At 66.8% G+C, this 111455-nt stretch carries 113 protein-coding genes (2 of these 113 only partly in view); 46 read left to right on the forward strand and 67 right to left on the reverse strand.

Going from position 1 to position 111455, the window contains the following annotated elements; translation table 11 throughout:
• The 3 genes in view from Q8S30_RS00245 to Q8S30_RS00255 are tightly spaced (at most 33 nt apart) and all read right to left on the reverse strand, a layout consistent with a single transcriptional unit that may run on beyond the window.
• On the reverse strand, positions 1 to 146 hold the beginning of the coding sequence (locus Q8S30_RS00245; protein WP_305664039.1) for a sulfotransferase domain-containing protein. 616 nt of this gene lie to the left of the window's left edge; 146 of the gene's 762 nt are visible here — the first part of the coding sequence; the start codon lies at positions 144 to 146; the stop codon falls past the left edge of the window.
• A 27-nt stretch (positions 147 to 173) separates the two neighbouring features.
• On the reverse strand, positions 174 to 728 hold the full coding sequence (locus Q8S30_RS00250; protein WP_305664040.1) for a hypothetical protein: 555 nt from the start codon (positions 726 to 728) through the stop codon (positions 174 to 176).
• A gap of 33 nt (positions 729 to 761) precedes the next feature.
• A complete protein-coding gene (locus Q8S30_RS00255) occupies positions 762 to 2726 on the reverse strand; it encodes a glycosyltransferase family 2 protein (protein WP_305664041.1) in 1965 nt (654 codons plus the stop codon).
• A gap of 287 nt (positions 2727 to 3013) precedes the next feature.
• Between Q8S30_RS00255 and nhaC the strand changes: the two genes are divergently transcribed.
• On the forward strand, positions 3014 to 4519 hold the full coding sequence (gene nhaC, locus Q8S30_RS00260) for a Na+/H+ antiporter NhaC (RefSeq protein WP_305664042.1): 1506 nt from the start codon (positions 3014 to 3016) through the stop codon (positions 4517 to 4519).
• 104 nt (positions 4520 to 4623) lie between these two features.
• Here the strand turns inward: nhaC and Q8S30_RS00265 are convergent, their stop codons facing one another.
• From Q8S30_RS00265 to phnC, 6 genes are all read right to left on the reverse strand, one after another.
• Complete coding sequence (locus tag Q8S30_RS00265; protein WP_305664043.1) at positions 4624 to 5235, reverse strand: DapH/DapD/GlmU-related protein; 612 nt, start codon at positions 5233 to 5235, stop codon at positions 4624 to 4626.
• A 14-nt stretch (positions 5236 to 5249) separates the two neighbouring features.
• Positions 5250 to 6068, reverse strand: a complete 819-nt coding sequence (locus Q8S30_RS00270; protein ID WP_305664044.1) for a transglutaminase-like domain-containing protein — start codon at positions 6066 to 6068, stop codon at positions 5250 to 5252.
• On the reverse strand, positions 6065 to 6931 hold the full coding sequence (gene phnE, locus Q8S30_RS00275) for a phosphonate ABC transporter, permease protein PhnE (RefSeq protein WP_305664045.1): 867 nt from the start codon (positions 6929 to 6931) through the stop codon (positions 6065 to 6067). Before phnE (Q8S30_RS00275) ends, Q8S30_RS00270 begins: the two co-directional genes overlap by 4 nt.
• A complete protein-coding gene (gene phnE, locus Q8S30_RS00280) occupies positions 6928 to 7830 on the reverse strand; it encodes a phosphonate ABC transporter, permease protein PhnE (RefSeq protein WP_305664046.1) in 903 nt (300 codons plus the stop codon). Before phnE (Q8S30_RS00280) ends, phnE (Q8S30_RS00275) begins: the two co-directional genes overlap by 4 nt.
• 63 nt (positions 7831 to 7893) lie before the next feature.
• Entirely contained in the window at positions 7894 to 8796 is a 903-nt protein-coding gene (gene phnD, locus Q8S30_RS00285; protein WP_305664047.1) for a phosphonate ABC transporter substrate-binding protein, read from the reverse strand.
• 51 nt (positions 8797 to 8847) lie between these two features.
• On the reverse strand, positions 8848 to 9663 hold the full coding sequence (gene phnC, locus Q8S30_RS00290; protein WP_305664048.1) for a phosphonate ABC transporter ATP-binding protein: 816 nt from the start codon (positions 9661 to 9663) through the stop codon (positions 8848 to 8850).
• Positions 9664 to 10050: 387 nt separating this feature from the next.
• Between phnC and Q8S30_RS00295 the strand changes: the two genes are divergently transcribed.
• From Q8S30_RS00295 to Q8S30_RS00320, 6 genes are read left to right on the forward strand one after another with little or no spacing between them, the layout of a single operon-like run.
• Entirely contained in the window at positions 10051 to 10923 is an 873-nt protein-coding gene (locus Q8S30_RS00295; protein ID WP_305664049.1) for a phosphate/phosphite/phosphonate ABC transporter substrate-binding protein, read from the forward strand.
• Between the two features lie 3 nt (positions 10924 to 10926).
• Positions 10927 to 11706: a phosphonate ABC transporter ATP-binding protein gene (locus Q8S30_RS00300; RefSeq protein WP_305664050.1), complete on the forward strand. Its 780-nt coding sequence runs from the start codon at positions 10927 to 10929 to the stop codon at positions 11704 to 11706.
• Entirely contained in the window at positions 11699 to 12499 is an 801-nt protein-coding gene (phnE, locus tag Q8S30_RS00305; RefSeq protein ID WP_305664051.1) for a phosphonate ABC transporter, permease protein PhnE, read from the forward strand. The genes Q8S30_RS00300 and phnE (Q8S30_RS00305) overlap by 8 nt, the downstream gene beginning before the upstream one ends.
• Positions 12496 to 13152 carry a class I SAM-dependent methyltransferase gene (locus tag Q8S30_RS00310; RefSeq protein WP_305664052.1) on the forward strand — a complete coding sequence of 219 codons (657 nt, stop codon included), beginning with the start codon at positions 12496 to 12498 and terminating at the stop codon, positions 13150 to 13152. Before phnE (Q8S30_RS00305) ends, Q8S30_RS00310 begins: the two co-directional genes overlap by 4 nt.
• Positions 13152 to 14366 (forward strand): alpha-D-ribose 1-methylphosphonate 5-triphosphate diphosphatase, encoded by a 1215-nt coding sequence (locus Q8S30_RS00315; protein ID WP_305664053.1) that lies wholly within the window; start codon positions 13152 to 13154, stop codon positions 14364 to 14366. Before Q8S30_RS00310 ends, Q8S30_RS00315 begins: the two co-directional genes overlap by 1 nt.
• Positions 14367 to 14368: 2 nt before the next feature.
• The gene (locus Q8S30_RS00320; protein ID WP_305664054.1) at positions 14369 to 15154 is read left to right on the forward strand and encodes a class I SAM-dependent methyltransferase; all 786 of its coding nucleotides are present in this window, start codon (positions 14369 to 14371) and stop codon (positions 15152 to 15154) included.
• A 31-nt stretch (positions 15155 to 15185) separates the two neighbouring features.
• On the opposite strand, the gene Q8S30_RS00325 is transcribed toward Q8S30_RS00320, so the two are convergent.
• The 13 genes from Q8S30_RS00325 to Q8S30_RS00385 form a co-directional block, all read right to left on the reverse strand.
• On the reverse strand, positions 15186 to 16355 hold the full coding sequence (locus tag Q8S30_RS00325) for an alpha-D-ribose 1-methylphosphonate 5-triphosphate diphosphatase (protein ID WP_305664055.1): 1170 nt from the start codon (positions 16353 to 16355) through the stop codon (positions 15186 to 15188).
• Positions 16342 to 17049, reverse strand: a complete 708-nt coding sequence (locus Q8S30_RS00330; protein ID WP_305664056.1) for a phosphonate C-P lyase system protein PhnL — start codon at positions 17047 to 17049, stop codon at positions 16342 to 16344. The genes Q8S30_RS00325 and Q8S30_RS00330 overlap by 14 nt, the downstream gene beginning before the upstream one ends.
• 7 nt (positions 17050 to 17056) lie before the next feature.
• A complete protein-coding gene (locus tag Q8S30_RS00335) occupies positions 17057 to 17860 on the reverse strand; it encodes an ATP-binding cassette domain-containing protein (RefSeq protein ID WP_305664057.1) in 804 nt (267 codons plus the stop codon).
• On the reverse strand, positions 17857 to 18771 hold the full coding sequence (locus Q8S30_RS00340) for an alpha-D-ribose 1-methylphosphonate 5-phosphate C-P-lyase PhnJ (RefSeq protein WP_305664058.1): 915 nt from the start codon (positions 18769 to 18771) through the stop codon (positions 17857 to 17859). Before Q8S30_RS00340 ends, Q8S30_RS00335 begins: the two co-directional genes overlap by 4 nt.
• Positions 18768 to 19847, reverse strand: a complete 1080-nt coding sequence (locus Q8S30_RS00345) for a carbon-phosphorus lyase complex subunit PhnI (protein ID WP_305664059.1) — start codon at positions 19845 to 19847, stop codon at positions 18768 to 18770. Before Q8S30_RS00345 ends, Q8S30_RS00340 begins: the two co-directional genes overlap by 4 nt.
• Complete coding sequence (gene phnH, locus Q8S30_RS00350) at positions 19847 to 20398, reverse strand: phosphonate C-P lyase system protein PhnH (RefSeq protein ID WP_305664060.1); 552 nt, start codon at positions 20396 to 20398, stop codon at positions 19847 to 19849. The genes Q8S30_RS00345 and phnH overlap by 1 nt, the downstream gene beginning before the upstream one ends.
• Positions 20398 to 20841 carry a phosphonate C-P lyase system protein PhnG gene (gene phnG, locus Q8S30_RS00355; RefSeq protein WP_305664061.1) on the reverse strand — a complete coding sequence of 148 codons (444 nt, stop codon included), beginning with the start codon at positions 20839 to 20841 and terminating at the stop codon, positions 20398 to 20400. Before phnG ends, phnH begins: the two co-directional genes overlap by 1 nt.
• Positions 20834 to 21583, reverse strand: coding sequence for a phosphonate metabolism transcriptional regulator PhnF (phnF, locus tag Q8S30_RS00360; protein ID WP_305664062.1), 750 nt, complete (start codon positions 21581 to 21583; stop codon positions 20834 to 20836). The genes phnG and phnF overlap by 8 nt, the downstream gene beginning before the upstream one ends.
• A 311-nt stretch (positions 21584 to 21894) precedes the next feature.
• Complete coding sequence (locus Q8S30_RS00365; protein WP_305664063.1) at positions 21895 to 23991, reverse strand: hypothetical protein; 2097 nt, start codon at positions 23989 to 23991, stop codon at positions 21895 to 21897.
• A 185-nt stretch (positions 23992 to 24176) separates the two neighbouring features.
• Positions 24177 to 25268 (reverse strand): PHB depolymerase family esterase, encoded by a 1092-nt coding sequence (locus Q8S30_RS00370; protein WP_305664064.1) that lies wholly within the window; start codon positions 25266 to 25268, stop codon positions 24177 to 24179.
• Between the two features lie 24 nt (positions 25269 to 25292).
• The gene (locus Q8S30_RS00375; RefSeq protein ID WP_305664065.1) at positions 25293 to 25709 is read right to left on the reverse strand and encodes a CopG family transcriptional regulator; all 417 of its coding nucleotides are present in this window, start codon (positions 25707 to 25709) and stop codon (positions 25293 to 25295) included.
• A gap of 256 nt (positions 25710 to 25965) precedes the next feature.
• The gene (locus tag Q8S30_RS00380; RefSeq protein ID WP_305664066.1) at positions 25966 to 26472 is read right to left on the reverse strand and encodes a DUF2478 domain-containing protein; all 507 of its coding nucleotides are present in this window, start codon (positions 26470 to 26472) and stop codon (positions 25966 to 25968) included.
• Between the two features lie 61 nt (positions 26473 to 26533).
• Entirely contained in the window at positions 26534 to 27211 is a 678-nt protein-coding gene (locus Q8S30_RS00385; protein ID WP_305664067.1) for an NnrU family protein, read from the reverse strand.
• A gap of 107 nt (positions 27212 to 27318) precedes the next feature.
• On the opposite strand from Q8S30_RS00385, the gene Q8S30_RS00390 reads away from it, so the two are divergent.
• The 4 genes from Q8S30_RS00390 to Q8S30_RS00405 all read left to right on the forward strand — a co-directional run bounded on the left by Q8S30_RS00390 (position 27319) and on the right by Q8S30_RS00405 (position 30472).
• Positions 27319 to 28587 (forward strand): 3-deoxy-D-manno-octulosonic acid transferase, encoded by a 1269-nt coding sequence (locus Q8S30_RS00390; RefSeq protein WP_305664068.1) that lies wholly within the window; start codon positions 27319 to 27321, stop codon positions 28585 to 28587.
• 161 nt (positions 28588 to 28748) lie between these two features.
• Positions 28749 to 29237, forward strand: coding sequence for an NUDIX hydrolase (locus Q8S30_RS00395; RefSeq protein ID WP_305664069.1), 489 nt, complete (start codon positions 28749 to 28751; stop codon positions 29235 to 29237).
• Between the two features lie 94 nt (positions 29238 to 29331).
• A complete protein-coding gene (locus Q8S30_RS00400; RefSeq protein WP_305664070.1) occupies positions 29332 to 29769 on the forward strand; it encodes a DUF1178 family protein in 438 nt (145 codons plus the stop codon).
• A 37-nt stretch (positions 29770 to 29806) separates the two neighbouring features.
• The gene (locus tag Q8S30_RS00405; RefSeq protein WP_305664071.1) at positions 29807 to 30472 is read left to right on the forward strand and encodes an SDR family NAD(P)-dependent oxidoreductase; all 666 of its coding nucleotides are present in this window, start codon (positions 29807 to 29809) and stop codon (positions 30470 to 30472) included.
• A 2-nt stretch (positions 30473 to 30474) separates the two neighbouring features.
• Here the strand turns inward: Q8S30_RS00405 and Q8S30_RS00410 are convergent, their stop codons facing one another.
• Positions 30475 to 31959 carry a pyruvate kinase gene (locus Q8S30_RS00410; protein WP_305664072.1) on the reverse strand — a complete coding sequence of 495 codons (1485 nt, stop codon included), beginning with the start codon at positions 31957 to 31959 and terminating at the stop codon, positions 30475 to 30477.
• Between the two features lie 175 nt (positions 31960 to 32134).
• On the opposite strand from Q8S30_RS00410, the gene Q8S30_RS00415 reads away from it, so the two are divergent.
• Positions 32135 to 33394: an aspartate kinase gene (locus Q8S30_RS00415; RefSeq protein ID WP_305664073.1), complete on the forward strand. Its 1260-nt coding sequence runs from the start codon at positions 32135 to 32137 to the stop codon at positions 33392 to 33394.
• Between the two features lie 34 nt (positions 33395 to 33428).
• The gene (ptsP, locus tag Q8S30_RS00420) at positions 33429 to 35675 is read left to right on the forward strand and encodes a phosphoenolpyruvate--protein phosphotransferase (RefSeq protein ID WP_305664074.1); all 2247 of its coding nucleotides are present in this window, start codon (positions 33429 to 33431) and stop codon (positions 35673 to 35675) included.
• A gap of 79 nt (positions 35676 to 35754) precedes the next feature.
• Here the strand turns inward: ptsP and Q8S30_RS00425 are convergent, their stop codons facing one another.
• From Q8S30_RS00425 to Q8S30_RS00435, 3 genes are all read right to left on the reverse strand, one after another.
• Positions 35755 to 36315 carry a type 1 glutamine amidotransferase domain-containing protein gene (locus Q8S30_RS00425; protein WP_305664075.1) on the reverse strand — a complete coding sequence of 187 codons (561 nt, stop codon included), beginning with the start codon at positions 36313 to 36315 and terminating at the stop codon, positions 35755 to 35757.
• Positions 36316 to 36393: 78 nt separating this feature from the next.
• Complete coding sequence (locus Q8S30_RS00430; RefSeq protein ID WP_371135404.1) at positions 36394 to 37170, reverse strand: EcsC family protein; 777 nt, start codon at positions 37168 to 37170, stop codon at positions 36394 to 36396.
• A 42-nt stretch (positions 37171 to 37212) separates the two neighbouring features.
• Positions 37213 to 37719 carry a GNAT family N-acetyltransferase gene (locus tag Q8S30_RS00435; RefSeq protein ID WP_305664076.1) on the reverse strand — a complete coding sequence of 169 codons (507 nt, stop codon included), beginning with the start codon at positions 37717 to 37719 and terminating at the stop codon, positions 37213 to 37215.
• An 84-nt stretch (positions 37720 to 37803) separates the two neighbouring features.
• On the opposite strand from Q8S30_RS00435, the gene Q8S30_RS00440 reads away from it, so the two are divergent.
• A complete protein-coding gene (locus Q8S30_RS00440) occupies positions 37804 to 38388 on the forward strand; it encodes a flavin reductase family protein (RefSeq protein WP_305664077.1) in 585 nt (194 codons plus the stop codon).
• Here Q8S30_RS00440 and Q8S30_RS00445 read toward each other — a convergent pair.
• The gene (locus Q8S30_RS00445) at positions 38385 to 39263 is read right to left on the reverse strand and encodes a DMT family transporter (RefSeq protein WP_305664078.1); all 879 of its coding nucleotides are present in this window, start codon (positions 39261 to 39263) and stop codon (positions 38385 to 38387) included. The two genes, Q8S30_RS00440 and Q8S30_RS00445, sit on opposite strands and share 4 nt — an antisense overlap.
• A gap of 128 nt (positions 39264 to 39391) precedes the next feature.
• Here Q8S30_RS00445 and Q8S30_RS00450 point away from each other — a divergent pair, with 128 nt between their 5' ends.
• Positions 39392 to 40273 carry an S-methyl-5'-thioadenosine phosphorylase gene (locus tag Q8S30_RS00450; protein ID WP_305664079.1) on the forward strand — a complete coding sequence of 294 codons (882 nt, stop codon included), beginning with the start codon at positions 39392 to 39394 and terminating at the stop codon, positions 40271 to 40273.
• Between the two features lie 82 nt (positions 40274 to 40355).
• Here Q8S30_RS00450 and Q8S30_RS00455 read toward each other — a convergent pair whose 3' ends face one another.
• Positions 40356 to 40988, reverse strand: a complete 633-nt coding sequence (locus tag Q8S30_RS00455) for a TetR/AcrR family transcriptional regulator (protein ID WP_305664080.1) — start codon at positions 40986 to 40988, stop codon at positions 40356 to 40358.
• 97 nt (positions 40989 to 41085) lie between these two features.
• Here Q8S30_RS00455 and Q8S30_RS00460 point away from each other — a divergent pair, with 97 nt between their 5' ends.
• From Q8S30_RS00460 to Q8S30_RS00475, 4 genes are all read left to right on the forward strand, one after another.
• Complete coding sequence (locus tag Q8S30_RS00460) at positions 41086 to 42543, forward strand: carotenoid oxygenase family protein (protein ID WP_305664081.1); 1458 nt, start codon at positions 41086 to 41088, stop codon at positions 42541 to 42543.
• Between the two features lie 139 nt (positions 42544 to 42682).
• Positions 42683 to 44146, forward strand: a complete 1464-nt coding sequence (locus Q8S30_RS00465; RefSeq protein WP_305664082.1) for an aldehyde dehydrogenase family protein — start codon at positions 42683 to 42685, stop codon at positions 44144 to 44146.
• A gap of 90 nt (positions 44147 to 44236) precedes the next feature.
• Positions 44237 to 45376, forward strand: coding sequence for an MFS transporter (locus Q8S30_RS00470; protein WP_305664083.1), 1140 nt, complete (start codon positions 44237 to 44239; stop codon positions 45374 to 45376).
• Between the two features lie 39 nt (positions 45377 to 45415).
• Positions 45416 to 46342 carry a transporter gene (locus Q8S30_RS00475; protein ID WP_305664084.1) on the forward strand — a complete coding sequence of 309 codons (927 nt, stop codon included), beginning with the start codon at positions 45416 to 45418 and terminating at the stop codon, positions 46340 to 46342.
• An 84-nt stretch (positions 46343 to 46426) separates the two neighbouring features.
• On the opposite strand, the gene pobA is transcribed toward Q8S30_RS00475, so the two are convergent.
• Positions 46427 to 47593 carry a 4-hydroxybenzoate 3-monooxygenase gene (pobA, locus tag Q8S30_RS00480; protein WP_305664085.1) on the reverse strand — a complete coding sequence of 389 codons (1167 nt, stop codon included), beginning with the start codon at positions 47591 to 47593 and terminating at the stop codon, positions 46427 to 46429.
• Between the two features lie 87 nt (positions 47594 to 47680).
• Between pobA and Q8S30_RS00485 the strand changes: the two genes are divergently transcribed.
• Complete coding sequence (locus tag Q8S30_RS00485) at positions 47681 to 48538, forward strand: helix-turn-helix domain-containing protein (RefSeq protein WP_305664086.1); 858 nt, start codon at positions 47681 to 47683, stop codon at positions 48536 to 48538.
• Positions 48539 to 48566: 28 nt separating this feature from the next.
• Here the strand turns inward: Q8S30_RS00485 and Q8S30_RS00490 are convergent, their stop codons facing one another.
• Positions 48567 to 49424, reverse strand: coding sequence for a toll/interleukin-1 receptor domain-containing protein (locus Q8S30_RS00490; RefSeq protein ID WP_305664087.1), 858 nt, complete (start codon positions 49422 to 49424; stop codon positions 48567 to 48569).
• 140 nt (positions 49425 to 49564) lie between these two features.
• Here Q8S30_RS00490 and Q8S30_RS00495 point away from each other — a divergent pair, with 140 nt between their 5' ends.
• Complete coding sequence (locus Q8S30_RS00495) at positions 49565 to 50101, forward strand: adenine phosphoribosyltransferase (protein WP_305664088.1); 537 nt, start codon at positions 49565 to 49567, stop codon at positions 50099 to 50101.
• A 177-nt stretch (positions 50102 to 50278) separates the two neighbouring features.
• On the opposite strand, the gene Q8S30_RS00500 is transcribed toward Q8S30_RS00495, so the two are convergent.
• The 10 genes from Q8S30_RS00500 to coxB form a co-directional block, all read right to left on the reverse strand.
• The gene (locus tag Q8S30_RS00500; protein ID WP_305664089.1) at positions 50279 to 51721 is read right to left on the reverse strand and encodes an FAD-binding oxidoreductase; all 1443 of its coding nucleotides are present in this window, start codon (positions 51719 to 51721) and stop codon (positions 50279 to 50281) included.
• 66 nt (positions 51722 to 51787) lie between these two features.
• Positions 51788 to 52372: a GNAT family N-acetyltransferase gene (locus Q8S30_RS00505; RefSeq protein ID WP_305664090.1), complete on the reverse strand. Its 585-nt coding sequence runs from the start codon at positions 52370 to 52372 to the stop codon at positions 51788 to 51790.
• Positions 52372 to 53634 carry a pitrilysin family protein gene (locus Q8S30_RS00510; protein ID WP_305664091.1) on the reverse strand — a complete coding sequence of 421 codons (1263 nt, stop codon included), beginning with the start codon at positions 53632 to 53634 and terminating at the stop codon, positions 52372 to 52374. The genes Q8S30_RS00505 and Q8S30_RS00510 overlap by 1 nt, the downstream gene beginning before the upstream one ends.
• Positions 53631 to 55022, reverse strand: a complete 1392-nt coding sequence (thrC, locus tag Q8S30_RS00515) for a threonine synthase (protein WP_305664092.1) — start codon at positions 55020 to 55022, stop codon at positions 53631 to 53633. The genes Q8S30_RS00510 and thrC overlap by 4 nt, the downstream gene beginning before the upstream one ends.
• Before the next feature lie 12 nt (positions 55023 to 55034).
• Positions 55035 to 55712, reverse strand: coding sequence for an SURF1 family protein (locus Q8S30_RS00520; RefSeq protein WP_305664093.1), 678 nt, complete (start codon positions 55710 to 55712; stop codon positions 55035 to 55037).
• 78 nt (positions 55713 to 55790) lie between these two features.
• Positions 55791 to 56591, reverse strand: a complete 801-nt coding sequence (locus Q8S30_RS00525; RefSeq protein WP_305664094.1) for a cytochrome c oxidase subunit 3 — start codon at positions 56589 to 56591, stop codon at positions 55791 to 55793.
• Positions 56592 to 56614: 23 nt separating this feature from the next.
• Positions 56615 to 57193, reverse strand: coding sequence for a cytochrome c oxidase assembly protein (locus Q8S30_RS00530; protein WP_305664095.1), 579 nt, complete (start codon positions 57191 to 57193; stop codon positions 56615 to 56617).
• Positions 57193 to 57384 (reverse strand): hypothetical protein, encoded by a 192-nt coding sequence (locus tag Q8S30_RS00535; RefSeq protein ID WP_305664096.1) that lies wholly within the window; start codon positions 57382 to 57384, stop codon positions 57193 to 57195. Before Q8S30_RS00535 ends, Q8S30_RS00530 begins: the two co-directional genes overlap by 1 nt.
• Before the next feature lie 4 nt (positions 57385 to 57388).
• Positions 57389 to 58321 (reverse strand): heme o synthase, encoded by a 933-nt coding sequence (gene cyoE, locus Q8S30_RS00540; protein WP_305664097.1) that lies wholly within the window; start codon positions 58319 to 58321, stop codon positions 57389 to 57391.
• Between the two features lie 61 nt (positions 58322 to 58382).
• A complete protein-coding gene (coxB, locus tag Q8S30_RS00545) occupies positions 58383 to 59225 on the reverse strand; it encodes a cytochrome c oxidase subunit II (RefSeq protein ID WP_305664187.1) in 843 nt (280 codons plus the stop codon).
• Between the two features lie 192 nt (positions 59226 to 59417).
• Between coxB and tldD the strand changes: the two genes are divergently transcribed.
• The 6 genes from tldD to Q8S30_RS00575 all read left to right on the forward strand — a co-directional run bounded on the left by tldD (position 59418) and on the right by Q8S30_RS00575 (position 67029).
• Entirely contained in the window at positions 59418 to 60839 is a 1422-nt protein-coding gene (gene tldD / locus Q8S30_RS00550; RefSeq protein WP_305664188.1) for a metalloprotease TldD, read from the forward strand.
• A 333-nt stretch (positions 60840 to 61172) separates the two neighbouring features.
• A complete protein-coding gene (gene dprA, locus Q8S30_RS00555) occupies positions 61173 to 62348 on the forward strand; it encodes a DNA-processing protein DprA (protein ID WP_305664098.1) in 1176 nt (391 codons plus the stop codon).
• Between the two features lie 280 nt (positions 62349 to 62628).
• Positions 62629 to 65328: a type I DNA topoisomerase gene (topA, locus tag Q8S30_RS00560; RefSeq protein WP_305664099.1), complete on the forward strand. Its 2700-nt coding sequence runs from the start codon at positions 62629 to 62631 to the stop codon at positions 65326 to 65328.
• Between the two features lie 93 nt (positions 65329 to 65421).
• Positions 65422 to 66126, forward strand: coding sequence for a CoA transferase subunit A (locus Q8S30_RS00565; protein WP_305664100.1), 705 nt, complete (start codon positions 65422 to 65424; stop codon positions 66124 to 66126).
• Positions 66123 to 66752 (forward strand): 3-oxoacid CoA-transferase subunit B, encoded by a 630-nt coding sequence (locus Q8S30_RS00570; RefSeq protein ID WP_305664189.1) that lies wholly within the window; start codon positions 66123 to 66125, stop codon positions 66750 to 66752. The genes Q8S30_RS00565 and Q8S30_RS00570 overlap by 4 nt, the downstream gene beginning before the upstream one ends.
• On the forward strand, positions 66745 to 67029 hold the full coding sequence (locus Q8S30_RS00575) for a GNAT family N-acetyltransferase (protein ID WP_305664101.1): 285 nt from the start codon (positions 66745 to 66747) through the stop codon (positions 67027 to 67029). Before Q8S30_RS00570 ends, Q8S30_RS00575 begins: the two co-directional genes overlap by 8 nt.
• Here Q8S30_RS00575 and Q8S30_RS00580 read toward each other — a convergent pair.
• Positions 67026 to 67868, reverse strand: a complete 843-nt coding sequence (locus Q8S30_RS00580) for a lytic transglycosylase domain-containing protein (RefSeq protein WP_371135406.1) — start codon at positions 67866 to 67868, stop codon at positions 67026 to 67028. The two genes, Q8S30_RS00575 and Q8S30_RS00580, sit on opposite strands and share 4 nt — an antisense overlap.
• Before the next feature lie 291 nt (positions 67869 to 68159).
• On the opposite strand from Q8S30_RS00580, the gene Q8S30_RS00585 reads away from it, so the two are divergent.
• The 13 genes from Q8S30_RS00585 to Q8S30_RS00645 all read left to right on the forward strand — a co-directional run bounded on the left by Q8S30_RS00585 (position 68160) and on the right by Q8S30_RS00645 (position 80639).
• Entirely contained in the window at positions 68160 to 68363 is a 204-nt protein-coding gene (locus tag Q8S30_RS00585; protein ID WP_305664102.1) for a Flp family type IVb pilin, read from the forward strand.
• 275 nt (positions 68364 to 68638) lie between these two features.
• Positions 68639 to 68842: a Flp family type IVb pilin gene (locus tag Q8S30_RS00590; RefSeq protein WP_305664103.1), complete on the forward strand. Its 204-nt coding sequence runs from the start codon at positions 68639 to 68641 to the stop codon at positions 68840 to 68842.
• Positions 68843 to 69107: 265 nt separating this feature from the next.
• Positions 69108 to 69947, forward strand: a complete 840-nt coding sequence (gene cpaB, locus Q8S30_RS00595; RefSeq protein ID WP_305664104.1) for a Flp pilus assembly protein CpaB — start codon at positions 69108 to 69110, stop codon at positions 69945 to 69947.
• 225 nt (positions 69948 to 70172) lie between these two features.
• The gene (locus tag Q8S30_RS00600) at positions 70173 to 71549 is read left to right on the forward strand and encodes a type II and III secretion system protein family protein (protein ID WP_305664105.1); all 1377 of its coding nucleotides are present in this window, start codon (positions 70173 to 70175) and stop codon (positions 71547 to 71549) included.
• Positions 71550 to 71553: 4 nt separating this feature from the next.
• Entirely contained in the window at positions 71554 to 72198 is a 645-nt protein-coding gene (locus Q8S30_RS00605; RefSeq protein WP_305664106.1) for an OmpA family protein, read from the forward strand.
• Between the two features lie 207 nt (positions 72199 to 72405).
• Positions 72406 to 73674, forward strand: coding sequence for an AAA family ATPase (locus Q8S30_RS00610; RefSeq protein WP_305664107.1), 1269 nt, complete (start codon positions 72406 to 72408; stop codon positions 73672 to 73674).
• 41 nt (positions 73675 to 73715) lie between these two features.
• On the forward strand, positions 73716 to 75173 hold the full coding sequence (locus Q8S30_RS00615) for a CpaF family protein (protein WP_305664191.1): 1458 nt from the start codon (positions 73716 to 73718) through the stop codon (positions 75171 to 75173).
• Positions 75174 to 75185: 12 nt separating this feature from the next.
• On the forward strand, positions 75186 to 76154 hold the full coding sequence (locus Q8S30_RS00620; protein WP_305664108.1) for a type II secretion system F family protein: 969 nt from the start codon (positions 75186 to 75188) through the stop codon (positions 76152 to 76154).
• 4 nt (positions 76155 to 76158) lie between these two features.
• Positions 76159 to 77148, forward strand: a complete 990-nt coding sequence (locus Q8S30_RS00625; RefSeq protein WP_305664109.1) for a type II secretion system F family protein — start codon at positions 76159 to 76161, stop codon at positions 77146 to 77148.
• A gap of 4 nt (positions 77149 to 77152) precedes the next feature.
• Positions 77153 to 77734 carry a tetratricopeptide repeat protein gene (locus tag Q8S30_RS00630; protein ID WP_305664110.1) on the forward strand — a complete coding sequence of 194 codons (582 nt, stop codon included), beginning with the start codon at positions 77153 to 77155 and terminating at the stop codon, positions 77732 to 77734.
• Positions 77735 to 77745: 11 nt separating this feature from the next.
• Positions 77746 to 78603 carry a tetratricopeptide repeat protein gene (locus Q8S30_RS00635; protein ID WP_305664111.1) on the forward strand — a complete coding sequence of 286 codons (858 nt, stop codon included), beginning with the start codon at positions 77746 to 77748 and terminating at the stop codon, positions 78601 to 78603.
• A gap of 3 nt (positions 78604 to 78606) precedes the next feature.
• The gene (locus tag Q8S30_RS00640; protein WP_305664112.1) at positions 78607 to 79134 is read left to right on the forward strand and encodes a prepilin peptidase; all 528 of its coding nucleotides are present in this window, start codon (positions 78607 to 78609) and stop codon (positions 79132 to 79134) included.
• A 194-nt stretch (positions 79135 to 79328) separates the two neighbouring features.
• Positions 79329 to 80639: an ATPase gene (locus Q8S30_RS00645; RefSeq protein ID WP_305664113.1), complete on the forward strand. Its 1311-nt coding sequence runs from the start codon at positions 79329 to 79331 to the stop codon at positions 80637 to 80639.
• Between the two features lie 20 nt (positions 80640 to 80659).
• Here the strand turns inward: Q8S30_RS00645 and Q8S30_RS00650 are convergent, their stop codons facing one another.
• Positions 80660 to 81289, reverse strand: coding sequence for a gamma-glutamyl kinase (locus Q8S30_RS00650; protein WP_305664114.1), 630 nt, complete (start codon positions 81287 to 81289; stop codon positions 80660 to 80662).
• Between the two features lie 101 nt (positions 81290 to 81390).
• Between Q8S30_RS00650 and Q8S30_RS00655 the strand changes: the two genes are divergently transcribed.
• On the forward strand, positions 81391 to 83793 hold the full coding sequence (locus tag Q8S30_RS00655) for a ligase-associated DNA damage response DEXH box helicase (RefSeq protein ID WP_305664115.1): 2403 nt from the start codon (positions 81391 to 81393) through the stop codon (positions 83791 to 83793).
• 49 nt (positions 83794 to 83842) lie between these two features.
• Complete coding sequence (gene pdeM, locus Q8S30_RS00660) at positions 83843 to 84571, forward strand: ligase-associated DNA damage response endonuclease PdeM (protein ID WP_305664116.1); 729 nt, start codon at positions 83843 to 83845, stop codon at positions 84569 to 84571.
• Here pdeM and Q8S30_RS00665 read toward each other — a convergent pair.
• Complete coding sequence (locus Q8S30_RS00665) at positions 84525 to 85322, reverse strand: LytTR family DNA-binding domain-containing protein (protein ID WP_305664117.1); 798 nt, start codon at positions 85320 to 85322, stop codon at positions 84525 to 84527. The two genes, pdeM and Q8S30_RS00665, sit on opposite strands and share 47 nt — an antisense overlap.
• Positions 85323 to 85435: 113 nt before the next feature.
• Between Q8S30_RS00665 and Q8S30_RS00670 the strand changes: the two genes are divergently transcribed.
• Positions 85436 to 85864 (forward strand): PaaI family thioesterase, encoded by a 429-nt coding sequence (locus Q8S30_RS00670; protein WP_305664118.1) that lies wholly within the window; start codon positions 85436 to 85438, stop codon positions 85862 to 85864.
• A gap of 30 nt (positions 85865 to 85894) precedes the next feature.
• Here the strand turns inward: Q8S30_RS00670 and folD are convergent, their stop codons facing one another.
• The 21 genes from folD to ruvC form a co-directional block, all read right to left on the reverse strand.
• Entirely contained in the window at positions 85895 to 86785 is an 891-nt protein-coding gene (folD, locus tag Q8S30_RS00675) for a bifunctional methylenetetrahydrofolate dehydrogenase/methenyltetrahydrofolate cyclohydrolase FolD (RefSeq protein WP_305664119.1), read from the reverse strand.
• The gene (locus Q8S30_RS00680; protein WP_305664120.1) at positions 86782 to 87090 is read right to left on the reverse strand and encodes a chorismate mutase; all 309 of its coding nucleotides are present in this window, start codon (positions 87088 to 87090) and stop codon (positions 86782 to 86784) included. Before Q8S30_RS00680 ends, folD begins: the two co-directional genes overlap by 4 nt.
• A 130-nt stretch (positions 87091 to 87220) precedes the next feature.
• Complete coding sequence (locus Q8S30_RS00685; protein WP_305664121.1) at positions 87221 to 88909, reverse strand: formate--tetrahydrofolate ligase; 1689 nt, start codon at positions 88907 to 88909, stop codon at positions 87221 to 87223.
• Positions 88910 to 89225: 316 nt separating this feature from the next.
• The gene (locus Q8S30_RS00690; RefSeq protein WP_305664122.1) at positions 89226 to 89822 is read right to left on the reverse strand and encodes an MOSC domain-containing protein; all 597 of its coding nucleotides are present in this window, start codon (positions 89820 to 89822) and stop codon (positions 89226 to 89228) included.
• Positions 89823 to 89835: 13 nt separating this feature from the next.
• Positions 89836 to 90630, reverse strand: coding sequence for a methyltransferase domain-containing protein (locus tag Q8S30_RS00695; RefSeq protein WP_305664123.1), 795 nt, complete (start codon positions 90628 to 90630; stop codon positions 89836 to 89838).
• Positions 90631 to 90632: 2 nt separating this feature from the next.
• Positions 90633 to 92543 (reverse strand): ATP-dependent zinc metalloprotease FtsH, encoded by a 1911-nt coding sequence (gene ftsH / locus Q8S30_RS00700; protein ID WP_305664192.1) that lies wholly within the window; start codon positions 92541 to 92543, stop codon positions 90633 to 90635.
• 90 nt (positions 92544 to 92633) lie between these two features.
• On the reverse strand, positions 92634 to 93863 hold the full coding sequence (tilS, locus tag Q8S30_RS00705; RefSeq protein WP_371135412.1) for a tRNA lysidine(34) synthetase TilS: 1230 nt from the start codon (positions 93861 to 93863) through the stop codon (positions 92634 to 92636).
• A gap of 16 nt (positions 93864 to 93879) precedes the next feature.
• Positions 93880 to 94713, reverse strand: a complete 834-nt coding sequence (ybgF, locus tag Q8S30_RS00710; protein WP_305664125.1) for a tol-pal system protein YbgF — start codon at positions 94711 to 94713, stop codon at positions 93880 to 93882.
• Between the two features lie 14 nt (positions 94714 to 94727).
• Positions 94728 to 95261, reverse strand: coding sequence for a peptidoglycan-associated lipoprotein Pal (pal, locus tag Q8S30_RS00715; RefSeq protein WP_305664126.1), 534 nt, complete (start codon positions 95259 to 95261; stop codon positions 94728 to 94730).
• 112 nt (positions 95262 to 95373) lie between these two features.
• Positions 95374 to 96699, reverse strand: coding sequence for a Tol-Pal system beta propeller repeat protein TolB (gene tolB, locus Q8S30_RS00720; protein WP_305664127.1), 1326 nt, complete (start codon positions 96697 to 96699; stop codon positions 95374 to 95376).
• A gap of 170 nt (positions 96700 to 96869) precedes the next feature.
• Entirely contained in the window at positions 96870 to 98081 is a 1212-nt protein-coding gene (locus Q8S30_RS00725; protein WP_305664128.1) for a hypothetical protein, read from the reverse strand.
• Between the two features lie 9 nt (positions 98082 to 98090).
• Entirely contained in the window at positions 98091 to 98576 is a 486-nt protein-coding gene (gene tolR, locus Q8S30_RS00730) for a protein TolR (protein ID WP_305664129.1), read from the reverse strand.
• A 3-nt stretch (positions 98577 to 98579) separates the two neighbouring features.
• Positions 98580 to 99275 (reverse strand): protein TolQ, encoded by a 696-nt coding sequence (tolQ, locus tag Q8S30_RS00735; RefSeq protein WP_305664130.1) that lies wholly within the window; start codon positions 99273 to 99275, stop codon positions 98580 to 98582.
• A gap of 169 nt (positions 99276 to 99444) precedes the next feature.
• Positions 99445 to 99846: a tol-pal system-associated acyl-CoA thioesterase gene (gene ybgC / locus Q8S30_RS00740; RefSeq protein WP_305664131.1), complete on the reverse strand. Its 402-nt coding sequence runs from the start codon at positions 99844 to 99846 to the stop codon at positions 99445 to 99447.
• On the reverse strand, positions 99843 to 100466 hold the full coding sequence (locus Q8S30_RS00745; protein WP_305664132.1) for a hypothetical protein: 624 nt from the start codon (positions 100464 to 100466) through the stop codon (positions 99843 to 99845). The genes ybgC and Q8S30_RS00745 overlap by 4 nt, the downstream gene beginning before the upstream one ends.
• Complete coding sequence (locus Q8S30_RS00750) at positions 100463 to 100774, reverse strand: MazG nucleotide pyrophosphohydrolase domain-containing protein (RefSeq protein ID WP_305664133.1); 312 nt, start codon at positions 100772 to 100774, stop codon at positions 100463 to 100465. Before Q8S30_RS00750 ends, Q8S30_RS00745 begins: the two co-directional genes overlap by 4 nt.
• A gap of 49 nt (positions 100775 to 100823) precedes the next feature.
• The gene (ruvB, locus tag Q8S30_RS00755; protein ID WP_305664134.1) at positions 100824 to 101876 is read right to left on the reverse strand and encodes a Holliday junction branch migration DNA helicase RuvB; all 1053 of its coding nucleotides are present in this window, start codon (positions 101874 to 101876) and stop codon (positions 100824 to 100826) included.
• Between the two features lie 156 nt (positions 101877 to 102032).
• Positions 102033 to 102653, reverse strand: a complete 621-nt coding sequence (locus tag Q8S30_RS00760; protein ID WP_305664135.1) for a hypothetical protein — start codon at positions 102651 to 102653, stop codon at positions 102033 to 102035.
• A gap of 89 nt (positions 102654 to 102742) precedes the next feature.
• On the reverse strand, positions 102743 to 103654 hold the full coding sequence (htpX, locus tag Q8S30_RS00765; RefSeq protein ID WP_305664136.1) for a zinc metalloprotease HtpX: 912 nt from the start codon (positions 103652 to 103654) through the stop codon (positions 102743 to 102745).
• A gap of 52 nt (positions 103655 to 103706) precedes the next feature.
• Positions 103707 to 104369, reverse strand: a complete 663-nt coding sequence (ruvA, locus tag Q8S30_RS00770; protein ID WP_305664137.1) for a Holliday junction branch migration protein RuvA — start codon at positions 104367 to 104369, stop codon at positions 103707 to 103709.
• Positions 104366 to 104947, reverse strand: a complete 582-nt coding sequence (gene ruvC / locus Q8S30_RS00775) for a crossover junction endodeoxyribonuclease RuvC (protein WP_305664138.1) — start codon at positions 104945 to 104947, stop codon at positions 104366 to 104368. The genes ruvA and ruvC overlap by 4 nt, the downstream gene beginning before the upstream one ends.
• A 378-nt stretch (positions 104948 to 105325) precedes the next feature.
• Here ruvC and Q8S30_RS00780 point away from each other — a divergent pair, with 378 nt between their 5' ends.
• Entirely contained in the window at positions 105326 to 105520 is a 195-nt protein-coding gene (locus Q8S30_RS00780; protein ID WP_305664139.1) for a DUF1127 domain-containing protein, read from the forward strand.
• Positions 105521 to 105977: 457 nt separating this feature from the next.
• On the opposite strand, the gene Q8S30_RS00785 is transcribed toward Q8S30_RS00780, so the two are convergent.
• Together Q8S30_RS00785 and msrA are read right to left on the reverse strand one after the other, a co-directional pair.
• On the reverse strand, positions 105978 to 106853 hold the full coding sequence (locus Q8S30_RS00785) for a 50S ribosomal protein L11 methyltransferase (protein ID WP_305664140.1): 876 nt from the start codon (positions 106851 to 106853) through the stop codon (positions 105978 to 105980).
• Between the two features lie 216 nt (positions 106854 to 107069).
• A complete protein-coding gene (msrA, locus tag Q8S30_RS00790; protein WP_305664141.1) occupies positions 107070 to 107723 on the reverse strand; it encodes a peptide-methionine (S)-S-oxide reductase MsrA in 654 nt (217 codons plus the stop codon).
• A gap of 155 nt (positions 107724 to 107878) precedes the next feature.
• Here msrA and Q8S30_RS00795 point away from each other — a divergent pair, with 155 nt between their 5' ends.
• Positions 107879 to 109015 (forward strand): sigma factor-like helix-turn-helix DNA-binding protein, encoded by a 1137-nt coding sequence (locus tag Q8S30_RS00795; RefSeq protein WP_305664142.1) that lies wholly within the window; start codon positions 107879 to 107881, stop codon positions 109013 to 109015.
• 21 nt (positions 109016 to 109036) lie between these two features.
• Here the strand turns inward: Q8S30_RS00795 and Q8S30_RS00800 are convergent, their stop codons facing one another.
• Entirely contained in the window at positions 109037 to 111232 is a 2196-nt protein-coding gene (locus Q8S30_RS00800; RefSeq protein ID WP_305664143.1) for a primosomal protein N', read from the reverse strand.
• Positions 111233 to 111318: 86 nt separating this feature from the next.
• Between Q8S30_RS00800 and fsa the strand changes: the two genes are divergently transcribed.
• Positions 111319 to 111455 carry the start of a fructose-6-phosphate aldolase gene (fsa, locus tag Q8S30_RS00805; RefSeq protein ID WP_305664144.1) on the forward strand. Its footprint extends 517 nt past the window's final position, so the window shows 137 of its 654 coding nt (coding positions 1–137); it begins with the start codon at positions 111319 to 111321; its stop codon lies off the right edge, out of view.

The following is a 111455-nucleotide window of genomic DNA, read 5'->3' on the forward strand; positions in this document are numbered from 1 at the left end:
GCGTTCTCTTCGAAAGTGAACCTCTTGGTATCCAGATAGTCATCTTGACTGACGTGATACCCGGTATTGTCGAAACCCATGTTTTCCATGAAAGCCGCGAGAAGGTAGGTTCCGGATTTTGGAATAGTATAAATGTAGAGCTTCATCATGCGCCTCCAATTCCGCGCCGGTGGTCACAACGCTTCGCTGCCAGCGGTGGATGAGTTGTGAAGCATCGGCGCAGCATCAAGAACGCTCCAGAGCAGGCTGTCATCCGGCGTATCAAATCGGCGCACCAGCATCACTGGGCCGTCTTCGGCGAGGGACAGCCATCCGCCCGCCTGATTGCGCAACATACAGGCACTGCCGTCCTCTCGGCGGAACATGCGCCAGCTCTGCTCTGGGCTTGGCCAGCCGAGGCCAAGATGACCAAGCCCCACCGCATCACCCATCCGGGTCAGAGCGGCGGCGCGCAGCCCTTGGTTCAGCAGGCACCAGTTGCCGCCCGCCGCCTGAACAAGATCCCATCTGATACCACTCATCCACGGCTGCACGTCCTTGGCCTCAACGGCGGCGACGCATGACTGATCCACAATGCCGTCGAGAACGCGCAGGCCGTCTTTGCCAAAGCCAAGTGCAATCCCGTCTGCCCGGTGCCCCCCTGGCAACTGACAAACCTCATGAATTGCGACGTAGCGCGAGTCCCGCCGTACTACTGCAGAAATTTTTGTGTCGTCACGTTCAGTCATGGACCTGAATGTCTGTGTCATTTCTCGCGACCTCTACGCCGCCATATCCGATTGCCCAAGCGTCGCCGGCGAGTCGTGCCGAGACAGCTCAACATCCCAGAAGGCCGCACTCCGGCAGGCCTCGATCTTCGCGAGGTAATGCGCCCGGAGTTTCGAAAAATCCTGGCCAAACTCGGCGATCAGCGAGAAAATTTCTGCCGCCATTTGCGCGGCAGCCTCCATGACAGCGACATCGTCATAGCGATACACGCGGTGGGTCCGCGCATGCTGATTGAAGAGCAGAACGGTTCCGATATCCTCGCGCGGCTCCACTCCCATATAAAGGAAGGGGTGTTCCGCAAGCTGGGCACCACCGCCGGAATGCGCGTGCCGAAGGCTATCGATAACTTCGCCCGGAATGCTTTCGAATTCCGCATCGAAAAGTTTGAAGAGCTTCAGCCGATCCACGTAGTGGCGCGCAAAACCGTTTTCGAGAAAGGCGCTCTTTGAAAGAAAGTCCCGAAGGATTTCTCGGTAGAGCATCAGTCCCGCGACGTCGTGAAGACTAAGGTGGCGAAGCGCCTGCGCGTGAAAGAAGCGCAACAGCGCATCCGGCGTTTCCTGCCCGTAAGCCATGTTGATCAGCATACCATGCGCGATTGACATGTATTCTTGACCATAGGAGTGCGCCGGCTCGTGCCACGCCGCAAGATTCGGGTTGGACATGATGTGCGCCCCGGCCATCTTCCGTACCCGAAGGCTGTATTCGATGTCATCCCCGCGCAGGAAGATCGCAAGGGGGTAGCCGAGTTTCTCAAAAAGGCGCCAAGACAGGCCGAAGAAGATGAAGGTGCAGTATTCCGGGTAGTTCCGCACCGCCATCGTGTCGAGGTGCTCCGCTTCCCGGAAGGTCAGGTTGTGGCGCAGAAGGCGCGGCGCGAGGTGCGTGCGCAGGCCCTGCGGTGCGGCACCCAGGAAACGCCCCCAGAACGCCCCGTCTTCCCACATCTTCCGAGGTTCCGACTTCATGAAGACCGGCACCGTGAACACGGTATCGTCGCTGCGAAAGAGTGTTGAGGCCCAGTGCCGATAGAGCGTCTCGATCGAGATGCTCAGGTCATCGTCGAGCAGCAACAGATCATCCGGCTTCACGCCGGCGCTTTCGCAGGCCTGCACCATCATGCGCATGACCTGGCTCATGTTGCCGCCGCCACCCAGATTGGCACCGGAAAAAACGTGATAGCGGATGTCCCGCAATTCGGAGAGCTGCTTGTAGCTTTCGGCCGACACGCCCACGCTGGTATCGAGGATCAGGAAAAAGGTATTGCACAGCAGATGCCGGTAGCGCGGCGCATCTGTCCGGTCGGCCTCTTCCTGAAAGCTTTCAAGCATGTCGACGATATCTTGCGTACGGCCGAAGGTGCGCAACACGACGAGCAGCCGCCCTTCGGTGCGGAATGGGGCCCGCGCGCTCCAGTTTGCCTCGAGGAGGCGCGCCTGATCTTCGTCGGCGCGGGCGCGCCAGAACAAGCGGGCACCGTCAGGCAACCCCTTGGTCAATGGGACCTCGACGGTAACCTCATACGGGATGCCAGTTCCGTGCCCCGCGGGCGGGGCCAGGGTGACCTCGGTGATCTGCGCAACGGCGCAGCCCTGCGCGGCAAAGGATACCTGCACTGTCCAGCGCCCGATCACACGAAAGATGATCCCCGTCCGGACAAGATTGCTGTGCCGCATGAAGAGCTCGGGATAAAACGAGTTCCGCAGCGTGCCGGAATCTATGATGTCGAATGACATCGGGTCAGTTTTGGCACAGCGCGACAGAGAGATGTGGTCCGGCGCGCAAATCCAGAACAAGTCATCAAGGTCCTTGATGTCATTGCTCCGGTCCAGTCCAGAGAGGGCAACCCATTCGCGGCTGGGGATAGAAACCGATCCGCTGGACCAGCGTTCTAGCGAGGTTGCGATCTGTGTGACGGTGCGTTGCAAACTGGGCCTCATGGCTGTCGTCGATTTCATGTTCAAAAGCCTTCCAGCCCCGTCCGCCGATGTCGGGCCATGACAACTGCCCCCGGACACACCCGAGGAAGACTGATGGAATTTTCATGGTAAATCCTTACCGTCAGATGAACCGGCATAAGCAATGTAGGGGACCCTGCTTCGCCGCTGCCTACGTCCCGCTGCCACCGACAGCAGGGCAGAGAGGCGCCCCCCTGACCTGAAGGCGCAACGGTCCCTCTGGGGAACCACCCTGTCACCCCGGGGTTCTGCTCATATTAGCAAAAAAAACGGGGCACATGATGGCAATGGAATTATCCGAAGAGACCGGCCCCCGCAGCCTGCCCTCGCTGCCGCTGGCACTGCTTCCCGTGGTCCTCACCCTCGGCCTTCTGGCGCTGCAGCTGTTCTACTACGGCGACTTTACGCCCCATATCCCGCTGATCTGCGGCCTCGCCATCACCAGCCTGCTCGGCGTGTTGCGCGGCATGACCTGGATGGATATCCGCGAGGGCATCTTTCACGTCATCCACGTCTCGATGCCATCGCTGGCGGTGCTGATCGTGGTAGGAATGATCATCGGCGTCTGGATCGCCTCCGGCACGGTGCCGACCTTGATCTACTACGGGCTGGTCCTGCTGAACCCCTCGATCTTCCTCGCGGCGGCGATGATCCTCTGCGCGGTCGTCTCGTTGTCGCTTGGCACAAGCTGGGGAACAATCGGCACCATCGGCCTCGCGCTGATGGGAATCGGGGCGGGCTTTGGCATCCCACCCTACTGGACGGCAGGCGCGGTCGTGTCGGGGGCGTTCTTCGGCGACAAGATCTCGCCGCTGTCGGACACCACCAACCTTGCGCCTGCGGTGACGGGTGTCACGGTCTTCGACCACATCAAGAACATGCTGCCGACAACGATCCCGGCCATGCTGATCGCGCTGACGATCTATCTGATCGCGGGCTATGCGCTGATCGAACCGAACGAAACCGTGTTTGGCGCCATCGAGGTGATCACCGACCGCCTCGACCAACAGTTCGTGCTTGGCTGGGTGCCGCTGTTGCCTGCGATAATCGTCATCGTCCTTGCGCTGATGCGCAAGCCGCCGCTGCCCTCGCTATTCGCGGGCGTGCTGGCGGGCGCGCTCATCGCGATCTTCCTGCAAGGCGAGGGGCTCCATGACGTCTTCGCCTATGCGCAATCGGGCTACGCCATCGAGACGGGCGTGCCCGATATCGACAGCCTGCTGAATGCGGGCGGCATCCAGTCGATGATGTGGACCATTTCGCTGATGCTGATCGCCTTGGGCTTTGGCGGCGCGCTGGAGCGGACGGGCTGCCTTGAAGCCATCATCCAGGCGATCATCGGCCGCGTGAAAAGCTTCGCCGCCGTGCAAAGCTCGGCCATCGGCACGGCCTTTGCCACCAACATGGTGGCGGGCGACCCCTATATCTCCATCGCGCTGCCTGGGCGGATGTATGCGCCGCTGTACCGCGGCATGGGCTATTCGACGCTGAACCTCAGCCGCGCGGTGGAAGAGGGCGGCACGCTGATGAGCCCGCTGATCCCGTGGAATGCCGGCGGGGCCTTCGTCATCTCGGCCCTCGGCCTCGGGATCATGGAGGGGGAGCTTCAGAACCTGCTCTACATTCCGCTCGCCTTTGCCTGCTGGACGGCGCCGCTGATCGGTATCTTCTATGCCATCACCGGCCTGTTCTCGCCGCGCGCCACGGACGCGGAACGGCAGAACTGGGAACAAAGCGACGAGGATGTGCTGGACCTGAAGGATCACGCCTTGGCAGATACGGAAGCCGGCTGAGGGGGCGGTTGGCGGTGGGTGCGGGCGACCACACAGCCGGGTCGGCACGCCCCCCCTAGCCTCCCGCTCACATGATGGCACCGGCGAGCGCCCGGCGCCGCCCATCAACTGCGGTACTTCTCGATGAACGCGTCGATAGGCAGGGCGCGGATGTCTGGCAACACGCTGCGCAACCGGTCATGCGGCCAATCCCACCAGGCGATCCCCAGCAGGGCTTCGGCCTGCGCTTCCGGGAAGCGACGCTTGATCTGCCGGGCGGGAACGCCGCCGACGATGGTGTAGGGCGCCACATCCTTGGAGACCACCGCCCCCGCACCGATCACCGCGCCGGTGCCGATGCTCACCCCCGCCAGCACGGTCACGCCATGCCCGATCCACACATCATGCCCGATGGTGACCCAGTGATCGCGCCGCCACTGGAAAAACGCCGCATCATCCTCGCCGAGCCCGTATTGCGCGGCGCGATAGGTGAAATGGTGCTGGCTGGCGCGCCACGTCGCATGATTGCCGGGGTTGATCCGCGCGCCTTCAGCGATGGAGCAGAACTTGCCGATGGTCGACCAGACCACATTGCCGCCCTTCACGATGTAGGAGTAATCGCTAAACGAGGACTCGCGCATCGAGACATGGGCTTGGATCTCGGTCCACTTTCCCAGCTCGCAATCGACCACGCTGGCGGTTTCGTGGACAGTGGGCGCTTCAGTCAGCATCTTCATGGGGTGGGTCCGGGTTACAGGGCGGGCAAGAGGTGGCGGATGCGCTTTTGGGCAAAGCGTTCGGGCAGGCCGTCCCGCATCACCACCGGCTCGGACAGAAGCTTCAGCTCTGCCACCCCGAGTTCGGGCAGCGAAAGGCCCATGGAATGGCCGACCGGCACGCGAAAGCCGCCCCTCGGGTTCAGCGCCGGACCAACATCACGCCGGCCGATCCGCAGGAAATGCGAGATGTCCCATTCCTGCGCCGCCCCACCGATCCGGGTGACCACCCAGCAATGCCCGCCCGCGCTGGTGCCGTCCTCACGGAAATAGATCCCCACGACATAGCCCGCCTCGATCCCGGCGGCCCGGAAGCTGGCGAGCAGATAGGTGTGGATGTCGACGCAAGAGCCTTCGGTCAGCCCGCAGCCCAGATGCGGGACGTGATCGAACCCGTCGTTGAACCTTGCCTCGGGATGGGCATAGGTGAATTTCTCGGCCACGCCGCGCGCCAGCCGGATCGCCCGGTCCAGCGCATCGCCCTGCCCCGCAAGCTGCCGCGCCTCATCGACCAACGCCTCGGCCGCGCGGGTGAAGCGCGAGGGGGCGGGATGGAAGATCGCTTCGGGATAGGCGGCGGGCTGGCCGGAGAAGCCATAGCAGAAGGCCACCTCGGCGGCCTCTGGCGTCACAAGCAGCACCTCTTGCCCGGTCGTCGCCTCGGTCAGACGGCGCACCGATCCGCCGGTTATGGTGCAGCCCGTGCTGGCCGATGCGGGTGATGACAGGCCGGCAGGCGCAAGGATCGGCCCCTCATTGCCCGCCACATTGATTTCGACGGCGTAGCCGGTCACCGTGCGCCCTCCCATGTTCCGATGAAGCGGGCGCGGATCAGGCCCGAGAGCCAGTCGATCAGGTAGACCATGGCGATGATCAGGAAGATGATCGACCAGGCCTCGTCCCAGCGATAGGCGCCGATGCGGTCGGCCAGCAGGAAGCCGATGCCCCCTGCCCCAACGATGCCGAGGATGGTGCCCGAACGGACGTTGGATTCGAAGTTGTAGAGCGTGACGGACAGCAGCACCGGCAGCACCTGCGGCAGCACCGCGAAGCGGATGGACTGCAGGCGGCTGCCGCCCGAGGCGACCACCCCGTCCACCGGCTTGTTCGAGGCGTTCTCGATGGCTTCGGCATAAAGCTTTGCCAGCACGCCGATCTCGCCCACCGCGATGGCCAGCACTCCGGCCAGCGGGCCAAGGCCGAAGGCGCGGATGAAGATCAGCGCCAGGATCAGCGTCTCGAAAGAGCGGATGACGTCGAAGCCGCGCCGCACACCGAAGCGCAGGACCGGCAGGCGGTTGATGGTCTTGGCCCCGAGGAAGGACAGCGGGAAGGCGAAGACCGCGCCCAGAAGCGTGCCGAGGAAGGCCATCGACAGGGTTTCGCCAAGCCCTTTCAGGATTTCAGAGAACTCGCGCCATTCGGTCCAGACATGGGGCGGGAACATGAAGGACAGCACCCGGCCAAGCCGACCAAGACCTTCCCAGATGCGGATCGGGGAGAAGCCGAAGTCATAGAGGCACCAGGCGATCAGCAGCGAAAAACCGGTCCAGAGCGCGGCGCGGCGCAGGCGCACCGGCAGCGGCGCGCGAAAGGCCAGCGGGTGTTCGGCGCGGGCCCGCGCGATCTCGGCGGCGGAAATCGGTTCGGTTGTCATGCGGTGGCTCCCAGCCCGATGACGCGATGGCGCAGGGCTTCCGAGGTGCGGTCGATCACGATCACCGTCACCAGGATAATGATGAACAGCGCCGAGAGGTTGGTATATTCCTGATAGGACATGGCGGTGCGGAACTCGCGCCCCAGCCCGCCCGCGCCGACATAGCCGATGATCGAGGACGAGCGGACGTTGATCTCGAAGCGCAGCAGCGTGTAGCTGAGGATATTGGGCAGCACCTGCGGCACCGCGCCATAGCGCATCTGGTCGAACCAGGACCCGCCAGAGGCCTTGACCCCGTCCAGCGGCCGCATGTCAATATTCTCATTCGCCTCGGAGTAGAGCTTGCCAAGTGCGCCCATCGTGTGCAGCCCGATGGCCAGAACCCCCGCCAGCGGCCCGACGCCGAAGCAGAACACGAAGATCAGCGCCCAGACCAGATCCGGCACGGTCCGCGCAATTTCCAATACGCGGCGCGACAGCCAGAGCACCCAGCCGCTCGGGGAAAGGTTGCGCGCGGCAGGGAAGGACAAGGCAAACCCGCCCACCACGCCGAACACCGTGGCCATGAAGGCGATCAGCACGGTTTCCAGCAGCAGAGTGGCCCAGATCTGCCAGCGTCCGAACCAGACTGCGATATCGCCGGGCAGGGTAGACCAGTTCAGGTCGGGGATGGTCTTGGACAGGTATTCGCCAAGGCGCGGCAGGCCGGCGCCGATGACCCAGCGTTCGGCGCGAGTGCCATCGGCCTGTGTCACCTGGGTGACCTTGAAGAAGTTCGAGGCCTCGGCGGTCAGTAGGAACAGCACGACCAGCACCAGCGTCACGGCGGCAAAAGTCAGGCGCGCGCGCCTGCGCTGCTGCGCGAAATCGCGTTCAAAGGCCAGGATGGCTGTGGTCATGAGGAATGTCCCGACAAGGTGCGGGCGGGCCTTGGGGCCCGCCCGTAGCAGTTGAACCGGAGATCAGCCCTGGCGGTTGGCCTTGAACCAGTCGCGCATGTCGATGATCCACTGATAGCGGTCATGGTTCACTTCGGCATAGCCCTGCTGGGTGGAGTCATCGCCGCCGGTCATTTCCTTGAACGCCTCGGGCGCTGCGGTCGGCGCGGCAAGCAGCGCGGCCTTCATGTCATCCAGCAGACCCTGCGGCAGGTTGGCGCGCGCGGTGAAGGGGCCCGAGGTGATTTCCGGCGACGTCCAGATGATGCAGGCCTCGCCTTCCTTGATCATGCCCTTGGTTTCCATCCGCTGCGGGATGCCGTTCTGCTCGTTGTTGATATAGGTGGCGGCCGCATCGAACTGGCCGTTGACCACGCCGACAACGCCCGCCTCGTGGCTGCCCGAGAACGGGATGGCGGCGAAGAACTCTTCGGGCTGATAGCCCTCTTGCACCAGGTTGTAATAGGGCACGTTGTAGCCAGAGGTGCTGTCGGGATCGGCGAAGGCCAGCGTCTTGCCCTTCAGGTCATCGACCGAGGTCAGGCCCGAGTCGCAGCGCACCACGATCACGCTGTAATAGCCGGTCGAACCGTCATTCTGCAGCGAGGTCAGCAGCGGGATCACGCCACCTTCGGTTTCGGTATAGGCGGCGGCATAGGCCGAGGAGCCGAGGAACGAGAACTCGATCTGGTCGGCGGCCAGCGCCTGGATCACGCCGTCATAGTTGCCAGCGGTGAAGATCTCGACGTCCACACCCAGGGCCTTTTCCAGATACTCCTGGAACGGGGTGTAGCGGGAAATCCGGTCGGATTCGTTCTCGCCCGACAGGACGCCGAAGCGGACGATGCGGTAGTCGGTTTTCCAGTCCTGCGCGATGGCGGGCAGCGCGATCAGGGCGGCAAGGGCGGTCGTGGCAAGCAAGCGCATGGGAAGGCTCCGGTTTACAGGTGAAAAGCGGGAAAGGATCAGGCAGAGAGGTCAGGCAGACTGCCGCGCGCGGGCGGGCAGGGCGGCGGTCGAGGTGACGGCTTCGTTGAACTCGGTCAGCCCCTCGCTGCCGTAGATGTCGCGCACCACGTCATCGGTGAGCTGCCTTGCGGTGCCGTCGAACATCACCCGGCCGGCGCGCATGGCGATGATGCGGTCGCAATAGGCGCGGGCGGTGTCGAGCGTGTGCAGGTTCACCAGAACGGTGATGCCGTCATCGCGGTTGATGCTGCGCAGCGCCTCCATCACCCGGGTGGCATTGCCGGGGTCGAGGCTGGCGATGGGTTCGTCGGCCAGCATGATGCGGGGGTTCTGCACCAGCGCGCGGGCAATCGCCACGCGTTGCTGCTGCCCGCCCGACAGGGTGCCGGCGCGCTGCAGGGCCTGCGGCGCAAGCTCCAGCCGGTCGAGCGCGCGGATGGCGATGGCCCGTTCGGCATCGGTGAACTGCATCGCCATCGAGCTGACGAAGCCATGATCCGCCAGACGACCCACCAGAACGTTGGTCAGCACGTCGAGCCGCTCGACCAGATTGAACTGCTGGAAGATCATCGCGCAGTCGCGCCGCCAGTGCCGCAGGGCACGGCCGCGCAGCGCCGTTACATCGGTGCCGCCAAAGGTGATCTGCCCCTCTGTCGGGTCGATCAGGCGGTTGATGAGGCGGAGCAGGGTGGACTTCCCGGCACCTGACCGGCCGATCACGCCCACGAACTGGCCTGGGCGTATATCAAGAGTAACGGCATCCACCGCGCGGGTGGATCCGAAGCTGCGGCCAAGGCCGGAGAGGGAAAGGGTGTGCTGTTCCATGCCGGCGGTTTTGGATGGAACGTGCGACGTGGCAGCATCATCCGAATGAATGTTGCGCACCGCTTTCTTGACGGATTTGTGACGATCCAGCCGGAAAATCCAGCGTTTTCAAGGGCCTTTTACCAAACACCTGTTTTTCCGCCGGGCCAGCCGCCGATACTGCGCCAACTTGTCCCACGGAAAACAATACCTCAGCCGTGCCCCCCGGTATCCGCCCACCAATCTCTCATGCTTTCAGGCACTTGCCAGATCGCCGAAGCAGGCTGCCCGCTCGATGCGTCATCAATCCGTCACATCACTGCGATGCGAAATTCACGGAGCAGTCCAATAGGCGTCACCCGGCACCGGTAGAAATCATCCGAACCAATTCTCACCGGAGTGACTGACATGACGCTGAAGTCCCTGATGCTGGGCACCGCCCTTGCCATGCTTGGTGTTACCGCCGTCTCTGCCGAGACCTGGAATATCGCCGTGACCGATGTGGAAGGTCTGGAGCGGCTTCAGGCCGAATGGGGCCCGTTCAAGGCCGCTCTCGATGCTGCGACCGGCCATACGTTCGAGTTCTTCCCCGTCTCCTCGCGCTCTGCCGCGGCAGAGGCGCTGCGCGGCGAGACGGTGGATTTCGTGGTCACCGGCCCGGCCGAATACATCATCATCAACACGCTGACCAAGGCCACGCCGCTGATCGGCTTTGGCCGCCCCGACTACCGCTGTGCCATCATCGTGCGCGCCGATGCGGGCATCGACAGCATGGACGACCTGAAGGGCAAGAAGGTGGCCTTCGGCGATATCGGCTCCACCTCGAACATGCTGTGCCCGATGCAGCTGATGGCCGATTACGGCGTCGATCCGGTGACCGAGATCGACAAGGTCCATACCTCGACCAACATCGCGCATGAGGCGCTGAAGGGCGGCGACGTGGCCGCCATCGGCATCAACGAAGGCAGCTGGATCAACGGCGCCCGCGGCAAGGACACGTCGGTCCCCTACGGCTTCTTCAAGGTGCTGGCGCGGTCGGGCGATCTGCCGAACGACATGCTGCTGGTCGGCGCACATGTGCCCGCCGAGGTTCAGGCGCTGGTGCGCGACAGCATCATCGAGAATAAGGACCAGATCATCGCCGCGATCACCGAGCATGAAGAGAACGACAAATATGTCGGCATGGACCTGGTGACGATCGAGGACGCCTCCTACAATCGCGTCCGCTCGATGTACACCACCGCGGGCTATCCTCAGTTCGACACCTTCCTGGGTGAATGAGCGATGCCACTTGACCACCCGGCCACACATCTGACCGGGACGGTCACCGATCTGCAGGCGACGGGCCTTGCCAAAAGCTTCGGCAAGGCCCGCCCGGTGTTCGAGGGGCTGGAGTTCCGCATCCGGCGCGGCGAATGCGTGGCGCTGGTGGGGGCCAACGGCACCGGCAAATCGACGTTGCTGCGTTGCTGTCTGGGCCTGATCACGCCCGACAGCGGCCGGGTGTCGCTGCTGGATCAGGACATGGTCACGATCAAGGGGCCCGCGCGCCGTGCGCTGCGGGCCCGCACCGGCCTGGTGGGGCAAAAGCACAACCTGGTGCCCCGCCTGTCGGTGCTGTCCAACGTGATCCACGGCCTGCTTGGCCGGCATTCGGGGCCGCGCTACTGGGTGCAGGGGCTAGCCCCCGCCGCGGCGCGGACGGCGGCGTTCGCCGCGCTGGACAAGGTGGGGCTGGCCGATCTCGCCCTGCGCCGCGCCGACCAGCTGTCGGGCGGGCAAAGCCAGCGGGTGGCGATTGCCCGGGCGCTGGTGGGCAATCCGCGCTTTCTGGTCGCGGATGAGCCCTGTGCCTCGCTCGACCCGCAGGCGGGCGAAGAGGTGATGGCGCTGTTCATCTCGCTGGTAAAGCGCGAGGGCGTCACCGTGCTGTTCACCTCGCACAATGTTCAGCACGCGCTGAGCTATGGCGACAGGATCCTGGGCCTGCAGGGCGGCAGGATCGCAATCGATGCACGCGCCCGAGACGTGTCGGCGCAGGATATGGCGAGGCTCTATGTCTGATCGCTCCCTTCCCATGCGCTTCGCGCGGCCGGGCGCCGGCGGCTTTCTGGGCTACCTCGCGGTCGTTCTGATCATCCTGTGGTCGCTGGAGGGGGCGGGTTGGTCGGCCGACCGGCTGATCTCTTCACCGCCGAAACTTGCCGATTTCTTTGATCGGGCCTGGCCGCCCTCGACCCACAACCTTGACCGGCTGGCCTGGAAGATGGTCGAGACGCTGCAGATCGCCATTGCCGGGGCCGCCATCGGCATCGTGCTGTCGGTGCCGGTGGCATTGCTGGCGGCGCGGGGGGTGCTGGTCGGGCGCGGGGTCAGCCTGGCCGTGCGCACCATCCTTGGCTTCATCCGCGCCGTCCCGGATCTGGCCTGGGCGCTGGTCTTCGTGGTGGCGGTGGGCCTTGGCCCCTTTGCCGGGATGCTGGCCATCGTGGTCGACACCATCGGCTATTGCGGCCGCTTCTTCGCTGATGACATGGAAAACACCGACCCAGGCCCGGCCGAGGCGTTGACAGCCACCGGCGCGCGGCGGCTCGACATTGCCGCCTGCGCCACCATCCCCGCCGCGCTGCCGGCCTTTGTTTCCACCTCGCTGTTCGGGCTGGAAAAGGCGGTGCGCTCCTCGACCATCCTTGGCCTCGTCGGCGCAGGTGGCATCGGGATCGAGCTGAAGGTGGGGTTTGACCTTTTCGACTATCCTACGGCCATGACCGTGATCTTGATGATCGCGGTGGTGGTGATCGGGGTGGAACAGATCGGCGCCATGCTGCGCGCCGCCATCATGGGACAGGCACGATGAAGACCGATACCGCACATGAGTTCTGGGGCGAGGAATGGGCGCGGGCCGATGGCACCACGAAATGGGAGCAGCCCGAGGCCGAGGTGATGACCTTCGCAGAAACCCTGCCTGAGGGTGCGCGGGTTCTGGATCTGGGCGCCGGCGTCGGGCGGCATGCGCTGGCGCTGGCGCGGCAGGGCTTTGCCGTAGCCGCGCTGGATGCCGCGCCTGAGGGGATTGCCGAGATCAACCGCATTGCCGCCGCCGAAGGCCTGACCGTCGATGCCCGCATCGGCATGATGACCGACCTGCCCTTTGCCGATGGCACCTTCGACCATGTGCTGTCGTGGAACGTGATCTATCATGGCGACGAGGAGGTGCTGCGCACCGCGATTGCCGAGATTGCCCGCGTGCTGAAGCCCGGCGGCACCTTCCTTGGCACCATGCTGTCCGCCCGCCGGATCCCGGTGGAGCTGGCCAAGGCCCCCGGCCGCGAAATCTCGCGCAACACCTGGGTGTTCGAGGGGCCGGGCGACAAGGTTCACCCGCATTACTTCTGCACCGGCCGCGACCTGCTGGAGCTGTTCTCCGCCTTCGAGGTGTTCCGGCTGGAAGACCGCGAGCACGAAACCCCCGGCTCGTGGCACTGGCATCTGGTGCTGGAGCGGCTGTGATGCAGCCTTTCGTGATCGAAGGGGCCTCGGTGATCCTGCCGGACCGGGTGGCGCAGGTCGCCATCCGGGTCGAGGGCGGGGTGATTGCGGCCCTTGACGGCCCGCGCGATGGGGCGCGGGTCATCGACGGGGGCGGGATGATCCTTGCCCCCGCGATGGTCGATATCCACGGCGACGCCTTTGAACGGCAGCTGATGCCCCGCCCCGGGGTGATGATCCCGGTCGAGGCCGCGCTGCTGGAAACCGACCGGCAACTGGCGGCCAACGGCATTGCCACCGCCTATCATGCCCTGACGCTCAGCTGGGAACCGGGCCTCCGCTCGGTCGGCACCGGGCGCGCGGTGGTGGAGGCGCTTGCCGCCCTTGCCCCCCGCCTGACTGTCGAGAACCGCGTGCAACTGCGGTGGGAGACGTTCTGTTTCGAGGCCCTGCCGCTGATCGACACAGCCCTGAACGGTCCCTTTCTGCCCGCGTTGGCCTTCAACGACCACATGACGATGGGCGTGCTGCACCCCTCGGTTCCGATCCAGAACCGGCCCTTTGACCATGACCCCGCCTTTCCGGTGGTGGACATGGACAGCCCGGGTTTCGCCGCCAAGATGGCGCCTCGCGCCAAACGGTCCGGCATGGCGGTGGCCGACTTCATCGCCCTGATGCGGACAGTCTGGATGCGCCGCGCCGAGGTTCCGTCCACAATCGCCGAAGCCGGGGCCAGGGCGCGGGCCAAAGGCGCCCCGATGCTCAGCCATGATGACAGCCAGCCCGAGACGCGAACTTTCTACCGCGACCACGGCGCCCGGATCTCGGAGTTTCCGATGAACCTCACAGTGGCCAAAGCGGCGCGTGAGGCAGGCGACCGGATCGTGTTCGGCGCCCCAAACGCGGCGCGCGGGGGCAGCCATCTTGGCTCGCCGGGGGCGGCCGACATGGTCGCGGCAGGGCTTTGCGACATTCTGGCCTCCGATTACTATTACCCCGCAATGCTGTCGGCGGTGGCGCGCCTGCAGGCGGACGGGGTCGGCACGCTGGCCGACCTGTGGAAGCTGGTTGCGGCGAATCCTGCCGATGCGCTCGGCCTGCAGGATCGGGGCGAAATCGCCTTGGGCAAACGCGCGGACCTTGTGCTTCTGGACTGGCCCGACGGGCATCCGCCCGTGGTGCGCAGCTGCTTTGTCAAAGGCCGTGCCGCCTATGGCGCGGTCGCGGCGGGGTAGCCATGCGGGATGCAGAGGATCGCTTTGACGGGTTGGCCGAGCAGTATGAGATGCATCGCCCCGGCTATCCGCTCGAGGCGTTCCGCGCCCTGACACGCGACATCCGCTGCTGTACGCGCATTGCCGTGGACGTTGGCGCCGGGCCGGGCAATTCCACCCTGTCGCTGCGCGAAGCCATCGGCCCCGGCTGGTCCATCGTGGCGATAGAACCGGGCCGCGACATGCGGCGCGTGCTGGCACGCCGGTTCTCGGCAGCGCCAGAGGTGCAGGTCTCCGATGCGACAGCCGAGGAGATGCATCTGCCATCGGGCTTTGCCTCGCTTGTGGTGGCCTGTACGGCCTTTCACTGGCTGGACGCGCCCCGTTTCTTTGCCGAGGCAGAGCGCATTCTGGCCCCCGGGGGCGTGCTGGGGCTGATCCGCAATCGGCGCAAACCCTCACCCGTGGTGCAGGCCTTTGACCGCTATATCGAGGAACAATCGGGCGGGATCAGCGACATTGCGCTGCGCGAGGCCCGCAAGGAACCCGTGATCCGCGATCTGGCGCAGGTGCCGGGTTTCATGGCTGCCCGGTCCTGCACCTATGCTTGGGAAAGTCATCTGACCGCGCGGGGGCTGATCGACCTGTATCTGACCCGCTCCACCCTCTGGGCCGTGGTGCGCCGGATCGGGCTGACCCGCGTGATGGCCGATCTGAACGCGATCTGCGCCGCCCAGAAACTTGGCGACACGCCGCAGCGGATCGAATGGGAAACCACCGCAAAATGGGCCCGCAAGCGAAGCGCCTGACAGATACGGGCGCCGGGCAGCTGACAGGCGGCTACGCCGCCCGCGCCAGCATGACCGATCCGTCGGAATAGATCTTGCGGCCGCCGCGCAGGGTGGCGCGGACATGGCCGATGCCGCTGTCATCGGCGATCAGCAGATCGGCCAGCATCCCCGGGGCGATCGCCCCGCGGTCCATCAGCCCCAGCGCCCGCGCCGGGTTCAGCGTGGCCAGCCGCGTTGACCCTGCAAGCCCGTGCGGGTCTGCCTTGGCCAGTTCCAGAACCGCCGGCAGCAGCGCCGAGGGGTGGTAGTCCGAGGCCATGATGTCCAGCAGCCCCGCGCCATGCGCGTCCCGTGCCGACAGGTTGCCCGAGTAGGACATGCCGCGCAGCGCATTGGGCGCGCCCATCGCAGTCGCCAGCCCCCGCGCCCGCGCCTCGGTCGCGGCCTCCACCGTCACCGGAAACTCGCTGATCCCGGCGCCAAGCGCCTGCATCAGCGCCACCTTCTCCACCGTGTCATCGTCATGGCTGGCCAGCGCCACGCCATGCGCGCGGCAGGTGGCGGAAATCGCGCGCAGGGTCGCGGCCATGTCACCTGCGGTGGACTGTTTCTCGGCGATCCGCCGGGTGATTTCGCCCTCGGCTTCAGCCTGGGTCAGGCCTTTGTCGCGGGCGATCCGCGCGACATGCGCCTCCAGATCCCGGTATTGGCCCTGCCCAGGCGTGTGGTCGGTCAAAGAAACCAGATCGACGGCGCCTTCGGCGATCAGCCCCGCGACCACCCGCAGCGCATCGGGAAAGGTGATCTCGAACCTTGCATGGACCTTGTGATCCACCTTGAGCACATCGCCCATCGCTTTCAGCGCCCGGATGATGGCCGAGGTATTGTCGAAATGCCGGATATGGCCATAGGCCGAACCGGGATGAAAACTGACAGCAGCATAGGCCGTCGTGACCCCCGCGGCTGCCAGCCGCCGGTCCAGATCACGCAGGCCCAGTTCCATCGGCATCCGCACATTCGGGCGCGGCTCCACCTCGCGCTCGACCATGTCGCCATGCATGTCGACGAAGCCGGGCATCAGCAGCAGGCCTTCGCCCGTCATCGCGGCACCCGGCATCGGGGTGTGCGCGATTTCGGCAATCCGCCCCGCCTCGATGCGGACAGAGCCGCGCTCGATCACCGCACCCGGGGTGACAACGCGAAAATCAGACAGCCACATCTTCGGGCACCTCTTGTGCGGTCAGTTCAATCTCGCGGTCGATCAGCCCGGCCACGTCTCCGGGATGGTGGAACACCCCGATCATCGCCACGCCCGCCGCCTTCAGGTCGGCCAGCCGCCGGATCAGTGCCGCCCGCGCGCCCGCGTCCAGCGAGGCGGTGGGCTCGTCCAGCAGCAGCAGCCGCTGCGGCAGGATCAGCGCGCGGGCGAGGTTGACCTTCTGCTGCTCGCCGCCCGAGAAGGTGGTGGGATAGGCCCGCCACAGGTCGCGCTTCACGCCGAACTCGGCCAGCCAGCGCCGGGCTTCCTCGGTCGCCTCAGCGGCAGGGATACCCGCCCGGCGCAGCGGTTCGGCCACGATATCTTCGGCCGCGACGCGGGGCCGGGCGATCAGGAACTGGGTGACAAAGCCGATCTCGCGCCGCCGCAGCAGGGCGATGTCCACATCCGCCGCCACCGCAAGGTCGATCCGCCCCTCGGTGGTGTGATACCACATATGCCCGGCGCGCGGCAGATAGCTGCGGTAGAGCGTGCGCAGCAGCGTGGATTTCCCCACCCCATTGGGCCCGCGCAGCAACAGGAACTCACCCGCGTGCAGGGTGAAGTTGATGCCGTCGAAGGCGTGCAGCCGCTGGCCCAGATGGTGCATCTGGAAATGCTTGGCCAGGTTCTCGACTTGAAGAACAGGGATCATGGCAACCTCACAGTTTCGCATGGACGAGTTGCTGGGTGTAGTCGTGCTGCGGGTCCTGGAAGATCTGGTCCGCCAACCCCTGTTCGACCACGCGGCCGCGGCGCATCACCATCACCCGGTCGGCCATGGTGCGGATGACGCCCAGGTCGTGGGACACGATCACCATCGTGATCGCCCGGTCGCGTTGCAGCCGCTTCAGCGTATCCAGCACCAGCGCCTGCACCGAGACATCAAGCCCGGTGGTTGGCTCGTCCAGCAGCAGCAGTGCCGGTTCCAGCGCAATCGCCTTGGCCAGCTGCACCCGCTGCTGCATCCCGCCCGACAGCTCGATCGGGCGCGCATCCATCCGCTCCAGCGGGAATTCCGAGGCGTTCAGCGCCTCACGGGCGCGGCCGCGCAGGGCGGCAAAGCTGCGCTCGCCAGCGATCAGCAGCCGCTCGGCGACATTGCCGCTGGAGCTGTTCTTCATCAGAAGGCCCAGATGCGGGTTCTGGTAGACGATGCCGATACGGGTGGCGCAGAGCATACGGCGCGCGAAACGGTCAAGCTCGAACAGGTTGCCGGGCAGGCCCGGCAGCGCAAGGCGATAGTCGCCCGCATCCGGCGTATCCTCGAGGTTCATCATCCGCAGCAGGGTGGATTTGCCCGACCCACTTTCGCCAACGATCCCCAGCACCTCGCCGGGATAGACCATGGCGGACACGTCATCGAGCGCCACCACATCGCTATAGCGGCGCGACACGCCGGTCATCGTCAGCAAGGGCGGCGTGGTCATCAGTTGCGGGGCGCGCAAGGCAAGGGCAGCGGTCATCGCGGCATCTTTCCGTTTTCGTACCAGGTGGCGCCCAGGGCCACATCCTCGCCATCGCGCCGGCGGATCGCCTTGATGCCAAGATGGCTGTCCGACAGCTCGAACACCGATCCGCCGCCGTCTTGCGGGATTTCGTTCATGAAGTAGCCAGCGACGCCCGAGCGGTGGCAGGTCAGCGCGGCATGATCCTCGACCTTGTAGGGCACGTCTGAAAACACCAGCGGTTCCACCCGCGTGAAGGGCGGCACCGCGTAGAGCCGCTTTTCGCGCCCTGCCGACAGGAAGGTCAGGTGCTGCGCCATATGCAGCTTGGGCAGATCCCAGCGGGGGATGGGTGAGGGCGTCATCACATGCCGCCCGTTGACCAGCGCCGGATAGGACGCGCCCTGCATGATCCGGCCCGAGCGCACGATCTGCTCATACAGGATCAGCCACAGCCGCCCGTAATCGGCATCGGCATGCATCTGCCGGGCGACCGACATGTTCGGCTCCACCGGCCGCAAGGGTTCGGGGTTGGGCACCTGCAGCACCAGAACCTGATCGGCGCGCAGCCGTTCCTCGGGGATGCGGTGGCGGCTCTGGATCAGGGTGGCGGCCAGCGTGTCCCAGGTTTCGGCCGCGCCGGACACCTTGGACAGGAACGACCGGATCGAGGCGGCGTTGACGCTGTCATCTGCGCCCTGGTCGATCACCTTCACCACCGAGGATGGCTTCAGCAGTGTCAGCGTCACCTGCAACCCGCCGGTGCCCCAGCCGCGCGCCATCGGCACCTCGCGGCTGGCATAGGGCATCTGGCAGCCGGGCACGGCGATGGCCTTGAGCATCTTGCGGCGCAGCTCGCGCTTGGCCGAGGCGTCGAGAAAGCCATAGGAAAACGCCTGCCACGGCTTTGTCAGGGTGGCGATGGTCATGCTGTGACCTCTTCAGGTTCGGGGGCCTGCTCCGGAATCGGGGCAGCGGCACCGCGGGCCCCGCGCAGGGCGTCGAGCGAGGACTGGAAGGTCACATAGTGGGGCAGCTTGAAGTGGATGCAGAAGCCCGAGGCCTCGACCGGCTCAGTGTGATAAAGGAAGAATTCCTCCTCCACCGGCGATCCCTTGGCCGCGCCGGGGGCGTTCAGGTCCAGCGTGGCGCCCGAGATCACCTTGACCTCGTTCCAGCCAAGCGTCGCGCAGAACCCCAGTTCCAGCAGGCCGGACTTGCCCTTGGCCATGACCTCGGCCTGTGACACCTTCACCCGGCCGGCCGAAAACACCGTCCCGCGCGGATGGCGCACGCGCAGCTCTGCCTCGGCCAGCCGCAGCTCGTTCACCGTGGGGTGGGCATTGCCATAGCCGCGCATCGCGGAATAGCCTAGGGCCAGCATCCCTCCGGTATCGGCGCGGGCAAGACTTTGCAGCGTATGGGCACGCGCGGCGGGAAACAGCAGCGGCTCGCGCGTCAGATCCGGGATGTCGTCGGGCGCGACCTCGGCCCGCGGCGGATCGGCGACCAGCCCCTGCGCCTTCTGCCATGCTGCCAGCGAGGGTTGCCGGGCAGGCGCGGGGGTGGCGGCTGGCTCCACCGGCCGGGGCTCGAACGGGTGGCCCTGCAGCACGCCGGTCGCCAGCAGTCGGTGCGAGTAGTCGAGGCTGGGCCCCAGGATCTGCCCGCCGGGAATGTCCTTGAACGCCGCCGAGATCCGGCGGTGGGTGACCAACTGCTCCTGCTCCACCGGCTCGGCAATGCCAAGGCGCGGCTGCGTCGTGCGCCAGGCGCGCAACAGCAGCACCGCCTCGTAGAGATCGCCGCCCGACTGCGCGAGGGCCAGCGCGGCCAGATCAGGTTCGTATAAGGACGCCTCGCCCATCACCCGGTCGATCAGCATGGGCAGGGTCTGCCGAACGGCCGTGACCCGCGCCGCATCTATCCTGCCCAGTTCCGCACGGTAGAGCCGTTCAGATTGCTCGATGGCTCGCTCGCCGCCCCGGGTTGCCACATAGGCCATCACAGCACCTCGATTGTGGTGGATCGCGGCAGGCCGATCACCCGGCCCTCGCAGATCAGGAACAGATCGAAGCCCGCGGGATAGCGGCAGCGCGCGGCCCGCAGCGGCCAGAGCCCGGGGGCAAGATCACCCAGTTCGATGTCGGTGAACGTCTCGATCCCCGGCCCGGTCAGGCGCAGGCGTTGCCCCGCCCCCAGCCGCGCGCTGGCAATCACTGTTGCCCCCGCGTCGGGATAAAGCGCCGATCCGACCGGCGCCTGCTCCAGCAGGGCCAACCCTTCGGGAGTGTCCAGTGACAGGAACAGGTGATCGGCCCGCGCCGCGGGAACAAGGGCTGCCCCGAACCCCGCACAGATCTCCGCCAGCGCCGGGTCATCGCAGAACACCTGACATTCGCGGTCCAGCAGCGTCTCGGCAAGACCGGCCATGCCGGGGGCGGGAAGCGAGTGGGCCGAGCCGGGGCGCGACAGGGCCAGCATCAGCGCCTCGAAGGTGGCATTGGTGCGGATCTCGAAGGCATCGGGCACGGGAACGGCCGCAAGCTGGGTCATCAGAATGTCTCCATCGAGACGCGCGTGGCCTCGATCTCGCGCAGGCGGGCGGTGTCGGCGGCCGCGATCTCCTGCGCCTCATGCTGCACAAAAGCGCTGATCTCGGCCGTCTGGCCCAAGCTGGCGGCGGCATCGACCACGGCCATCGCCATCGCCCGCTCCAGATCGCGGCCGACGATCATGCCATAGCCCTCGGTGCCAGCCGCGCGGATATGGGCCTCGGCCACCAGTACCTCACCAAGGTGAAAGTCCGTGCCCTGCACCGTGTCGCGCATCGGCAGCATCACTAACCCGGTCCGGCTTTGCACCACCTCGATCGCACCAAGCGCCGGCAGCAGGCGTTCGGCCAATGCGGCCAGCCGCGCCGCATCGGCACGGGCCAGCAGGCCCAGCAGGTCCGCGTGATCAAGGACCGGCTGCACGTCTTTGCGGGTGTCAAACATCAGAAGAGCTTTCCGGAGCGCCTGCACCCTCGTCGAGGCTGTCGAAGGAAAACTGCACCCGGTCCCCGGCCCAGACCGCCTCGGAATAGCCGATGGGCTTGCCCTCTGCGTCCACGTCGGTCTTTTGCAGCACGATGACCGGCTGGTCCGGATGCTGCATCAGAAGGCTGGCTTCCTCGGCATCCGGGCGACGGGCGAACACGATGGTGCGTTTGCGGAAATAGTCGGCAATGCCGTGGCTGCGGTAGATGTCTGTCACCGACTCTCCCGCCTTCCGCCGCGCGGCAAGGTCCGGGAAGCGTTCCGCGCAGTGAAAGGACAGCCCGATATTGATCGGCACCCCGTCCGCAAGACCCCGGCGCAGCAGGCGATACACCGGGGTGCCTTCGGTCAGGCCGAGTGCTGCGGCGATGCGCGCGGGGGCAGGCACGATATCATCGGCAATCTGCTCTCCGGTCGGAAAGACGCCCTGCGCCAGCAGGTTCTGGCGGAACCGGGTGCGCCGCCCGATGTGATAGCTGATCAGCGGGGCGGCCTGAACAAAGGTACCCCGGCCCTGCTCCACCCGCAGCTTGCCCTCTACCGCGAGGGCCGCAACCGCTCGGCGCACCGAATGCCGTCCCGCCTGAAACGACTGGCAAAGTTGCGTTTCCGTCGGCAGTTGTGCCCCGGGCAACAACTGGCCCCCGGCAATATCCGCCGAGATCCGGTCACGGATGATCTTCCAGTTTTCCCGTCCCATTCCGCCCAATACCCTGAGTCATTCGAATGACTTCAGTCTCTACCCCCCCGGCGTGACGGGCGTGTGACATGAGCAGACCTGACGTAGGCGAATTGACCGTCAAAGCCCCATATACGCTGCGACAATTGCAACGGCCCTGAAGATGATGATCATCAGCCCGTTACAGAGGGGGTGGACTGGCCAGTGCCGGATAGACCGGCACTTTGCCGCAGACCTGCAGCAGGTACGCAAGCCAGTAAGTTCAGAGACTACGGCCCCTACACCCGTTGTGCAGAGGCCGCTTGCTGCTTGCGAAGGTCGTCAGGCCCGTCTCAGAAGGTCACGCCGATGCCGAAGCCGACGGCCATGTCGTCTTCGTCCGTACCCTCGGCGACCAGCCGCAGGCGCAGGGTGCTGCCGCCGGCGATGGGCTGCAGGTATTCCGCGCCGATGCCGCCGATGGTGTCACTGTCCAGCCCGGTTCCGTCAAAGCTGGTGCTGCCGCCAAGCGCGCGCAGCGTGAACTCGTAGCCCGCACCCGACACATGCGTCAGCCGGACAAGTCCGCGCAGGGTGCCGGCGCCAAGCTCCACGCTCTGGCCGAGTTCAACCCGGGCGAAGCCGGTGCGCGGGGTGCGGCCGTCGAATTTCCCCAGCGTCGAGAGGCTGAAGTCACCCATGTCGTGCCAGCCGATCCCGCCCGAGAGCGCGAGGTCCAGACCAGGGGCGCCGAGTTGCCCGGCGCCGTATGAGAAGCGCCCGGCGACCCCGTAAAGCGTGCCATCCGCCGTGCCGCCCCCGCCAACATGCGCCGCCGCGTCATATTCCGTCTCGCTGGTCCCGATGAAGCCGAGGACGGTTGCCCGCGCCGCGCCGACATCCCGGCTTGCCGCCGGACCGACAAGGGCCATCGAATAGTCCACGTCCACGCCGCCCGGCATATTCTCGGTCTCGCCCGACATCAGGCCGCCGATCAACGACAGCACCGTGCCGCCTTCAAGCTCGAAACCATAGCGCAGGACGCCTTCCATCTCGTCACGCTCCCCGGTCGAGGTCAGCAGCGCGGCAAAGCCCGGCGCGCCTTCCGCCAGTTCCAGCGCATTGCCCAGAACCGAGGTCATTCCGCGCGCCGCCAGTGTGTCGCCGGCCGACATGACACGGGGGTCCGCGGCGACTGCCGACAGCCCGTCGGCCGAGGCGATGAACGGGTTGCCGCCGGCATCGAAAATCTCCGGCGCAGTGATGAAGCTGAAGGCGCCCTGCACCGGCGACAGCAGGCGGAAGGTATCGGTCCCGGTGCCAGGATCGATCGCGCCGATGATCTGCGACCCGGTCGCCAGTTCCAGAACATCATCGCCCCCGGCCAGCGAGATGGCGATGCCGCTGTGGCCGATGATGGTGCCGTAGTTGGTGACGGTCTGGGACTGCGTGTCGAGGTCATCCGCATTCACGCCGCGCGCGCCCTCGATCAGGCCGGTGTTCAGCACGAAGCCGGCCCCGGTCGCGCCTTCGTCAAAGTCGATCCCGTCGCCATCGGTCAGCGCCAGCGACCTGATCGTGCCGTGGTTGATGACGGTGCCGCTGTCGAGGTCGACCCCGTCCTGATCGGTTCCGTTGCTGAGGATGGTGCCAGTGTTGAGCACATAGGCATCGTTGGCCAGGTTCACCGCGTCATCGAAGCCGATGATGGTGCCGGAGTTCTCGATCCGCACCCCATCCCGGTTGGCGTTGATGCCTTCGGCCGCCAGCGCGGTGATCGTGCCGGAGTTGATGACGGTGCTGTTCTCGCGCACCTGCACCCCATCGTCGCCGCCGGTGATGGTGCCGCTGTTCTCGACCAGCGCATCCGCCCCGGTCCGCACGCCGTCGCTCTCCACGCCGGTGATGCTGCCAGAGTTGGTGATGCGGATGCCGCTGAACTCACCATCAATGCCGCGGTCGCCGCCGGTGATGGTGCCCGAGTTCACAACGGTGCTGTCTTCCTCGATCTGCACGCCTTCATCGGTGCCGGTGATCGTGCCCGAGTTGATGATGCTGGTATCATTGTCGGCGTTGATGCCGTCGCTCTCGCCGAGGTCGGTGCTCTCGATGGTGCCGGTATTGGTGATGGCGCCGCCATTGTCGAGCTGGACCGCATGGTCCCCGGCCGACGAAATGGTGCCGTCATTGGTCAGGGTGACATCATCGTCCAGTTCGAAGGCGATCTCGGTCGCATTCGACACCACGGCCCCGGTCGCCACGCTGATCGTGACACCGTCCAGCCCATCATCGCGGATGCCGTCGCCCGCGCCTTCGCAGACCACGCTGTCCCCGGCCAGGGGCGCATCAGGCACACAGGCCGATTGCGCCTGTGCCACCAGCGGCAGGCCCGCAGCAAACCCGCAAAGGGCAAGGGAAAAAAGCGACAGGCGGCTGAGTCTAGCGTTCATTGGGGACCTTGGTTGTTCGTGGGCATGGGCCCCGACCGCTAGCAACCCGAGGTGACAGTCCTGTGAAAACCCAGCCAAGTTTTGTGCGGGGTACAAAGTTGCATCATGCAGGCATATTTGCAGGATGCGGCATATGGCGCGCCCCGGAAGGCGCGCCGCCGTGCAGCTTTGCGGGTGCCCTGCCCCTATTGCGCGGCGCGACCCGCAAGGAAGAACCGGATCATCTCGGCACTGGCATCCGGGCCCTGCGCATCGGTATAGCTGCCGCCCGGCTGCCCGCCGGACCAGGCGTGGCCCATCCCCTCGACGACCCAGTGCTCGACCAACTCGGTGCCACCCTCGCCAAGCGTCGTGCTGCGGCGGAAGGAGCGGCCCCCCGATGTGCCCTGATCCTCGGTCTGCAGGCTTTGCCGGGGGCCGCGGTCCAGCGCGTGTTGGGCGATCTTTTCGCCGTTCGACGGATGAACCGTGGCATCGGCGCTGCCGTGGAAGATGATGGTGCGCATGGCAGGCCCCGTGACAGGGGCCACCGCGCCCTGCCCGGCCATCGCGGCAAAGGCCGAGGGCACGTCCGACGCCGCCCCCATCGGCAGGCCGGAATGCGCGCCGACGGCGCTGTAGAGATCCGGATAGGTCTCGCCCAGGATCACCGCCATCGCTGCTCCGGCCGAGAGGCCGGCGACAAAGACCTTGTCCGCGGGGACGCGGTGGTGGGCGATGGCCTCACGGGTCATGCCCGCGATAATGGAAGGCTCCCCCCGGTCCCGCCGCTGGTCGCCGCGGCTGAACCAGTTCCAGCAGGACTGGGCGTTATGGCCGCGCGACTGCTGCGGATAGAGGATGACAAGTCGGTGCTGCTCTGCCAGCGCGTTCATGCCGGTGCCAGCGGCGAAGTCCTCGGGCGTCTGGGTGCAGCCATGCAGCATCACGATCAGTCCGGAGATGCCCTGCTGTGCCGAGGCGGGTACATAGGTGCGGTAATTCCGGCTCCCCGCAGCACAGGAGAAGCTGCCCTCGGCAAAGCTGGCCCCGGGCGGAGTTGCGGCAGGCGCGGCCGTCGGGCCTTTTGGCTTGCGAGCCAGCATGGCGGCCAGCGCGGCGGGCAAGCCAGCCGGACCCGAAGCGTCTGCCGGGCCGGGAGCCGGTGCGTCCGGACTGCCCGGCACCAGCCCGTGCTGGGCCAGCGTGCGGGTGACGAGGTCTTGCGCCGCGGAGAGCCGCAGGTTGCGCGCGGCCCCGGTCGCCTTGCGCCAAACGCCGTTCGGGAAATCGATCATGGTGTCAGTCCTTGTAAGGGGGCGCTAGCGGATGCGGTCGGCCAGGGCGGTCTTGATGTCCGCGGGCGCCTGAAGCGCGCCGAGGACGGTGATGGAGCCAATGGTGGCCAAGGCAAGCTCGGGGGTCACGTCCGACCCGATGCGCGCCAGCCCGACGACCCGCACATGCAGGACCTCGCCCGCCGCGCGCAGCCGCTCCAACTCGGCGCGGCCATAGTCGCGCAGGCCCAGTTCCATCGTGTGCCGCTCTATCGATTTCTCGACGGTCTCGCCGTGGCCATCCAGCTGCTTGCGGATCGCGGTACGGATGAAGTCGCTGCGGTTCGAGTAGAAGCCTTCCTGCACCAGCAGGTCGATGCGGCCCAGGTCCACAAACCCGAGGTTGATTGTGATCTTCTCGCTGTCGGTCTGCTTCTCGCGAAGCTGTCTCACGTCGCCCATGGCCATTTCTCCATCCGTGTGGATGGTATATGGATGACTTTTGGTGGGTATCAAGACAGGCCGCACAAATTCCAGACCTTGTCCGCCGTGCCGTTGCGGAACCCCTCCCGGCAGGCGGCGTTAGGTCCGCGATGATGCTGGCGGCATGTCAGTCGGGCCTGATGGCATGGAGAATGCGGCGGTTTTCCCGATTTCACGCTGCAGCCAACGAAACGGCAGTCGAGCTTCTAACCCATCTGCCGCCCGCGTCACGCCATCAGGCCGAAATCCCGGCCCGCGCCCACCAGGCCATCAGCGCCGAGGGGTCGGCGGGCAACCATTCGGCCAGATCGCCTGCAAAATCCACGAACTGCGGGTGAAACTTCGGCGACAGGCCGACGATCACCGGCACGCCGCCCTCCAGCGCAGTGCCGATCAGCGCCGCAAAGCCCCGACCGACCGCCTCTTGCTGGCCGAAGCGGTTGACCACCAGCAGGTCGGCCGGCGCCGCGGCCAAAGCCGCCTCGGCCGTGGCCACCGCCATTTCCAGCGCGCCGGGGTCCAACCGGCAGCTTTGCGCCGCGGGGCCGAGGTCTTGCGAGATGCGCAGCACCCTGCCGCCGGGCAGCAGCCGCAGGTCCATGCAGCGGGTCGCGGCATCGCCTTGCGGCAGTTGCACGGCGCCCACGGCGCGGCGACCTTGGCCGATCAGCTGATCCGCCAGCGCAGCAAGCGCGCTGTCGCACTCCGCAGTGTCTTCAGGGCAGAGGGCAGCGAGGATCATCAGGGGCAGACTCCGGCAAGGGCTGCCGCGATGCCATGCCGCGCGGGGGCTTGTGTCAAGCTCAAGGCGCCGGGCTCACGCCGATCACCGGCAGATGCAGATGCCACAGCGCAGCCCAGACCAGCAACCCCAGCGCCACACGCAGCAGCGCCCCGCGCCCCGGCCGGCCCGTCAGCCCCACCGCGAGGGGCAGCGCCGAGGTCCGCGCCGACAGCCGCGCCCACTCCGCCGCGCCCCACGCTCTCCGGTGCCGCGCGTCCTGCAAGACCATCCCGGCCAGCGCCATCGCCGCAAAGCCGCCGAACAGCACCCCATGCGCCAGATCGCCGTTCACCAGCAGATGCGCGAGCGCCCAAAGCAACAGCGCCCACAGCAGCGGATGCCGCGTCAGCCCGGCAATCCCCGGCCGGGCGGGATCGAAGCCCCGCGCCCGACCCTCAAAGCTGAACGGGTTCGGCGCGGCGATGGCCAGCGCGGACAGCACGCAGACCAGCGGCATCACGACATTCGGCACCCACCGCATCCACGACGCCTGATCCCACATCAGCACCAGCGGCGCGCGGCCCGCAGCCACGACCAGCCAGACCAGCAGCAGCGTCGAGAGAAGGCCGAACGCCGCGCCATAGCCCCGCTTGCCCATCCGCGCCACCAGCCACCCCCGCGCGCCCGGCAGCGAGGGCAGCGCGTGCGATAGCAGAAATACCGCCAGCGCCGCCGCAAACTCTCCCCATCCCGCCATGCCCCTGCCCCGCCATTTGCCCGCGGCCCTTCCCTCGGGCGGCGTTTCGCGGCAAACCTGCCGACATCGGGCCCGATCCACAAGGCCCCCTTGCCGCCGGAGGCCCCGTGCTCCTCTACCGCCTGCTCGTCTCGCTCCTTGCCCCGCTCTTGGTGCTGCGCCTGTCCCTGCGCCGCCTGCGCGGGCGCGAGCCTGCGGGCGCGCTGGCCGAGCGGCTTGGGCAAGCACCGCGGGCGGAAGGCCCGGTGCTGTGGCTGCATGGCGCGTCGAATGGCGAGCTGACCTCGGCCCGGGCGCTGCTGGCCTCGCTGATCGCCGAAGCGCCCGGGCTGCGAGTGCTGGTGACGGCGAACACCCTGACCGCCCGCGAGATGGTCGAAGGCTGGGCACTGCCAGGGGTGACGGCCGCGCTTGCCCCGCTCGATCACCGGCTGGTGCTGCGCCGGTTCCTCGCCCGCGCCCGGCCCGCGGCGCTTGTGGTGGTGGAGAACGAGTTCTGGCCGAACCGCCTGGCCGCCTGCGCGCAGGCCAGCATCCCGGTGCTGGTCATCGGCGCGCGGATGTCGGCGCGCAGCGCCCGGCGGTGGGCGCGTCTTCCCTCGCTGGCCGGGCCTCTGGTGCAGGCCATCCACCTGCTCAGCGCGCAGGATGCCGCCTCCGAAGCGCATTTCCGCCAGCTGGGGCTGCCCGCGGACCGCATCGGCCCGGCGCTGAACCTGAAGGCCGGCCTTGCCCCCGCCATTCCCCCTGCCGAGCTTCGCCACCTCGCCCCGCTCTTCGACCGCCCCCGCACCCTGCTCGCCGCCTCCACCCATGCGGGGGAGGAAGCACCGGTGCTGGAGGCCTTCGTGCAGCTCTGGCAGGCCGATCCCGCGCGCCGCCTGATCCTGGCCCCGCGCCACCCGCGCCGGGCGGAGGAGGTGGCAGCCCTGATCACCGCCGCGGGCCTTGGCTTCGCCCGCCGGTCTCTGGCCGAGGCACCCGGGCCGCAGGCACCGGTGCTGCTGGCCGACACGATGGGGGAAATGCCGCTGTGGTATGCACTGGCGGGGGTAACCTTCGTCGGCGGCTCCTTGGTGGACAAGGGCGGGCACACTCCCTTTGAACCCGCCGCGCAGGACTCGGTCATCCTCCACGGCCCCTACACCGGCAATGCCGCCGAGGCCTATAGAGCGCTGGCCGCAGCGGACGCCGCGCAAGAGGTCACCGATGCCGCCGGCCTTGCCGCAGCGGTGGCAGCGCTGGACGCGGACCAGCAGGCGCAACTTGCCGCCGCCGCACGCCACGCGCTGACCCCGGCGGGCGACGCCGCGCGTGACCAGCTTCGCGCGGCGATCCTGTCCGCCTGCCCAACGGCCCTCCCGCCCGCACCCTGACCCAAGCCGTCGCAACAGCGGCAGCGCCGCCTATTTCCTGTGCAGCCCGAAGATTATTCATCGCCGCGCAAGGCTGGCCCGTCGCATTCCGCATCATCCGTGCTATGTTTTGAATGTGGCGCAACGTGCCGAACGGCAGGGCCGCCAGGAATCGGGCAGCAATGACACTCGCAGGACGGATCTTGGCCCATCTGGGGTCATCGGAAGGCTTAACTCCCGCCTTCACCTTGGTGCAGCGGGTGCAATATGCCGCGCTCTGCTACCGGGCGCAGCGGGGCAAGCTGCAGATCCTGATGATCACCAGCCGCGACACGGGCCGCTGGATCATCCCCAAGGGGTGGCCGATGGACGGCCGCTCCCCGGCCGAATGCGCGGCGCAGGAGGCTTGGGAGGAGGCGGGCGTGCAGGGTCACGCTGCCGAGGTGCCAGAGGGTGCCTATTCCTACGCCAAGGCGCTTGGCCCGCGGACGGCGGTGCCTTGCATGGTCGAGGTCTATCCGCTGCGGGTGGATCGGCTTGCGGGGCAGTTCCCCGAAAAAGGCCAGCGCCGGCGCAAATGGTTCACCCCGGAGAAGGCGGCGCTGAAGGTGGCAGAGCCAGATCTGGCGCAGATGCTCGCCGGTTTCGTGCCACCCGCGGCGGGTGCCTGAGAGCGCCCCCCGCCACCGCTTGAATTTCGCCATCAAACCGTTACGTCTGAGTAATCCGCCCAGCCTGCCGCTGCGCGGGCCCCGAGTATCTTGCATGATCCGCTACGCCCTGACCTGCCCCAAAGACCACAGCTTTGAAAGCTGGTTCCAGTCGGCCGACGCCTTCGACCGGCTGACAGCCTCGGGCCTTGTGTCCTGCACCGTCTGCGGCGCGACCGAGGTGACCAAGTCGCTGATGGCCCCCGCGGTTCGGCCGGCCCGCAAGGCCGGCGAGGCCGAGCCTGCTCCGCGCCCGCTCTCCGCCCCCGCGAATCCGGCCGAAGAGGCGCTGGCGGCGCTGCGCCGGAAGGTCGAGGAGAACTCGGAATATGTCGGCATGAACTTTGCCGCCGAAGCCCGCGCAATCCATGACGGCGATGCCCCGGGCCGCGCGATCTATGGCGAGGCGCGGCTGGACGAGGCGAAGAAGCTGATCGAGGATGGCGTACCGGTAGCGCCGCTGCCCTTCATGCCTGGCCGCAAGACCAACTGACCCGAGCCCCGCACGGCACCCTGAAGGAACTACCCTAATGACGATCCTGATCACTGGCGCGAACCGCGGAATCGGCCGTGCCCTGCTCGACGGCTATATTGCCGAGGGCGCCGAGACCATCGGCACCGCCCGTGGCGCCTTGCCCGAGGGCGCGGGCTGGCAACCGCTCGACGTGACCGACCCGGCCAGCGCCAAGGCACTCGCGGCGCGGCTGGCGGGGCAGCCGATCAACACGCTGATCTGCAATGCTGGCGTCTATGCCGACAAGGGCCAGCGGCTGGAGCATGGCTATCCCGCCGATATCTGGGCCGAGAGCTTTGCGGTGAACGTGACCGGCGTATTCCTCACCGTGCAGGCGCTGCTGCCGAACCTGCGCGCCGCTGCCGCAGATGGCCTTGCGCGGATCGCCATTATTTCCAGCCAGATGGCCTCGCACACCCGCGCGCCGGGCGGCAGCTATGCCTATCGCGCCTCCAAGGCCGCAGCGCTGAACCTTGGGCGCAACCTTGCGACCGACCTGCGAGCCGAGCGCATCGCCGTCGGCATCTACCACCCCGGCTGGGTGCAGACCGAGATGGGCGGCCCCTCGGCCGAGATCCCGGTGGAGGTGGCGGCGGCCGGCCTGCGCGCGCGCTTCGCGGCGCTGAGCATGGCCACGACGGGATGTTTCGAGACCTGGGATGGCCAGCCCCACGCCTACTGATGTCAGGGCAGCCGCCAGGTCTTCAGCGGCCCCAGATGCGCGAATTTCTTGTCCTGGTGCCGGTCCATCCGGCCCATGACGCTGCGCAGGAAGGCCACAGCTTCGGCCAGATACTGGCCTTTGTTCAGCATCACGCATTCGGCGCGCTGGCCCATCGCGGCGTCTGTCGTTTCCGCCCGGCTGGCCTGACCGTCGCGCAAAAGTCCGTCCAGCACCTGCGTCGCCCAGACCACTGGCACCTGCGCCGCCTCGCACAGCCACAGGATCTCCTCCTGCATCTCGGACAGCCGCTCGAACCCGATCTCCACCGCCAGATCGCCGCGGGCGATCATCACCGCCACCGGCACCTGCCCGCCCGCGGCCACGATCATCTGCGGCAGGTTGCGTACGGCCAGCGGCGTCTCGATCTTCAGCATCACCGCCGGAAGTGCGCGGCCCTGGCAGCGCGCGGTCAGCTCTGCCAGCAACGTCTGCACATCCTCCACCGTCTGTACGAAGGAGAAGGACACGATATCGGCATGGGAGGCGACGAAACCCAGAACGCCGCGGTCGTCATCGGTCAGCGCCGGGATCGCCAGATCGGCGCCGGGCAGGTTGACGCCCTTTTCCGGCTTCAGCTTCTCACCCTTGGCCCGCGCGCCGGTCACCGTCAGGATCGCGCAACTGTCATCCGGGCGCTCCACCACCCGGGCGCGCAGCTTGCCATCGTTGATCCAGACCGGCTGGCCCACCGGCATATGCGCGAACAGCTCGGCATGGCTCAGCACCGCCACCGGCAGGTCCGGTGCCGCACCCGCATCCGTCGCCAGCGCGAAGCGCTCGCCGATCTTCAGCCGCACGCCCTCCACCCGCGCCACCGCCTCGATGCGGATCTTCGGGCCGGCAAGATCCATCGACACCGGCACGCGGCGGCCCGCAGCCTGCCCCGCGGCACGGGTCTGCGCGATCATCGCCGCCCAGACCTCGGGCCCGTCATGGGCGGTGTTGATCCGCACGCAATCGGCGCCGGCCGCCACCAGCCGGTCCAGCATACCGTCTTCCGTCGCCGCCTCGGTCGGCAGCGTCACCAGAATGCGGGTCTGGGGGCTGTCCGGCGCCCCACCGAACAGCGCATCGCGCCGCGCATCCAGCAACTCGCCGGGTGCATCGAAGGCAGCCGCCGGTGGGAACTCCGCCTCACCGCCGCCGGTGATCCGGCCAAGCGCCGCGATCACCGCCGCCAGCGAGGCGCGCACATGCCCCTCGGCCCGACCGAGAGAGGACAGGCCAAGCGCCGCCAGTGGATGCTGGAAGCCGCGCAGATCCGCCTGCCGCAGCGCCAGATAGGCAGCCATGTTCTCGGCCGAGCCGCGAAACTCCTCCCGCTGCAGCGCCGGGGCCCAAGCCGCCATCGCGCGGCCCGCGGCCTCGGCGATTTCGCCGTCCAGCTTGCACAGCGCGGCCAGCAATTCCGCATGATCCGCGCCTAGGTGTTCCTGCTCCGACATCTCTTCATTCCTTCGCGCGCCCTGCGTCCTCCGTCTCTATACCCCGATTGCGACGCGCCGGTGTCAGCCATCGCGCCGCACCCCACCGCGGGCCTTGGCCCCATTCCCCTTGCATGGCGCCCCTGCCCCGCATAAGAAGCGGGCGATTTTGACGGGCTCGGGGAGAGGGGCTTTCATGCCGCTTCTGGTGATGAAATTCGGCGGCACCTCGGTCGGGGATCTGGCGCGCATCAAGAACGCCGCCCTCAAGGTGCAGCGCGAGGTGGAACGTGGCTATGACGTGATCGTCATCGTCTCGGCCATGTCGGGCAAGACCAATGAGCTGGTGGGCTGGGTCGAGCAGACCTCGCCGATGTTCGACGCGCGCGAATATGATGCCGTGGTGTCCTCGGGCGAGAATGTGACTGCCGGGCTGATGGCGCTGACCTTGCAGGAAATGGACGTGCCTGCGCGCAGCTGGCAGGGCTGGCAAGTGCCGATCCAGACCACCTCCGCCCATTCCGCCGCCCGCTTCGTGGATATCCCGCGCGATAATATCGACGCGAAATTCGCCGAGGGCTTCAAGGTCGCCGTGGTCGCGGGCTTCCAGGGCGTCTCGCCCGAGGGCCGGATCACCACGCTTGGCCGGGGCGGGTCCGACACCACCGCCGTCGCCTTCGCCGCTGCCTTCGGGGCAGAGCGCTGCGACATCTACACCGATGTCGACGGCATCTACACCACCGACCCGCGCATCAGCTCCAAGGCGCGCAAGCTCGACAAGATCGCGTTCGAGGAAATGCTGGAACTTGCCAGCCTTGGCGCCAAGGTGCTGCAGACCCGGTCTGTGGAACTCGCCATGCGCTACAAGGTGCGGCTGCGCGTGCTGTCCAGCTTTGAAGATACCGACGAAACCTCCGGCACCATCGTCTGCGACGAGGAAGAAATCATGGAATCGAAAGTCGTCTCCGGCGTCGCCTATTCGCGCGACGAAGCCAAAATGACCCTCGTCACCATCGAGGACCGCCCCGGCATCGCCGCGGCGATCTTCGGCCCGCTGGCCGAGGCCGGGGTGAACGTGGACATGATCGTGCAGAACATCTCGGAGCGCGATTACGACGACCACCCGGGGGCTGTCACCGACATGACCTTCTCTTGCCCGGTCAACCAGATCCCCCGCGCCCGCAAGGCGATGGAAGATGCCCGCGCCTCCGGCATCATCAACTATGACGATCTGGCGGTGGATACCGATGTCGCCAAAGTTTCGGTCGTGGGCATCGGGATGCGGTCCCATGCCGGTGTCGCGGCGACCATGTTCAAGGCGCTGGCCGCCGAAAACATCAACATCAAGGTGATCGCCACGTCGGAGATCAAGATTTCGGTGTTGATCGACCGGAAATACATGGAACTCGCGGTTCAGGCGCTCCATGATGCCTTCGAACTGGAAAAATCGGCCTGAGAACGGGCCTTGCACGGGGGACTGCACGCTAGTCATGCCCGAACGCTCGGAAAGCGAAAGCCGCAAATTGCTGCGACGGCTGCGCGACACGCTCGCCACCCCCGCCAAGGGGCAAGAGAGGCTTGACCGCATCACCCATATGATCGCGGATTCGATGCGCACCGAAGTGTGCTCGATCTACCTGTTCCGCGACGAGACCACGCTGGAGCTGTGCGCGACGGAAGGCCTGAACCCCGAGGCCGTCCACCAGACCCGGATGCGGCTTGGCGAGGGCCTTGTCGGCCGCGTCGCCAAGACCTCGACCCCGATCAACACCGGCAACGCGCCGGCCGAACGCGGCTTCCGCTTCATGCCGGAAACGGGCGAGGAAATCTATTCCGCCTTCCTCGGCGTGCCGATCCAGCGCCTTGGCGAACGCCTCGGCGTGCTGGTGGTGCAGTCCAAGCACGCGCGGCAGTATTCGGATGACGAGGTCTATGCGCTGGAAGTCGTCGCCATGGTTCTGGCCGAGATGACCGAACTTGGCGCCTTCATCGGCGAGGGCGAGGCGCTGTCGGCGCTGCATCAGCAGCCGGTGATGATCCGCGGCCTGACCGGGCAGGAGGGATCGGCCGAGGGGCGGGTCTGGCTGCACGAGCCGCGGGTGGTGGTGGCCAATCCGGTGGGCGACGATCCCAAGAAGGAGCTCAAGCGCCTGAATGCGGCCGTCGAAGAGCTGCGCCTGTCGGTCGATGCGATGATGTCGGGCAGCGAGATCGTCGACAAGGATCACCAGCAGGTACTGGAAACCTACCGCATGTTCGCCAATTCCCGCGGCTGGCTGCGGCGGATGGAGGAAGACATCCAGCGCGGGCTGTCGGCCGAGGCGGCGGTGGAAAAGGAGCAATCCACCACCCGCGCCCGCATGGGCCAGGTGCCCGACCCCTATCTGCGCGAGCGTCTGCACGACCTTGATGACCTGTCGAACCGCCTGCTGCGCATCCTCACCGGGCAGGGCCGCGATACCGGCGCCGCGATGCCGGAGAACCCGGTGCTGGTCGCGCGCAATATCGGCCCGGCGGAACTGCTGGAATATGGCCGCAAGCTGAAGGGCGTCGTGCTGGAGGAGGGTTCGGTCGGCAGCCATGCCGCCGTGGTCGCCCGCGCGCTGGCGATCCCGCTGGTCATCCATGCCGAGCGCATCACCACCGAGGCGCTGAACGGCGACGCGATCCTTGTCGATGGCGATCAGGGCGTGGTGCATCTGCGGCCCGAAGACACGGTGGCAAGCGCCTTCCGCGACAAGATCGCCATGCAGGCCGAGGCGCAGTCGCGCTATGCCAGCCTGCGCGAGCTGCCGGCGACTGCCGCCTGCGGCACCCGCGTCGCGCTGCACATGAATGCCGGGCTGATGGCCGACCTGCCCTCGCTGGCCGGGTCGGGGGCCGAGGGCGTGGGCCTGTTCCGCACCGAGCTGCAATTCCTGCTGCGCAGCCGGGTGCCGCGGCGGGGCGAGCTGGCGGCGCTCTATTCCCGCGTGCTGGATTCGGCCAAGGGCAAGCGCGTGGTGTTCCGCACGCTCGACATCGGGTCCGACAAGGTGCTGCCCTACATGAAGCCGCAGGATGAGCCTAACCCAGCGATGGGGTGGCGCGCGATCCGGGTGGGGCTCGACAAGCCCGGGGTGATGCGGATGCAGCTGCAGGCGCTGATCCGCGCCGCGGCGGGGCGGCCCCTGTCGGTGATGTTCCCCTTTGTCGCGCAGATGAGCGAGTTCGAGGCCGCCCGCCGGGCGCTTCTGAACGAGATCGAGCGCGAGCGCCGCGCCGGCCATGTGCTGCCGACCAGCACCGAGATCGGCGCGATGCTGGAGACCCCCAGCCTCGCCTTCGCGCCGCGGTCGTTCTTCGAGCTGACGGATTTCGTGTCGATCGGCGGCAATGACCTCAAGCAGTTCTTCTTCGCGGCGGACCGTGAGAATGAACGTGTCCGCCGGCGCTATGACACGCTCGATGTCAGCTTTCTGGACTTCATCGGCCGCATTGCGGATCGCTGCGCCGAGACCAATACGCCGCTGTCCTTCTGCGGCGAGGATGCCGGCCGCCCGATCGAGGCGCTGTGCCTTGTGGCAATGGGCCTGCGGACGCTGTCGATGCGCCCTGCATCAATTGGTCCGGTCAAGCACCTGATCCGGCGGGTTAATCTGGCAGAGCTGCGCGCCGTGATCGACGACGCCCGCGAGGCCGGCGCATTGACGGTGCGGCCTGCGGTGATGGAATGGCTGGCGCGGCAGCCGATGTGAGATTCGGGTCGCAAACCTTTGACAAGACATGAAAAAGCCGGGGCATCGCCGCCCCGGCTTTCTTGATCTTCAGGCTGCCTCAGGCCGCGCGCTTCTCGTGGCGGCCTTCGGCGATCTCCTCGGCAACCTTGGCGCAGAACGCCTCCAGATCATCCGGCTTGCGGCTGGTCACCAGCCCCTGATCGGTGACGACCTCGGAGTCTTCCCACAGCCCGCCCGCGTTCACCACGTCGGTCTTGATCGACGCATAGGAGGTGACCTTGCGGCCCGAGATGATCCCCGCCTCGATCAGCAGCCACGGCGCGTGGCAGATCGCGGCGATCACCTTCTTGTCGGTCCAGAAGGCCTTGATGAAGTTGATGGCCGAAGCCTCGACGCGCAACAGGTCGGGGTTGATCTGCCCGCCGGGCAGCACCAGCGCGTCATAGTCGCTGGCGCTCACCTCGGACAGCACCTTGTCCACTGGAACCGCACGGCCCCAGTCATTGCCGTCCCAGCCCCTGATCTCGCCGGATTTCAGCGAGACGACATGAACATCGGCACCCGCAGCGCGCAGCTTTTCAAGCGGCACTTCGAGTTCGGATTGTTCAAAGCCGTTGGTGGCCAGGATGGCGACGCGCTTGCCGGAAATGTCCTGCATCTGGGGTCTCCTGTGTTTGGGATTATGCCCCGACAACGAACAGGCCCCGCGCAGGGTTCCTACCCTGACCCGACGGCACTAGCCCTTGGCAATGATCCGCGCCCGCAGCGCCTCGGTCAGCGCCTCACGCGGCAGGGCGCGGTCCTCGGCCAGACGGCGCAGGCCGAACTGCACCCGGGCCATTTCCTGATAATAGCTGGTGAAGGCATAGTTGACCGCCGCCCCCGCGACCGCCCCCAGCACCGGGGCCGCCTGCGCCGCCAGCTTCTGCCCCATCACCAGCGACAGCCGCGGCGCGACGCGCGCGATCACAGCGTGCAGACTGGGGCCGGTGATCGTGACCCGTGCCGCCAGAAAGCCCAGATCGGCGCCGTCATCCTTGGTCATCGGTCCGGCGGCGGCCAGCACCCGGATGCAGTCGATCCGCGTCTCCTCATCGGCCGGATCGAAGCCATGCTCGGCGGCGATGCCCTGAATCGCGCGCAGCAGCACCGTCGTCGTCACCGGCAGCTCGGCAAGCGAGGTCGCCAGCCCGCCCGCGCCGCCCGCCGCCCCCATCGCGGTGGTCAGCACGGTGTTGAGCCAGTCGGGCCGGTCCGAGACCACGCCGCGCGAGCGGGCGGCGGCGGTAAAGGCGGTTTCCAGCGCCGACCGCGTCGCCGCCTCCAGCCGGTCCTTCACCCGGTCGGGCAGACGCTCCAGCAGGTTCTCGGCATTGCCGCCGACGAAGCTCAGCAGCTGCATCCCGACGCCGCTGGCCGCCTTGTGGCGCAGGGCCAATGCGTCCAGCGCGGCCACGACCGACGGATCGGTCAGCGGCATCAGGCTGGTCTGGGAAATGTCGGTATCGGTCATGGCATCCTCCGGGGGCAAGCTCTCAATATGGGAGGCCACAGGTCAGGGCGCCAGAGCCTCGTCAGGCATGTCGCGCGTCACCTCGCCCGCCACCCCGTCCCAGGCGCCCACATCCAGCTCCAGCCCCAGCACCCGGTCGGGGTTGGTGGGGGGAGGCATCAGCACGTCCGGCATCTTGGCAAAGCCGAAGCGCCGGTAATAGGGCGCGTCCCCGACCAGCAGCACCCGGCCCCATCCCAGCCGCCGCGCCTCGGTCAGGCTTTCATGGATCAGCAGCGCCCCCAGCCCCTCGCCCTGATGCACCGGGTGAACCGCGACCGGCCCCATCAGCAGCGTCCGCGCCCCGCCCACCCGCACCGGCCAGTAGCGGATCACCGCCGCCAGCGCGCCGGTATCATCGCGCAGGGTCAGGCACAGCTCTGCCACCTTGGGCACCCCATCGCGCAGCCGGTAGGAAGACAGTGCCGTACGGCCGGGGGCGAAGCACAGGTCATAAAGCGCCTCCACATCCCACCAGTCGGCCTCTGTCTCTTCTTCCAGCTGGTACATGGGCGGGGCCTTCGGCATTCGCGGAATCGACTGGAAACGCGCCTAACACGGGCTAAGGTCGGGTTCAAACCTGAAAGGACGCGCATGTTCTACCGACCCGAAGATGGCCACGGCCTGCCCCACAACCCGTTCAACGCCATCATCGCGCCGCGCCCCATTGGCTGGATTTCCAGCCGCGGGAGCGAGGGCGACAACCTTGCCCCCTATTCCTTCTTCAACGCCGTGGCCTATGTGCCGCCGCAGGTGATGTTCTCCTCCACCGCCGCCAAGGATTCGCTGGCGAATATCCGCGAGACGGGGGTGTTCGCGGTCAACATCGTGGAGTTCGCCGCGCGGGACGCGATGAACGCCAGCTCTGCCGCCGCGGCGCGGGGGGTGGATGAGTTCGAGTTGGCCGGGGTGGAGAAGGCGGAGTGCGAGACGATCCCCTGCCCCCGCGTGGCGAATGCGCCGGCCACGCTGGAATGCAAGCTGACACAGATCGTGCCGCTGCCCGGCAAGGCGAATTTCCTGATCCTGGGCGAGGTGACGGGCGTCCACATGCGCGACGATTGCGTCGTGGACGGCCGCTTCGACGTGACCCGCTTCTCGCCGCTCGCCCGCCTCGGCTACAAGGATTACGCCGTGGTGCGCGAGGTGTTCGAACTGGCGCGGCCGGGGCAGAGTTAGAGCGCCGCCCGCCGCGCCCGCGCGAGGCTCCGCTCCCGCATCAGGGTGTAGAGCCCGCTGGCGATGACGATGGCGCTGCCGATCAGCGTGGCGGCATCGGGGCGTTCTGCAAAAACCAGCGTCCCGAGGATCATGGCGAACACCAGCCGCGTGTAGCGGAACGGGGTCACGACCGAGACATCGCCGATCCGCATCGCCGAGGTCAGCCAGTAATAGGCCGCCACCCCGAACAGCGTGGCCCCGGCAAGGTATCCCCAGTCGGTGGCGGTCGGCATCACCGCGCCGCCGCTGAAGGCCAGCATCACCGCGCCGGTCGGGATCAGCATCAGGAAGCCGTAGATCCCCAGTTGCACATTCGACAGCACCTTCGGTGCCGCCCGGGTGGCAAGGTCGCGCCCCGCGAAGCCAAGCGTTCCCAGCACGGCGAACAGCGAGGCCGCCTCGAACCCCGCAGCCCCGGGGCGCAGGATCACCATCACCCCGGCGAAGCCCACGAGGATCGCCAGCCAGCGCCGCCAGCCGACCTTCTCGCCAAACACCAGCGCCGCGCCAGCGACCACCACCAAGGGCGTCGCCTGCAGGATCGCGCTGGCGCTGGAGAGCGGCGTCAGCGCCAGCGCCAGCGTATAGCCAAGCCGCCCCAGCACCTCGAACACCGCCTTCAGGATCAAGGGCCGGCTCAGCAACGCCGGGTGGAACAGCGGCTCGCCCCGCCGCAGCGTCAGCAGAATGAAGCCGATCATCCCGCCAAGCCCGAACAGGATCAGGATCAGCCCCACCGGCAGCGCCTTCGAGGCGGCCTTGATGAACATGTCCTCGATGGCGAACCCGGCCATGGCCGCCACCATCAGGATGCTGCCGCGCATGTTGTCCATCTGTCCTCCGGGGGGCTGCCGAGGCACCGTGATACCGCTGCGACAAGGCCGGGGCCAGCCTTGGTTTTGCCCTTCCCCTCGTCCCCCGCCCCGCCTACCTTTCACGCCGCATAGCAGCGGAGGCAGGCATGGACACGGTGATCGGGGTGATCGGCGGCTCGGGGCTCTACGAGATCGCGGGGCTGGAGGACGCCGAGTGGGTCAGCGTGGAAACCCCCTGGGGCACGCCCTCTGACCAGATCCTGACCGGGCGGCTGGACGGGGTGGCGATGGCCTTCCTGCCCCGGCACGGGCGCGGCCATGTGCATTCCCCCACGACCGTCCCCTACCGCGCCAATATCGACGCGCTGAAGCGGCTGGGGGTGACCGATATCATCTCCGTCTCCGCCTGCGGGTCGTTCCGCGAGGAGATGGCGCCGGGCGACTTCGTGGTGGTGGACCAGTTCATCGACCGCACCTTCGCCCGCGAGAAGTCGTTCTTCGGCACCGGCTGCGTCGGCCATGTCAGCGTCGCCCATCCGGTCTGCCCGCGGCTGTCCGCCGCCTGCCTCGCCGCGGGGCGCGACCTCGGCCTGCGGATGCATGACGGCGGCACCTATCTGGCGATGGAGGGGCCGCAATTCTCCACCCTCGCCGAAAGCCGGATGTACCGGGCCTGGGGCTGCGACGTGATCGGCATGACCAACATGCCCGAGGCGAAACTCGCCCGCGAGGCAGAGCTTTGCTATGCCAGCGTAGCGATGATCACCGATTACGACAGCTGGCATCCGGACCATGGCGCGGTGGACATTACCCAGATCATTCAGACGCTTGGGCAGAACGCCGACCACGCCCGCAACCTCGTCGCGCGCCTGCCCGCGCTGCTGGGGGCGATGCGCGAGCCCTGCCCGCATGGCTGCGACCGGGCGCTGGACTACGCGATCATGACAGCGCCCGAGAAGCGAGACCCGGCGCTGCTGGCGCGGCTGGATGCGGTGGCGGGACGGGTGCTGGGGGCAGCGCCCGCCTGAACGGCGGCACCACGCCCCCTTGTGCCGGGCAACAGAAGGGTCCGGCACGAGGCCGCAGAGCGCCTTGGCAAGACGGGCGAGATCACCGCAGCCGCGGCGATTTCCTGCGCGACTCGACCCCATGCACCGTCAGGAACATCGCGGTCGCCGTCTCAAGGTTCGACTGGATCACCGCCTCGTCAATCTTGTCATTGAAGCCCCACATCGCGCGCTCCAGCAGCTTGCGCTCGCAGAGGGATTTGAACGTCCAGGCGGCATCGACGGGGTCGTCCAGCTGCAGCCAGCCGCGATCTTCGGCGGCGCGCAGCGTGCGCTCGACCAGCTCGATCACCTGACTGGGCCCGTTGGCGAAATAGATCTCCAGCAGCTCGGGAAACCGCACAGCCTCGGCCACGACCAGCCGGTTCACTTCGATCACTCCGGGTGACAGGATGATCGACAGATAGAAGCGGCCAAGGGCATTGAGGCTTTCGGCGCAATCACTTGTCAGCGGAAAGTCCTGCCCCAGAAGGTCGCGGTGACCCGCGCCCTGGGCCACAACATAATCGGCAAAAATCTGAACCTTATCCGTGAAATAGCGGTAGAGCGTCGCCTTCGACGCTCCCGCCTCGGCCGCGATCATCGCCATGCTGGTGCCGGCATAGCCCTGCAGGGCGAACATGCGCCCGGCTGCCGCCACGATCTCGGCCCGCTTCTCTTCGGTCAGAACTCTCATGCCACCCCGATACCGGAGGCCCCCGAAAAGTCAACTTGACGATTCGCGGATTTGGTCCATAACGAAACCAAGCGGTATCGTTATGGGAGGAGACATGATGACGCACCCCTTTCCGGCAACCCCGGAGTTCTCGGGCTCGCTCTATCGTCCGTCACGGTTCGAAGGCAGCGTCTTCGACCTCGAAGTCGAAGGCCAGGTGCCCGAAAGCCTGAACGGCACGTTCTTTCAGGTGGCCCCTGATCCGCAATTCCCGCCGATGCGCGGCAATGACATCTTCTTCAACGGCGATGGCGCGGTTCATGCCTTCCGCTTCGGCAAGGGCCGGGTGGATTTCCAGCGCCGCTATGTGATGACCGACCGGCTGAAGGCGCAGCGGGCCGAGCGCGAGTCGCTGTTCGGCCTCTACCGCAACGCCTTCACCAACGATGTCCGGGCGGACGGCGTTCATATGGGCACCGCCAACACCAACGTCGTGCAGCACAACGGCCTGCTGCTGGCACTGAAGGAAGACAGCCCGCCCTATGCGATGGACCCGGTCACGCTGGAGACCCACGGGCTCTATGATTTCGACGGCCAGATGACCAGCCCGACCTTCACCGCCCATCCCAAGTTCGACCCCGAGACCGGCGCCCTGCTGTGCTTTGGCTATGAGGCGAAGGGCGAGGCGACGCCGGATATCGTCTATTACGAGATCGACAGGCACGGGCGCAAACAGCGCGAGGTCTGGATCCGCGGGCCCTATGCCGCGATGATCCATGACTTCGCGGTGACCGAGAATTACGTGATCTTCCCGCTGATGCCGCTGACCTCGGATCTGGAGCGGATGAAGAACGGCGGCAACCATTTCGAATGGCAGCCGGGGCTGGAGCAGACCTTTGGCGTGCTGCCGCGGGATGGGGACGGGCGCGACGTGCGCTGGTTCACCGCGCCCAACGGCTTTCAGGGCCACACGCTGAACGCCTTCGACGATGGCAAGGGCCGCATCATTGTCGACATGCCGGTGACGGATGGCAATATCTTCTACTTCTTCCCGCAGTCGGATGGCCTTGTGCCGCCGCCCGAAACCCTGTCCTCGCGGATGATGCGCTGGACCTTCGACATGAACCGGCCGGGCAATGGCCTGACCATGGTGCCGCTGACCGATTTCGCCTGCGAGTTCCCGAAAAGCGATGACCGCTATTCGGGGCGCGAGTATCGGCACGGCTTTGTCATCGGCATGGACATGACGCGGCCCTTCGATTTTGAGCGTCTCGGCGCGCCGCCCTTCCAGTTCTTCAACCTGCTGTCGCATATCGACGTGGCGACGCAGAAAGCGAAATCGTGGTTCGCCGACGCCCAGACCTGCTTCCAGGAGCCGGTCTTCGTGCCGAAATCGGCCGATGCGCCGGAAGGCGAGGGCTGGGTGATCGCGCTGGCCAACCGGCTGGTAGAGCGCGAGACCGATCTGGTGATCCTTGATGCCCAGCATATCGACGAAGGCCCCGTCGCCACGGTGCATCTGCCGATGCGCCTGCGCATGTCGCTGCATGGCAGCTGGGTGCCCGCCGCCGCCTGATCCGGGGCGCCCGCGGGAGGCGGGCGCTCTCCCTCTCTGGCAGGCCCCCGCGCGAAGCGCCGATCCCGCCTGCAAGCCTGCCCGCCGATCCGCACCCGGATCGCAGGCAGCCCGACCATATAAAACGGAGGAGTCCCCCATGAAAGACACCACAACCAGTGCCGCGGCCTACGCCGATTTCACCGGCCAGTATATCGACGGGGCATGGTGCGATGGCAGCGCCGGCACCGTGCTGCGCGACACCAACCCCTTCAACGATAACCTGCTGACCGAGATCACGCAGGCCGGCACCCGGGATCTGGACCGCGCCTTTGCCGCCGCCAAGGCGGCGCAGGTGGCCTGGGCCGCAACGCCTCCCGGCGTGCGGGCCGAGGTCTTCCGCCGGGCGCGCGAGATCATGGGCCGCCGCAAGGATGAGGTCATCGACTGGCTGATCCGCGAATCCGGCTCCACCCGCATCAAGGCCGAGGTGGAGTTCGGGGCGACGCGCGAGGGCATGGCAGAGGCCGCCTCGATGCCCTACCTGATGCACGGCTCGATCATGCCCGTGGACCATCCCGGCAAGGAGGCTCGGGTCTACCGCAAGCCCATCGGGGTGATCGGCGTCATCAGCCCCTGGAACTTCCCGCTGCACCTGTCGAACCGTTCCGTCGCGCCGGCGCTGGCGCTTGGCAATGCGGTGGTGCTGAAACCGGCCAGCGACACGCCGGTGACGGGCGGGCTGCTGCTGGCGAAGATCTATGAGGAGGCCGGTCTGCCGCCGGGCCTGCTGAACGTGGTGATCGGCGCGGGCTCGGTCATCGGCGATGCCTTCTGCGCCCATCCCGCGCCGCGCGTCATCAGCTTCACCGGATCGACCGCCATTGGCCAGCATATCGCGCAGGTCGCCGCCGGATCCACGCGGCTGAAACGGCTGGGGCTGGAGCTGGGTGGCAACGCCCCGCTGGTGGTGCTGGACGATGCCGACATGGGCATCGCGGTCAAGGCCGCGCTGGTGGGCCGCTTCTTCCACCAGGGCCAGATCTGCATGAGCACCAACCGGATCATCGTGGCCGACCCGCTTTATGACGGCTTCGTCGAGGCGCTGACCGGCGCCGTCAAGACCATCAAGTTCGGCGATCCGTCGGACCCCGAGGTGATGGTCGGCCCGCTGTGCAACGACACGCAGGTTCGCAGCGTCACCGGCCTGATCGCCGCCGCCCGCGAGGCAGGCTTCCGCGCCTGCGTCGAGGGCGAGGTGCAGGGCCGGGTGGTGCCGCCGCATCTCTTTGCCGATGTCACCAACGACTCGGTCTTCGCGCAGACCGAGATCTTCGGGCCGTTGGCCCCGGTCATCCGCGCCCGGGACGAGGAGGACGCCCTGCGTATGGCGAATGACACCGAATATGGCCTGTCGAGCGCGATCATAACCGGCAACGAGGCGCGGGGGCTGGCCTTCGCCAACCGCATCGAGGCCGGGATGACGCATATCAACGACATCACCATCCACGACTACCCGCATGTGATGTTCGGCGGCGAGAAGAACTCGGGCCTTGGCCGCTTCAACGGCCATTGGATCATCGACGAATTCACCACCGACCACCTTGTCACGCTCCAGCGCTGACCGCTGACGCCTAGCCGGTCGCCGCGAGGGAGAAGCGCGGCGACCGGTTTCCAACATTTCAGAAATAGAGAATTTCTCGAGGGAGGAGAAATGACTGCTTTGAACACGAAAGGGGCCTCTGCCGCGCTGGTCGCGGGGCATATGGCCGGAATGATCGACATGCCCGTGCTGCCGCTTTGGGTCGGCATCCTGATCGGCGGCTATGGGCTGCTGCCCGCACAGGCCGGGGCGCTGGTGACGCTGTTTCTGGGCGGCATCGTCATCTCGAGCCTGCTGCTGGCCCCGCTGTTCCACAAGGTACCGGCGCGTTGGCTGGTGCCGCTGGGATATGCGGTCAGCGCGGGATGCTTCTTCGCCATGGCGAGGGCCACCGGCTTTGCCGGGCTGGCGGCGCCGCATCTGATTGCGGGGCTGTTCACCGGCATGTCGCTGTCGGCCGTGCATGGCAGCATGGCGCGGACCGCCAACCCCCACCGCGTCTTCGCAATGGGCGGGATGGCACTCGGCGTCATCGCCATCGCCTTCTTCGCCGTGGTGCCGCCGCTGGTGGCGGCGCAGGGGCCGCAGGTGCTGTTTCTCGTGCTTGGCGGCATCATGCTGCTGGGGGCCGGGATCAACCTCGCGCTGTTCCCCGCCGAACTTGGCCGCGCGGTGCGTGCCGTGGCCAAGGTGCCGTTCGACCGGGCCGTCTGGTTCGCAATGCTCGGGATCCTGTGCATGGCTTTTGTGCAGGCGATGATCTTCTCCTTCGCCGAGCGGGTGGGGATCGACCGCGGCTTTGACCCCGAGCTGGTGCAGCGCACCCTGATCATCCAGGGCTTCGTCGCGGCCACCCCCAACATCCTTGCCGCGCTGCTGCAAAGCCGCTTGCGCCCGCTGCGCGTGGCAGTCGGCGGGGCAATCGGTCAGGCCGCCGTCGCCTGCGTGATCGTCTGGTCCAGCGGCTACTCGGCCTATCTGGTCGGCGTCGTCTGCTTCTCGTTCGTGATGCTGTTCACGCACACCTTCGTCTTCGGCCATCTGGCCCGGATCGAGCCGACCGGCCGCGCCAATGCCGCGACCCCGGCGATGATCATGGCGGGGTCGGCCACCGCGCCGCTTCTGGGCGGGGTGCTGGTCCAGACGCTTGGCTATTCGTCGCTTGGCTTCGTCGCGCTGGCCTTCGCCGCCATCGCCGTCTTCGGCTTCAGCCAGTCCCGCCGCCAGGCCGCAATTCCGGTCACGGCGTAACTCACCCGTTTTTCTATGTATTCCAGGGAGGACTACCTAATGACACTCACCATCAGAAACCTTGCGGCCTGCGCCGCCCTCATCCTTGCCTCTGCCCAAGCCGGTTTGGCCTGGGAGCCGGGCGTGCCGACAGTCTTGCCGCCCGGCAACACCATGGGCGTTCCCGTCGGGGCGAACCCGCCTCCGGGCCTCTTCTTCAGCCTGCGCAGCGGCTATTGGGACGCGAAGCTCACCGACGGGGATGGCGACGATGCCGGGCAAAGCAACACGCTGGCCGATACCGCGCTGCAGTTCCACTGGGTCCCGGGGATCAAGATCCTCGGCGGCGACTACAAGGCGATGATCACCCTGCCGCTGATCTCGAACGACCAGACCCGCGAGGCCCCGTTCCCGCCGCCGCTGCAAGGCAGCGACAGCAGGTTCGCGCTTGGCAATATCGAGATTTCGCCCATCGGCCTGTCCTGGCAGATCCAGCCGGGGATCTTCGTCAGCAGCGGCCTCAGCATCTTCGCCCCGACCGGCAAGTTCGATCCCGATGAGGCGGTCAATTCCGGGGGCGATTTCTGGACCTTCGCACCTTCGGTCGGCTACAGCTACCTGCGGGATGGCTGGAACGCCTCGGTTCATGCGACCTACTTCACCACCACCGAGAACCGCGAGAGCGACTACAAGTCGGGGGATGAAATCCTGATCAACGCCACCGCGCTGAAGGACATGGGCGGGTGGAGCGTCGGCCCCGTCGGCTACTGGCGCAAGCAGCTGACCGCGGATGACAACAATGGCACTTCCTATGGCGGCACCGTGTCGGGCAAGGCGGAGCAGCTTGGCCTCGGGATCGGCATGACGCGGCAGTTCGGCAAGGTCGAGGCGAACCTGAACATCACCGACGATGTGTATCTGCGCAATGCCGTCGGCGGCCCGAAACTGTGGCTGAACCTCTCGATGCCCCTCGGCGGGCGCGGCTGACAAACAGGGGCGCGGCTGTTGCCGCGCCCCTTCATTCAGAGTTTGTCGGCTCCCGGAGCCGGCCCCGGCCGCCAGCGCATAAGCTCAATAGGGTAGCCCTGTGTAGTTTTCGGCCATCAACCGGCGCGCCGTGTCCGACCGTTCGATCTGCGCCAGATCCGTGTCCTGCATCCGGCGGTCATAGGCGCTTGCATCGGGGAAGCGGTGCATCATCGTCGTCAGCGACCAGGAAAACCGCATCGCCTGCCAGACGCGGGCCAAGGCGCGGTCCGAGTAAGCGTCAACCCCGTCGCTCTGCCCGTTCGCATAAAAGCCGCGCAACCCCTCCACCAGATAATGCACGTCCGAGGCGGCTAGGTTCAGCCCCTTCGCCCCCGTCGGCGGTACGATATGCGCTGCATCCCCGCATAGGAACAGCTTGCCCCAGCGCATCGGCTCGCTGACGAAACTGCGCAGGGGCGCGATGGATTTCTCGATGGACGGCCCAGTGACCAGACGCGCCGCCACCTCTGGCGGCAGCCGCAGGCGGAACTCGTCCCAGAACGCCTCATCCGTCCAGTCCTCGGGCCGGTCGGTCAGCGGCACCTGGATATAATGCCGCGACAGCACCGCGCTGCGCATCGAGGCAAGCGCAAAGCCGCGATCATGGCTGGCATAGATCAGTTCCGCATCCACCGGCGGGGTGCGCGACAGGATCCCAAGCCAGCCGAAGGGATAGACTTTCTCGAACTCCCGCCGCCGGTCTTCCGGGATCGCCCTGCGGCTGACACCGTGGAACCCGTCGCATCCGGCGATGAAATCGCAGTCGATCCGGCCGGCAACGCCGTTCCGCATGAAAGTGACATGCGGCGTGCCCGTCAGATCGTGCAGCACCACATCCTCGACGTCATGCAGGATCGTCGCCCCGATCGCATCCTGCGCCTCATACAGGTCGCGCGTCACCTCGGTCTGGCCATAGACCATGACCTGCCGCCCGCAAGCCTGTTTGAAATCCACATGGAACATCCGCCCGTTCGAGGACAGATGGCAGCCGTCATGCAGCACGCCCTCGCGGTCCATCCGCGTGCCCGCCCCAGCCTCGCGCAGTAGATCGGCGGCGCCGGTCTCCAGCACGCCCGCGCGGATGCGCGACAGCACATGCTCGCGCCCCTTCCGCTCCAATACAACCGTCGCGATACCCGCCTTGTTCAGCAGCTGCGACAACAGCAGCCCCGATGGGCCGCCCCCGATAATGGCAACCTGTGCGCGCATGATAGTCTCCCTCTATCGGCCCGACCCTGCCCCCTGACGGCCCGGATGCGAATGGACGATGCGGAGCTTTTCTGGCACTTTCCGGCCATGATCGATTCTGCGCACGTCATTCCCGCCTGGCAGCTTTATGGCGAGGACAGCCCCTTTCCCGACCTTCTGCATATCGAGCGGATCGTGGACCGCGCCGCCGGGCTGGACTGGCGCATCGCCCCGCACCGGCATGTCCATCTGCATCAGATGTTCCTGATCCGCTCGGGCCGGGCGCGGCTGACGATAGACGGGGCAGCGCAAGACATGGCCTGTCCGGCGGTGGCGAACATCCCGCGCGGCGTTGTGCATGGCTTTGCCTTCTCGGCGGGGACCGATGGCTATGTCCTCACCCTGCCGGCCGCCGATTTCCCCGAACTCTTCGTCGATCCGGCCGAAACGGCCCCCTTGCTGGCGCGTGCGTTCATCGCCCCCGCGCCAGAGGACATGCAGGCCCCCTTCGCGCAGCTGGCCGCGCTGCACCACGGACCGGGCGCGCTGCGAAGGCTCCGGTTGCGGGCCGGGGCCGTGTCACTCTGCTGCACCCTCGCCGAGCTTGCGCCGCATGCGCCCGGCACCCACACCCCCGGCGACCCGCGCATCGCCCGGTTCGAGGCTCTGATCCGGCGCGAGCTGGCCTCGGGCTGGACCCTTGGCGACTATGCCCATGCGCTGGCCATCTCGGAACGCCAGCTGCGCCGGCTCTGCACCGGGCAGACCGGCCTGTCGGCGCATGGCTTCCTCGAAACCATCCGCCTGCGCGAGGCCTGCCGGATGCTGGCCTATACCCGGATGCAGGTGCAGGAGGTCGGCTTTGCCCTCGGCTTCGACGACCCCGCCTATTTCACGCGCACCTTCCGCCGCGGCATGGGCCTCGCGCCCGGCCTCTATCGCAAGCGGCTGGATGGGGTGGGGTGAGAGATCGGTCTCCAAACGGCGTTACCCACTAGGACGGCACCGTAGCCTGCAAGTGCTTGAACGCAACGTGAAGGTTGTTGTCCAAGTAGACCACTGTATCCATTCCATTATCTTCACCAAGCCGCCGATAGTTATAGATCAGCAAGTACTTCCCCAGTCCCGGAGGCTCAACCTTCGATACCACATGCTGCGGAAAATTATCGGACAAAACACCCGTCATCGGATTTCTTTCAAGATCCGCTGTCACTGCGCCTAACAACTGCTTGGCAAACTTTAGAGCCTTCCCGGCCACCAAGGCGCGCTCAAACTGCCCTTGGCTGCTGATTTCATATACCTTGAGTTCGCTCACGACAACATAAGGAAAATTCTCGCTGTGGTCGACAAACGTTAGCCTAATTATCCAGCTCCCCTCTATCTCTTGATCGCCTGCGCGCTTCCAATCAATCGAGTAGTCAGTATGAAAATCTGGCCCCTCAAATCGGGACAGGGTTGGATTGGATATTCTTGCCAACGATCGATCTACGAGGTCGAAAGCCTTGTCAGGGTCTACCCTGAAGTCGGCGTATAGCTTATCACGAAGGAAAATGGGTATCTTACAGTCGTCAATAACAACTGGCAAAACAAGGGTTTTATTCTCCTCGAGCTCCCTAACAAGTCCCGCCGTGAGTTCTCTTTTGCACCAATTCGACTCAACGGAACTCTTAGAAAGTATAACGAGTATTGCGCTTGATTCTGTTAAGATACCTTCTATTTTGGCAGTTAATGAATCGCCAACATTCAATTCCCAACGATCCATCCAAACATGATGCTTCGCGCGAACCAAATTGGCAGCGAGCGTATCGACAAACTCACTGTCTTGGTGGCTGTAGCTAATGAAAATCGCCATAGCGCTCACCCTAGGATTTCTTGCGCCCCAACTTTTACACATCCAAACTGCTCAGCCAAGCGAGAAAGCTGTACAACTCTTCCCTATAGAAGTACGACCTTCAAAATTTCAGCCATAACCCATCCCACCCGGAGCCCCCCATGCAAACCAAATCCATCCGCGACCATATCCGCACCATCGTGGATTTCCCGCATGAGGGGATCTTGTTCCGCGACGTGACCACGCTCTTCGCCGATCCGCGGGGCTTCCGCATGGCGATCGACCAGCTCCTGCATCCCTGGGCCGGCAGCCGGATCGACAAGGTGGTGGGGCTCGAGGCGCGGGGTTTCATCCTGGGCGGCGCGGTGGCGCATCAGCTCTCGGTCGGCTTCGTGCCGATCCGCAAGAAGGGCAAGCTGCCCGGCCCGACCATCGCCGAACACTACACGCTTGAATATGGCGAGGCGGTGGTCGAGATCCATGACGACGCCCTGCAACCGGGCGAGAAGGTGCTGATCGTCGATGACCTGCTGGCCACGGGCGGCACCTGCGCGGCCGGCATCAAGCTGGTGGAGCGGCTGGGGGCCGAGGTGGTGGGCTGCGCCTTCGTGGTCGACTTGCCCGACCTTGGCGGCCATGCACTGCTGGACCGGATGGGGATGAACGTCCACACGCTCTGCGCGTTTGAGGGAAAATAAGGCGCTCCGCGCCGGCGAGGGACAGTAACCGCTCCAGTCATCGCTAACGGAAGGGTAACCCGAATCGCCCTACACCTTGCCCTGCCTGAAGGTTCAGGGCTGCTTGCATACGACACGTGAACCCAAAGCACCGCACCTCGCCGTTTCCCCCCGGCGGGGTGCACCTTTCTCCGGGCCCTACGCCCGCTCCGCCAGCAACGCCCCCGGGTTCATGATCCCCAGGGGATCGATCGCCGCCTTGATCGCGCGCAGCACCGCCAGCTTGGCCGGATCGCCATAGCGCTCCATATCGCTTGTCTTCAGCCGCCCGACCCCATGCTCGGCGCTGACCGAACCACCCAGCCCATCCGCAATGTCATGCACGCAGGTCTTGATCGCCTCGCGCTGGTTGTCATGCTCGGCGCGGGCATGGCCCGGCATCGGGAACACGTTGAAATGCAGGTTGCCATCGCCGACATGGCCAAAGCAGTTGATGCGGAAGCTGCCGATCCCCGCCAGCGCCGCCTCTGCCGCGCTGATGAACCCCGGGATCTCCGACAGCGGCACCGAGATGTCATGCGAGCTGACGGCCCCGATCTTCCGGTTCGCATCCGGCAGGCTTTCCCGCAGCCGCCACAGCTCCGCCTGCTGCCCGGCGCTTTGCGCAATGACGCCGTCGCTGACCAGCCCCGCCTCCGACGCCGCCACGAACAGCTCCTCCAGCGCCTCTTGCGGGTCGAGGCCCCGCGGCAGGCCAAGCTCGATCAGCACCATCCACTCAGGCCGGCCGGCAAAGGGTTGCCGCACCTCGGGCATCACTTCATCGAGGAACAGCAGACCCTGCTTCGAGATCAGCTCAAACGCGGACACGCAGCCCGCCAGCCGTTCCTCGGCCAGCGCCAGCAGCTCCAGCGCCGCGGCGGGGCTCTCCACCACCAGCATCGCGGTGCCGATCCCCGCAGGGCGCGGCACCATCCGCAAGGCGGCGGCGGTGATCACCCCCAGCGTGCCTTCCGACCCGATCAGCAGATGGCGCAGGTCATAGCCGCTGTTGTCCTTGCGCAGCCGCTTCAGCCCGTTCAGCACCGACCCGTCGGGCAGCACCGCCTCCACGCCCAGACAGAGGTCACGGATATTGCCATAGCGCAGCACATTCACCCCGCCAGCGTTGGTCGCCAGGTTGCCGCCGATCCGCGCCGAGCCCTGCGAGGCCAGCGTCAGCGGGAACATCCGCCCCGCCGCCAGCGCCGCCTCCTGCACCTCGGCCAGCGTCGCGCCCGCCTCCACCACCAGCACATTCTCGGCCGGGAACACCGCCCGCACCGCCGCCATCCGCTCCAGCGACAGGATCAGCGGCGCGGGGCCGGTCTCCATCACCTGCCCACCGACAAGTCCGGTGCCGCCGCCAAAGGGTACGATCCCCACCCGCGCCTCGGCGCAGGCGCGCACCACCGTCGCGACCTCGGCGGTATTGCGCGGCCGGGCCAGCACCTCCCCCGTCCCGCGCCAACGGCCGCGCGGTTCTTCCAGATAGCGGGGCCCGGGGGCCGAGATCGTTCCGGGCGGCAGCAGTCCCTCCAGCCGCGCGGCAAAACCGGCATCAGCGGCGTTCAGCGGTGCAGGGCGGGTTGGGTGCGGCATGTCGGTCCTCCTGTGGCCTGAGGTAAACCATCCGAGGCCGCGCTCGGCAAGTCAGCCAACGCCCGTTCAGCCGACGTCTGTGCGCCCGCGCCGGTCGCTGCGCAGGTTGGAATAGAGCACATGGTTCCGCCAGCGCCCGTTGATCTGCAGATAGCTCTGCGCGACGCCCTCATACTTGAAGCCCGATTTCTCCAGCACCCCGCGCGAGGCCATGTTCTCGGGCAGGCAAGCCGCCTCGATGCGGCTCAGGTCCAGCTGGGTGAAGCCGTGATGCACCACCGCGCGGATCGCCTCGCGCATATAGCCGCGCCGGGCATAGGGCTCGCCGACCCAATAGCCAAGCGTCCCCGACTGCGCCGGGCCGCGGCGGATATTGTCCAGCGTGATCGCCCCCAGCAGCGCGTCATCCTCGCGCCGGATCAGGAACAGTGGCAGCGCGGTGCCCTGCAATTCGGCCCGCGCCGCCCAATAGACGCGGTGGGTAAAGGCGCGGCGGCCGAGGTGATCCTCGGCCCAGGTCGGCTCCCACGGCGCAAGGAACGCGGCGCTTTGGGCGCGCAGGCCCGACCAGTCGCGGAAATCGGAATGGGCAGGCAGGCGCAGCACCATGCGCTCGGTGTCGATCCGGACCTTGCGGCGCCGGGAAAGCATCAGGCGGCAAGCCGTTCGCGCAAGATCTCCAGCCCCGGAGCGCGGTCGACAGGTCCGTACAGCGCCAGCGCCGACTGCCCTGCCCCGGCCATGCGCCCGGCAAAGCCGCGCACGGCGTCGCGGGTGACACCGTCGATCTTCTCGGCCGCCTCCACCACATCCGGCACCCGGCCCCAGATCGCCAGCATCCGCGCCATCCGCTCCGCCCGGCTCGACGGGCTTTCCAGCCCCATCAGCAGCCCGGCCTTCATCTGCGCCCGCGCCCGCGCCACCTCGGCCTCGGTCATGTCATCGGCGGCGCGCTTCAGCTCATCCACCGTCAGCCCGCAGAGCTCGCCGATCTCTTCCGACGAGGTGCCGGCATAGATCGTCATCATCCCGGTATCTTCATAAGCCCCGGCCTGCGCGAAGATCGAATAGCACAGCCCCCGCTCTTCGCGGATCTTCTGGAACAGCCGGCTCGACATGCCGCCCCCAAGCGCGGTGGCATAGACCTGCGAGACATAGACATCCTCGTCGCGGTAGCCCGGCGCCTCGAAGGCCAGCGCGAAATGCACCTGCTCCAGATCCTTGATCTCGCGCCGTTCCGAGCCCAGCCACAGCGCCGGTTGCAGCAGCGAGTTGCCCACCGGCTTCAGATGGCCAAAGATATCCTCGGCCAGCCGCACCAGCAGGTCATGGTCCACCGCGCCCGCCGCCGACAGCACCATCTGGTCCGGCCCGTAATGCTCGGACACGAAGCGCTCAAAGTCAGCGCGGCCGAAGGCCGAGACGCGTTCCGCCGGGCCAAGGATGGTGCGGCCAAGCGCCTGATCGGGATAGGCCGCCTCTTGCAGCCAGTCGAAGATGATGTCGTCGGGCGTATCCAGCGCCTGCCCGATCTCCTGCAAGATCACATGGCGCTCTGTCTCGATTTCCTTCGGGTCGAAGGCCGGATTCAGCACGATGTCGGAAATCACGTCCAGCGCCAGCGGCACGTCGGCGGCCAGCACACGGGCGTAATAGGCGGTCATCTCGCGGCTGGTATAGGCGTTGATATAGCCCCCCACATCCTCGATCTCTTCGGCGATCTGCAGCGCAGTGCGGCGCTTGGTGCCCTTGAACGCCATATGCTCCAGGAAATGCGCGATGCCGTTCTGCTCGGCCCGCTCATGCCGGCCGCCCGCATTGACCCAGATCCCGACGGCGGCCGAGGCAAGGGCAGGCATCACCTCGGTGACGATGCGGAATCCATTGGGTAGAGTCGTGAGTCTGACGGTCAAGGGGCACGCCTTTCAAGGACCAGCGCTTCGAGCGCGGCAAGATCGTTCGGAACGCGCGTCACCCGTTCGGGCCGATCAAACATGTCGGCCATGCGGGGGGGCAACGCGGGGCGGATGCCGGTGGCGGCCTGAACGGCATCCGGGAACTTCGCCGGATGCGCGGTGGCCAGCGTCACCATCGGCGCCTCGGCCCTGATATGGGCATTCGCCACGAAAACCCCAACCGCCGAATGCGGGCACAGCAATTCACCGGTTTCCGCCAGCGTCGCCTTGATGGTCTCCGACGTCTGCGGCTCGGAACAGCGGCCCGAGGCAAAGGTCTCGCGCAGCAGCTGCAGCGCGCCCTGGCTGACGGTGAAGCCGCCGGTCGCCTTCAGCTCGTCCATCAGCTGCGCCACCGCCGCGCCATCGCCGCCATAGGCATAGAACAGCGCGCGTTCGAAGTTGGACGACACCTGAATATCCATCGACGGGCTGATCGACGGGCGCACCCCGTCCATCTCATACCGGCCCGTGGTCAGGCAGCGGTGCAGGATGTCGTTCTGATTGGTCGCCACCACCAGCCTGCCAATCGGCAGGCCCATCTGCCGCGCGATATAGCCCGCGAAGATGTCGCCGAAATTCCCCGTGGGCACGGTGAAATCCACCTGCCGCAGCGGCGCGCCAAGGCTGACGGCAGCGGTGAAGTAATAGACCACCTGCGCCAGCACCCGCGCCCAGTTGATGGAGTTCACACCGGCCAGCCCCACCGTATCGCGGAAGGCGAAGTCGTTGAACATGTCCTTCAGCTTACCCTGGCAATCGTCGAAATCGCCGTCCAGCGCCAGCGCGTGGACATTGGCCTCCACCGGCGTGGTCATCTGCCGGCGCTGCACATCCGACACCCGGCCATGCGGGAACAGGATGAACACATCGACATTCGGCAGCCCCCGGAACGCCTCGATCGCCGCCGACCCGGTATCGCCCGAGGTCGCGCCAACGATCGTCACCCGCCGCCCCTCGCGCCCGAGCGCGATCTGGAACAGCTGGCCGATCAGCTGCATGGCAAAGTCCTTGAAGGCCAGCGTCGGCCCGTGGAACAGCTCGCACAGGAAATGCCCCGGTGCCAGCTGCACCAGCGGTGCCCGCGCGGCATGGCCGAAGCCTGCATAGGCGGCGGCAATCGCGCGGCGCAACTCTTCCTCGCTGAAGGTCTCGCCCAGGAAGGGCCGCATCACCCGGAACGCCACCTCCTCATAGGGCAGCCCCGCCAGCGCCGCGATTTCCTCAGCGGTCATGGTCGGGATCGTCTCGGGCACGTAAAGGCCACCGTCGCGGGCAAGGCCGGTCAGCATCGCCTCGCCAAAGGAAAGCACCGGGGCCTGCCCCCGGGTCGAGATGTAGCGCATGAAGCCTGCCTCTCAGATGGTTCGTTGCCTGATACGCCACAGAAGATACGCTGTCATCCCCGCCCAGACGGCCGCAAGCGAAAACCAGGTCAAAGCATAGCCCAGATGGTCATTCGGGATGCCTGCGGTCGTCACCGGCACCGGAATGATGCCCTGCGCATCCCCCGTCACGCCCCGCGCGACCACCAGCACCGGCTCTGCCCCCAGATGCGCGGCCATGGCGGGAACGTCCCGCGCGAACCAGATGTTGCGGCCGAGGTCGGGCTCGGGCGTGTTGCTGCTCGCCTCCTCGGGCCAGTGCAGATTGCCGCTCACGGTCAGCTCCACCGGCGCGCGCGCCGCATCCTTGCCCACCTCGGGCAGGAACCCACGGTCCAGCAGGATCCGCCGCCCCTCCGCCGTCTCGAAGGCGGTGATCACCTCATAGCCCGGCCCGATGCCCTTCATCCCCGTCAGCATATGCAGCTCCGGCCCCACGGTCCGGCCCGTCACCGCCACGGGCTGATACTTGCCGCCCTCGCTCGTCTCGCCCTGCGCCGGCAGGGGCGCGGGCGCGGCGGCCATCTGCGCCTCGATCTGCGCCAGCGCCGCCTCTTTCCACTCCAGCCGCCGCAGCTGCCACAGGCCAAGGTTGACGAGGATCGCCACCCCGACAATGCCAAGGATCAGCGGAAAGACAATGCGGCGCATGGGAGGGCTCCTTCACGGGCAAAGCGCGCGGCCTTGCGGCCCCGCGCTTTGCAATTTCGGCAGGCGTTCGAAAAAGGCTTATGCGCCCCAGATATAGACCGCCGCGAACAGGAACAGCCAGACCACATCGACGAAGTGCCAGTACCAGGCCGCCGCCTCGAAGCCGACATGGCTTTCCTGCGTGAAGTGGCCCTTCATCGCCCGCACCATGCAGATGAACAGGAAGATCGTCCCGATGATGACGTGGAAACCGTGGAAGCCGGTCGCCATGAAGAAGTTCGCGCCATAGATGTTGCCGGCAAAGCCAAAGGCCGCGTGGCTGTATTCATAGGCCTGGAAGAAGGTGAAGATCGCACCCAGAGCAATCGCCAGCGCCAGGCCCTGGATCATGTCCTTGCGGTTGTTCTCATGCACGAAGGCATGGTGCGCCCAGGTCGCCGCCATGCCCGAGCACAGCAGGATCAGCGTGTTGATCAGCGGCAGGTGCCAGGGGTCGAACACCTCGATCCCCGCAGGCGGCCAGACGCCCATGGTCGCCGGATAGTTCTCCGCCATCGGATACATGGCGTGCTTGAAGAACGACCAGAACCATGCGGCGAAGAACATCACTTCGGACATGATGAACAGGATGAAGCCGTACCGCAGGCCGATCCGCACAACCGGCGTATGATCCCCTGCCTGGTTCTCGGTGATCGTGTCCGCCCACCAGCCGTACATGGTGTACAGCACCAGCACGAGGCCGATCACGAACATCCAGGGCGTCATGCCCTTCATGAACAGGACGCCCCCGAAGAGCATCACGAAGGCGCCGACCGCCGACAGGAACGGCCAGAGCGACGGCGGCAAGATGTGGTAGTCGTGGTTCTTGGCGTGCGCCATGTCGATGTCCCCGTGGCCTTGGATCAGTTGACTGTAGCCGAAGGCACGGGCGCGGCAAGCGCCGCCTGCTCTTCGGGCAATTCGGTTTGGTAGAACGTATAGCTCAGCGTGATGTGCTTGACCTTGCTGGCATCGCGCGAGGTGACCATCGCCGGATCGACATAGAAGCTGACCGGCATCGTCACCCGCTCGCCGGGCGCAAGCACCTGCTGTTCGAAGCAGAAGCACTGGATCTTGGTGAAGTAATACCCCGCCGCATCCGGCGCGACATTATAGCTGGCGGTGCCGGCGACGGGTTGGTCGGTCGGGTTGTAGGCCTCGTAGAAGGCGAGCCCGGTCTCGCCGATGCGCAACGTCACCTGACGCTCCACCGGCTTGAACTCCCAGGGCATCCCCGGCGCAACGTTCGAATCGAAGCGGATGGTGACGGTACGGTCGAGGATCTCGTCCGAGGCGGTTTCGGCCACATTGGTCGTGCCGCCATAGCCCGTCACCCGGCAGAACCAGTCGTAGAAGGGCACCGCCGCAAAGGACAGCGACACCATCACCACGGCCACGCCGGCCAACTTCACCGCCATGCGGGCATTGGGATCGCGCGGCATCATTGGCCCACCTCCGGCTGAACCAGCTCGGGCCGCGGCGCATGGTCATAGGCCTGCATCGGGTTGCCCTGCGAGACCTTGACGATGGTCAGCCCGAAGACCAGCGCCACGAAGGCCGCCAGCACCAGCCCAAGGCCGAGGTTGCGCCCGAAGCGGCGGGTATGAAGCTCGTGATCGCGTCCGAATGCCATGATGTTACCAGCCTCCCAGCCCGTAGGGGCGCAGCGCGGCTTCCGCCAGCAGGGCCCCGAAATGCAGGAACAGATAGGCCAGCGAGAAGCGGAAGAAAGCCTTTTCCACCGCATAGCCATCGGCAATCGCCGTCTCTTCGCTGCGCGCGCGGATGCGCCAGGCACCGCGGATGAAGCCCGCGTTCAGCACCAACGCCACCGCCATATAGATCGGCCCGCCAATGGACGTGAAGCCAAGGCCCAGCCCAACCGGCGCCAGCGCCAGCGTATAAGCCAGGATGTGATTGCGCGTCACCTTGCGGCCGTGGGTCACGGTCAGCATCGGCACGCCAGCATTCGCGTAGTCTTCCTTCATGAACAGCGCCAGCGCCCAGAAGTGGGGCGGCGTCCACATGAAGATCAGCGCAAACATCAGCACCGATTCCGCAGAAACCCCGCCCGTGGCGACGGCCCAGCCGATCATCGGCGGGAAGGCCCCCGCCGCACCCCCGATCACGATGTTCTGCGGGGTCGAGCGCTTCAGCCACATCGTATAGACGACAGCATAGAAGAAGATCGTGAAGGCCAGGAACGCGGCCGCGAACCAGTTCGCCGCCAGCCCCAGCATCACGACCGAAATCCCCGACAGCACGAGGCCAAGGCCAAGCGCATCCCCGGCGGCGATCTTGCCAGCGGGCACCGGGCGCCCGCGGGTGCGGTTCATCACCCGGTCGATATCGGCATCATACCACATGTTCAGCGCGCCAGAGGCGCCGCCCCCCAAGGCGATGAACAGGATCGAGGTGAAAGCGACCAGCGGATGCACCTGCACCGGCGCCACCAGCAGCCCGACCAGCGCCGTGAACACGACAAGCGACATGACGCGCGGCTTCAGCAGCGCGACATAGTCGCCGAACTGGGCTTCGGGGCTCTGGTCGAGGGCGGTCAGGTCGGTCATGCTAGTCCTCCGGGTGGGGCGGGCGCCGCGGCGCCCTGCCCTGCCTTCTGCGCGGTGTGGCTCAGTCGGCCGAAGCCACCGTCAGCGGCGCCGGGATCCCGGCAAACAGCTCACGTGCGCGGCCGAGCCAGGCGGCATATTCCGCATCGCTGACCACCTTCACCGTGATGGGCATGTAAGCATGGTCCTTGCCGCAGAGTTCCGAGCACTGGCCGAAATAGATGCCCTCACGCTCTGCCTTGAACCACAGTTCCGCCACACGGCCCGGCACGGCGTCTTGCTTCACCGCAAAGGCCGGCACCGTCCACGAATGGATCACGTCGGCGCCGGTCACCTGCACCACGATGGTCTTGTTCACCGGAACGACCATCGCATTGTCCACGGCCAGCAGATACTCGTCCTCGGCATAGCCGTATTCGGCAAGCTCGTCCTTCGCCAGCATCAGGCTGTCGAAGGCCAGTTCCTCATCGGGATATTCATAGCCCCAGTACCACTGGAACCCGGTCGCCTTGATGGTGATGTCGGCGGTCGGGATCTCCTGCTGCTTGAACAGGATCGGCAGCGAGAACGACCCGATCACCACCAGAATCAGCACCGGAACCAGCGTCCAGCCGATCTCCAGCGGGGTGTTGTGGGTGAATTTCGCCGGGGTCGGGTTCACCCGCTGGTTGAACCGGAAGATGGCGATCAGCAGCAGCGCCACCACGAAGATCGTGATCGCGGTGATGATATACAGCAGCATCCCGTCCAGCCATTGCTGGTCGCGCGCCAGTTCGGTCGCTGCGGGCTGGAAGCCCATCGCGCCCTCATGGGCCTTGCCCACGGTCTCAAGCCCGGTGATCCCGTCCTGCGCCATCGCCATGCCGGCGACGAAAACCGAGGAAAGGACGGCCCCAGGGCCCATCAGCTTCGTTGCAAAACGCATCATGTGTTCCCGTTCCCAAAGGCGGCTCTCCCTGCCACCCGCGCGCGCCCTGCCCATTTCGCAAGGCGCGTTGTAAGACGGGATTCTAAAATCATATTGTCCCCAAGGCGACAAGCGAAACCGTGCGACAGGGTGACGCTTTTGATCCAGATCATGGACGAGGAAATACACATGCAGGCGCAGCAATTCTCCCCCTTCGACACCCATCTGGACAAGGAACAGGCGCTGGTGGTCCTGCGTGCGGCAACCCTGGGCGCCGAGGATGGCGAGCTGTTTCTTGAGCGCACAAGGTCTGAATCCCTGGTCTTCGATGACGGGCGCGTGCGCAGCGCCAGCTATGACGCCAGCGAAGGATTCGGCCTGCGCGCGGTGCTGGGTGAGGTCGCAGGCTACGCCCATTCCACCGAAATATCCGAACCCGCGCTGCGCCGTGCCGCCGAAACCGCCCGTCTGGCGGTCGGCAATGGCGGCGGCACGCTCGCCCCTGCCCCGGCCGGCACCAACCGCCGACTCTACAGCGATGCCGACCCGATGGCCGATGCGATCTTCTCGGCCAAGCTTGATACCTTGCGCGAGATCGACGCCTTCGCCCGCGCCCTCGACCCGCGGGTGATGCAGGTCACCGCCTCGGTTTCTGCATCGCATCAGGAGGTGACGATCCTGCGCCCCGAGGGCGGCATCGTCTCCGACATCCGGCCGATGGCGCGTCTGAATGTCGCAGTCATCGTCGAGCAGTCCGGCCGCCGCGAATCCGGCAGCGCCGGCGGCGGCGGCAGATTCGGCCTCGGCGGCCTCTTGCAGCGCGGCCATTGGGAATCGGTCGCGCGGGAGGCGCTGCGCATCGCGCTGGTCAATCTCGATGCCGAACCCGCCCCCGCCGGTATGATGGACGTGGCACTTGGCCCGGGCTGGCCCGGCATCTTGCTGCATGAAGCTATCGGCCACGGGCTGGAGGGGGACTTCAACCGCAAGAAATCCTCGGCCTTCGCCGGGCTGATGGGCCAGCGTATCGCCGCGCCGGGGGTGACGGTGCTCGATGACGGCACCCTGCCAGACCGCCGCGGCTCGATCAGCGTCGATGATGAAGGCACGCCCTCGGCCCGCAATGTGCTGATCGAGGATGGCATCCTCGTCGGCTTCATGCAGGACCGACAGAATGCCCGGCTGATGGGCGTCGCCCCCACCGGCAATGGCCGCCGCGAAAGCCACGCCCATGCACCGATGCCGCGGATGACCAACACCTACATGCTGGGCGGCGAGACCCGCCCCGAGGATGTGGTGGCCGAGGTCAAGGACGGCATCTGGGCCGTCGGCTTTGGCGGCGGGCAGGTCGACATCACCAGCGGCAAGTTCGTGTTCTCCTGCACCGAGGCTTACCGGGTCAGGAACGGCGTCGTCGGCAACCCGGTGAAGGGCGCCACCCTGATCGGCGATGGCGCCACCGCGCTCCGCCAGATCCGCGCCATAGGCAATGACATGGCGCTGGATCCCGGCATGGGCAATTGCGGCAAGGCCGGCCAATGGGTGCCGGTCGGCGTCGGCCAGCCGACGCTGTTGATCGGCGGGCTGACGGTGGGGGGATCTGCGGCGTAGGGGGGCCATACCCCCTGCCTTGGCGAAGGCCATCGCCTTCGCCACACCGTGGCTTCGCAATTTGCACCGGACGGGCCCCCAAAGGGCCCGGCCAGCGCCCGCCCCGCCCCCGGCGGGCGCTTCTCGCCCGCCAGGTCGGGCGCTGTCCTCAGCCGGTTTCGTGCTGCCAGCGGCTCCGGGAGCATCCGTCCCGCACGGGCGGGGTCGAGGCAGTGCCTCGCCTGTTCCCGCCCGAACCAAGCATCCCACACCCCCAAAACGAATCATTCATCGTAAACCGCTTGTTAACCTTACGTCCGCTATACCGGGCTTGCGAATGAGGCGGGGCGGCGAATGGACAACGGTTTGTTTTCTCTTCCCACCCCCTTCACCCCACCCACCACGGAAGAAGATGAACTCGTCTGGCTCCGTCTCATTCGTTCCCGCAAGGTCGGCCCCATCACCTTCTGGCGGCTGCTCGGCGAATATGGCTCTGCCATCGCCGCCCTTGAGGCGCTCCCCGAAGTTGCCCGCGCCGCCGGCGTCACCGATTACTCCGCCTGCCCCGAAGGTGTCGCCCGCGCCGAAATGGCCGCCGCCCGCAAGGCCGGCGCCAGGCTGATCTGCAAGGGCCAGCCCGCCTACCCCGCCCGCCTTGCCGAACTCGCCGATGCCCCGCCGCTGATGTGGGCGCTCGGCAACCTCTCCCTCGCCGCCCGCCCGATGGTCGCCCTTGTCGGCGCCCGCAACGCCTCCTCCCTCGGCCTGCGCATGGCCCGGCGCCTGTCCGAAGGCCTCACCCGCGCCGGCTTCACCGTCGTCTCCGGCCTCGCCCGCGGCATCGACGCCGCGGCGCATGAGGCGGCTTTGGAGGGCGGAACCATCGCCGTGCAGGCCGGCGGCGTCGATGTGATCTACCCCAGCGAAAACACCAAACTCGCCACCGAGATTGCAAATCGCGGGCTGCGCCTGTCGGAACAGCCGATGGGCCTCGACCCGCAGGCACGGCACTTCCCACAGCGCAACCGCATCGTCTCGGGCCTGTCCGAGGCTGTGATCGTGGTCGAGGCGGCGATGCGCTCCGGCAGCCTCATCACCGCCCGCGAGGCGCTGGACCAGGGCCGCGAGGTGTTGGCTGTCCCCGGCCACCCCGTCGACGCCCGCGCGGGGGGCTGCAACGCGCTGATCCGTGACGGCGCGGTGCTGGTGCGCAACGTGGAGGACGTGATCGAGGCGCTGGCCGCCCGCGGCGTGCCGATCGCGGCGCCCCCGGCCCTGCACGAACCGCCGGCTCCCGAACCGCGCCCCCGGCCCAAGTCACCGCCCCCCGGCCAGACCCGAACCCTCGCGGAAACCGCCGCGCTCCACAGCCAGATCCTCGACCGGCTCGGCCCAAGCCCGCTGGCCGAAGATCAGCTGATCCGTGACCTCGCGATCCCCGCCGCCGCCGTCGCCCCCGAACTGCTGACGCTGGAGCTCGAAGGCCGCATCGCCCGCGCCCCCGGCGGCCTGCTGGCGCGGCTGAACTGACCGGCCCTGCGCCGCGATATGCAAATCGTATGCATGGTTTCCGCATGGGTTCCGCATGGTTTCCACATGCGCCGCCGCGGCCCCCGCTCATCGGCAGCCCCGCCCCGCGCCCGGACCATGTGGCAAATCGTATGTATGACATCTGTATGGGTTCTGTATGCGGTCCATATGCCGCGCGGCAGGCGACATTGACATTCCCTATCCCCAGCCCCCATGTTCCGCGGCCAAAGCGCAAGGCCCGCCCGGTGACGGTCCGCAGCGCACAGGTGAAGAGGATCTCATGGCCGTTGTCGTAGTCGAATCCCCCGCTAAGGCCAAGACGATCAACAAATATCTTGGACCGGACTATACGGTGCTGGCCTCCTTCGGCCATGTCCGCGACCTGCCCCCCAAGGACGGCTCGGTCGATACCGACAACGGCTTCGAGATGCTGTGGGAGATCGCCGCCGACAGCAAGAAACACATCCGCGCGATCACCGAAGCCCTGAAAACCGACGACACCCTGATCCTCGCCACCGACCCTGATCGGGAGGGCGAGGCGATTTCCTGGCACCTGCAAGAGGCCCTCGCCTCAAGCATCAAAAAGGGAAAAACCGTTCGCAGGGTTACATTTAACGCCATCACCAAGGCTGCGGTGACCGAGGCGATGGCCAACCCCCGCGAAGTCGACATGGAGCTGGTGCAGGCCTACCTCGCCCGCCGCGCCCTCGACTATCTCGTCGGCTTCAACCTCTCGCCGGTCCTCTGGCGCAAGCTGCCCGGCGCCAAATCCGCCGGCCGCGTGCAATCGGTCTGCCTGCGCCTGATCGTCGAGCGCGAGATGGAGATCGAGGCCTTCCGTGCCCGCGAATACTGGACGGTCACCGCCACGCTCCAGACCCCCCGCGGGCAAGAGTTCGAGGCGAAACTGACGGTTCTGGGCGGCAAGAAGCTCGACAAGTTCGACATCCCGACCACCGAAGCCGCCGAAATCGCTGTTCAAGCCGTCACCTCGCGCGACCTGACGGTGAAGGCGGTCGAATCCAAACCCGCCACCCGCAACCCCTACCCGCCCTTCATGACCTCGACCCTGCAGCAGGAAGCCAGCCGCAAGTTCGGCATGGGCGCCAAGGCCTGCATGTCGGCGGCGCAGCGGCTCTATGAGGCGGGCTACATCACCTATATGCGGACCGACGGCATCGACATGGCGCCCGAAGCGGTGATGGCCGCGCGGGCCGAGATCAAGGACCGCTTCGGCCCGACCTACGTGCCGGACAGCCCGCGCATGTATAAAAACAAGGCCAAGAACGCGCAGGAAGCGCATGAATGCATCCGCCCGACCGAGATGAGCCTGTCCCCCGACAAGCTTAAGGCGACAGAGACCGACCAGAAGCGCATCTATGACCTGATCTGGAAGCGCACCCTTGCCAGCCAGATGGCCGCCGCCCGGATGGAACGCACGACCGTGGACCTTGTGAGCCGCGATGCGCAGGTCGAACTGCGCGCCACCGGCCAGGTGATGATGTTCGACGGCTTCCTCAAGATCTATGACGAGGGCCGGGACGAGGATGACGGCGAAGACAGCGCCCGCCTGCCGCAGATCATGCAGGGCGAGGCCGTCGACAAGCGCGCCATCGCGCCCGAGCAGCACTTCACCCAGCCGCCGCCCCGCTATACCGAGGCGACGCTGGTCAAGCGCATGGAAGAGCTCGGCATCGGCCGCCCCTCGACCTATGCCAGCATCGTCACCACGATCCAGGACCGCGAATATGTCCGCAAGGACAAGAACCGCCTGATCCCCGAGGATAAGGGCCGGCTGGTGACGGCCTTCCTGACCAACTTCTTCCGCCGCTATGTGGAGTATGACTTCACCGCCGATCTGGAAGGCGAGCTCGACGACATCACCAATGGCAGCCGCGACTACAAGGACGTGCTCGCCCGGTTCTGGCGCGACTTCTCGGCCGCCATCGCCGAAACCGCCGATCTGCGCATCACCGAGGTGCTGGAGCGGATCGACGACTTCCTCGCCCCGCACCTCTACCCGGCGCGCGAGGATGGCACCGATCCGCGGGTCTGCCCAACCTGCGGCAAAGGGCGGCTGAACCTGAAGACGGCACGGTCCGGCGGGGCGTTCATCGGCTGCTCCAACTACCCCGATTGCCGCTACACCCGCCCCATCTCGCAGCCCGGCGGTGAGGAGGGCATGAACCTCAGCGGCGATGGCAAGCTTCTGGGGCATGACGAGGCCGGCCTGCCGATCAGCCTGCGCGCGGGGCGCTTTGGGCCTTACGTGCAGCGGGGCGAGGCCACGGCCGAGGCGCCCAAGCCGCCGCGGTCGAGCCTGCCCAAGGGCTGGTCGCCCGAAAGCATCGACCTGCCCCGCGCCATCTTGCTCTTGGACCTGCCGCGGCTGATCGGCACCCATCCCGAGGACGGCGCCCCGGTCGAGGCCGGGATCGGCCGCTTTGGCCCCTATGTGAAGCACAACTCCACCTATGCGAACCTGCCCGAGGTCGATGAGGTGTTCATCATCGGCATGAACCGGGCGGTCGAGGTTCTGGCGCAGAAATTCTCGCGCGGCGCCGGGCGCGGGGCTGCGGCGGCACCGCTGCGCGAGTTGGGGGAACATCCCTCGGGCGGGCCGTTGCAGGTGATGCCGGGCCGCTATGGGCCCTACATCAAATGGGGCAAGGTCAACGCCACCCTGCCCAAGGAGATGGAACCGGAGAGCATCACCTTCGACGAGGCGCTGGAACTGGTCGCTGCCAAGGCGTCGAAGGGCGGCAAGGGCAAGACTACCAAGGCCAAGGCGCCTGCAAAGAAGCCCGCCGCCAAGAAGGCGCCCGCCAAGGCGAAGGCCGCAGCGGCGGACGGCGATGCGGCCACCAAGGCCCCCGCCAAGCCGAAGGCTGCTGCCAAGCCCAAGGCCGCGGCCAAACCCAAAGCTGCCGCGAAACCGAAGGCTCCAGCCAAGCCTAAGCCGGCTGCCACCGAGGACTGACCCCATCGCCGCCGCCCTTGCTGCGCGGCGGCGATTGACACGTGCAGACCGGCTTGCCACAAGTTTGCCAATGTAGTGCGGGGAGGATCACGGATGAAGAAGGTCTATGCCAATGCGGCAGAGGCGCTGGACGGCTTGCTGTTCGACGGCATGTTCATCGCTGCGGGGGGCTTCGGCCTCTGCGGCATTCCCGAGCTGCTGATCGACGCGATCAAGGACGCCGGCACCAAGGACATCACCGTCGCCTCGAACAATTGCGGCGTGGATGATTTCGGGCTCGGCATCCTGCTGCAGACCCGGCAGATCAAGAAGATGATCTCTTCCTACGTTGGCGAGAATGCCGAGTTCATGCGGCAATACCTGTCGGGCGAGCTGGAGCTGGAATTCAACCCGCAAGGCACGCTGGCCGAACGGATGCGCGCCGGCGGCGCCGGCATTCCCGGCTTCTACACCAAGACCGGCGTCGGCACCGTGATCGCCGAGGGCAAGCCCCACATGGACTTCGACGGCGTGACCTATGTGCTGGAGCGCGGCATCGTCGCCGACCTCTCCATCGTCAAGGCCTGGAAGGCCGACACCTCGGGCAACCTCGTCTTCCGCAAGACCGCGCGCAACTTCAACCCGCCCGCCGCCACCTGCGGCAAGGTCTGCGTGGTCGAGGTCGAAGAGATCGTGCCGGTCGGCAGCCTCGACCCCGACACCATCCACCTGCCCGGCATCTATGTGACCCGCATCATCCAGGGCGAGCATGAGAAGCGGATCGAGAATCGCACCGTGCGGAACAAGGAGTCTGTCTGATGTGGGACCGCAACCAGATCGCTGCCCGCGCGGCGAAAGAGCTGCAGGACGGGATGTATGTGAACCTTGGCATCGGCATTCCGACGCTGGTGTCGAACTACATCCCCGAGGGCATGACCGTGACCCTGCAATCGGAAAACGGGATGCTGGGCATGGGCCCGTTCCCGACCGAGGATGAGGTCGATCCCGACCTGATCAACGCCGGCAAGCAGACCATCACCGAACTGCCGCACTCGGCCTATTTCGACTCTGCGCAAAGCTTTGCGATGATCCGCGGCGGCAAGATCGCCATGGCGATCCTCGGCGCGATGGAAGTGTCCGAAAAGGGCGACCTTGCGAACTGGATGATCCCGGGCAAGCTGGTCAAGGGCATGGGCGGCGCGATGGATCTTGTGGCGGGCGTCGGCCGCGTGGTCGTCGTGATGGATCACACCAGCAAGCATGGCGATTCGAAGGTGCTGAAGGACTGCACCCTGCCGCTGACCGGCAAGGCTGTGGTGGACCGGATCATCACCAACATGGCGGTGTTCGATGTGGTCGAAGGCGGGCTGAAGCTGCTCGAGATCGCCGATGGCGTCACCGAAGAGCAGGTGCGCGCTGCAACCGAGGCCACGATCGTTGACTGAGATCACGCGCGAGATCGACGGCAGCCGCGGCCGATACGTTATACGCCGCGGCGGCGAAGAGGCAGAGCTGACCTATTCCATCACCACGCCGACGCTGATCATCGCCGATCACACCGGCGTCCCGGACAGCTTTCGCGGCACCGGCGCGGGCAACGCGCTGGCGCTGCGGCTGGTGACGGATGCGCGGGCAGAGGGGGTCAGGATCGTGCCGCTCTGCCCCTTCGTGAACCGTTGGCGCGCGAAGCACCCGGACTGGGCCGACGTTTTCCAGGTCTAGCCGCGCACCCCGAACACGCAGCCGTCGGAGACCAGCTCCGGCGGCGTCAGGCACAGGCCCCGCGCCACCGACCAGGCGGCCAGCACCTTCGGCACATAGTCGCGCGTCTCGGCATAGGGCGGCACCCCGCCGTTCTTCTTGACCGCATTCTCGCCGGAGTTGTAGGCGGCCAGCACCATCAGCGGGTCGCGGTCGAATTCCTTCATCAGCCAGTCCAGATAGGCGACGCCGCCCTTGATGTTCTGCCCCGGCACGGTGGAATCGGCCACGCCGAACCGGCTCGCCGTCGCCGGGATCAGCTGCATCAGCCCCACAGCCCCGGCAGAGGAGACGGCCTCGGCCCGCCCCCCACTCTCCACCCCGATCACCGCCAGCACCAGCGCAGGCGACACTTCGGTGCCGATGGTCGCCATCAGGATATCGGCGCCATGCAGGCGGGCAATCTCCTGCATATGCTGCATCCGCGGCGCGCCGACGATGGCCCCGCCCGGCCCCTGCGCCAGCGCCGCCACCGCCTTGGGGAAGCGGCCCGCCTTGTCCCCCAGCGAGGGTGACACAAGGCCCCAGTACCAGTCATAGGCCCCCACCGGCGCTCCGCCGAGGCCCGCCGCCGCAGCCCCCGTCGGCATCGGCGTATCGGGCTTGGGCTGAACCGCCGCGAGCATCCGCGCCTGCTCGGCCGGGTCGATTTGCACGGTGATGCGCTTCTGGCCCGCCTGCGGCACGCCGATGCGCTTGAACGTGAAGTCGGGATAGGGCGCCGGAGTTTCCTCCGCCGCCATCGGCGCAAGCCCAAGGCCCGCGCAAAGCGCCATGATCCGTGCCACGTGCCGCGACATTGCGCGTCCTGCTGCTGACTGCTCGTTTCGGTTCAGGCAGTTTCCCTGCCCGCTTTGATTGCTGCCAGTGTCGCAAAATTTCGCCCCTTGCGCCACTGGTTCCGCACGGCGCCCGCCGCCGCCCCGGAACAGTCGCGGTAATCCCGCTAAAATACCCTTACCTCGCCCCAATCGCGCCACGTTCCGGGGGCAAAACATCCTCATACCGCAGCGGGGACGGGCCATTCATAGGCCGGCCCGAAAGATCCGGGGCGGGCGAGACAACAACGAGCAAACACCAGGAGAGACACCATGAAACTGATCAACCTGTTCAAGAACTTCCGCAACGACGAAGACGGCGCTGTCACCGTTGACTGGGTCGTGCTGACCGCTGCAGTCGTCGGCCTCGGGATCATCGCGATGGGCGCGATCAACACCGGCGTGGGCGATCTGACCACCGATATCGGGACCTCGCTCACCAACGTCGGTACGAACACCACCATCGCGGCAGAGTGAAACAACTACTCCGCGTCGCAAGGCGCCGGGGCTGCAGGGACCGCACCGCAAGGTGCGGTCCCTTTGCGTTTCTGCTGACCTTTCAGCCCCCGGAAATCGAGCGCGTAACCGCAAAATCAGCGTGAAAACGAACTGAAAATGCACCGGAAGCGCCCCAATCGCGCCACGATCCCCCGGCAAAACACCTTCATACCGCAGCGGGGACGGGCCAAGGCGAGGCCAGCCCGGACGATCCGGGGCGGGAGGCAGCAACGAGTGAACCCTGGAGAGACACCATGAAACTGATCAACCTGTTCAAGAACTTCCGCAACGACGAAGACGGCGCCGTCACCGTTGACTGGGTCGTGCTGACCGCCGCCGTCGTCGGCCTCGCCATCGCCGCCATGACCGCGATCAACAGCGGCGTGGGCGATCTGACCACCGATATCGGCACCTCGCTCACCAACGTCGGTACGAACACCACCATCGCGGCAGAGTGAAACAACTACTCCGCGTCGCAACGCGCCGGGGCTGCAGGGACCGCACCGCAAGGTGCGGTCCCTTTGCGTTCCGGGAGTCGCGCAACACAGGGACCGTACCGGCAAACGAGCAGCTACGCGTCAGGCACCCGCCCCGAAATACCCCTGCCTAGGCACGCTTCCACCAAGTTTCTGCCGCAATCGCGCAGCATATCTACACCCGATGCAGGCCGGAGCTTCCGCAATCCGCAACACGCCGCATCGCAAAGAGCAGAAGGATGACGTCATGAGGATGGTTTTTGGTCTGGTTCTGATCATAGGCGTCGGGCTTGCCGGCTTTGCGGTCTATATGGCGCAGGGCTATATCGCGCAGACACAGGCTGAGCGCGATTTGCTGCGCGCCGCCCAGGCCAGTGCAGTGCCGCTGGTCGATATCCTCGTGGTCAACTCCCCCAAGAAATATGGCGATCCGCTGACCCCTGAAGACGTGGTGCAGATCAAGTGGCAGGCCAATGCGGTCCCGGAAGGCGCCTTCACCGATGCGGCGGCGCTGTTCCCCGAGGGCGCGCCCGGCACACGGATCGTGCTGCGCGCGCTGGAAACCTACGAGCCGGTACTGGCCGTCAAGGTCACCGAGCCGGGCGAGGATGCGGGACTGACCTCGCGGCTGACCCGCGGGATGCGCGCCTTCACCATCCAGGTCGATGTCAGCAGCGGCGTGTCGGGTTTTCTGCGCCCCGGCGACCGGGTAGACGTGTACTGGACCGGCACCCAGCAGGGGCAGGATGTTACCAAACTGATCGATTCAACCGTGCGGCTGATCGCCGTCGACCAGCGGTCGGACTCCGATCAGGCCGACCTGGCCCAGATCGCCCGCACCGTCACCATCGAGGCGACACCGATGCAGGTTGCGGCGCTGACGCTGGCGCAATCCACGGGCCGACTGACGCTGGCGCTGGTCGGCAGCAACGATGACAGCCTGTTCAGCGAGGTCGAGGTGAACCGCGATCAGCTGCTGGGTGTGTCAGCAGCGCCGGTGATCGAGGTCGAGGCCGAGAAGGTCTGCACGATCCGCACCAACAAGGGCGGCCAAAGCGTGGAAACCAAGATCCCCTGCACCAACTAAGTGCTGAACCGGGCCTGATCGGGGCCGGAAGGCCTCTTTTGGCGGCACAGCATCTGGTGGAGCGCCCGTTTTTCCCGGCGATAGATAGGCAGCTCCTGCGGCGTTTTACGTAAATGTCGGCCTGCAACAGGTTGATTCTTGCAAAAAAACCACTTCTCGCGCATTCTGGCGAAAATTCGGGCGGCAAGACCCGGCAGAGGCGTGATCGAGAGGCAGGGTCAGCGGATGATTGGAAATGTTGTCAGGGCCGGCCTCATAGGGCTTGCCGCTACCATGGTGGCGGTGCCAATGGCCCGGTCCGAGGTGCTGCGGGTGATGAGCGGGTCGGTCTCGACCCCGCTGGCGGTGCCGATGAACCGCGCGGTCGTTGTCGAATCCGAAAGCCCCTTCGCGGAACTCTCCATCGCCAATCCCGGCATCGCCGACATCTCGACCCTCTCCGACCGTTCCATCTACGTTCTGGGCAAGGCCCCAGGCCGCACCACGCTGACGCTGCTGAGCGCCGATGGCAGGCTGATGACCAATGTCGAGGTGCAGGTCACCCCCGACATCGCCGAATTCAAGGAGCGCCTGCGCCAGGTGCTGCCGGGCGAGACGATCGAGGTGCGCACCGCCAATGACGGCATCGTGCTATCGGGCACGGTCTCGTCGATCGGATCGCTGGACCGCGCGCTGGAACTGGCGCAGCGCTACGCGCCCGAGCGCGTGTCGAACCTCATGAATGTGGGCGGCACCCAGCAAGTGATGCTGCAGGTCCGCTTTGCCGAAATGCAGCGGTCGGTGTCGAAGAACCTGTCTGCTTCGCTGGGCTTCGGTGCCTCGGGAAGCAGTGGTGTCAGCGGCGCATCGGGCAACATCGACGGTATCAACAACCTGGTCGGTGGCGGCACCGTGACGACTGCGGCCGCCGGCGCGCTTGGCGCAGTGCTGACCCGCGGCAGCTTCGAGATGGGCATCTTGCTTGAGGCGCTGGAATCCAAGGGCATGGTCCGCACGCTGGCAGAGCCGAACCTGACGGCCCTGTCGGGGCAGGAGGCAAGCTTCCTTGCGGGCGGCGAATACCCGATCCCGGTGGTAGATGACGAAGGGTCCATCGCCATCGAATACAAACCCTTCGGCGTGGAACTGGCCTTCATTCCGCGGGTCATCGATGGCGACATCATCAACCTGGAAATGTCGGCATCGGTCTCGGCCATCGACACCACGGTGACGGTGCAGAACGGCGGCTTCTCGGTCAACGCCTTCAAGCGTCGCGAGACCAAGACCACGGTCGAGATGCGCGACGGCGAAAGCTTTGCCATCGCCGGCCTGCTGCAGGACGATTTCAACGACCTGAACAGCCAGGTGCCGTGGCTGGGCGACATCCCGGTTCTGGGCGCGCTTTTCCGCAGCGCCGAATATGAACGCCGCCAGACAGAGTTGGTGATCATCGTCACCCCGCATCTGGTCACCCCGACCCGCGGCGATGCGCTGGCCCTGCCGACGGACAGGGTGCGGATCCCGACCGAGGCCGACCTGTTCTTGCGTGGCAAGACCACGGGCGCAGCGGCCGAAGTCGCCAAGCAGGATTTCACGGGGTCTTACGGCTATGTCATGGAGTGACCGGATGCGCTTTCGCAGCTTGATCGTGCTTCCGCTGGCGCTGACCGCGCTCGCCGCCTGTGACCCGGTGACAGAGGTGGGCGGCAAGATCGACGGAACCGAAGCCAACTTCGGCAACGCCACCATGAACAACACGATGATCCAGAGCGGCGACAGGTCCTATTCCATCAGCCTCACGCAACGATTTGCCGCGGAAGTGCCGGCGATGGTGACCTTCGCCTTCAACAGCGCCGCGCTGGACGGCAATGCGCAAGCTGCGCTGCGCCGGCAGGCCGATTTCATCCGCCAGTTCCCCGAGCTGCGCTTCCGTGTCTATGGGCATACCGATCTTGTCGGCTCCAACGCCTACAACAAATCGCTGGGGATGCGCCGCGCCCGGGCCGTCGTGGGGTATCTCTCGACGCTTGGCATCAGCCGTTCGCGGCTGGAGGCGGTTGTTTCCTATGGCGAAACCCAGCCCTTGGTGCTGAGCCAGGGGCCAGAGCAACGCAACCGCCGCACCGTCACGGAAGTGTCGGGCTTTGTTGCGAACCATCCGACGGTGCTGAACGGCAAATATGCCGAGGTGATCTTCCGCGAATATGTCGCCAGCGCTGTGCCTATATCCGCAGTGGGCGGCGAAGCAGGCGGCGCGGGCGGCGGCGAGTAACGCTCCCCCCGAGCAGAACGGATAGCCTCACAGCGCCCAGAGAGCTGTTTCGCAGCCCCGATCAGACCACCACCGTCTTCAAATTCCGCACAATTTGGATTTTTAAGCCGCATTCTTGCCTACATTGTCCCCCACCTTCCACCGCATGGATGAGTGAGACGACACCAGAGTCGCATCGCGCCTGGCAGTAAAAAAGGACATGAGGCAATGGGAAACGCAGCCCCCGCACTGCAGCCGGAACCGGCCCCGATCGTGGCCTGCACGGTCTCGCGCGATGTGGCGAACTTCGATCTGCTGATCGAGGATATGGAAGCGGAGCTTGGCGAAAGCTGGGGCGACCTCGCTTTTCCCGACGCCTTGAAATTCCTGGACCAGCCCGAGGCGAAGACCCTGGAGTTCATCGCCGTCGCGGTGGATGCCGAGGATGAGGCCGATCTGACCCGCGTATCCGGCATCATCAGCCGCGCCCGGGATCTGGGCATCCGCGTGATCCTGATCGCCGACGAGATCAGCCCCATCGCCCTGCACCACCTGCTGCGGATGGGGGCTGATGACTTCGTGCCCTATCCGCTGCCCGCGAATGCGCTGCACGAGGCCATCGAGCGGCTGAAAGAACCACCCCCCGCCGCGCCTGTCCACACCCATGCACATCCCGCCGCCAGCCACGCCGCGCCCGCCTTCAAGGCGACCGGCCAGCGTGACGGTGTTGTGCTGCCCGTGCATGGGCTGGCCGGTGGCACCGGCGCCTCGACCTTTGCAGTGAACCTTGCCTGGGAGCTGGCGACGCTGGTCAAGGATGGCGGTCCCCGCGTCTGCCTGCTGGATTTCGACTTCCAGATGGGGTCCGTCGCCACCTATCTCGACCTGCCGCGCCGCGAGGCGGTTTATGACATGCTGTCCGACACCTCGATGCTGGATGGCGACACGCTGCTGCAATCGATGCTGACCTTTCACGACCGCCTGCAGGTGCTGACCGCCCCGGCCGAGATGCTGCCGCTGGACATCGTCACCTCGGACGACATCAACCGCCTGATCGACGTGGCCCGCGACAATTTCGATTTCGTGGTGATCGACATGCCCTCGGCCGTGGTGCAATGGACCGAGGCGGTGCTGAATCAGGCCCATGTCTATTTCGTGCCCATCGAGTTGGACATGCGGTCTGCCCAGAACACGCTGCGGATGATCCGGGCGCTGAAATCCGAAGAGCTGCCGGTGGAAAAGCTGCGCTATGTGCTGAACCGGGCGCCGAAGTTCACCGACCTCTCGGCCAAGGGCCGCGTGAAGAGATTGGCCGAAAGCCTTGATATCACGATCGAATTGCAGCTCCCCGATGGCGGGCGGCAAGTGACGCAGGCCAATGACCACGGCCTGCCGCTGGCCACCGCCGCGGCCAAGAACCCGCTGCGCAAGGAAATCCAGAAACTGGCGAAATCGCTGTTCGACCTCAACCGCGCTGCAGAGGCCGGCAAGGTCTGAACGCCCGCCTCTGGTCCACAGTACAGGAATAGGTGCCCACGATGTTCTCGCGCTACAAGAAGCCCACCGCCCCCGGGGCCGTGCCGATGGCGCCCGCTGCCAAGGTGCAGGCGGCGCCGGCGGCGCCCGCCAGTGCAGGGCAACAGCAACGCCCCGTCGTGAGCCGCAAGGCAGACACGCAGGTGCAGCAGGCGCCGGCGCAAGCCATCGCTGCGGACAAGGAGAAGAAGCGCAAAGAGAAGCTGTCCGAGCTGAAGGTGCAACTGCACAAGCGGCTGCTGGATGACCTGAACCTGTCGGCGCTGGAACATGCCACCGAGGCCGATCTGCGCCAAGAGATCAGCGCGATCACCACCGAGGCGCTGGAAGAGATGAGCGTCGTCCTGAACAAGGACGAACGCTACACGCTGGTGCAGGAGCTGTATGACGAGGTGATGGGCCTTGGCCCGCTGGAACCCTTGCTGAAGGATGACAGCGTCAACGACATCCTCGTGAACGGTCCGCAGCAGATCTTCGTGGAACGCGGTGGCAAGCTGACGCTGACCGACATCACCTTCAAGGACGAACGCCACCTGCTGCGGATCATCGACAAGATCGTGTCGGCCGTGGGCCGGCGCGTCGATGAATCCAATCCCTATGTCGATGCCCGCCTGGCCGATGGCAGCCGCTTCAACGCGATGGTGCCGCCGGTGGCCGTCGATGGGTCGCTGGTCTCGATCCGGAAGTTCAAGAAGGAAAAGCTGGCCATCGACGATCTGGTCCGCTTTGGCGCCTTCACCGAAGAGATGGCCGCCTATCTGCAAGCTGCCGTGTCCACCCGGCTGAACGTGATCGTCTCGGGTGGCACCGGTTCGGGCAAGACCACCACGCTCAACGCCCTGTCCAGCTTCATCGACAACAGCGAACGCATCCTGACCATTGAGGATACGGCCGAACTGCAGTTGCAGCAGGTCCATGTCGGCCGGATGGAAAGCCGCCCGCCCAACGTCGAGGGCAAGGGCGCCGTCACGCAGCGCGACTGTCTGCGCAACGCGCTGCGGATGCGCCCCGACCGGATCATCGTCGGCGAGACCCGAGGCGAGGAAGTGATCGACATGCTGCAGGCCATGAACACTGGCCATGACGGATCCATGACCACCATCCACGCCAACTCTGCCCGCGACGGCATCAGCCGGCTGGAGAACATGGTAGCGATGGCCGGGATCGAGATGCCGATCAAGGCCGTGCGCAGCCAGATCGCCGCCGCCGTCAACCTGATCGTGCAGGCCAGCCGCCTGCAGGATGGCAGCCGCCGCATGGTCTCGATCACCGAGATCACCGGCATGGAAGGCGACGTCATCTCGATGCAGGAAATCTTCCGCTTCGAGCGGCTGGGGATGGAACCGTCGGGCAAGATCATCGGGCGTTTCACCGCCACCGGCATCCGGTCACACTATGCCGAGCGCTTCCGGCAATGGGGCTATGACCTGCCCGCCTCGATCTATGAACCCGCGGTCTGAGGAGACATCGCCATGCCCATCAGCCCGGCCCCCATCATCTATGCCCTGATATTCGTCGCGGTACTGTTCCTGGTCGAGGGCCTGTATCTTCTGGTCTTCGGCAAATCGATCAGCCTCAACGCCCGCGTGAACCGCCGGCTCGACCTGCTGGAAAAGGGCGGCCCGCGTGAGCAGGTTCTGGAACAGCTGCGCAAGGAGGCCAGCCAGCATCTGAAAGCACGCGGCATCCCGCTCTATTCGATACTCGCCGCAAAGGCGCAAAAGGCCAACATCGCCTTCTCGCCCCAACAACTGCTGCTGGTGATGGCACTGCTGTCGGCCGTCGCCTATGTCGGGCTCAGCATCGGCACCGACGCAGAACCCGGCGTACGATCCGTGATCGCCATCGTGATGGGCGTGGGCGGTGTCTATTTCTGGGTCAACGGCAAGGCCACCAAGCGCCTGACCATGATTGAGGAACAACTGCCTGACGCAATCGAGCTGATGGTGCGCTCGCTGCGCGTGGGGCACCCGTTTTCCTCGGCCATCCAGATCGTCGCCAAAGAGGTTGCAGACCCGCTTGGCACCGAATTTGGGATGATCGCGGACGAGGCCGCCTATGGCCGCGACGTTACCGAAAGCCTGAAATCGCTGGCCGAGCGGATGGATATGCAGGATCTGCGCTTCCTGGCCGTCGCGGTGACGATCCAGCAGCAGGCGGGCGGCAACCTGGCCGAGATCCTTGACGGGCTCGCCAAGGTGATCCGCGCGCGGTTCCGGCTGTTCCGCCGGGTGAAGGCGATCACTGCCGAGGCGAAATGGTCGGGCATGTTCCTGTCGGCCTTCCCGCTGGTGGCACTGGTCGCAATCCAGGTCGGCAAGCCGGACTATTTCGACGAGGTCAAGGAAACCGCAATCTTCGTTCCCGCCGCGCTGGTGGTGGCCACCCTGCTGGGAATCAACGTCCTGTTCATGAAGATCATGACCAACATCAAGGTTTAGAAACGTGCAGCTGTTCATCGACCTCAATGCAGCACTGATCGCCAATCTTGGCCCGCTTGGTCCGCTTTATGCGGTGGGCGGGCTGGGCCTGCTGTTGATCCTTGCCATGCTGCCGTTGATGATGCGCAAGTCCCCCGACCCGCTGGAAAAGCTGCGGCAGAGCAATCTGAACGCCCAAGCCGCCGCCCGCGCCAAAGAGCCGGCGCGCAAGATGCTGCGGTCGGGCAAGACCGACAAGCTGGAGAAATTCGCGGGCTTCCTCGAACCGCAGAACGAAGAGGAAATGACTTCGGCGCGACTGAAGCTGACCCGCGCCGGCTATCGCGGCAAATCGGCGGTGCGCACCTTCCACGCCGCACAGTTCGTGCTGGGGATCGGGCTGCTGATCCTGGGCGTCATCTACACGCTGATCAAATCCCAGAACGGCCAGATGTCGTCGACCTACATGATCCTCTACACGCTGGGGCCGGCGGTCGCGGGCTATTACCTGCCGCGCTACTGGGTCGATAAACGCGTCGAGAGCCGGCAGAAGGAAATGCAGAACGGCTTCCCCGACGCGCTGGACATGCTTCTGGTCTGCGTCGAGGCTGGCCAGTCCGTCGATCAAGCGATCATCCGCGTGGCCAAGGAACTGGAGGCAGGCTTCCCCGCCTTGGCCGAAGAGTTCGAGATGGTCGCCTATGAGGTGAAGGCCGGCAAGGAAAAGGCCACCGTTCTGCGCGGCTTTGCCGAACGCGCCGGCCTGCCCGACATCTCGTCCTTCGTCACCGTGATGATCCAGTCGCAGACCTTCGGCACCTCGATCGCCGACGCGCTACGCGTCTATGCCGCCGACATGCGCGACAAGCGGGTGATGCGCGCCGAGGAACTGGCCAACAAGCTGCCCACCAAGATCACCCTTGGCACGATGATGTTCACCGTGCCGCCGCTGCTGATCATCCTTGTGGGGCCGTCGATTCATTCTATGCTGGGGCTGTTCGAAAGCATGCGGTAATTGAATGATCCTTGGCAGGGCACTGGCCCTTGCAGCCACATGTCTGCTCGCCGCCTGTCAATCGACGGGCGGTTTGCCTTTGGGGGGCGGCGATCCCTATGCGCCCTCGGGACGCGGCCGCGGCGAGGCGGTGGACGGGCTGACCGTCGGCCACCGGCTGATGGAGGCGGGCGAATACGATCTCGCGCTGCGCGCCTATTACCGCGCGGCCGGCACCATGGGGGCAACTGTTGATGTGCTGTCGGCCATCGGGTCGGCCAATCTGCGGCTGGGGCGGCTGGGTCAGGCCGAGGCGATGCTGCGCCGCGCCATTGATGAGGACGAACGCTTCGTCCCGGCCTGGAACAACCTTGGCGTCGCGCTGATGGAAATGGGCGAGCCGGCCGAGGCCAGCCGCGTGTTCCGCACCGCCTATGCGCTCGACAGTGGCGAATCAGACGCCATCCGCGAAAATCTGCGCCTGGCGCTCGCGCAGATTGAAAATACGGCGTATGATGAGCCCAAAGATATAACAAACTACAAGCTGGTTCGTCGCGGCTATGGGGAATACCTGCTGCTGGGCGCGCCCGAGGTCGAGCAGTTATAAGGACGCCAATGATGCGCCACCCCGTGTTGCTGACGCTGTGCCTTGGCGCGGCGGCCCTGTTGTCTGGCTGTGGGGGCACCTCTGACGCTGATGTCGAACGCGCCGTGAAAAGCGTCAACGTCATTGACGAAACCAACCTCAACGACATCATGCTGACCGTGGCCGACCCGAATGAGGCAGTCGCCTATTTCCAGCGCGCCACGTCGGAACAGCCCGACCGGATCGACCTGCGCCGGGGGCTTGCCCGGTCGCTGGTGCGCGCCAAGCGCCCGACCGAGGCGGCCGCGCTCTGGACCCAGATCATCGCCAGCCCCGAGGGCACGGCGGATGACCGCGTCGAGTATGCCGACACCCTGATCCGCGCAGGCGACTGGAAGCGCGCCGAGGCAGAGCTGAACAAGGTGCCGCCAACGCATGAGACCTATGAGCGCTACCGGCTGGAAGCGATGGTCGCCGACAGCAACAAGAACTGGGCCAAGGCCGACAGCTTCTATGAAATCGCTGCGGGGCTGACGACCCGGCCCGCCAACGTCCTGAACAACTGGGGCTATTCCAAGCTGAACCGCCGCGACTTCGCTGGTGCCGAAAAGCTGTTCAACGAGGCGCTGACCCATGACGAGGGGCTGTTCACCGCCAAGAACAATCTGATCATGGCGCGGGCCGGGCAGCGCAAATATGACATGCCCATCGTGCAGATGAACCAGACCGAACGGGCGATGCTGCTGTATACGGCCGCGCTGTCGGCGATCAAGCAGGGCGATGTCACCATCGGCAAGGGCCTTCTGCGGGACGCCATCGAGACCCATCCCCAGCATTTCGAGGAAGCGGTCCGCGCTCTCGGGGCGTTGGAAGCCGGCGGGCAGGGTTAAGCGATGCTGGGCGTTTCCCCGCAGACTGCGGCGCTGGTGTTTCTGGTTCTGGTGACGCCAGTGGCGCTGCATGTCTGCTGGTCGGACCTCAAGTTCATGAAGATCCGCAATGGTGCGGGGCGGCTGCTGCTGGTGATCTTTGCGGTGGCGGGATTTCTGGTGCTGCCGGTCGAGGTCTGGGCCTGGCGCTGGCTGCATTACGTGGTGATCCTGGCCGTCGGGTTCATCTTGCACCTCGTCGCCGGGGTCGGCGCCGGTGATGTGAAGTTCGCCGCGGCCGCCGCGCCCTTCGTGGCGGTAGAGCAGGCGCCGCTGATCCCGCCGCTCTTCGCCGCCTTCTTGCTGGGCGCCTTCACCATGCACCGCATCGCCCGCTCCATCCCCGCCGTGCGCCAGCAAACGCCCGACTGGGTCAGCTGGACGCGCAAGGACTTCCCGATGGGCCTCGCCATTGCGGGAACCGTGGTGTGCTATCTGATTTTCGCGGCCTTCCCCGAGACATACGGGGCGTTCTTCCCAAGCAAGATATAAAGCGAGGTCCGCCAAGCAGGCTGGGCCGCCCAGGCGGCGGCGCCCGCAGCTTTGCGAAACGATTGCCTGCCAGCGGTCACCGACAGACCCCGGCCGCGAAGGATGCGGTGCATTTCCATTGTTGGACGCTCCCCCCGCAGATAGAATCGTACAAAAGCCAAGCGCAGTAGCCAAGCGCAGTCAGGGACATCCGCATGAACATGCAGGCCACCGCCGTCACCGCCCCGCCCGCCCCGCGCACGATGGCCGAAACCGGGCTGTCGATGGTGATGATGCGGGACATCCTCCTGAAGACCATGTTCCGGATGAACCTTGAACTGGTCCCCGATATCGCCCGCATCTGCTGCGTGCAGGTCAGCGTGGCGCAAGAGCTGGTGGACCTCGCGCGCAGCCAGCGCCTGCTGGAGGCGACGGGCACGCTGCACGCCACCTCGGGCAGTGCGATGGGCTATCAGCTGACCGATGCCGGCAAGGCCCGCGCGCTGGATGCCCTCGCGCAGTCGGAGTATTTCGGCGCGATGCCGGTTCCGATGGACAGCTACCGCGAACAGATCATGCGGCAGTCGATCCGCAACATCACCCTGACCCGCGCGCAGCTGACAAAGGCGATGGGACACCTGATCCTGCCGCCCGCTTTGCTGGACCAGCTGGGCCCGGCAGTGGGCTCTGGCCGGTCGGTACTGATGTATGGCCCGCCCGGCAACGGCAAGTCGAGCATTTCCAACGGCATCCGCGACGCCCTCGGCGACCGGATCTATGTGCCGCTGGCCATCGAATATTCCGGGCAGGTCATCACCGTCTATGACCCGATCGTGCATTCCTCCGCCGAGGCCGCGGTGGAGGATGCGACAACACTTCGCCGAAACGCCAACCGCTTCGACACCCGCTATGTGCTGTGCGACCGCCCGACGGTGATCACCGGGGGCGAGCTGACGCTGGAGATGCTGGACCTGACCTACAACCCCACGGCGCGGACCTATACCGCGCCCCTGCAGCTGAAATCCACCGGGGGCGTGTTCATCGTCGATGACCTTGGCCGACAAGCAGAGCCGCCGCAGAAGCTGGTCAACCGCTGGATCGTGCCGCTGGAGGAAAGCAAGGACATCCTGACCCTGCAATCGGGCGAGAAGTTCGAGGTGCCCTTTGACACGCTGGTGATCTTCTCCACCAACTTCCACCCCAACAGCATCTTCGACAAGGCCGCGCTGCGGCGGATCTTCTTCAAGATCAAGATCGACGGGCCGAGCCAGGAGAACTTCCTGAAGATCTTCGCGCTCGTCGCGCGCAAGAAGCGGGTGCCACTGAACGAAAAGGCGCTGATCCACCTCTTGAAGGTAAAGTACCCGACCATCGACAACGTCTATGCCAACTACCAGCCGGTGTTCCTGATCGACCAGATGATCGCCATCTGCGAGTTCGAGGGCATCCCGCACCAGATGTCGCCCGAGCTGATCGACCGGGCCTGGGCCAACATGTTCGTGGACGATTCAGAGGTGGAGCACTGAAGGCTCAGGCGCCGATGGTGCTATAGGCCGATCCGCGCCGCCAGCGCGTCCCAGCCCGCCAGCGCCTGCTGGTGCAGCGCGAAGTCCGCGGTCCGCTCCTCGCGCAGCCGAGCCTCCAGCTCCGGCGACAAGGCCAGCTCGGCGACGGGCGAGACGTTCACCGCATCGGGTTCTGCCACAGTTTCCAGCTTGCGCCGCAGATAGGCGGCGGCCTCATCGAAGCGCTCATACGGGAACAGTGCCGTCACGCCGCAGCTGCCATCCGCGCGGGCCATGAAGTCGGTTTGCGAGCCGAGCCGCGAGGGTTGCGGCGGGGTATCCGAGAGATAGCCCGCGATGAACTCTTCAAAGCTCATGCCGCGAGTGCTGTTCTGCGGGGCCTTCATCCCCGGCCGGGCGCGGTAGCGATACCAGCTGCCCAGCCAGTCGAGCGGCTCGCGCACCAGTGCCACCAGATCCGGTTCCTCGGGGCAGAGCGCGCGCACCTTCGGCTCCATCCGCGCCTCATAGGTGCGCATGTTCGTGTGCCGGCGCGCCGGGGCGCCGGTCAGCCGCACGTCGCAACTGGGCGCCAGCGCGTATTCCAGCGCGGTGGAGCCGGTCTTGGGCGTGGCAAACAGCACGAGGGACTGTGCGTAGGAGATCAGCATCAGGGGTCCGGGGCCGTTGAAGGTTGCTCCGGGATAAGGGCCCCGGCTTTCGGTGGCAAGACCCCTGCCAAGTTGCGTCGCCGCACCTTATCTTCTGCGGCATGAACAGCCTGCCGCCCCCCATCACCGACTGGTTCGCCGCCCGGAGCTGGTCGCTGCACCCGCATCAAACGGAGATGCTGGCCCGCGCCGGGGAACCCGCCCTGCTGCTGATCGCGCCCACGGGGGGCGGCAAGACGCTTGCGGGCTTCCTGCCGACGCTGGCGGAACTGGCCTCCGCGCCACGCCCGGGGCTGCATACTCTCTACATCTCGCCGCTGAAGGCGTTGGCCGCCGACATCCGCCGCAACCTCACCGCGCCGATTGCCGAGATGGGCTTGCCGATCCGGGTCGAGGACCGCACCGGCGACACCACCACCACACAGCGCAAGCGCCAGCGCGCCGACCCGCCACAGATCCTGCTGACCACGCCCGAAAGCCTCGCGCTGCTGCTGAGCTATGAGGATGCGCCGCGGATCTTCGACGGGCTGCAGCGGGTGATCGTGGACGAGATCCATGCGCTGGCTGAAAGCAAGCGCGGCGATCAGCTGATGCTGGGCCTTGCGCGGCTGGCCACCCTCGCGCCCGGGCTGCGCCGGGTAGGGCTGTCGGCGACGGTGGAAGATCCGCCGGCTCTGGCCCGCTTCATGGCCTCTGCCCCGCAGCCCTGCGCCGTGTTGCATGCCGATCCGGGGCCGGACCCCGACATCACCATGATGCGCACCACCGCGCCGCCGCCCTGGTCGGGCGGCGGCGGGCGCTATGCGATCCCTGACATTCTGGATCAGGTCCGCGCCCACCAGACCACGCTGATCTTCCACAACACCCGCGCACAGGCCGAGATCTTCTTTCACGACCTCTGGCTGCAGAATACGGGTGACCTGCCCATCGGCATCCACCACGGCAGCCTTGCGCGGGAGCAGCGCGAGCGGGTGGAGGCGGCGATGGTGGCGGGCGTGCTGCGCGCCATCGTCTGCACCGGCAGCCTCGATCTGGGCATCGACTGGGGCAATGTCGATCTGGTGATCCAGGTCGGCGCGCCCAAGAACGTGAAACGGCTGGTGCAGCGGATCGGCCGGGCAAACCACCGCTACAACGCGCCGTCCAAGGCGATGCTGGTGCCCGCCAACCGCTTCGAGGTGGTGGAGTGCATCGCGGCGCTACAAGCGGTGCAGGCGCATGACCTCGATGGCGATCCGCGCGGGCCGGGGCCGCTCGACGTGCTGTGCCAGCATATCCTTGCCACCGCCTGCGCCGGGCCGTTCGATGCGGGGGCGTTCTATGCCGAGGTGACGCGCGCCGGTCCCTACGCCGCCCTGCCCCGCGCCGATTTCGACGCCTGCCTCGAGTTCTGCGCAACCGGCGGCTATGCGCTGCGCGCCTATGACCGCTGGCGGCGACTTATGCAGCGGGGCGATGGCCTGTGGCAGCTGCGCGACCCGCGCACGTCCCGGATGATCCGCATGAACCTTGGCACCATCGTCGATACCGAAAAGCTGAAGGTCCGGATGAAGGGCCGCGGCGGCACCCCGCTGGGAGAGGTGGAGGAGGCCTTTGCCGCCTCGCTGTCGCAGGGCGACACCTTCCTGATGGGCGGCCAGGTGGTGCGCTTCGACGGGCTCCGCGAGCTGACGGTGGAGGTGACCCGCGATCCGGGGCGAGAGCCGAAGCTGGCGGTGTTCGACGGCACCAAATTCGCCACCTCGACCCAGCTGTCGGACCGCATTCTGGCGATCCTGAACAGCGGCGACTGGTCGGCCCTGCCCCCCGCCACCCAGGGCTGGCTGGCGCTGCAGGCCGAGGTGTCGGTGATGCCGCAGCGCAACCGGCTGCTGGTGGAGAGCTTCCCCTATGAGGGGCGCGAGCACCTGTGTATCTGGGGCTTTGCCGGGCGCAATGCGCAGCAGACGCTGGGATTGCTCGCCACCAAGCGGATGGAGGAGCGGGGGCTGCACCCGCTTGGCTTCGTCGCCACCGACTATGCGGTGCTGATCTGGGGGCTGGACGCGGTGCTGGATGCGGGCCCGCTGCTCGACGCGGCAGGCCTGCGCGAGGGGCTGGAGGGATGGCTGGCGGGCAACGCGGTGATGAAGCGCAGCTTCCGCACCACGGCGCAGATCGCCGGGCTGATCGAGCGCAACCTGCCCGGCCAGCGCAAGTCCGGGCGGCAGGCGACGTTTTCGACCGACATCCTCTATGACACGCTGCGCCGCCACGACCCGGGCCATCTGATGCTGCGGATCACCGCGGAAGAGGCGATGCGCGGGCTGGTGGATTTCGGCCGCATCGAGGAGATGCTGGACCGGATCGGCGGGCGCATCGACACGCGGCGGCTGGAGCGGATCCCGCCCCTGGCCGCGCCGCTGTTCCTTGAAATGGGGCGAGTGCCGGTGCAGGGTGCGGGCCGCGAGCGGCTGCTGGCGGAAGCGGCAGAGCGGTTGATGGTGGCGGCGGGTCTGGCGTAGCAGCGGGGGCCAGCCCCCGCACCCCCGGGATATTTGGACCAAAACGAAGATGAAGACGGGTTTCGAGTTCGTTCTGGCGGGGGCGCGGCTGCTGGCGCGGGCGGCGGGGACTTTGTGGTGGGCGGAGGCGGGGCTGCTCTGTGTGTCCGACCTGCATCTGGGCAAGTCGGAGCGCATCGCCCGGCGGGGGGGCACGCTGCTGCCGCCCTATGAGACGGTGGACACCCTGGAGCGGCTGGATACCGAGATCGCGGCGCTGGATCCCTCGGTGGTGATCTGCCTTGGCGACAGTTTCGATGATCTGCGGGCGGCGGAACTGCCCGAATCCGAGGCGCTGTGGCTGGCGCGGCTGATGGCGGGGCGGCGCTGGATCTGGATCGCGGGCAACCATGATCCGGGACCGGTGGGGCTTGGCGGCGCATATCTGGCGGAATGGGCCGAAGGGCCGCTGGTGTTTCGCCATATCGCCGTGCCAGGGGCGGGGCCGGGCGAGGTGTCGGGACATTACCACCCCAAGGCGCGGATCACGGCACAGGGGCAGTCGTTGTCGCGCCCCTGTTTCCTGATCGACGGGGCGCGGATGATCCTGCCCGCTTTTGGCACCTATACCGGCGGGCTTGTCACCACCGACCCGGCGCTGGAGGCGCTGATGGGGCCTGATGCGGTGGCGGTGCTGACCGGGCCACGGGCGATCTGCCTGCCCATGCCCCGCGTCCCCCCCGGCCCCGCGATCAGCCCGGCCAACGCTCTGCGACAGAGGCCTGGAAGGCGCGGCTGACCGGAACCTCGACCCCGTCCTGCATCACCAGCAGCGTCCTGCCGCCGCGCCTCAGCACCTCTGCCACCGCCGACACGGCCACCCAATGCGAGCGGTGCACCTGCAGCCCGTCCACCGGGTCCGTCTCGGCCATCGCATCGGCAAAGCGCATCAGCAGCGTGTCTGTACCAAGCTCGGTGTGGATGACAACGTAGTGGTCGCGCACCGACAACCGCAGCAGGGGTGCCTGCCGCTCTTCTGGCAGGCGGTAGATCAGCCGGGGCAGCGCATCCTGCGGGGGCGGCGGCGGTAAGGGCAGTTCGACTTGCGCATCCGCCATCACGTTCCGCACCGCGCCGACACCCAGCGAGCCGCAGAATACGAAGAAGCCGAACTCCACATGGCTGGGGGTCGTGTCCCCCGGTCCGCTCAGCCAAAGGGTGATGGCATAGAGCGGCGGGGTGAACAGCACCACGTTGATCGCCGAGATCACGAAGGACCCGGGCCAGATGCGGCGTGTGCAGATCCGCTCCTCGACCAGCACCCGCACCGCGGAGCCGATCAACACTCCGAGCCCCAGCAACACCGGCCAGTAGATGGCGCGCAGGGCGATCGGAAACACCTCATAGCTGCCAAACGGCCCCGCAAGCGTCGTCATGATCGACAGCACGAACCACGTCACGACAGCAGCCGGGGCCGAGACCACACGCTTCCAGCTTGCGAACAAGCGCTTCCAGTCTTTGAACAACGAGGTCGTCAACCGCAGCACCATTAACCAGTTTCTGGCCGATCACCTAGATGCTGCGCCTTGGGCGGGCAATGGCGCCCGTCGGGGTTGTGGAGTAGCGTTTTCCAAAACGTTGCGCCAAAGACATAGGAATCGCGATGGATGAGGGAACCAAGGCACGGGTGCGCGCCAGCTTTGCCAAGCAGAGCCTGATGGAGACATTCGGGGCCAGCCTTGACGCGCTTGCGCCCGGCAGCTGCACCATCACCGCGCCGATCGGGGCAAACGCCCGACAGCAGCACGGCGTTGGCCATGCCGGGCTGACCTTCGCGCTTGGCGATACGGCCGCGGGCTATGCCGCGCTGACCGCAATGCCCGAGGGCGCCGAGGTGATGACGGTCGAGATGAAGATCAACCTGATGGCCCCCGCCGCCGGCGCCCGGCTGATCGCCACCGGGCGGGTGGTGAAGGCGGGGCGGCGGCTGACTGTCGTTACCGCCGAGGTGGAGGCGGAAACCGAGGCGGGCGCCCGCCGCACCGTCGCGCTGTTGCAGGGCACGATGATCGCGGTGGACCCTGCGGGCTGAGGCGGGTGGCAGCGCGCCAGGGCGACGGGCTCAGACCGCCAGCCCCTCCGGCTCGGGCAGCCCATGCGCGCGGCAGGTCGCGGTCAGGGTGTTGGCCAGCAGGCAGGCGATGGTCATCGGCCCCACCCCGCCCGGCACCGGAGTGATCGCACCCGCCACCTCGGACGCGCTGGCGAAGTCCACATCGCCGACGAGGCGGGTCTTGCCGTCCCGCTCCACCCGGTTGATGCCGACGTCGATCACGGTCGCCCCCGGCTTCACCATGTCGCCGGTGATCATCTCGGGTCGGCCCACCGCCGCCACGAGGATATCCGCCCCCCGGCAGACCGACGCCAGATCCCTGGTGCGACTATGCGCCACCGTCACCGTGCAGCTTTCGGCCAGCAGCAGCTGCGCCATCGGCTTGCCGACGATGTTGCTGCGCCCCACGACCACCGCGTTCAGCCCCGACAGGCTGCCGAGGTGATCCCGCAGCATCATCAGGCACCCCAGCGGCGTGCAGGGCACCATCGCCTTCTGCCCGGTCCCCAGAAGCCCGACATTGAGGATGTGGAAGCCGTCGACGTCCTTGCCGGGTTCAATCGCATTGATCACCAGATCGGCGTTCATGTGGCCTGGCAGCGGCAGCTGCACCAGGATGCCATTCACCGCCGGATCGGCGTTCAGCCGCGCGATCAGCGCCAGCAGGTCGGCCTCGGGCGTGTCCGCCGCCAGCTTGTACTCGAAGCTGGCCATGCCTGCCTCCAGCGTCTGCTTGCCCTTGTTGCGGACATAGACCTCGCTGGCCGGATCCTCGCCCACCAGCACCACCGCGAGCCCGGGGGTGATCCCGTGATCGGCCTTCAGCCGCGCCACGCCCTCCGCCACCTGCCCGCGCACCCGCGCTGCAAAGGCCTTGCCGTCGATGATCCGTGCCGTCATTCCCCGTCATCCCCTTTGCCAAGAACGTCTTCCTCGCGCGCGATGAAGAACTCCATCATCTCGCGCCACAATGTTTCGGCCAGCTCGGGCGGCAGCCCTGCCACAATCGCCCGCGCCCGCACCTTGGTCACCACATCCTCGACACGGGTCTCGATCCGGGCGGGCAGGCCCTCGCCGGGTTTCAGCTCGATGGCGCGGTCGATCATCCCCATGCGCTCGGCCAGAAGGTCGACCAGCGCGGTGTCCAGCCGGTCGATCTCAAGGCGCAACTCGGCCATGCTGGCGATATGCGGAAGCTTGGTCATGCGGGCTCTCCTACCTTGCAGTGGCAGGCGGGGGCCTGCGGTTCGGGGCGCTTGGGCCCCGGGGAGGGGCCGCGCAAAGCTCTGCAACATCTGGCGCGCCCGCTCAACCCCATCAGAACAGCTTGGCCCATCAGAACAGCCCGTCGATCTCGCCCGCGGCATTCAGGCGGATGCTTTCCGCCGCCGGCACCCGGGGCAGGCCCGGCATGGTCATGATCTCGCCGCAGATCGCCACCACGAAGCCCGCCCCTGCCGCCAGCCGCACCTCGCGCAGCGGGACGGAGTGGCCGGAGGGCGCGCCGCGCAAGCTGGGATCGGTCGAGAAGGAATACTGCGTCTTGGCGATGCAGACCGGCAGATGCCCATGCCCCGCCGCCTCCCAGGCCGCCAGCTGCGCGGCGATGCCGGCCTCGGGCACCACCTCGGCGGCATGGTAGATGCGTTTCGCCACCGTCTCTATCTTCTCCAGCAGCGGCATCGCATCGGGATAGAGCGGCTCGAAGGCAGAGGGCGTATCGGCCAGCGCCACCACCGCACGCGCCAGATCCTCGGCCCCGGCACCACCTTCCGCCCAGTGGCGGCACAGCACCGCCTGCACGCCCTGCGCGGCGCAGAAGGCCTGCACGGCGGCCAGTTCCGCTGCGGTATCGCCGGTGAAATGGTTGATCGCCACCACCACCGGCACGCCAAAGCCGCGGGTGTTGGCGATGTGGCGGCCAAGGTTGGCGCAGCCACGCTCCACCGCCGCCACATCCTCGGGCCCCAGATCGGCCCGCGCGGTGCCGCCGTTCATCTTCAACGCCCGCACCGTCGCCACGATCACCGCCGCAGCAGGGGCCAGTCCGGCCTTGCGGCACTTGATGTCAAAGAACTTCTCGGCCCCGAGGTCGGCGCCGAAGCCCGCCTCCGTCACCACGTAATCCGCCAGCCGCAGCGCGGTGCGGGTGGCGATGACCGAATTGCAGCCATGGGCGATATTGGCAAAGGGCCCGCCATGCACGAAGGCCGGCGTATGCTCCAGCGTCTGCACAAGGTTCGGCTGCATCGCCTCCTTCAGCAGCACGGTCATCGCGCCCTCGGCCTTCAGGTCGCGGGCATGAACCGGGCTCTGGTCGCGGCGGGCGCCGATGACGATGGCGCCGAGCCGGTCCTGCAGATCGGCCAGATCCCGCGCCAAGCACAGGATCGCCATCACTTCCGAGGCCACCGTGATGTCGAACCCGGTCTGCCGCGGAAAGCCGTTCTTCACCCCGCCAAGGCCCACCACCATGTCGCGCAGCGCGCGGTCGTTCATGTCCATCACCCGCCGCCAGGTGATCCGCCGCGGGTCGATATCCAGCGCGTTGCCCCAGTAGAGGTGATTGTCGATCAGCGCCGCCAGCAGGTTATGCGCCGCGGTGATCGCATGGAAATCGCCGGTGAAATGCAGGTTCATCTCATCCATCGGCACGATCTGGGCCATGCCGCCGCCCGCGGCCCCGCCCTTCATGCCGAAATTCGGGCCAAGGCTCGCTTCACGGATGCAGATTGCCGTGCGCTTGCCGATCCGCGCCAGCGCATCGCCAAGGCCGACGGTCGTGGTGGTTTTGCCCTCGCCCGCCGGGGTGGGGCTGATCGCGGTGACGAGGATCAGCTTGCCTTCCGGCCGCCCCTCCAGCCCCGCAACGAAGCCCTGCGCGACCTTGGCCTTGTCATGGCCATAAGGGATCAGGGCCTCTTCGGGGATGCCCAGCTTGGCGCCGATCTCGCGGATCGGGCGTTTCACCGCCACGCGGGCGATCTCGATATCGGTTTTGCCACCGTGTGAATTGACAGCCACTGGTCCCTCCGGGCGTCTGTTGCGCCTTCCCTGCCAAGCGCCTTAGCGCATCGCAAGCCACGGTCGCACAGGTTTGCGACCGATACCGCAAGGAATCCGCCCCGGGTGCGGATGCCGCAGCGACGATCGGAAACATCGGGCGTTTTTCGGGAAATGTGGCGATGCGCGGAACTTCGCCGGCCCGGCGGAGTTTAGCCTGTGAAGACACCGCAGGAGACATGCAATGCGTGCCGCAACCATCGCCATCAATCTCGGCTTCGGCCTGGGACTCGCCCTCGCCTCGACCTTTCTCGTTCTGGTCTGAGCCTTTCGGGGGTTAGCCCCTAACCTCCGCCAGATGTGCCCAGACCGGCTGGTCCGGCACATGCAGGCGCAGACGGTCCCCCAGCCGGAACACCCCTTCCCGTTCAACCCAGGCCGTGATCCCGCGCTTGCCCTTGGCAGCCGGCTTGAACAGCTTGCCGGCCCCCGGGTGCACCGCGTCGATCACCTTGGCCGGCAGCGTGCAGGGGCGGTTTTCGATGTCCACCACCAACGTCGCGCCGCTGCCTGCCTGCAGGCGCGACGAGGGCGGCACATGGCTGAAATCCGGGATCCCCTTCACCACCATGCTCGCGCCCACCCAGGCCGGATCGAGGCTGTCCAGCCCCATCGCAGCGGCGATGGCGTCCAAGTCTTCCTGCGCGAGGATGGAGAACTGCCGCGTGTTGCGTATCTCGGTGTTGCGCGGATATTGCGCCGTGACGCGAGAGCAGGAGGGGCGCGTCAGTCCCGCATGCTCCTCGCCCTCTACCCCCGCAAAGGTCGCGTGAAGCTCGGGCAGCGGCGTCGCGGCGAGAGTCGCGGCGCGGTCATCCACGCGGCCCAGCCAGACAATCTCGGCCCAGACGTCGCAGGGTTTCAATACAGGCATGGCAGCCTCCGGGTCAGAACGGATGCGCAGGCATCTGCAGCACGATGAACACCCGCCGGAAGGGGAACAGCACGGACCCATCATCCTCGGCCGGATAGGCGGAGGCCAGCGCCTCGTCATAGCGCGCAACGAAGGCGTCTGTCTCGGCCGGGGTCAGCAGGTCCAGAAACGGCCGCATCGCCGCGCCTTCGGTGAAGCGCCGCACCGGGTGGCCCGTGCCGTCCGGGCAAAGCCGGTGGATGTAATCGGTTTCCCAGACGTTCAGCTGCCCGAGCGGCGCCAGCAGGCGATGATAGTCCATAGGCGCGCGCACCGGCGGATGCCAGTCGACGAAATCGAAACGATCGGGGAACATGTCGGCCGCAAACTCGCGCAAGAAGCGGTGCGAGGGCGCATTGAACTGGCGCGGCATCTGCACCGCCAGCGTGCCACCCGGGCCAACCAGCCCGGCCAGATGCGGCAGCAGCGTGTCATGATTGCCCAGCCATTGCAGCGCCGCGTTGGAGAAGATCAGCGCCGGCGGCGTGGCCGGCTCCCACACCGCGGCATCCTCGGCAAGGCAGCGGCGATAGGCGCCCGTCGCCGCAGCTTCTGCCAGCATCGCAGGCGATTGGTCGATGCCGATCAGCTTGCGCCCGGGGAACAGCGCCGCCAGCGCCGGACCCACGGCGCCATTGCCGCAGCCAAGGTCGATCACATCGCCCTCGGGCAGATCCTGCACCTGCGCCAACAGGTCCAGCGCCGGGCGCAGCCGCAGGCCCCGAAACCGGGCATAGGTCTCGGGGCTCCAATCCTTGCCGGCGGCCATCGTCAGGCCGTCGGCTCGGGTTCCAGCCCGCCCTTGGGGGCCTTGGGCTTGGTCGTCTTCGGGATCGCCGTCACGCTGGTCGCGTTGCCCGAGGGCGGCGTCTCGTCATTGCCCGGATCGGCCAGCGGCTCGCCGCGCATCACGCGCTTGATCTCGTCGCCGGTGAGGGTTTCGTATTCCAGCAGGCCCTGGGCCAGACGCTCGAACTCTTCCTCATGCTCGGTCAGGATGTTCATCGCGCGGGTATAGCCCTCGTCGACGATGATCTTCACCTCATCCTCGATCATGCGCTTGGTTTCAGCCGAGACGCTGAAGCCGCCGGTATTGCCCTGATAGCCTTCATGCGCCTCGGAATAGTCGATATTGCCGATCTTTTCCGACATGCCCCAGCGCATCACCATAGCGCGCGCCACGGCCGACACGTTCTGGATATCGCCGCTGGCACCGGAAGACACCCGCTCTTCGCCCCATTTCTTCACCTCGGCGGCCTTGCCGGCCATGCCCATGGCGATGCGGTCCTTCATCTGGTCCTTGTGCCAGCTGTGGCGGTCCATCTCGGGCAGGCTCATCACCATCCCAAGCGCGGCGCCCCGCGGCATGATGGTCGCCTTGTAGACCGGATCGCATTTCGGCAGCTTGATCCCGACAATGGCGTGGCCGGCCTCGTGATAGGCGGTCATTTCCTTGTCGTCGTCGGACATGATCATCGACCGGCGCTCCGGCCCCATCATCACCTTGTCCTTCGCGCTTTCGAAATCGTCCATCGTCACGAAGCGGCGGCCCTTGCGCGCAGCGGTCAGCGCCGCCTCGTTCACGAGGTTGGCGAGGTCGGCACCCGAAAAGCCCGGCGAGCCGCGCGCGATGGTGCGCAGGTCCACATCCGGCCCCAGCGGCACCTTGCGGGCGTGGACGTTCAGAATCTTCTCACGGCCCTTGATATCGGGGTTGCTGACGGTCACCTGCCGGTCGAACCGGCCCGGGCGCAGCAGCGCCGGGTCAAGCACGTCCTTGCGGTTGGTGGCGGCGATGATGATCACGCCGTCATTCGCCTCAAACCCGTCCATCTCGACCAGCAGCTGGTTCAGCGTCTGTTCACGCTCATCATTGCCGCCGCCCATGCCCACGCCCCGGGCGCGGCCCACCGCGTCGATCTCGTCGATGAACACGATGCAGGGCGCGTTCTTCTTGGCCTGTTCAAACATGTCGCGCACACGGCTTGCGCCGACACCCACGAACATTTCCACAAAGTCGGAGCCGGAGATGGTGAAGAACGGAACCCCGGCCTCCCCCGCGATGGCGCGGGCGAGCAGGGTCTTACCCGTGCCCGGAGGGCCGACCAGCAGCGCGCCTTTCGGGATCTTGCCGCCGAGGCGGCTGAACTTCTGCGGGTTGCGCAGGAATTCCACGATCTCTTCCAGCTCTTCCTTGGCCTCGTCGATCCCGGCAACGTCGTCAAAGGTCACGCGGCCCTGCTTTTCGGTCAGCAGCTTGGCGCGGCTCTTGCCAAAGCCCATCGCCCCGCCTTTGCCGCCGCCCTGCATCCGGTTCATGAAGAAGATCCAGATGCCGATCAGCAGCAGGAAGGGCAGCCACAGCGACAACATCGACAGGAAGCCCGATTGCTGTTGGCGTTCGACCTTCACTTCGACGTTATTGGCGATCAGCCGTTCGGTGATCTGGTCCCCGTCGGGCTTCACGGTCACATATTGCTGACCATCGGTCCCCCGCATGATCACCTGCTCGCCGTCGAGCGTGACCGAGGCCACCTCGCCCGCGTCCACCCGCTGGACGAACTCCGAATAGCTGATCGAGCGGCTGTTCATCGTGTTCTGCCCACCTGAAAACAGGTTGAACAGCGCCAGGATGAGCAGGAACAGCACGACCCAGAAGGCGATATTGCGCGCGTTACCCAAGGGGGAAACCTCCATTTGTGCGGACATCCCCGGGCCGTTGGCGGCACGCGGCGTCACTTGCCGTTCAAAATAGGGATTTGGCGGTCAGGTTCAATCCAAGATCAGCGAGAGAAAGAAGTCCTCGTCGCCGCAGGCAAGCTCTGCGCGCCAACCCGCCGGTCGCCCGGCGAGGGGGGCGGCGACCAGATCAGCGCCGCGCCAGACCGCCGGGGCTGCGGCGAGGGCGGCATGGGGGCGGCCGGTCTCGCGCCAGTCGGGGCAGAGGGCGAGGCCAGCGGGGCCAAGCGCGCGGATATCGCAGCCCTCCGGCTCAGGGCCCTCCAGCCGCCAGCGCCCGTCCCACAACTCGCCCGATACGGCCACTGTGGCCACCACCGCCTGCGGTTCGCGGGTGACCCGCAGCCCGCCCGCCTCGGGCAGCAGCAGGCATCCGGCCAGCGTCGCAGGTTTGCCGGCCTGCACCGCCGCCAGCGCACCCCGCAGCGCCGCGAGCCGGGGGCGATAGTCGCCGCCGCCGATCCAGCGCAGGGCGTGGGCGCCGATCCGCAGCCGGGTTTCCTCGGGCAGACCCGCAAACCCCGCCGCCAGCACCACATCGCCTGCGTCAATCCGCCCCAGCCCTCGCGCCGCCGCCAGCGCCGCCTGCGCCAGCGCCTCGCGCGCCATCCGCATCCGCGCGGCAGTGTCCAGCAGGCCCTCCGCGTCCAGCCCCAGCGGTGCCAGCGCCGCTAGCGCCTGCCGCGCCTTCACCCGGTCAAAGCGGGGATCGTCATTCGAAGGGTCTTCGGCCCAGCTGATCCCACGGACGCGCAGCCAGTCCCTCAGCGTCTCGCGGCGCGCTCCCAGCAGAGGCCGCAGCCACAGCACGCCCTCAGCAGACCGCTCAGCCGCCATCCCCGACAGCCCATCGACACCCGACCCGCGCGCCAGCCGCAGCAGCACCGTTTCCGCCTGATCGTCGGCAGTATGGCCAAGCGCCACAGCGTGGGTCCCCTGCCCCGCCGCCCACTCCGCGATCAGCCGCTGCCGCGCCCGCCGCGCCGCGTCCTGCAGGTTGCCGCGCCGGTCCCAGTCCTGCCAGCGCAGCACGGCATGCGGCACGCCAAGGGCGGCGCAGGCCGCTGCCACCGCCTCGGCCTCGACCGCCGCCTCGGCCCGCAGCCCGTGATCCACCGTCACCGCCGCCAGATCCGGCCCGCCCTCCGCCCGCCACGCCGCCAGCAGATGCAGCAGCGCCACCGAATCGCCGCCCCCGGACACGGCAACGCCCAGACGCTCGATGCGTCCGGGCGCCAAGGCCGTAATCACTGTCCGCAGCAGCGGGTCGCCCGTCACGTCACTGGCAGCCCAAGGTGCGCATCTGCGACGCCGCCTCGGCCGTGGCAAGGTGCCCCGGGAAGCGGGTGCCCACTTCGGTCAGCGTCACGCAGGCCTCTTGCGCCTGCCCCAGTTGCCCCAGCGAAGTGCCAAGCCGCAGCAGGTTGTCGGCCGCGAACGGCCCGTCCGGGCTTCCCGAGAAGCCTTCCAGATAGGCGCGTGCGGCATTCGCCGTCTCGCCCAGCTTGGTCAGCGCCTCACCGCGCCGGAAATGCGCCTCGCCGGTCAGGGGGCCACCCGTGTAGGTTTGGGTAAAGGTCGCAAAGAGGTCAGCGGCGCCGCGAAAGTCACCTTGATCGAGCACCGCCCGGGCCCGATCAAAGTCCGCCTGCTCGCCCACCGCAAGCTGTGCTCCGCCCGAAGGCGGCGCAGTCGTCCCCGGTACCGGCAGCGCCGGGACCGCGCTGCCTGCCTCGCCGCCAAGCGTGGTGGTGATGGGAAGGTTGGCGATGTCGCAGCCCGTCTCCATCTCGCACAGACGGAACTCCAGATCGCCGACCCGGTTGGTGCCATCCGACACCACGCGGTCGATGCGGTTCTGCAGCTCTTCCGTCTGCGATGTCAGGCGCGATAGCTCCGCCTCCATCGTGTTCATCCGGTCGAGCGCGGTGGCGCCGCCCGCAGCCTGCAAGCCGGTGCCAGAGCTGACCAGCTCTGACTTCAGCGATTGCAGCGAGGCGGCCAGCTGCGACAGCTCGGCTCGGATATCGGCCAGCGTTTCAGCCTTGGCAGCCCCTGCAAAGGGGGCGGCCAGTGCAAACACGCACAGGGCAAGGCCCGGAAGCCGGATCATCGCGCCCCCCGTTCTCAGCTACCGGCCCCGACCGAGATCACGGTCACGGCGCGGCGGTTCTGGGCATAGCAGCTTTCATCCGAGCAGACCTGCAGCGGGCGCTCCTTGCCATAGCTGACGGTGCGCAGACGGCTGGGCTGGACGCCCTGGCTGACCAGGAACTCCTGCACGGCGCTGGCGCGACGGGCGCCAAGCGCAAGGTTGTATTCGCGCGTGCCCTGCTCATCGGCATGGCCTTCGATGATCGCGGTGTATTGCGGGTGGCTTGCAAGCCACTGGCCTTGGCCGGTCAGGATCATCCGCGCCTCGGGGTTGATCGTCGACTGGTCCACCTGGAACAGCACCCGGTCACCCACGGTCTGCGCGAAATAGGCCGGCGAGTTCGGGTCATTGGCGCCGCCAAGCCCGGCGCTGCCGATGCCGTCGGTGCCATAGCCGCCGGGGCCTCCCGCACCGCCTGCGCCGCCCGCACCGAACCGGTTGGGGTTGTTGCAAGCCGCCAGCGCCAGAACGCCGATCAGAAGTAGGGCCGAAGAGTGCAGTCTCATGTCGTTCCGCCTGTGTTTATTGGCCTTTGGCCATAAGATGTGTCGAATGGCCGTTGGCCGTCAGGTTAACAGTCTGGCCGCGATTTGGAAACGCCCCTCCTGAGAGGCCGCGTCAGGGCAGCAGCGGCGACCAGGCCGGGTCCGAGGCTGCGCCATCGGTGGTCACCGCCTTCAGGTTCCGCCCGGTGATATCCACCGAGTACAGCCGCGGCTCGCCGCCCGCGCCGGCGCTTTCGCGGGTGAACATGATCACCCGGCCGTTCGGCGCCCAGGTCGGGCCCTCATCGAGGAACGAGGCGGTCAGCAGCCGCTCTTCCGAGCCGTCCGTGCGCATCACGCCGATGTGGAAGCGGCCCTGGTTCTGCTTGGTGAAGGCGATGAGGTCACCGCGGGGCGACCAGACCGGGGTGCCATAGCGGCCCTCGCCAAAGCTGATCCGCGTCGGCTCGCCGCCGGTGGCGGACATGACGTACAGCTGCTGGGTGCCAGACCGGTCGCTTTCGAACACGATGCGGCTGCCATCGGGGCTGAAGGACGGCCCGGTCTCGATCGCCGGGGTATTGGTCAGCCGCACCGACTGGCCGGTGTTCAGGTCCATCTTCCAGATGTCGGTATTGCCGCCCTGCTCCAGCGAATAGACCACCTGCCGCCCATCGGGCGAAAAGCGTGGGGCGAAGGTCATGGTGCCCGGCGTTTCCGGCAGCAGCTGCGCGGTGACAGACGCCACGTTCAGCAGCTTGATCCGCGGGAAGCCGGTTTCAAAGGTGGTGAACAGCACCCGGTCGCCGGTGGGCGAGAAGCGCGGGGCCAGCACGATGGTGCTGCTATCGGTCAGGTACTGCACATTGGCGCCGTCGTAATCCATCACGCCAAGGCGTTTCTGGCGCTGGTCCTTGGGGCCGGCTTCGGCGACGAAGACCACCCGGCTGTCAAAATAGCCGCTCTCGCCGGTGATCCGGCTATAGGCGGCATCGGCAACCTTATGGGCCATGCGGCGCCAGCTGGCGGTGGTGGCGGCAAATTGCAGCCCCTCGCCGAGTTGCTGGCCGGAATAGATGTCATAAAGCCGGAACTTCACCGTCAGCCGGTCACCCGAGACCGACACGGCCCCGGTGATCAGCGCCTCGGCATTCACGGCCTTCCAATCGGCATAGCCCACCGGCGCATCAAAGCTGGTGACCCGCGCGATATGGGCCGAGGCCGGGATCTCGCGGAACAGGCCCGTCCCGCTGAGGTCGGACGCGACAACGCGCGAGATTTCGGCGGCATATTGCTGTGCAGCGGCATTCTCGGCCACGAAGGCCGGCACCGCATAGGGCAAAGGCTCGATCACGCCCTCGGTAATTTCCAGCCGCAGCGGGCCATCCTGCGCCGCCACCGGCGCCGCTGTGAAAGCTGCGCCGGCAAGTGCCAGCGCCCATGTCAAACTGCGAAGCATCGGCGTCACACCCTCTTTGTTGGGGACCTTGCCGGCCGCCCTTGGAAACTCGTTTCTTGCAGCAGCATATGGCAAGGGCACGACGGCCCCGGCCACATCTGCGTGACCAACCTGCACCGGGGCGGATCGTTCCGCCCTGCAGAGGAGGGGCACGGCCTGCGCGGCGCCCATCACTTGATCCTCATGTTCGTCGGGTTGAAGATCATCTCGATCTCATCCCATTGGTCATATTTCTCGGCCGGCAGGTCATAGCCGGTCGCGCCGCAGCGGATGATCGCACGCCGGGCGGCCTCATAGGCCTGCCGTGCCGCCGCATCCGATCCGCCCTCATAGCCCAGCATCTCGATGCTGTTCGACTGCGGTTTGCCGTCTTGCGACATCAGCACCCGCACCGTCACCGTTACCTGCAGCGCCTCGGAAGACAGCGAGCCGGTATTCCAGCAGGCCTGCACCGCCACGCGCAGCGCATCCTTCTCGCCCGCGGTCATCGGCGGGCCGGACGGGGCCTGTCCCTGCCCGGCGGCAGCCTCGGGCGCCTCCACCGGGGCGCTTTCGGCCAGGGCCTCGGCAAGCGCATCCGCCACCGCATCCTCACGCGAAGGTGCGGGCGCGGCTGGTTCGGGCGCAGCCGCTGCCGTCTCGGTCGGGGCCGGGCGCGCGGGCGCTGCCGGGCGCTGCCGGGGCCGGGGCGTCGCGGCGGGGGCAGAGCTTTCGGGGGCCTCGTCGGTTTCGGTCGCCTCGGTCACAATCTCGGTCGTCGCCTCGGGCGGCGCGGCCTCTTCCACCGGGGGTTCCGGCACCGGCTCGGGTTCGGGCGTGGGTTCGGGCTCCGTCTCCGCCACCGCAGTCTCTGCAACCTGCGCGTCGGGTTCCGGCGCCTCGGCGGGCGTCGGTGCCACGCGCGGCGCGGGGCGCGGCTTCGGCCGCGGGCTGACCTCGGTCAGAATCGTCGCGCTCGGCTCTTCGACCGGCGGGGTCGGCGGCGTCGGCGGGGCCTCGGGCACTTCGGGCACCGGGGGGGTCAGTTCGGTGACATCGGGCGCCACATCGGGCTCGGGCGCAGGCTCGGGGGCCGGCGGCTCTGGCGTTACCTGCTCGGGCTCCGCCGGCTGCTCGGCCGGGGCCGCCTCAGGCTCCGGCGCTTCGGGCGCAGAAGGAGCCGACGGCTCCTCAGGCGAGGCCACCGGCGCGCGGCTCGCCGCTGCCTCGGCCGCTGCAGAAATCGCCGCAAACTCGGTTTCCGACATCAGCGAGACCTCGGCCATCTCGACCGGCGGGCTTTCCTGCGGCTGGAACAGCCAGCCACCCAGCACGGCCCACAGGAACAACCCTGCATGCCCCGCCGCCGATACCGTCATGCCGATCTTTTCCGGGCTCGCCATGGGCTGCCTTTACTCGCTCGGGGCCGCTACCGCGCCATCGAACCGGGGGCCGCCCGCCTCGGTCACGAGGATGATCGAGGTGAAGCCGCCCGCATTCAGCGCGCCCATCACCTGCACCACACGTTCATAGGGGATCGACCCGTCAGCACGCAGGAACAGCTTGTCGTCATTCCGCTCGGCCGCGATGGCGCGCAGCTTCTCGATCAGCTCGTTCTCGGGCGTTTCGGTGTTCATGATCATCACCGGCCCTTCGGCGGTGATCGAAATGGTCAGCGGCTCTTCCTGCTCGGTCGGCACCGCCTGCGCGGCGGTCTTGGGCAGTTCCAGCGGCACGCCAACGGTCATCAGCGGGGCGGCAACCATGAAGATCACCAGCAGCACCAGCATCACGTCCACGAAGGGCGTGATGTTGATCTCGCTCATCGCGGCAGGCTTGCCCCGCCGCCGCCCGCGCCGGCCGCCCCCGCCGGATTTTCTGGCAACGCCCCCGCCCATGGCTCAGGCGTCCAATTGGCGCGAGAGGATGGTGGCAAACTCGTCGGCAAAGGCCTCATAGCCCGACACGATCTTGTCGCTGTCGGCGGAAAGCTTGTTGTAGAAGATCACCGCCGGGATAGCGGCCAGCAGGCCGATGCCCGTGGCCAGCAGCGCCTCGGCAATGCCCGGTGCCACGACCGCAAGGCTGGTATTTTGCGAAATGGCGATTTCCTCGAACGCGGTCTTGATGCCCCAGACCGTGCCGAACAGGCCGATGAACGGCGCCGTCGCGCCGGTGGTGGCCAGCACCCCCAGCCCCATGTTCAGCCGCTCAGCCTCCTTGGCAATTGCCACGTCCATCGACCGGTCGATCCGCGCCTGCGCGCCGGCGATCAGCCCGCCATCCTGCCGGTGGCTGCGGCGCCATTCCAGCATCCCGGCGGCAAAGATCTTCTCGCTGGCACCATCGGGCGCGCTGCCGATCTTCTCGAACAACTCATCCAGCGGCTCACCCGACCAGAAGGCACGGTCGAAGATCGCCGCCTCGCGCTGTGCCAGCCGATAGGTCAGCAGCTTCTGCACGATGATCGACCAGGACCAGATACTGGCAATCGCCAGCACCAGCATCACCAGTTTCACGGTCAGGGTGGCGCGCGCAAAAAGCGCAAGCAAGGAGAAGTCGATCTCCTGCGCCATCGCAAGGGCTTCGGTTTCCATATCTGTACTGCTCGCCGGTTGTGGGGCCGCATTGTCGCGGCTCTCATTACACGCGATTCTATACAGGGTAAGGGGAAATGCCAACACATCTGCGTCAATGCCGCATTGCGGCGCTGCGGTTGAGGCAAGTTCCGCGCCCGCTGCCGCCTTGGACGGCGGAATGCTGCCGTCAGTGCAGCGCCGGGATCAGCTTTTGCCGCAGCATTGCCGGAACCCGCGCCGGCTGCCCGCCCTCGCCGATGCAGACCAGCACCACCTGCGCCTGAAACAGCCGCTCTCCGCCGCGCGTGACGGCCTGATCCAGCACGATCCGCGCGGCGCTGATGGTCACCAGCCGCGTTTCCACCACCAGCTCGTCATCATAGCGGGCCGGGCGCAGATAGTCCGCCTCCACCCGCCGTACTGCGAAGACGATCCCGGTTTCCGCCTTCAGCCGCGCCTGATCCAGCCCGAGGCCGCGCACCCACTCGCTGCGCCCCCGCTCGATGAACTTCAGGTAGTTGGCGTAATAGACGATCCCGGCGAGGTCGGTATCCTCGTAATAGACCCGCAGGGCAAAGCTATGCGTCATGCCAGCCGCCCCGCCCGCGCCGCCAGCCGCAGCCCGTGGCTGGCCTCCTGCGCCGCCACCGGCAGCACCGGGTCATAGGCGGCGCGGATCACCGCCGCGATCTCGGGCCGCAGCACCGCCACGCCCTCCACCAGCCCCAGCGGCGAGGCCTCGCGGAACGCCGCATCCGACCACAGCACGATCACCTGCACCGCCTGGCTCAGCGCCAGCGTCGCCGCCGGCACCTCGGCCAGCGCCTCATCCATCCGCACGAAGACGAACGCCGCCTTGATCGCGCCCGAGGGATCGAAGCGGAACACCCGGTACTGGTTCGCCTCCGCCGCCTGCAGCCGCGCCACCAGCGGCGCCAGCCCGTCCAGCAGGCGGTCAAGGTTCGGCACCTCCAGCAACTCTGCCCAGTCCCGCAGGAAGAACACCATCAGGTTGGCGCCAAGCTCGGGGTCATGTTCGGCCATCTTGTGCCCGGCCAGTACCACCACCGCCTCGATGGCGCCCTTGACGGTGGACAGGGTTGCATCATCCACCCCGAACACCACCGGCACGATGGGCCGGCCCCAGCGGGCGAACAGATATTCCCCCGATGCGCGGGTAAACAGCGCAGTCACCTCCTCCGCCGTCATGCCGCACCCTCGACCGGCAGATAGCGCCCCCATTTGCGCGCCATGGCGGCGGGCAGGTCGATGCCCTGCCAGCGCGCGAACAGCAGCACCATCGCCAGCAGATCCGCCGCCTCGTCCTCCAGCGCGAGCTTGTCCACCTCGCCCCGCCCGCGCCCCGAGGTCTTCAACCAGGCCGCCTGCAACTCGCCCGCCTCCTCGGTCAGCTTGGCCAGATACCAGGCCGCGTCGCGGTCGATGCCAAAGCGTTCGGCGTAGATATCCGACACGGCCTGCGCCATGTCCGACAAGCCGTCCAGATCCCGTACCATTGCCTGCCCCCTTTGCTCTTGCCCCAGAATACCCGCTCCGCCGGCGGCGTCAGCCGAAAAGGTCGGTCTGCCCCGGCAGCACCGGCGCGGCCATGCCCAGATGGCTCCAGGCCCGGCTCGCCAGCATCCGCCCGCGCGGGGTGCGCTGGATCAGGCCCTGTTGCAGCAGGTAGGGCTCGATCACCTCCTCGATCGCATCCCGCGCCTCGGACAGCGCCGCCGACAGCGTTTCCACCCCCACCGGGCCGCCCGCGTAATGCTCTGCGATCAGCATCAGATAGCGGCGGTCAGCGCCGTCCAGCCCCAGATGATCCACCCCCAGCCGGGTCAGCGCGCTATCAGCAATCTCGCGCGTCAGCCGCCCGTCGCCCTCGACCAGCGCGAAATCCACCACCCGCCGCAGCAGCCGCCCTGCAATCCGCGGCGTGCCCCGCGCCCGCCGCGCAATCTCGCGCGTGCCTTCGGGATCGGCCGAGATCCCCATCAGCCGCGCCCCGCGCGCCACGATCAGGTCCAGCTCATCCTCGGTATAGAATTGCAGCCGGGTCGGGATGCCGAAGCGGTCGCGCAGCGGCGTCGTCAGCAGCCCCAGCCGGGTCGTCGCCCCGACCAGCGTGAAGGGCTGCAGCTCGATCCGCACCGTGCGCGCCGCCGGCCCCTCGCCGATCACCAGATCCAGCTCGAAATCCTCCATCGCCGGATACAGGATCTCCTCCACCGCCGGGTTCAGCCGGTGGATCTCGTCGATGAACAGCACATCGCGCGCTTCAAGGTTGGTCAGGATCGCCGCCAGATCGCCCGCCTTGGCGATCACGGGGCCCGAGGTCATGCGGAAACTCACCCCCAGCTCGCGCGCCATGATCTGCGCCAGCGTGGTCTTGCCAAGGCCGGGGGGGCCGTGGAACAGCGTGTGATCCATCGCCTCGCCGCGCATCTTCGCGCTCTCGATGAACACCCGCAGATTGGCCCGCGCCTCGGCCTGCCCCACGAACTCCGACAGCGCCTGCGGCCGCAGCGCCCGGTCCGCCCCGCCCGGATCCTCGGGCAGGCTGGCAGGGCGCAGCATCGGATCGGGGACCGGGGGAGAGGCGGGGGCGGGCATCGGGCAACCTTTGCGACGTTTCCTGTCCGTTCTCACCCGGAACGGGATGCGATGCAAGCGGGGTGGGGTTTGCGGTCCAAGTCCGGAGGTGCATGCCGCAGGTCAAGGGCGTGGAGACAGAGGTTCTCCCGGGCGTCGTCCAGATCGGCGTGAGAGTTAGCCCGGAGGCGCGAGGATGAGTGCCAAATTGGCCATCCTCTGAATTTGCTCTTGAGATGGAGCCTTCTTTCTAGAACGATGCGACGCCCAAATTTGCGCTGCTTCGAGAAACTCTTTCCCGTTGCTTCCCAGCTGCTCATCTCGAATCAGGGAGGTAACGAGGTCAGCATATCTTCTTCGGTCGATGCGCGAATACTTGGCTGCAGTTCTGCCGTCTATACGCGAATCCGAAGCGATTTCTTCAAGGCGATCTCTTATCTTCAGCCAGCTGGATGACAAATCATCAAATGTCAATTCGCTAGGCGCAGACTGTTCGACGTGTTCGACATCGGCCTCTTCGTCAACCGCTTGCTTATCTGATACATCTGCTCTGATCTGGGCGGTGCTTGCCGTGAGACTGCTCAGCTTTTCCTCGATGTCTGCGAGCGACTGCTGAACGCGAGCCTGATGCTCAGTTAGCAGCTTGTCTGTCGTGTCGAGCGCAGACTTTACATCCCTAACTTTCCCGCTGAATAGCCCCCACCCGAGTAGCACTGCCGCAATTGCGCCGAGGAAAGTGATTGCCCCTGAGCCAAGTGTAGCTTGAGGCTGGCTTAAGTTTATTAGCCAGTCTGGCATTCTATGATTCTCCAGAAATTAATTTTCTGGATACACAGGGTAGGAAGGTTTGAGCGAAATCAAGTGTCCATCTACATGTATCGTCCCCCTCAACTCCAAGGCCCCTTCCGCGCCGCCCTTCTCACCCTCGGCACCCGGCTCGGCCCCGCGTCCACCGCAGCGCGCGGGGCCTCCCCCACCATCGCCCGCAACGCCGCGATCCGGTTCTGCGTGTTGGGATGCGTCGAGAACAGCTTGTCATGGGCATGGGCGTGCAGCGGGTTGATGATGAACATATGCGCGCTGGCCGGGTTCTGCTCGGCCGCCGGGTTGTCGATCCGCTGCGCAAAGGCCTCGATCTTGCCAAGTGCGGAGGCGAGCCACAGCGGCTGCCCGCAGATTTCCGCCCCCGCCCGGTCCGCCTCATATTCCCGCGTGCGGCTGATCGCCATCTGCACCAGCCCCGCCGCCATCGGCGCGAGGATCATCAGCACCAGCGTGCCGATCAGCCCGCCCTGCCGCTCGCGGTTGCCAAAGAACAGCGCGAAGTTGGCGAGCATCGAGATCGCCCCGGCAAAGGTCGCCGTCACCGTCATGATCAGCGTGTCATGATTGCGGATATGCGCCAGCTCATGCGCCATCACCCCCGCCACCTCCTCGGGGCTCAGCCGCGCCAGCAGCCCGGTGGTCGCAGCGACAGCGGCATTCTGCGGGTTGCGCCCCGTCGCGAATGCGTTCGGCTGATCCGTCTCGATGATGTAGCATTTCGGCACCGGCATCCCGGCCCGCAGCGCCATCTCGCGCACCATGCCCACATAGGCGGGCGCCTCGGCCTCTGTCACCTCCCGCGCGCCGTGCATCCGCAGGACGGCCTTGTCGGAGTTCCACCAGCCGAACAGGTTCATCGCCCCGGCAACGACCAGCGCGATTAGCATCCCGCCCTGCCCGCCCAGCAGATAGCCAAGCCCCATGAACAGCGCCGTCATCGCCGCCATCAGGATCGCCGTCTTGGTATAGCCCATGCCCGCCTCCAGCCACTTCACCGCCGGAATATGGGAACCGCTGGCCGTTGCCTCAACCCTTCGGCGCGAGGAGCCGCAACGCCGCGCGGATCAGCACCGGCGTCGGCGCATCCGGCTCCGCCCCCGCCGCCTCCGCCACCGCCCCCGCCGCCTCGCCCTGCCCGTAGCCGAGGTTGACCAGCGCCGAGAGCGCATCCGCTGTCGCCGCCGCCGTGGGCGACACCGCCGCCGGCCGCCTAGTCCGCGGCACCGGCTCCAGCACGTCCTCGGGCTGGCTCACATCCACCGTCAGCGTGCCGCCCATCGCCATCACGCCCGGCGCCTTGTCCTTCAGCTCCATCACCACCCGCTGCGCCAGCTTCGGGCCGACGCCCGGCGCCTGCCGCACCGCGTTCCAATCGCCAAGCGCAATCGCCCGGCCCACGCCCTCGGCCCCCAGCGTGCCAAGGATCGCCATCGAGGCCTTGGCCCCGATCCCCTGAACGGACGTCAGCAGCCGGTGCCATTCCTTCTCCAGCAACGTGGAAAACCCGAACAGCTGCAACAGATCCTCGCGCACGAGGAGCTCGGTATAGAGCGCACAGGCCTCGCCCACCGGCGGCAAACTCGCCGCCGTGCGGTCCGACACATGCACGATATAGCCCACGCCGCGCACGTCGATCAGCACATGATCCATCGCCCGGTGCAGGATCACCCCTGCGATACGCCCGATCATGCCACGCCTCCCTTGACCCGAGTCCGCGCGATCTCGGCCCAGCCATCCACCGCGCCCCGCGGCGTCTTCGCCCGCGTCTCGGCACTGCGCACCGCCGCCGACATCCGCCCGGCGCTTTGCAGGTGATGCGCATGGGTGATCGCCACCGCCAGCGCATCGGCGGCATCCGGCCCCGCCAGTTCCACCCCCGGCAGCTGGAAGCGCACCATATGCGCCACCTGATCCTTGCCGGCATGGCCGACGCCGACCACCGCCTTCTTCACCGCGTTCGGCGCATATTCCCCCACCACCAGCCCGCGCTGCGCCGGCACCAGCAGCGCCACCGCCCGCGCCTGCCCCAGCTTCAGCGTGCCGCTGGCATCCTTGTTGACGAAAGTCTGCTCCACCGCCGCCGCCGTCGGCTCAAAACGGGCGAAGACCTCGGTCAGCTGATCGAACAGCGCCAGCAGCCGCTGCGCCAGATCGCCGGTCCCCGAGAGGCAGAGGCCATTTGCAACATGGCTCAGCCGCGCGCCGGTCACGTCGATGACGCCCCAGCCCATGGTTCGCAGCCCCGGATCGATTCCCAAAACCCGCATAGCGCCCTGCCTCCGCCCTTGTTTTGCTGCCCCATCAACGCCGGTCTCGGCCACGCTTGGCCGATTGCCGACAGTTTGTGGCTTTTCTGACGCACTAGCACAAAACGCGAACGTTCGCCAGCGACAAGGCGCACCTTCGCACTTGCAGCAAAGCCGCCACACATTCTGCCCGAAAGCGACATTCCGGATCGCCATTTCGACAGGTTTCACGGGCAGTTTTGCCCGTTGTGAATATCCCGTGAACGGCGCCTGCGAGCCATGCAGCGGCAGCATGACGACCATGCCTTTGCCCATCTTGCGTTATAAAACCGCCCAGCCTATTTGCGGTTCACGAAGCACGATGCTTCCGAATTACGCACTTTATGAAGGACTAAAATCATGGCCGCCTTTGAAACGAACCGCATGGCTGCCGCGGGCGCCGGTGTCGGTCTCGCGGGTCGGCTCTTTGCCGCTTTTGCCGCATGGAACGATGCGCGCGTGACCCGTAAGGCGCTGTCGCGTCTGTCGGACCGCGAACTGGACGATATCGGTCTGTCGCGCAGCGACATCGACGCGATCAGCGCCCGGGGCTAACACCCGGGAACACTCTCGCAGTGGCGGGCCTCATAGCCCCTGCCTGGCGCGGGTGACGACGACGATCTGAAGACAGGGCCGTGGCAGAGACATCTGCACCGGCCCTTTGTCTTGTTGGGGCTTTGTGTTTTCGGGCCTTGGCGTATACCGGCCGAAGCCACCCCAAACCTCGCCGCGGGTAATTCGGGTGGGAACAGGCGAGGCACTGCCTCGCCCCCGCCCGTGCGTGACGGACGCTCCCGGTGCCATCGGCAACATGAGACCGTGTGAGGCCAGCGCCCGCCAAGGGCAGGGCGGGCGCTGGCCGGGCCCTTTGGGGGCCCGTCCGGTGCAGGATGCTATGGCACCGCGTGGCGAAGGCGATGGCCTTCGCCAATGCGACCGGCGGAGTCGGAGGGCGCTCGTCCGCCCCAGTCCGAAGATCAGCCGCGGAGCCGTATAGGCCCGCGCGCGCTAGTCAGCCCGCCAATTTCTTCATCACCAGCGTCGTCCACTCGCCCAGCTCATTGCGCGCCGCAACCTCGAACCCGTTCTCCAGATAGGCCGCGACCGTCTCATCCGCCTGCGGGTTGAGGATGCCCGACAGCACCGCATAGCCGCCCGCGCCGATATGCGCCGCCATGTCGGGCGCCAGCTCGATCAGCGGGCCCTTCAGGATATTGGCGAAGACGAGGTCATAGGGCGCAGCCTCGGCATGGCGGGGATGCTCGAACCCCGCCGCCTCGAAGCACTCCACCCGGCCAGCCAGATTGTTCGCGGTGACATTCGCCGCCGCCGTCTCGACAGCGATCTGGTCGAGGTCCGAGGCCATGATGGTGCCCGGCCAGATCCGCGCCGCCGCCATCGCCAGCACCGCCGTGCCGCAGCCGATATCCGCCACGTTGCGCCCGACAAAGCCGTCCGTCGCCAGCCGGTCCAGCGCCAGCAGGCAGCCCTGCGTCGTGCCATGATGCCCGGTGCCGAAGGCCATCGCCGCCTCGATCAGCAGCGGCTCGGCATCGGCCGGAACCTTCTCGGCATCATGCGCGCCATAGATGAAGAACCGCCCCGCCACGATCGGGTGCAGATCGCGCCGCACATGCGCAACCCAGTCGGTCTCGGGGATCTCCGACACCGCGAAGGGCGCTGCGCCAAAGGCCATCGCCAGGATCGCCAGCTGCGTCTCGTCGGGCTGCTCGAGGAAGTAGCCCCCCACCTCCCAACGGCCCGAGCCATCCTCGATCTCGAACACGCCGACCCCGGTCGGTTCCGGCGTCAGGTCTTCGAGCGCCTCGCCCAGGGCCTCGGCCGGTTCGCGGCCGTCAAGCGTGGTCAGCGCGGTGAAGGTGGTCATGGCTTGGGCTCCGGGGTTGGGTCGGGCCTGCGATAGGCCCGGGCGCTTGCTGCGTCAAGCGCTGGAGAGGCGGCCGAGGCCGGGGGCGCTGCCCCCGGACCCCCGGGATATTTGGGCCAAAACGAAGGGCAAGAGCGGGAATGCGCCGCCGATTCCTGAGCGTTTCGGTTTGCATATGCCATATGTATGGCTTCTGTATGGATTCTGTATCCTGCCTCAGGCGGTCAAGCCGATGGGGCAGGACACGCCGGTGCCACCGATCCCGCAATAGCCGTCCGGGGTCTTGGCGAGGTATTGCTGGTGGTACTCCTCGGCGTAGAAGAACTCCGGCGCCGGCAGGATCTCGGTGGTGATGGCGCCGTAGCCGGCGGCCGCAAGGCGTGTCCCATAGACCACGCGGCTGGCTTCTGCCGCCTGCTGCTGCGCGTCCGAGAAGGTGTAGATGCCGCTGCGATACTGCGTGCCGCGGTCATTGCCCTGGCGCATTCCCTGCGTGGGATCATGGTTCTCCCAGAAGGTTTTCAGAAGCGATTCGAAGGAGATAACGGCGGGATCATAGATCACCCGCACCACTTCATTATGCCCGGTGAGGCCCGAGCAGACCTCCTTGTAGGTGGCATTCGGGGTCAGCCCGCCGGCATAGCCCACCATCGTCACCCAGACGCCGGGCAGGTCCCAGAACTTGCGCTCCACCCCCCAGAAACAGCCCATGCCGAAGACGGCTTCCTCCATCCCCTCCGGCACCGGCCCGGTCAGCGGGCGGCCGTTCAGGAAATGGGTCTCGGCGGTCGGGATCGGCTCTGCGCGGCCCGGCAACGCCTCGGCCAGGGTCGGAAGGTCGGGTTTGCGTCCGAAGAGGGCATTCAGCATGATGGGCTCCTGTTCTGGGGTTGCCCCCTATGTAGGGCGGGCGGTGCTTTCCTGCCAGTGGGGGCCAGCACCGCGCGGGTTGCGATGGACCTGGCGGGGGGACTGGCCTTACACTTGATCCAGCGCGCCGCAGAGCGTGGGCAGGACCACAGCACATGACACATCTGGACGACATCCGCGCGATGATCCCCTCGCTGCGCCGCTTCGCGCGGGCGCTGGTGCAGGACCGTGCCGCCGCCGACGATCTGGTGCAGCGCTGTCTGGAGGTTGCGCTGGCACAGGGCGCGCCGGGGCAGGACCTGCGCGGCTGGCTGTTCGGCCTTCTGCTGGGGATGCAGCGGGAGGGCGAGGCGCCTGCGCCTTTGGCCCGGCTACCGGAAGATCAGCGGTTGGCGCTGCTGCTGGTGGCGGTGGAGGGGCTGACGCTGGCCGAGGCCGCGACGGCGCTGGAGGTGTCCGAGGGCGCGCTGGTGTCCCGGCTGGGCCGGGCGCGGGAGATGCTGCGCGAGGGGCCTCGTCCCAGATCGCGGGTCGCGGGCAAGGCCGCGCTCGGCGACATAGCGCTGTTGGCCTGGCGGTATGGCAGGCTCTCGGCCGACGAGGAGGCGGGGTTCCCGGCGCGGCTGGCGGCGGACCCGGCGGCGCAGGCCACGCTGGCGGAGTGGGACCGGCAGGATGCGGCGCTTGCCCTGCTCCACCCGGTGGTGGCGGAGCCGGTGCCGGAGCGGATGCTGGCGCTGTTCGCCAAGGCGCCGGTGCGGCAGGCCCGGCCTCGCCGTTGGCGCCCGATCGCCGCCGCCCTTGCCCTACTGGCGATGGGTGCTGCGGGGGGCTGGGGCGCCGCGTGGTGGATGCAGCCCCGGCAAACCGCCGAGCTGCCGATGCTGGCCGCCCTGCGCGCCCATGACGCTTATGCGGATGTCGCCCGGCCGGCCGAACTCGGCTCTGAGCGGATCGACTACGTGACTGGCTGGCTCTCGACCCGCCTCGGTCGCCCCTTCGCCTTGCCCGATCTGGGGGCGTTCGGCTTTCATCCTGTCGGGGGCCGCCTGCTGCCGGATGCAAGCGGCACCGCGGCCGTGCTGGTCTATGAGAACGGGCCGGGCGAGCGGCTGACGCTGTTCGCCGCCCCCCAGCCCGGAACCGGGGGCACGGCCTTTGGTTTCCTCGAGGAGGGGGCGACCCGGGGCGTGTGGTGGGCGCAGGGTGGCTTTGGCTATGCGGTGGCGGGCGAGATCGCGCAGGACGTGCTGCGCAAGATCGCCATTGCCGCCAAGGAGCAGCTGAGTTGAGGCGGGCTAAAGGACGCCGGGCTACAGAAAACTCTGCGGGTCGATATCCACCGCCAGCCGCAGGTTGTTCGGCGGCTTCATCTGCCCGATCCACTCCGCCAGTGCCGCCTGTAGCGGAGCCGCCTTGTCGGCCTTGACCAGCAGCCGCACCCGGTGGCGGCCCCTCACCCGCGCAATCGGCGCGGGCGCCGGCCCCCAGACCTGCGCCCCGATCCGGCGCAGCGGGCCGTCGCGCCGCGCCAGTTCCGCGCCGAAATCGAACACCGCCTGCAGGTCGGGCGAGGACAGGATGATCCCCGCCATCCGCCCGTAGGGGGGCATCCCCGCCACCCGCCGCTCTGCCGCCTCGGCGCGCCAGAAGGCTTCCTCGTCGCCTCCCAGAATGGCGCGGATCACCGCGTGCTCGGGCTGGAAGGTCTGCAGCAGCGCCACGCCGGCTTTGGCCCCGCGCCCCGCCCGGCCCGCCACCTGCCGCATCAACTGAAAGGTCCGCTCGGCCGCCCGCAGGTCGGAACCTTGCAGGCCAAGGTCGGCGTCGATCACTCCCACCAGCGTCAGTAATGGAAAATTGTGTCCCTTCGCAACCAGTTGCGTGCCGATGATGATGTCGGCCGCGCCCTCGGCAATCTCGAGGATCCGCGCCTTCAGCGCCCGGGCGGAGCCGAACAGGTCCGAGGACAGCACCGCCACCCGCGCATCCGGAAACTTCGCCGCCACCTCTTCGGCCAGCCGCTCCACCCCCGGGCCAACCGGCGCCAGCTTGCCCTCCACCGCGCAGGAGGGGCAGGCGAGCGGGATCGGCCGGCTGTCGCCGCATTGATGGCAGACCAGCCGCTTCAGGAACCGATGCTCCACCATCCGCGCGTCGCATTGCACGCAGCCGATCTGGTGCCCGCAGGCGCGGCAGATGGTGACGGGCGCATAGCCGCGGCGGTTGAGGAACAGCAAGGATTGCTCCCCCGCCGCCAGCCGCGCCTTCACCGCCCCCGCCAGCGTGGGCGAGATCCACTGATCCCCCGGCAGCGTTTCGGCGCGCATGTCAATGGCCCGCATCTCGGGCAACTCCGCCACGCCAAAGCGCGCGCCAAGGTCGATGCGGGCATATTTCCCGGCCTCGGCATTGGCCCAGCTTTCGAGGCTGGGCGTGGCCGAGGCCAGCACCACCTGCGCGGAACACAGCGATGCGCGCAGCACCGCCATGTCGCGGGCATTGTAGAGGACGCCATCCTCCTGCTTGTAGGAGCTGTCATGCTCCTCATCCACGATGATCAGCCCAAGGTCGCGGAACGGCAGGAACAGCGCGGACCGCGCGCCGACCACCAGCTGTGCATCGCCCTGCCCGACCATGCGCCACAGCCGCCGCCGTTCGGTCTGCGTGGCGCCCGAGTGCCATTCGGCGGGGCGCGCACCGAACCGCGCCTCCACCCGCGTCAGGAACTCCGCCGTCAGCGCAATCTCGGGCAGCAGCACCAGCGCCTGCCGGCCCATCGCCAGGCACTCCGCCACGGCCTCGAGATACACCTCGGTCTTGCCCGACCCGGTGACGCCCTTCAGCAGCGTGGTGCCATAGCCGCCACCCTGCACCGCCGCGCGCAGCTGCACCGCCCCCGCCGCCTGATCGCCGGACAGCTCCTTGCCGGGCAGGGACGGGTCGAGCCGCGGATAGGGCAGATCGCGCGGGGCCTCCTCCTCCAGCACGGCGCCAACCTTCACCAGCCCCTTGACCACGCTGGTCGTCACCTCGGCCGCCGCCGCCAGTTCCGACAGGGTCAGCGCCGCACCGCCGAAGGATTGCAGGGCATCGAGCACGCGGGCCCGCGCCTCGGTCATCCGCGCGGGCTCCGTCCCGGCCAGCCGGTAGACGCGCCGCGGCCCCGGCGCCTCCCCCAGCCCCGGGCTTCGCGTTGCCAGCCGCAGCATCGCGGGGGGCGGGGTCAGCGTATAGTCGGCGGCGCGCAGCAGGAAGCTGCGCAGCTCTGCCCGCATCGGTGCCGCATCCAGCACCCGGTTCACCGCGCGCAGCTTGGCCAGATCGAACCCGCCCTCGCCCGGCCCCCAGACCACGCCCGGCACCAGCCGCGGCCCCAGCGGCACCACGACAAAGGCGCCCTCGGCGCAGCCGCCTTCCGGCGCGCGGTAATCCAGCGGCCGGCCGATCGGCTCTGCCGTCAGCACTGCGACCCGGGCCCCCTCGGGGAAGAACGTACCTTCATCCACGCCGGGCACCCCATGCAAACGGGGGTTTCGGCACCGGCCTGGTTGCGGTATCAGGACGGCGCCCCTTTCTTTGCAGGACACCCCCCATGAAATTCTTCGTCGATACCGCCGATGTGGCCGCCATCAAGGAACTCAACGACCTTGGCATGGTCGATGGCGTGACCACCAACCCGTCGCTGATCCTCAAGTCGGGCCGCGACATCATCGAGGTCACCAAGGAAAT

Source organism: Frigidibacter sp. (genome assembly GCF_030695035.1).
Classification (GTDB): Bacteria; Pseudomonadota; Alphaproteobacteria; order Rhodobacterales; family Rhodobacteraceae; genus Frigidibacter.

Bases quoted from the DNA above. Each gene is read 5' to 3' on its own strand.
- Q8S30_RS00250 (WP_305664040.1), bottom strand. From the start codon at position 728: ATGACTGAACGTGACGACACAAAAATTTCTGCAGTAGTACGGCGGGAC.
- Q8S30_RS00255 (WP_305664041.1), bottom strand. From the start codon at position 2,726: ATGAAATCGACGACAGCCATGAGGCCCAGTTTGCAACGCACCGTCACA.
- nhaC (WP_305664042.1), top strand. From the start codon at position 3,014: ATGGAATTATCCGAAGAGACCGGCCCCCGCAGCCTGCCCTCGCTGCCG.
- Q8S30_RS00265 (WP_305664043.1), bottom strand. From the start codon at position 5,235: ATGAAGATGCTGACTGAAGCGCCCACTGTCCACGAAACCGCCAGCGTG.
- phnE (WP_305664045.1), bottom strand. From the start codon at position 6,931: ATGACAACCGAACCGATTTCCGCCGCCGAGATCGCGCGGGCCCGCGCC.
- phnE (WP_305664046.1), bottom strand. From the start codon at position 7,830: ATGACCACAGCCATCCTGGCCTTTGAACGCGATTTCGCGCAGCAGCGC.
- phnD (WP_305664047.1), bottom strand. From the start codon at position 8,796: ATGCGCTTGCTTGCCACGACCGCCCTTGCCGCCCTGATCGCGCTGCCC.
- phnC (WP_305664048.1), bottom strand. From the start codon at position 9,663: ATGGAACAGCACACCCTTTCCCTCTCCGGCCTTGGCCGCAGCTTCGGA.
- Q8S30_RS00295 (WP_305664049.1), top strand. From the start codon at position 10,051: ATGACGCTGAAGTCCCTGATGCTGGGCACCGCCCTTGCCATGCTTGGT.
- Q8S30_RS00300 (WP_305664050.1), top strand. From the start codon at position 10,927: ATGCCACTTGACCACCCGGCCACACATCTGACCGGGACGGTCACCGAT.
- phnE (WP_305664051.1), top strand. From the start codon at position 11,699: ATGTCTGATCGCTCCCTTCCCATGCGCTTCGCGCGGCCGGGCGCCGGC.
- Q8S30_RS00310 (WP_305664052.1), top strand. From the start codon at position 12,496: ATGAAGACCGATACCGCACATGAGTTCTGGGGCGAGGAATGGGCGCGG.
- Q8S30_RS00315 (WP_305664053.1), top strand. From the start codon at position 13,152: ATGCAGCCTTTCGTGATCGAAGGGGCCTCGGTGATCCTGCCGGACCGG.
- Q8S30_RS00320 (WP_305664054.1), top strand. From the start codon at position 14,369: ATGCGGGATGCAGAGGATCGCTTTGACGGGTTGGCCGAGCAGTATGAG.
- Q8S30_RS00325 (WP_305664055.1), bottom strand. From the start codon at position 16,355: ATGTGGCTGTCTGATTTTCGCGTTGTCACCCCGGGTGCGGTGATCGAG.
- Q8S30_RS00330 (WP_305664056.1), bottom strand. From the start codon at position 17,049: ATGATCCCTGTTCTTCAAGTCGAGAACCTGGCCAAGCATTTCCAGATG.
- Q8S30_RS00335 (WP_305664057.1), bottom strand. From the start codon at position 17,860: ATGACCGCTGCCCTTGCCTTGCGCGCCCCGCAACTGATGACCACGCCG.
- Q8S30_RS00340 (WP_305664058.1), bottom strand. From the start codon at position 18,771: ATGACCATCGCCACCCTGACAAAGCCGTGGCAGGCGTTTTCCTATGGC.
- Q8S30_RS00345 (WP_305664059.1), bottom strand. From the start codon at position 19,847: ATGGCCTATGTGGCAACCCGGGGCGGCGAGCGAGCCATCGAGCAATCT.
- phnH (WP_305664060.1), bottom strand. From the start codon at position 20,398: ATGACCCAGCTTGCGGCCGTTCCCGTGCCCGATGCCTTCGAGATCCGC.
- phnG (WP_305664061.1), bottom strand. From the start codon at position 20,841: ATGTTTGACACCCGCAAAGACGTGCAGCCGGTCCTTGATCACGCGGAC.
- phnF (WP_305664062.1), bottom strand. From the start codon at position 21,583: ATGGGACGGGAAAACTGGAAGATCATCCGTGACCGGATCTCGGCGGAT.
- Q8S30_RS00365 (WP_305664063.1), bottom strand. From the start codon at position 23,991: ATGAACGCTAGACTCAGCCGCCTGTCGCTTTTTTCCCTTGCCCTTTGC.
- Q8S30_RS00370 (WP_305664064.1), bottom strand. From the start codon at position 25,268: ATGATCGATTTCCCGAACGGCGTTTGGCGCAAGGCGACCGGGGCCGCG.
- Q8S30_RS00375 (WP_305664065.1), bottom strand. From the start codon at position 25,709: ATGGGCGACGTGAGACAGCTTCGCGAGAAGCAGACCGACAGCGAGAAG.
- Q8S30_RS00380 (WP_305664066.1), bottom strand. From the start codon at position 26,472: ATGATCCTCGCTGCCCTCTGCCCTGAAGACACTGCGGAGTGCGACAGC.
- Q8S30_RS00385 (WP_305664067.1), bottom strand. From the start codon at position 27,211: ATGGCGGGATGGGGAGAGTTTGCGGCGGCGCTGGCGGTATTTCTGCTA.
- Q8S30_RS00395 (WP_305664069.1), top strand. From the start codon at position 28,749: ATGACACTCGCAGGACGGATCTTGGCCCATCTGGGGTCATCGGAAGGC.
- Q8S30_RS00400 (WP_305664070.1), top strand. From the start codon at position 29,332: ATGATCCGCTACGCCCTGACCTGCCCCAAAGACCACAGCTTTGAAAGC.
- Q8S30_RS00405 (WP_305664071.1), top strand. From the start codon at position 29,807: ATGACGATCCTGATCACTGGCGCGAACCGCGGAATCGGCCGTGCCCTG.
- Q8S30_RS00410 (WP_305664072.1), bottom strand. From the start codon at position 31,959: ATGTCGGAGCAGGAACACCTAGGCGCGGATCATGCGGAATTGCTGGCC.
- Q8S30_RS00415 (WP_305664073.1), top strand. From the start codon at position 32,135: ATGCCGCTTCTGGTGATGAAATTCGGCGGCACCTCGGTCGGGGATCTG.
- ptsP (WP_305664074.1), top strand. From the start codon at position 33,429: ATGCCCGAACGCTCGGAAAGCGAAAGCCGCAAATTGCTGCGACGGCTG.
- Q8S30_RS00425 (WP_305664075.1), bottom strand. From the start codon at position 36,315: ATGCAGGACATTTCCGGCAAGCGCGTCGCCATCCTGGCCACCAACGGC.
- Q8S30_RS00430 (WP_371135404.1), bottom strand. From the start codon at position 37,170: ATGACCGATACCGACATTTCCCAGACCAGCCTGATGCCGCTGACCGAT.
- Q8S30_RS00435 (WP_305664076.1), bottom strand. From the start codon at position 37,719: ATGTACCAGCTGGAAGAAGAGACAGAGGCCGACTGGTGGGATGTGGAG.
- Q8S30_RS00440 (WP_305664077.1), top strand. From the start codon at position 37,804: ATGTTCTACCGACCCGAAGATGGCCACGGCCTGCCCCACAACCCGTTC.
- Q8S30_RS00445 (WP_305664078.1), bottom strand. From the start codon at position 39,263: ATGGACAACATGCGCGGCAGCATCCTGATGGTGGCGGCCATGGCCGGG.
- Q8S30_RS00450 (WP_305664079.1), top strand. From the start codon at position 39,392: ATGGACACGGTGATCGGGGTGATCGGCGGCTCGGGGCTCTACGAGATC.
- Q8S30_RS00455 (WP_305664080.1), bottom strand. From the start codon at position 40,988: ATGAGAGTTCTGACCGAAGAGAAGCGGGCCGAGATCGTGGCGGCAGCC.
- Q8S30_RS00460 (WP_305664081.1), top strand. From the start codon at position 41,086: ATGACGCACCCCTTTCCGGCAACCCCGGAGTTCTCGGGCTCGCTCTAT.
- Q8S30_RS00465 (WP_305664082.1), top strand. From the start codon at position 42,683: ATGAAAGACACCACAACCAGTGCCGCGGCCTACGCCGATTTCACCGGC.
- Q8S30_RS00470 (WP_305664083.1), top strand. From the start codon at position 44,237: ATGACTGCTTTGAACACGAAAGGGGCCTCTGCCGCGCTGGTCGCGGGG.
- Q8S30_RS00475 (WP_305664084.1), top strand. From the start codon at position 45,416: ATGACACTCACCATCAGAAACCTTGCGGCCTGCGCCGCCCTCATCCTT.
- pobA (WP_305664085.1), bottom strand. From the start codon at position 47,593: ATGCGCGCACAGGTTGCCATTATCGGGGGCGGCCCATCGGGGCTGCTG.
- Q8S30_RS00485 (WP_305664086.1), top strand. From the start codon at position 47,681: ATGATCGATTCTGCGCACGTCATTCCCGCCTGGCAGCTTTATGGCGAG.
- Q8S30_RS00490 (WP_305664087.1), bottom strand. From the start codon at position 49,424: ATGGCGATTTTCATTAGCTACAGCCACCAAGACAGTGAGTTTGTCGAT.
- Q8S30_RS00495 (WP_305664088.1), top strand. From the start codon at position 49,565: ATGCAAACCAAATCCATCCGCGACCATATCCGCACCATCGTGGATTTC.
- Q8S30_RS00500 (WP_305664089.1), bottom strand. From the start codon at position 51,721: ATGCCGCACCCAACCCGCCCTGCACCGCTGAACGCCGCTGATGCCGGT.
- Q8S30_RS00505 (WP_305664090.1), bottom strand. From the start codon at position 52,372: ATGCTTTCCCGGCGCCGCAAGGTCCGGATCGACACCGAGCGCATGGTG.
- thrC (WP_305664092.1), bottom strand. From the start codon at position 55,022: ATGCGCTACATCTCGACCCGGGGGCAGGCCCCGGTGCTTTCCTTTGGC.
- Q8S30_RS00520 (WP_305664093.1), bottom strand. From the start codon at position 55,712: ATGCGCCGCATTGTCTTTCCGCTGATCCTTGGCATTGTCGGGGTGGCG.
- Q8S30_RS00525 (WP_305664094.1), bottom strand. From the start codon at position 56,591: ATGGCGCACGCCAAGAACCACGACTACCACATCTTGCCGCCGTCGCTC.
- Q8S30_RS00530 (WP_305664095.1), bottom strand. From the start codon at position 57,193: ATGCCGCGCGATCCCAATGCCCGCATGGCGGTGAAGTTGGCCGGCGTG.
- Q8S30_RS00535 (WP_305664096.1), bottom strand. From the start codon at position 57,384: ATGGCATTCGGACGCGATCACGAGCTTCATACCCGCCGCTTCGGGCGC.
- cyoE (WP_305664097.1), bottom strand. From the start codon at position 58,321: ATGACCGACCTGACCGCCCTCGACCAGAGCCCCGAAGCCCAGTTCGGC.
- coxB (WP_305664187.1), bottom strand. From the start codon at position 59,225: ATGGGCCCTGGGGCCGTCCTTTCCTCGGTTTTCGTCGCCGGCATGGCG.
- tldD (WP_305664188.1), top strand. From the start codon at position 59,418: ATGCAGGCGCAGCAATTCTCCCCCTTCGACACCCATCTGGACAAGGAA.
- dprA (WP_305664098.1), top strand. From the start codon at position 61,173: ATGGACAACGGTTTGTTTTCTCTTCCCACCCCCTTCACCCCACCCACC.
- topA (WP_305664099.1), top strand. From the start codon at position 62,629: ATGGCCGTTGTCGTAGTCGAATCCCCCGCTAAGGCCAAGACGATCAAC.
- Q8S30_RS00565 (WP_305664100.1), top strand. From the start codon at position 65,422: ATGAAGAAGGTCTATGCCAATGCGGCAGAGGCGCTGGACGGCTTGCTG.
- Q8S30_RS00580 (WP_371135406.1), bottom strand. From the start codon at position 67,868: ATGTCGCGGCACGTGGCACGGATCATGGCGCTTTGCGCGGGCCTTGGG.
- Q8S30_RS00585 (WP_305664102.1), top strand. From the start codon at position 68,160: ATGAAACTGATCAACCTGTTCAAGAACTTCCGCAACGACGAAGACGGC.
- Q8S30_RS00590 (WP_305664103.1), top strand. From the start codon at position 68,639: ATGAAACTGATCAACCTGTTCAAGAACTTCCGCAACGACGAAGACGGC.
- cpaB (WP_305664104.1), top strand. From the start codon at position 69,108: ATGAGGATGGTTTTTGGTCTGGTTCTGATCATAGGCGTCGGGCTTGCC.
- Q8S30_RS00600 (WP_305664105.1), top strand. From the start codon at position 70,173: ATGATTGGAAATGTTGTCAGGGCCGGCCTCATAGGGCTTGCCGCTACC.
- Q8S30_RS00605 (WP_305664106.1), top strand. From the start codon at position 71,554: ATGCGCTTTCGCAGCTTGATCGTGCTTCCGCTGGCGCTGACCGCGCTC.
- Q8S30_RS00610 (WP_305664107.1), top strand. From the start codon at position 72,406: ATGGGAAACGCAGCCCCCGCACTGCAGCCGGAACCGGCCCCGATCGTG.
- Q8S30_RS00615 (WP_305664191.1), top strand. From the start codon at position 73,716: ATGTTCTCGCGCTACAAGAAGCCCACCGCCCCCGGGGCCGTGCCGATG.
- Q8S30_RS00620 (WP_305664108.1), top strand. From the start codon at position 75,186: ATGCCCATCAGCCCGGCCCCCATCATCTATGCCCTGATATTCGTCGCG.
- Q8S30_RS00630 (WP_305664110.1), top strand. From the start codon at position 77,153: ATGATCCTTGGCAGGGCACTGGCCCTTGCAGCCACATGTCTGCTCGCC.
- Q8S30_RS00635 (WP_305664111.1), top strand. From the start codon at position 77,746: ATGCGCCACCCCGTGTTGCTGACGCTGTGCCTTGGCGCGGCGGCCCTG.
- Q8S30_RS00640 (WP_305664112.1), top strand. From the start codon at position 78,607: ATGCTGGGCGTTTCCCCGCAGACTGCGGCGCTGGTGTTTCTGGTTCTG.
- Q8S30_RS00645 (WP_305664113.1), top strand. From the start codon at position 79,329: ATGAACATGCAGGCCACCGCCGTCACCGCCCCGCCCGCCCCGCGCACG.
- Q8S30_RS00650 (WP_305664114.1), bottom strand. From the start codon at position 81,289: ATGCTGATCTCCTACGCACAGTCCCTCGTGCTGTTTGCCACGCCCAAG.
- Q8S30_RS00655 (WP_305664115.1), top strand. From the start codon at position 81,391: ATGAACAGCCTGCCGCCCCCCATCACCGACTGGTTCGCCGCCCGGAGC.
- pdeM (WP_305664116.1), top strand. From the start codon at position 83,843: ATGAAGACGGGTTTCGAGTTCGTTCTGGCGGGGGCGCGGCTGCTGGCG.
- Q8S30_RS00665 (WP_305664117.1), bottom strand. From the start codon at position 85,322: ATGGTGCTGCGGTTGACGACCTCGTTGTTCAAAGACTGGAAGCGCTTG.
- Q8S30_RS00670 (WP_305664118.1), top strand. From the start codon at position 85,436: ATGGATGAGGGAACCAAGGCACGGGTGCGCGCCAGCTTTGCCAAGCAG.
- folD (WP_305664119.1), bottom strand. From the start codon at position 86,785: ATGACGGCACGGATCATCGACGGCAAGGCCTTTGCAGCGCGGGTGCGC.
- Q8S30_RS00680 (WP_305664120.1), bottom strand. From the start codon at position 87,090: ATGACCAAGCTTCCGCATATCGCCAGCATGGCCGAGTTGCGCCTTGAG.
- Q8S30_RS00690 (WP_305664122.1), bottom strand. From the start codon at position 89,822: ATGCCTGTATTGAAACCCTGCGACGTCTGGGCCGAGATTGTCTGGCTG.
- Q8S30_RS00695 (WP_305664123.1), bottom strand. From the start codon at position 90,630: ATGGCCGCCGGCAAGGATTGGAGCCCCGAGACCTATGCCCGGTTTCGG.
- ybgF (WP_305664125.1), bottom strand. From the start codon at position 94,713: ATGATCCGGCTTCCGGGCCTTGCCCTGTGCGTGTTTGCACTGGCCGCC.
- pal (WP_305664126.1), bottom strand. From the start codon at position 95,261: ATGAGACTGCACTCTTCGGCCCTACTTCTGATCGGCGTTCTGGCGCTG.
- tolB (WP_305664127.1), bottom strand. From the start codon at position 96,699: ATGCTTCGCAGTTTGACATGGGCGCTGGCACTTGCCGGCGCAGCTTTC.
- Q8S30_RS00725 (WP_305664128.1), bottom strand. From the start codon at position 98,081: ATGGCGAGCCCGGAAAAGATCGGCATGACGGTATCGGCGGCGGGGCAT.
- tolR (WP_305664129.1), bottom strand. From the start codon at position 98,576: ATGGGCGGGGGCGTTGCCAGAAAATCCGGCGGGGGCGGCCGGCGCGGG.
- tolQ (WP_305664130.1), bottom strand. From the start codon at position 99,275: ATGGAAACCGAAGCCCTTGCGATGGCGCAGGAGATCGACTTCTCCTTG.
- ybgC (WP_305664131.1), bottom strand. From the start codon at position 99,846: ATGACGCATAGCTTTGCCCTGCGGGTCTATTACGAGGATACCGACCTC.
- Q8S30_RS00745 (WP_305664132.1), bottom strand. From the start codon at position 100,466: ATGACGGCGGAGGAGGTGACTGCGCTGTTTACCCGCGCATCGGGGGAA.
- Q8S30_RS00750 (WP_305664133.1), bottom strand. From the start codon at position 100,774: ATGGTACGGGATCTGGACGGCTTGTCGGACATGGCGCAGGCCGTGTCG.
- ruvB (WP_305664134.1), bottom strand. From the start codon at position 101,876: ATGCCCGCCCCCGCCTCTCCCCCGGTCCCCGATCCGATGCTGCGCCCT.
- Q8S30_RS00760 (WP_305664135.1), bottom strand. From the start codon at position 102,653: ATGCCAGACTGGCTAATAAACTTAAGCCAGCCTCAAGCTACACTTGGC.
- htpX (WP_305664136.1), bottom strand. From the start codon at position 103,654: ATGGGCTATACCAAGACGGCGATCCTGATGGCGGCGATGACGGCGCTG.
- ruvA (WP_305664137.1), bottom strand. From the start codon at position 104,369: ATGATCGGGCGTATCGCAGGGGTGATCCTGCACCGGGCGATGGATCAT.
- ruvC (WP_305664138.1), bottom strand. From the start codon at position 104,947: ATGCGGGTTTTGGGAATCGATCCGGGGCTGCGAACCATGGGCTGGGGC.
- Q8S30_RS00780 (WP_305664139.1), top strand. From the start codon at position 105,326: ATGGCCGCCTTTGAAACGAACCGCATGGCTGCCGCGGGCGCCGGTGTC.
- Q8S30_RS00785 (WP_305664140.1), bottom strand. From the start codon at position 106,853: ATGACCACCTTCACCGCGCTGACCACGCTTGACGGCCGCGAACCGGCC.
- msrA (WP_305664141.1), bottom strand. From the start codon at position 107,723: ATGCTGAATGCCCTCTTCGGACGCAAACCCGACCTTCCGACCCTGGCC.
- Q8S30_RS00795 (WP_305664142.1), top strand. From the start codon at position 107,879: ATGACACATCTGGACGACATCCGCGCGATGATCCCCTCGCTGCGCCGC.